This window comes from Microvirga lenta, from assembly GCF_020532555.1.
Lineage (GTDB): Bacteria > Pseudomonadota > Alphaproteobacteria > Rhizobiales > Beijerinckiaceae > Microvirga > Microvirga lenta.
The window spans coordinates 1-110,406 of record NZ_JAJBBR010000003.1; the positions used below are offsets into that span (position 1 = coordinate 1).

109 protein-coding genes and 5 tRNA genes (1 of these 114 only partly in view) are annotated in these 110,406 nt (G+C 67.3%); 58 read left to right on the plus strand and 56 right to left on the minus strand.

Features of this window, described 5'->3' with window-relative positions; translation table 11 throughout:
• Positions 1 to 552: 552 nt before the first annotated feature.
• The 8 genes from LGR44_RS05100 to hemC all read right to left on the minus strand — a co-directional run bounded on the left by LGR44_RS05100 (position 553) and on the right by hemC (position 6,283).
• A tRNA-Asp gene (locus LGR44_RS05100) sits at positions 553 to 629 on the minus strand.
• 13 nt (positions 630 to 642) lie between these two features.
• Positions 643 to 717: transfer RNA gene (locus LGR44_RS05105), tRNA-Gly, on the minus strand.
• A gap of 21 nt (positions 718 to 738) precedes the next feature.
• Positions 739 to 814: transfer RNA gene (locus tag LGR44_RS05110), tRNA-Ala, on the minus strand.
• A gap of 146 nt (positions 815 to 960) precedes the next feature.
• Positions 961 to 1,036: transfer RNA gene (locus tag LGR44_RS05115), tRNA-Thr, on the minus strand.
• Positions 1,037 to 1,121: 85 nt separating this feature from the next.
• Positions 1,122 to 2,786, minus strand: coding sequence for a heme biosynthesis protein HemY (locus LGR44_RS05120; RefSeq protein WP_226737964.1), 1,665 nt, complete (start codon positions 2,784 to 2,786; stop codon positions 1,122 to 1,124).
• A 17-nt stretch (positions 2,787 to 2,803) separates the two neighbouring features.
• On the minus strand, positions 2,804 to 4,507 hold the full coding sequence (locus tag LGR44_RS05125) for a hypothetical protein (protein WP_226737966.1): 1,704 nt from the start codon (positions 4,505 to 4,507) through the stop codon (positions 2,804 to 2,806).
• A 151-nt stretch (positions 4,508 to 4,658) separates the two neighbouring features.
• Positions 4,659 to 5,357, minus strand: coding sequence for a uroporphyrinogen-III synthase (locus LGR44_RS05130; protein WP_226737968.1), 699 nt, complete (start codon positions 5,355 to 5,357; stop codon positions 4,659 to 4,661).
• The gene (gene hemC, locus LGR44_RS05135; protein WP_226737970.1) at positions 5,357 to 6,283 is read right to left on the minus strand and encodes a hydroxymethylbilane synthase; all 927 of its coding nucleotides are present in this window, start codon (positions 6,281 to 6,283) and stop codon (positions 5,357 to 5,359) included. The genes LGR44_RS05130 and hemC overlap by 1 nt, the downstream gene beginning before the upstream one ends.
• Before the next feature lie 122 nt (positions 6,284 to 6,405).
• Here hemC and tsaD point away from each other — a divergent pair, with 122 nt between their 5' ends.
• Genes tsaD through LGR44_RS05150 form a run of 3 tightly spaced genes read left to right on the plus strand, consistent with a single transcriptional unit; the run spans position 6,406 to position 8,869 of the window.
• Positions 6,406 to 7,461: a tRNA (adenosine(37)-N6)-threonylcarbamoyltransferase complex transferase subunit TsaD gene (gene tsaD / locus LGR44_RS05140; protein ID WP_226738177.1), complete on the plus strand. Its 1,056-nt coding sequence runs from the start codon at positions 6,406 to 6,408 to the stop codon at positions 7,459 to 7,461.
• Positions 7,461 to 8,447 (plus strand): NAD(P)H-dependent glycerol-3-phosphate dehydrogenase, encoded by a 987-nt coding sequence (locus LGR44_RS05145; protein WP_226737972.1) that lies wholly within the window; start codon positions 7,461 to 7,463, stop codon positions 8,445 to 8,447. Before tsaD ends, LGR44_RS05145 begins: the two co-directional genes overlap by 1 nt.
• An 8-nt stretch (positions 8,448 to 8,455) precedes the next feature.
• Entirely contained in the window at positions 8,456 to 8,869 is a 414-nt protein-coding gene (locus tag LGR44_RS05150; protein WP_226737974.1) for an EVE domain-containing protein, read from the plus strand.
• Positions 8,870 to 9,011: 142 nt separating this feature from the next.
• On the opposite strand, the gene LGR44_RS05155 is transcribed toward LGR44_RS05150, so the two are convergent.
• The gene (locus tag LGR44_RS05155; RefSeq protein ID WP_226737976.1) at positions 9,012 to 10,466 is read right to left on the minus strand and encodes a M10 family metallopeptidase C-terminal domain-containing protein; all 1,455 of its coding nucleotides are present in this window, start codon (positions 10,464 to 10,466) and stop codon (positions 9,012 to 9,014) included.
• Between the two features lie 228 nt (positions 10,467 to 10,694).
• Between LGR44_RS05155 and acs the strand changes: the two genes are divergently transcribed.
• The 3 genes from acs to LGR44_RS05170 all read left to right on the plus strand — a co-directional run bounded on the left by acs (position 10,695) and on the right by LGR44_RS05170 (position 13,668).
• On the plus strand, positions 10,695 to 12,656 hold the full coding sequence (gene acs / locus LGR44_RS05160) for an acetate--CoA ligase (protein ID WP_226737978.1): 1,962 nt from the start codon (positions 10,695 to 10,697) through the stop codon (positions 12,654 to 12,656).
• A 168-nt stretch (positions 12,657 to 12,824) separates the two neighbouring features.
• Positions 12,825 to 13,091 carry a DUF6356 family protein gene (locus LGR44_RS05165; RefSeq protein WP_226737980.1) on the plus strand — a complete coding sequence of 89 codons (267 nt, stop codon included), beginning with the start codon at positions 12,825 to 12,827 and terminating at the stop codon, positions 13,089 to 13,091.
• Between the two features lie 67 nt (positions 13,092 to 13,158).
• Complete coding sequence (locus LGR44_RS05170; RefSeq protein ID WP_226737982.1) at positions 13,159 to 13,668, plus strand: L,D-transpeptidase; 510 nt, start codon at positions 13,159 to 13,161, stop codon at positions 13,666 to 13,668.
• On the opposite strand, the gene LGR44_RS05175 is transcribed toward LGR44_RS05170, so the two are convergent.
• The 4 genes from LGR44_RS05175 to LGR44_RS05190 form a co-directional block, all read right to left on the minus strand.
• On the minus strand, positions 13,665 to 14,966 hold the full coding sequence (locus LGR44_RS05175; protein ID WP_226737983.1) for a class I SAM-dependent methyltransferase: 1,302 nt from the start codon (positions 14,964 to 14,966) through the stop codon (positions 13,665 to 13,667). The genes LGR44_RS05170 and LGR44_RS05175 overlap by 4 nt on opposite strands.
• A 69-nt stretch (positions 14,967 to 15,035) precedes the next feature.
• Positions 15,036 to 15,938: a sigma-70 family RNA polymerase sigma factor gene (locus LGR44_RS05180; protein WP_226737985.1), complete on the minus strand. Its 903-nt coding sequence runs from the start codon at positions 15,936 to 15,938 to the stop codon at positions 15,036 to 15,038.
• The gene (locus tag LGR44_RS05185; RefSeq protein WP_226738180.1) at positions 15,925 to 16,386 is read right to left on the minus strand and encodes a carboxymuconolactone decarboxylase family protein; all 462 of its coding nucleotides are present in this window, start codon (positions 16,384 to 16,386) and stop codon (positions 15,925 to 15,927) included. Before LGR44_RS05185 ends, LGR44_RS05180 begins: the two co-directional genes overlap by 14 nt.
• Positions 16,387 to 16,472: 86 nt before the next feature.
• Complete coding sequence (locus LGR44_RS05190; protein ID WP_226737987.1) at positions 16,473 to 16,709, minus strand: DUF1674 domain-containing protein; 237 nt, start codon at positions 16,707 to 16,709, stop codon at positions 16,473 to 16,475.
• Positions 16,710 to 16,837: 128 nt separating this feature from the next.
• On the opposite strand from LGR44_RS05190, the gene htpX reads away from it, so the two are divergent.
• From htpX to LGR44_RS05215, 5 genes are all read left to right on the plus strand, one after another.
• Positions 16,838 to 17,761 (plus strand): zinc metalloprotease HtpX, encoded by a 924-nt coding sequence (gene htpX, locus LGR44_RS05195; protein WP_226737989.1) that lies wholly within the window; start codon positions 16,838 to 16,840, stop codon positions 17,759 to 17,761.
• Between the two features lie 6 nt (positions 17,762 to 17,767).
• Positions 17,768 to 19,081, plus strand: coding sequence for a 16S rRNA (cytosine(967)-C(5))-methyltransferase RsmB (gene rsmB, locus LGR44_RS05200; RefSeq protein ID WP_226737991.1), 1,314 nt, complete (start codon positions 17,768 to 17,770; stop codon positions 19,079 to 19,081).
• A 94-nt stretch (positions 19,082 to 19,175) separates the two neighbouring features.
• Positions 19,176 to 20,939, plus strand: a complete 1,764-nt coding sequence (locus LGR44_RS05205; RefSeq protein ID WP_226737993.1) for a heparinase II/III family protein — start codon at positions 19,176 to 19,178, stop codon at positions 20,937 to 20,939.
• 93 nt (positions 20,940 to 21,032) lie between these two features.
• Entirely contained in the window at positions 21,033 to 22,625 is a 1,593-nt protein-coding gene (gene purH, locus LGR44_RS05210) for a bifunctional phosphoribosylaminoimidazolecarboxamide formyltransferase/IMP cyclohydrolase (RefSeq protein ID WP_226737996.1), read from the plus strand.
• A 43-nt stretch (positions 22,626 to 22,668) separates the two neighbouring features.
• Entirely contained in the window at positions 22,669 to 22,989 is a 321-nt protein-coding gene (locus LGR44_RS05215; RefSeq protein WP_226737998.1) for a heavy metal-binding domain-containing protein, read from the plus strand.
• A gap of 7 nt (positions 22,990 to 22,996) precedes the next feature.
• Here LGR44_RS05215 and LGR44_RS05220 read toward each other — a convergent pair whose 3' ends face one another.
• The 3 genes from LGR44_RS05220 to LGR44_RS05230 all read right to left on the minus strand — a co-directional run bounded on the left by LGR44_RS05220 (position 22,997) and on the right by LGR44_RS05230 (position 30,702).
• Positions 22,997 to 24,289: a M10 family metallopeptidase C-terminal domain-containing protein gene (locus tag LGR44_RS05220; RefSeq protein ID WP_226738001.1), complete on the minus strand. Its 1,293-nt coding sequence runs from the start codon at positions 24,287 to 24,289 to the stop codon at positions 22,997 to 22,999.
• Between the two features lie 74 nt (positions 24,290 to 24,363).
• Positions 24,364 to 25,785: an MFS transporter gene (locus tag LGR44_RS05225; RefSeq protein WP_404809903.1), complete on the minus strand. Its 1,422-nt coding sequence runs from the start codon at positions 25,783 to 25,785 to the stop codon at positions 24,364 to 24,366.
• Between the two features lie 81 nt (positions 25,786 to 25,866).
• Positions 25,867 to 30,702, minus strand: coding sequence for an NAD-glutamate dehydrogenase (locus LGR44_RS05230; protein WP_226738003.1), 4,836 nt, complete (start codon positions 30,700 to 30,702; stop codon positions 25,867 to 25,869).
• Between the two features lie 472 nt (positions 30,703 to 31,174).
• Here LGR44_RS05230 and LGR44_RS05235 point away from each other — a divergent pair, with 472 nt between their 5' ends.
• The gene (locus LGR44_RS05235; RefSeq protein ID WP_226738005.1) at positions 31,175 to 31,555 is read left to right on the plus strand and encodes a DUF2794 domain-containing protein; all 381 of its coding nucleotides are present in this window, start codon (positions 31,175 to 31,177) and stop codon (positions 31,553 to 31,555) included.
• On the opposite strand, the gene LGR44_RS05240 is transcribed toward LGR44_RS05235, so the two are convergent.
• The 5 genes from LGR44_RS05240 to LGR44_RS05260 form a co-directional block, all read right to left on the minus strand.
• The gene (locus LGR44_RS05240) at positions 31,556 to 32,803 is read right to left on the minus strand and encodes an MFS transporter (RefSeq protein WP_226738007.1); all 1,248 of its coding nucleotides are present in this window, start codon (positions 32,801 to 32,803) and stop codon (positions 31,556 to 31,558) included.
• A 9-nt stretch (positions 32,804 to 32,812) separates the two neighbouring features.
• Positions 32,813 to 33,349 (minus strand): GNAT family N-acetyltransferase, encoded by a 537-nt coding sequence (locus tag LGR44_RS05245; RefSeq protein WP_226738010.1) that lies wholly within the window; start codon positions 33,347 to 33,349, stop codon positions 32,813 to 32,815.
• A 97-nt stretch (positions 33,350 to 33,446) separates the two neighbouring features.
• A complete protein-coding gene (locus LGR44_RS05250) occupies positions 33,447 to 34,229 on the minus strand; it encodes a Bax inhibitor-1/YccA family protein (protein WP_226738012.1) in 783 nt (260 codons plus the stop codon).
• Positions 34,230 to 34,462: 233 nt separating this feature from the next.
• The gene (locus LGR44_RS05255) at positions 34,463 to 37,054 is read right to left on the minus strand and encodes an ABC transporter permease (protein WP_226738013.1); all 2,592 of its coding nucleotides are present in this window, start codon (positions 37,052 to 37,054) and stop codon (positions 34,463 to 34,465) included.
• Positions 37,055 to 37,072: 18 nt separating this feature from the next.
• Positions 37,073 to 37,762, minus strand: coding sequence for an ABC transporter ATP-binding protein (locus LGR44_RS05260; protein WP_226738015.1), 690 nt, complete (start codon positions 37,760 to 37,762; stop codon positions 37,073 to 37,075).
• A gap of 75 nt (positions 37,763 to 37,837) precedes the next feature.
• Between LGR44_RS05260 and LGR44_RS05265 the strand changes: the two genes are divergently transcribed.
• The 3 genes from LGR44_RS05265 to thpR all read left to right on the plus strand — a co-directional run bounded on the left by LGR44_RS05265 (position 37,838) and on the right by thpR (position 40,439).
• Positions 37,838 to 38,500, plus strand: a complete 663-nt coding sequence (locus tag LGR44_RS05265) for an arylesterase (RefSeq protein WP_226738017.1) — start codon at positions 37,838 to 37,840, stop codon at positions 38,498 to 38,500.
• Positions 38,501 to 38,562: 62 nt separating this feature from the next.
• Positions 38,563 to 39,609 (plus strand): aldo/keto reductase, encoded by a 1,047-nt coding sequence (locus tag LGR44_RS05270; RefSeq protein ID WP_226738019.1) that lies wholly within the window; start codon positions 38,563 to 38,565, stop codon positions 39,607 to 39,609.
• Between the two features lie 293 nt (positions 39,610 to 39,902).
• Positions 39,903 to 40,439 carry an RNA 2',3'-cyclic phosphodiesterase gene (gene thpR, locus LGR44_RS05275; RefSeq protein WP_226738021.1) on the plus strand — a complete coding sequence of 179 codons (537 nt, stop codon included), beginning with the start codon at positions 39,903 to 39,905 and terminating at the stop codon, positions 40,437 to 40,439.
• An 18-nt stretch (positions 40,440 to 40,457) separates the two neighbouring features.
• Here the strand turns inward: thpR and LGR44_RS21745 are convergent, their stop codons facing one another.
• Entirely contained in the window at positions 40,458 to 40,583 is a 126-nt protein-coding gene (locus LGR44_RS21745) for a hypothetical protein (protein ID WP_264196355.1), read from the minus strand.
• The gene (locus LGR44_RS05280; RefSeq protein ID WP_226738023.1) at positions 40,580 to 41,332 is read right to left on the minus strand and encodes a Crp/Fnr family transcriptional regulator; all 753 of its coding nucleotides are present in this window, start codon (positions 41,330 to 41,332) and stop codon (positions 40,580 to 40,582) included. The genes LGR44_RS21745 and LGR44_RS05280 overlap by 4 nt, the downstream gene beginning before the upstream one ends.
• Before the next feature lie 255 nt (positions 41,333 to 41,587).
• On the opposite strand from LGR44_RS05280, the gene LGR44_RS05285 reads away from it, so the two are divergent.
• The 4 genes from LGR44_RS05285 to LGR44_RS05300 all read left to right on the plus strand — a co-directional run bounded on the left by LGR44_RS05285 (position 41,588) and on the right by LGR44_RS05300 (position 44,148).
• The gene (locus LGR44_RS05285; RefSeq protein WP_226738025.1) at positions 41,588 to 42,178 is read left to right on the plus strand and encodes a histidine phosphatase family protein; all 591 of its coding nucleotides are present in this window, start codon (positions 41,588 to 41,590) and stop codon (positions 42,176 to 42,178) included.
• 80 nt (positions 42,179 to 42,258) lie between these two features.
• Complete coding sequence (locus LGR44_RS05290) at positions 42,259 to 43,284, plus strand: YeiH family protein (protein WP_226738027.1); 1,026 nt, start codon at positions 42,259 to 42,261, stop codon at positions 43,282 to 43,284.
• A gap of 149 nt (positions 43,285 to 43,433) precedes the next feature.
• Entirely contained in the window at positions 43,434 to 43,739 is a 306-nt protein-coding gene (locus LGR44_RS05295; protein ID WP_226738029.1) for a 4a-hydroxytetrahydrobiopterin dehydratase, read from the plus strand.
• Position 43,740: 1 nt separating this feature from the next.
• Positions 43,741 to 44,148, plus strand: coding sequence for a GFA family protein (locus tag LGR44_RS05300; protein ID WP_226738031.1), 408 nt, complete (start codon positions 43,741 to 43,743; stop codon positions 44,146 to 44,148).
• 3 nt (positions 44,149 to 44,151) lie between these two features.
• On the opposite strand, the gene LGR44_RS05305 is transcribed toward LGR44_RS05300, so the two are convergent.
• Positions 44,152 to 44,937 carry an SDR family NAD(P)-dependent oxidoreductase gene (locus LGR44_RS05305; protein WP_226738033.1) on the minus strand — a complete coding sequence of 262 codons (786 nt, stop codon included), beginning with the start codon at positions 44,935 to 44,937 and terminating at the stop codon, positions 44,152 to 44,154.
• An 84-nt stretch (positions 44,938 to 45,021) separates the two neighbouring features.
• Here LGR44_RS05305 and LGR44_RS05310 point away from each other — a divergent pair, with 84 nt between their 5' ends.
• The 7 genes from LGR44_RS05310 to LGR44_RS05340 all read left to right on the plus strand — a co-directional run bounded on the left by LGR44_RS05310 (position 45,022) and on the right by LGR44_RS05340 (position 49,996).
• Entirely contained in the window at positions 45,022 to 45,405 is a 384-nt protein-coding gene (locus LGR44_RS05310) for a YkvA family protein (protein ID WP_377032152.1), read from the plus strand.
• A 212-nt stretch (positions 45,406 to 45,617) separates the two neighbouring features.
• Complete coding sequence (locus tag LGR44_RS05315; protein WP_226738035.1) at positions 45,618 to 46,391, plus strand: calcium-binding protein; 774 nt, start codon at positions 45,618 to 45,620, stop codon at positions 46,389 to 46,391.
• A 145-nt stretch (positions 46,392 to 46,536) separates the two neighbouring features.
• The gene (locus tag LGR44_RS05320; RefSeq protein WP_226738037.1) at positions 46,537 to 47,220 is read left to right on the plus strand and encodes an invasion associated locus B family protein; all 684 of its coding nucleotides are present in this window, start codon (positions 46,537 to 46,539) and stop codon (positions 47,218 to 47,220) included.
• Positions 47,221 to 47,364: 144 nt separating this feature from the next.
• On the plus strand, positions 47,365 to 48,684 hold the full coding sequence (gene rlmN / locus LGR44_RS05325; RefSeq protein ID WP_226738040.1) for a 23S rRNA (adenine(2503)-C(2))-methyltransferase RlmN: 1,320 nt from the start codon (positions 47,365 to 47,367) through the stop codon (positions 48,682 to 48,684).
• A 110-nt stretch (positions 48,685 to 48,794) separates the two neighbouring features.
• Positions 48,795 to 49,232, plus strand: coding sequence for a hypothetical protein (locus LGR44_RS05330; RefSeq protein ID WP_226738042.1), 438 nt, complete (start codon positions 48,795 to 48,797; stop codon positions 49,230 to 49,232).
• On the plus strand, positions 49,229 to 49,630 hold the full coding sequence (locus LGR44_RS05335) for a hypothetical protein (protein WP_226738044.1): 402 nt from the start codon (positions 49,229 to 49,231) through the stop codon (positions 49,628 to 49,630). Before LGR44_RS05330 ends, LGR44_RS05335 begins: the two co-directional genes overlap by 4 nt.
• A 129-nt stretch (positions 49,631 to 49,759) precedes the next feature.
• Entirely contained in the window at positions 49,760 to 49,996 is a 237-nt protein-coding gene (locus LGR44_RS05340; RefSeq protein WP_226738046.1) for a hypothetical protein, read from the plus strand.
• Between the two features lie 15 nt (positions 49,997 to 50,011).
• Here LGR44_RS05340 and LGR44_RS05345 read toward each other — a convergent pair whose 3' ends face one another.
• A complete protein-coding gene (locus tag LGR44_RS05345; protein ID WP_226738048.1) occupies positions 50,012 to 50,542 on the minus strand; it encodes a DUF421 domain-containing protein in 531 nt (176 codons plus the stop codon).
• A gap of 435 nt (positions 50,543 to 50,977) precedes the next feature.
• Here LGR44_RS05345 and LGR44_RS05350 point away from each other — a divergent pair, with 435 nt between their 5' ends.
• Positions 50,978 to 51,463, plus strand: coding sequence for a hypothetical protein (locus LGR44_RS05350; protein WP_226738050.1), 486 nt, complete (start codon positions 50,978 to 50,980; stop codon positions 51,461 to 51,463).
• Positions 51,464 to 51,661: 198 nt separating this feature from the next.
• On the opposite strand, the gene LGR44_RS05355 is transcribed toward LGR44_RS05350, so the two are convergent.
• Entirely contained in the window at positions 51,662 to 52,300 is a 639-nt protein-coding gene (locus LGR44_RS05355) for a LysE family translocator (RefSeq protein ID WP_226738052.1), read from the minus strand.
• 193 nt (positions 52,301 to 52,493) lie between these two features.
• On the opposite strand from LGR44_RS05355, the gene LGR44_RS05360 reads away from it, so the two are divergent.
• Genes LGR44_RS05360 through LGR44_RS05370 form a run of 3 tightly spaced genes read left to right on the plus strand, consistent with a single transcriptional unit; the run spans position 52,494 to position 54,464 of the window.
• Positions 52,494 to 53,051: a LemA family protein gene (locus LGR44_RS05360; RefSeq protein WP_226738186.1), complete on the plus strand. Its 558-nt coding sequence runs from the start codon at positions 52,494 to 52,496 to the stop codon at positions 53,049 to 53,051.
• 2 nt (positions 53,052 to 53,053) lie between these two features.
• Positions 53,054 to 53,854 (plus strand): TPM domain-containing protein, encoded by an 801-nt coding sequence (locus tag LGR44_RS05365; RefSeq protein WP_404809904.1) that lies wholly within the window; start codon positions 53,054 to 53,056, stop codon positions 53,852 to 53,854.
• A 1-nt stretch (position 53,855) separates the two neighbouring features.
• Positions 53,856 to 54,464, plus strand: a complete 609-nt coding sequence (locus LGR44_RS05370; RefSeq protein WP_226738054.1) for a TPM domain-containing protein — start codon at positions 53,856 to 53,858, stop codon at positions 54,462 to 54,464.
• 9 nt (positions 54,465 to 54,473) lie between these two features.
• On the opposite strand, the gene LGR44_RS05375 is transcribed toward LGR44_RS05370, so the two are convergent.
• The 8 genes from LGR44_RS05375 to LGR44_RS05410 all read right to left on the minus strand — a co-directional run bounded on the left by LGR44_RS05375 (position 54,474) and on the right by LGR44_RS05410 (position 61,570).
• Complete coding sequence (locus LGR44_RS05375) at positions 54,474 to 55,232, minus strand: DUF1223 domain-containing protein (protein WP_226738057.1); 759 nt, start codon at positions 55,230 to 55,232, stop codon at positions 54,474 to 54,476.
• 10 nt (positions 55,233 to 55,242) lie between these two features.
• Positions 55,243 to 56,193: a lipid A biosynthesis lauroyl acyltransferase gene (locus tag LGR44_RS05380; RefSeq protein ID WP_226738059.1), complete on the minus strand. Its 951-nt coding sequence runs from the start codon at positions 56,191 to 56,193 to the stop codon at positions 55,243 to 55,245.
• A 110-nt stretch (positions 56,194 to 56,303) separates the two neighbouring features.
• Positions 56,304 to 57,326: a zinc-binding dehydrogenase gene (locus LGR44_RS05385; protein WP_226738061.1), complete on the minus strand. Its 1,023-nt coding sequence runs from the start codon at positions 57,324 to 57,326 to the stop codon at positions 56,304 to 56,306.
• Positions 57,327 to 57,520: 194 nt separating this feature from the next.
• On the minus strand, positions 57,521 to 58,267 hold the full coding sequence (locus LGR44_RS05390) for an SDR family oxidoreductase (protein WP_226738063.1): 747 nt from the start codon (positions 58,265 to 58,267) through the stop codon (positions 57,521 to 57,523).
• A 13-nt stretch (positions 58,268 to 58,280) separates the two neighbouring features.
• Positions 58,281 to 59,555: a beta-ketoacyl-ACP synthase gene (locus LGR44_RS05395; protein WP_226738065.1), complete on the minus strand. Its 1,275-nt coding sequence runs from the start codon at positions 59,553 to 59,555 to the stop codon at positions 58,281 to 58,283.
• A gap of 10 nt (positions 59,556 to 59,565) precedes the next feature.
• Complete coding sequence (locus tag LGR44_RS05400; RefSeq protein ID WP_226738067.1) at positions 59,566 to 60,693, minus strand: beta-ketoacyl-ACP synthase; 1,128 nt, start codon at positions 60,691 to 60,693, stop codon at positions 59,566 to 59,568.
• Positions 60,686 to 61,150: a 3-hydroxyacyl-ACP dehydratase FabZ family protein gene (locus LGR44_RS05405; protein WP_226738069.1), complete on the minus strand. Its 465-nt coding sequence runs from the start codon at positions 61,148 to 61,150 to the stop codon at positions 60,686 to 60,688. Before LGR44_RS05405 ends, LGR44_RS05400 begins: the two co-directional genes overlap by 8 nt.
• Before the next feature lie 138 nt (positions 61,151 to 61,288).
• Complete coding sequence (locus tag LGR44_RS05410; protein WP_226738071.1) at positions 61,289 to 61,570, minus strand: acyl carrier protein; 282 nt, start codon at positions 61,568 to 61,570, stop codon at positions 61,289 to 61,291.
• Between the two features lie 312 nt (positions 61,571 to 61,882).
• Between LGR44_RS05410 and LGR44_RS05415 the strand changes: the two genes are divergently transcribed.
• Positions 61,883 to 62,605, plus strand: coding sequence for a fused DSP-PTPase phosphatase/NAD kinase-like protein (locus tag LGR44_RS05415; protein WP_226738073.1), 723 nt, complete (start codon positions 61,883 to 61,885; stop codon positions 62,603 to 62,605).
• A gap of 9 nt (positions 62,606 to 62,614) precedes the next feature.
• Here the strand turns inward: LGR44_RS05415 and LGR44_RS05420 are convergent, their stop codons facing one another.
• On the minus strand, positions 62,615 to 64,402 hold the full coding sequence (locus LGR44_RS05420; protein WP_226738076.1) for an ABC transporter ATP-binding protein: 1,788 nt from the start codon (positions 64,400 to 64,402) through the stop codon (positions 62,615 to 62,617).
• Positions 64,403 to 64,517: 115 nt separating this feature from the next.
• Between LGR44_RS05420 and LGR44_RS05425 the strand changes: the two genes are divergently transcribed.
• Positions 64,518 to 64,886 carry an excalibur calcium-binding domain-containing protein gene (locus LGR44_RS05425; RefSeq protein ID WP_226738078.1) on the plus strand — a complete coding sequence of 123 codons (369 nt, stop codon included), beginning with the start codon at positions 64,518 to 64,520 and terminating at the stop codon, positions 64,884 to 64,886.
• 73 nt (positions 64,887 to 64,959) lie between these two features.
• On the opposite strand, the gene LGR44_RS05430 is transcribed toward LGR44_RS05425, so the two are convergent.
• A tRNA-Gly gene (locus LGR44_RS05430) sits at positions 64,960 to 65,034 on the minus strand.
• A gap of 152 nt (positions 65,035 to 65,186) precedes the next feature.
• On the opposite strand from LGR44_RS05430, the gene LGR44_RS05435 reads away from it, so the two are divergent.
• The 4 genes from LGR44_RS05435 to LGR44_RS05450 are packed head-to-tail and all read left to right on the plus strand — an operon-like array spanning position 65,187 to position 67,594.
• Positions 65,187 to 65,726, plus strand: a complete 540-nt coding sequence (locus tag LGR44_RS05435) for a prolyl-tRNA synthetase associated domain-containing protein (RefSeq protein ID WP_226738080.1) — start codon at positions 65,187 to 65,189, stop codon at positions 65,724 to 65,726.
• A gap of 39 nt (positions 65,727 to 65,765) precedes the next feature.
• Positions 65,766 to 66,671: a thioredoxin gene (gene trxA, locus LGR44_RS05440; RefSeq protein ID WP_226738082.1), complete on the plus strand. Its 906-nt coding sequence runs from the start codon at positions 65,766 to 65,768 to the stop codon at positions 66,669 to 66,671.
• A gap of 27 nt (positions 66,672 to 66,698) precedes the next feature.
• Positions 66,699 to 67,370, plus strand: coding sequence for an LON peptidase substrate-binding domain-containing protein (locus LGR44_RS05445; protein WP_226738084.1), 672 nt, complete (start codon positions 66,699 to 66,701; stop codon positions 67,368 to 67,370).
• Between the two features lie 11 nt (positions 67,371 to 67,381).
• Positions 67,382 to 67,594 carry a Trm112 family protein gene (locus LGR44_RS05450; protein WP_226738086.1) on the plus strand — a complete coding sequence of 71 codons (213 nt, stop codon included), beginning with the start codon at positions 67,382 to 67,384 and terminating at the stop codon, positions 67,592 to 67,594.
• A gap of 18 nt (positions 67,595 to 67,612) precedes the next feature.
• On the opposite strand, the gene LGR44_RS05455 is transcribed toward LGR44_RS05450, so the two are convergent.
• The 12 genes from LGR44_RS05455 to LGR44_RS05510 are packed head-to-tail and all read right to left on the minus strand — an operon-like array spanning position 67,613 to position 78,951.
• Positions 67,613 to 68,080, minus strand: coding sequence for a PaaI family thioesterase (locus LGR44_RS05455; protein WP_226738089.1), 468 nt, complete (start codon positions 68,078 to 68,080; stop codon positions 67,613 to 67,615).
• Positions 68,081 to 68,125: 45 nt separating this feature from the next.
• Positions 68,126 to 69,319: a CaiB/BaiF CoA transferase family protein gene (locus tag LGR44_RS05460; RefSeq protein WP_226738091.1), complete on the minus strand. Its 1,194-nt coding sequence runs from the start codon at positions 69,317 to 69,319 to the stop codon at positions 68,126 to 68,128.
• Between the two features lie 9 nt (positions 69,320 to 69,328).
• Complete coding sequence (locus LGR44_RS05465) at positions 69,329 to 70,144, minus strand: SDR family NAD(P)-dependent oxidoreductase (protein ID WP_226738093.1); 816 nt, start codon at positions 70,142 to 70,144, stop codon at positions 69,329 to 69,331.
• 14 nt (positions 70,145 to 70,158) lie between these two features.
• Positions 70,159 to 71,241, minus strand: coding sequence for a CoA transferase (locus LGR44_RS05470; RefSeq protein ID WP_226738095.1), 1,083 nt, complete (start codon positions 71,239 to 71,241; stop codon positions 70,159 to 70,161).
• A gap of 4 nt (positions 71,242 to 71,245) precedes the next feature.
• Positions 71,246 to 72,580: a phenylacetate--CoA ligase family protein gene (locus LGR44_RS05475; protein ID WP_226738097.1), complete on the minus strand. Its 1,335-nt coding sequence runs from the start codon at positions 72,578 to 72,580 to the stop codon at positions 71,246 to 71,248.
• Positions 72,577 to 73,224, minus strand: coding sequence for a TetR/AcrR family transcriptional regulator (locus LGR44_RS05480; protein WP_226738099.1), 648 nt, complete (start codon positions 73,222 to 73,224; stop codon positions 72,577 to 72,579). The genes LGR44_RS05475 and LGR44_RS05480 overlap by 4 nt, the downstream gene beginning before the upstream one ends.
• Positions 73,224 to 74,420 (minus strand): acyl-CoA dehydrogenase family protein, encoded by a 1,197-nt coding sequence (locus LGR44_RS05485; protein WP_226738101.1) that lies wholly within the window; start codon positions 74,418 to 74,420, stop codon positions 73,224 to 73,226. The genes LGR44_RS05480 and LGR44_RS05485 overlap by 1 nt, the downstream gene beginning before the upstream one ends.
• A 3-nt stretch (positions 74,421 to 74,423) precedes the next feature.
• On the minus strand, positions 74,424 to 75,398 hold the full coding sequence (locus LGR44_RS05490) for a branched-chain amino acid ABC transporter permease (protein WP_226738103.1): 975 nt from the start codon (positions 75,396 to 75,398) through the stop codon (positions 74,424 to 74,426).
• A 14-nt stretch (positions 75,399 to 75,412) separates the two neighbouring features.
• Positions 75,413 to 76,279: a branched-chain amino acid ABC transporter permease gene (locus LGR44_RS05495; protein ID WP_226738105.1), complete on the minus strand. Its 867-nt coding sequence runs from the start codon at positions 76,277 to 76,279 to the stop codon at positions 75,413 to 75,415.
• Complete coding sequence (locus LGR44_RS05500) at positions 76,276 to 77,016, minus strand: ABC transporter ATP-binding protein (protein WP_226738107.1); 741 nt, start codon at positions 77,014 to 77,016, stop codon at positions 76,276 to 76,278. The genes LGR44_RS05495 and LGR44_RS05500 overlap by 4 nt, the downstream gene beginning before the upstream one ends.
• Positions 77,013 to 77,789 (minus strand): ABC transporter ATP-binding protein, encoded by a 777-nt coding sequence (locus LGR44_RS05505; protein WP_226738109.1) that lies wholly within the window; start codon positions 77,787 to 77,789, stop codon positions 77,013 to 77,015. The genes LGR44_RS05500 and LGR44_RS05505 overlap by 4 nt, the downstream gene beginning before the upstream one ends.
• A gap of 10 nt (positions 77,790 to 77,799) precedes the next feature.
• Entirely contained in the window at positions 77,800 to 78,951 is a 1,152-nt protein-coding gene (locus LGR44_RS05510) for an ABC transporter substrate-binding protein (protein WP_226738110.1), read from the minus strand.
• 208 nt (positions 78,952 to 79,159) lie between these two features.
• Between LGR44_RS05510 and LGR44_RS05515 the strand changes: the two genes are divergently transcribed.
• The 11 genes from LGR44_RS05515 (at position 79,160) to LGR44_RS05565 (ending at position 90,320) form a co-directional block, all read left to right on the plus strand.
• Positions 79,160 to 79,942 (plus strand): enoyl-CoA hydratase/isomerase family protein, encoded by a 783-nt coding sequence (locus tag LGR44_RS05515; protein ID WP_226738112.1) that lies wholly within the window; start codon positions 79,160 to 79,162, stop codon positions 79,940 to 79,942.
• 33 nt (positions 79,943 to 79,975) lie between these two features.
• Complete coding sequence (locus LGR44_RS05520; RefSeq protein ID WP_226738114.1) at positions 79,976 to 80,560, plus strand: hypothetical protein; 585 nt, start codon at positions 79,976 to 79,978, stop codon at positions 80,558 to 80,560.
• Positions 80,557 to 80,946, plus strand: a complete 390-nt coding sequence (locus LGR44_RS05525) for a Zn-ribbon domain-containing OB-fold protein (RefSeq protein ID WP_226738116.1) — start codon at positions 80,557 to 80,559, stop codon at positions 80,944 to 80,946. The genes LGR44_RS05520 and LGR44_RS05525 overlap by 4 nt, the downstream gene beginning before the upstream one ends.
• Positions 80,943 to 82,094 (plus strand): thiolase, encoded by a 1,152-nt coding sequence (locus tag LGR44_RS05530; RefSeq protein WP_226738118.1) that lies wholly within the window; start codon positions 80,943 to 80,945, stop codon positions 82,092 to 82,094. The genes LGR44_RS05525 and LGR44_RS05530 overlap by 4 nt, the downstream gene beginning before the upstream one ends.
• 18 nt (positions 82,095 to 82,112) lie before the next feature.
• On the plus strand, positions 82,113 to 83,027 hold the full coding sequence (locus LGR44_RS05535; protein ID WP_226738120.1) for an SDR family NAD(P)-dependent oxidoreductase: 915 nt from the start codon (positions 82,113 to 82,115) through the stop codon (positions 83,025 to 83,027).
• A 3-nt stretch (positions 83,028 to 83,030) separates the two neighbouring features.
• Complete coding sequence (locus LGR44_RS05540) at positions 83,031 to 83,894, plus strand: MaoC/PaaZ C-terminal domain-containing protein (protein ID WP_226738122.1); 864 nt, start codon at positions 83,031 to 83,033, stop codon at positions 83,892 to 83,894.
• A 13-nt stretch (positions 83,895 to 83,907) separates the two neighbouring features.
• Positions 83,908 to 85,068 carry an acyl-CoA dehydrogenase family protein gene (locus LGR44_RS05545; RefSeq protein ID WP_226738124.1) on the plus strand — a complete coding sequence of 387 codons (1,161 nt, stop codon included), beginning with the start codon at positions 83,908 to 83,910 and terminating at the stop codon, positions 85,066 to 85,068.
• A 7-nt stretch (positions 85,069 to 85,075) separates the two neighbouring features.
• A complete protein-coding gene (locus LGR44_RS05550; protein WP_226738126.1) occupies positions 85,076 to 86,233 on the plus strand; it encodes an SDR family oxidoreductase in 1,158 nt (385 codons plus the stop codon).
• Complete coding sequence (locus LGR44_RS05555; protein WP_226738128.1) at positions 86,230 to 87,252, plus strand: cyclase family protein; 1,023 nt, start codon at positions 86,230 to 86,232, stop codon at positions 87,250 to 87,252. The genes LGR44_RS05550 and LGR44_RS05555 overlap by 4 nt, the downstream gene beginning before the upstream one ends.
• Positions 87,253 to 87,551: 299 nt before the next feature.
• A complete protein-coding gene (locus tag LGR44_RS05560; protein ID WP_226738130.1) occupies positions 87,552 to 89,555 on the plus strand; it encodes a BCCT family transporter in 2,004 nt (667 codons plus the stop codon).
• A gap of 105 nt (positions 89,556 to 89,660) precedes the next feature.
• Positions 89,661 to 90,320: a hypothetical protein gene (locus LGR44_RS05565; protein WP_226738132.1), complete on the plus strand. Its 660-nt coding sequence runs from the start codon at positions 89,661 to 89,663 to the stop codon at positions 90,318 to 90,320.
• Between the two features lie 57 nt (positions 90,321 to 90,377).
• Here the strand turns inward: LGR44_RS05565 and LGR44_RS05570 are convergent, their stop codons facing one another.
• Together LGR44_RS05570 and LGR44_RS05575 are read right to left on the minus strand one after the other, a co-directional pair.
• Positions 90,378 to 91,058 carry a GntR family transcriptional regulator gene (locus LGR44_RS05570; RefSeq protein WP_226738134.1) on the minus strand — a complete coding sequence of 227 codons (681 nt, stop codon included), beginning with the start codon at positions 91,056 to 91,058 and terminating at the stop codon, positions 90,378 to 90,380.
• Positions 91,059 to 91,070: 12 nt separating this feature from the next.
• Positions 91,071 to 91,964 carry a dihydrodipicolinate synthase family protein gene (locus tag LGR44_RS05575; RefSeq protein WP_377032127.1) on the minus strand — a complete coding sequence of 298 codons (894 nt, stop codon included), beginning with the start codon at positions 91,962 to 91,964 and terminating at the stop codon, positions 91,071 to 91,073.
• A 174-nt stretch (positions 91,965 to 92,138) separates the two neighbouring features.
• Between LGR44_RS05575 and LGR44_RS05580 the strand changes: the two genes are divergently transcribed.
• The 4 genes from LGR44_RS05580 to LGR44_RS05595 all read left to right on the plus strand — a co-directional run bounded on the left by LGR44_RS05580 (position 92,139) and on the right by LGR44_RS05595 (position 96,102).
• A complete protein-coding gene (locus tag LGR44_RS05580; protein WP_226738136.1) occupies positions 92,139 to 93,140 on the plus strand; it encodes a sialic acid TRAP transporter substrate-binding protein SiaP in 1,002 nt (333 codons plus the stop codon).
• A 151-nt stretch (positions 93,141 to 93,291) separates the two neighbouring features.
• A complete protein-coding gene (locus tag LGR44_RS05585) occupies positions 93,292 to 93,795 on the plus strand; it encodes a TRAP transporter small permease (RefSeq protein ID WP_226738138.1) in 504 nt (167 codons plus the stop codon).
• Positions 93,792 to 95,087 (plus strand): TRAP transporter large permease, encoded by a 1,296-nt coding sequence (locus tag LGR44_RS05590; protein WP_226738140.1) that lies wholly within the window; start codon positions 93,792 to 93,794, stop codon positions 95,085 to 95,087. Before LGR44_RS05585 ends, LGR44_RS05590 begins: the two co-directional genes overlap by 4 nt.
• A gap of 37 nt (positions 95,088 to 95,124) precedes the next feature.
• The gene (locus tag LGR44_RS05595) at positions 95,125 to 96,102 is read left to right on the plus strand and encodes an aldo/keto reductase (RefSeq protein WP_226738142.1); all 978 of its coding nucleotides are present in this window, start codon (positions 95,125 to 95,127) and stop codon (positions 96,100 to 96,102) included.
• 61 nt (positions 96,103 to 96,163) lie between these two features.
• Here the strand turns inward: LGR44_RS05595 and LGR44_RS05600 are convergent, their stop codons facing one another.
• The 4 genes from LGR44_RS05600 to LGR44_RS05615 all read right to left on the minus strand — a co-directional run bounded on the left by LGR44_RS05600 (position 96,164) and on the right by LGR44_RS05615 (position 100,034).
• Positions 96,164 to 97,396 (minus strand): Tm-1-like ATP-binding domain-containing protein, encoded by a 1,233-nt coding sequence (locus tag LGR44_RS05600; protein ID WP_226738145.1) that lies wholly within the window; start codon positions 97,394 to 97,396, stop codon positions 96,164 to 96,166.
• On the minus strand, positions 97,393 to 97,848 hold the full coding sequence (locus LGR44_RS05605) for an SRPBCC family protein (protein WP_226738147.1): 456 nt from the start codon (positions 97,846 to 97,848) through the stop codon (positions 97,393 to 97,395). The genes LGR44_RS05600 and LGR44_RS05605 overlap by 4 nt, the downstream gene beginning before the upstream one ends.
• A complete protein-coding gene (locus tag LGR44_RS05610; protein ID WP_226738149.1) occupies positions 97,830 to 98,702 on the minus strand; it encodes a phosphoenolpyruvate hydrolase family protein in 873 nt (290 codons plus the stop codon). The genes LGR44_RS05605 and LGR44_RS05610 overlap by 19 nt, the downstream gene beginning before the upstream one ends.
• A 105-nt stretch (positions 98,703 to 98,807) precedes the next feature.
• Entirely contained in the window at positions 98,808 to 100,034 is a 1,227-nt protein-coding gene (locus LGR44_RS05615; RefSeq protein ID WP_264196366.1) for an ABC transporter substrate-binding protein, read from the minus strand.
• A gap of 65 nt (positions 100,035 to 100,099) precedes the next feature.
• Here LGR44_RS05615 and LGR44_RS05620 point away from each other — a divergent pair, with 65 nt between their 5' ends.
• On the plus strand, positions 100,100 to 100,954 hold the full coding sequence (locus tag LGR44_RS05620; protein ID WP_226738153.1) for a helix-turn-helix transcriptional regulator: 855 nt from the start codon (positions 100,100 to 100,102) through the stop codon (positions 100,952 to 100,954).
• Positions 100,955 to 101,084: 130 nt separating this feature from the next.
• Here LGR44_RS05620 and LGR44_RS05625 read toward each other — a convergent pair whose 3' ends face one another.
• The gene (locus LGR44_RS05625; RefSeq protein ID WP_226738154.1) at positions 101,085 to 101,972 is read right to left on the minus strand and encodes an HpcH/HpaI aldolase/citrate lyase family protein; all 888 of its coding nucleotides are present in this window, start codon (positions 101,970 to 101,972) and stop codon (positions 101,085 to 101,087) included.
• 78 nt (positions 101,973 to 102,050) lie between these two features.
• Between LGR44_RS05625 and LGR44_RS05630 the strand changes: the two genes are divergently transcribed.
• The 6 genes from LGR44_RS05630 to LGR44_RS21925 all read left to right on the plus strand — a co-directional run bounded on the left by LGR44_RS05630 (position 102,051) and on the right by LGR44_RS21925 (position 109,513).
• On the plus strand, positions 102,051 to 102,785 hold the full coding sequence (locus tag LGR44_RS05630; RefSeq protein WP_226738156.1) for a DUF429 domain-containing protein: 735 nt from the start codon (positions 102,051 to 102,053) through the stop codon (positions 102,783 to 102,785).
• Positions 102,785 to 103,723: a threonine/serine dehydratase gene (locus LGR44_RS05635; protein WP_226738158.1), complete on the plus strand. Its 939-nt coding sequence runs from the start codon at positions 102,785 to 102,787 to the stop codon at positions 103,721 to 103,723. The genes LGR44_RS05630 and LGR44_RS05635 overlap by 1 nt, the downstream gene beginning before the upstream one ends.
• A gap of 12 nt (positions 103,724 to 103,735) precedes the next feature.
• A complete protein-coding gene (locus LGR44_RS05640; RefSeq protein WP_319004813.1) occupies positions 103,736 to 104,719 on the plus strand; it encodes a sodium-dependent bicarbonate transport family permease in 984 nt (327 codons plus the stop codon).
• A gap of 30 nt (positions 104,720 to 104,749) precedes the next feature.
• Entirely contained in the window at positions 104,750 to 105,061 is a 312-nt protein-coding gene (locus LGR44_RS05645; RefSeq protein WP_226738160.1) for a DUF190 domain-containing protein, read from the plus strand.
• Positions 105,062 to 105,158: 97 nt separating this feature from the next.
• Complete coding sequence (locus LGR44_RS05650; protein ID WP_226738162.1) at positions 105,159 to 105,824, plus strand: carbonic anhydrase; 666 nt, start codon at positions 105,159 to 105,161, stop codon at positions 105,822 to 105,824.
• A gap of 218 nt (positions 105,825 to 106,042) precedes the next feature.
• Complete coding sequence (locus LGR44_RS21925; protein WP_319004814.1) at positions 106,043 to 109,513, plus strand: cadherin domain-containing protein; 3,471 nt, start codon at positions 106,043 to 106,045, stop codon at positions 109,511 to 109,513.
• A gap of 77 nt (positions 109,514 to 109,590) precedes the next feature.
• Here LGR44_RS21925 and LGR44_RS05665 read toward each other — a convergent pair whose 3' ends face one another.
• Positions 109,591 to 110,406: the 3' portion of an aspartate-semialdehyde dehydrogenase gene (locus LGR44_RS05665; protein ID WP_226738165.1), read on the minus strand. The gene runs 216 nt beyond the window's last position; the window shows 816 of its 1,032 coding nt (coding positions 217-1,032); its start codon lies beyond the right edge, outside the window; it ends in the stop codon at positions 109,591 to 109,593.

The following is a 110,406-nucleotide window of genomic DNA, read 5'->3' on the forward strand; positions in this document are numbered from 1 at the left end:
GGGGGGGTGGGGGGGGGGGGGGGGGGGGGCCGGGTAGGCACCCCGGTGGCCCCCCCACACCCCCACCTCCACCTCCTCCCCACAAGGGGGAGGGGAGCCGGTCGGCGCTTCCGGCGAGTCTTCGACAGAGTTCAAATTTATGCGAAAGAGAGAGCCCGGTTGCACTCACGCATCGAAACCGGCCTCCAGCCCTCATCCTGAGGAGGCGAAGCGCCGTCTCGAAGGATGATCCAGGGAGCACCCGGTCGTTCTTCGATCCTCCAGCATCGTCTCAGGATGAGGCGTTGAGGCAGACTGCCGCACCTGGTTTCTAGAGCCTCGGGAACAGGGGCTCGTCCTAAGCCGGTTAACGATTTGTTTACGCTTCGGGCGCAGCCTTCTTCCGTGCCCCGAGGGGCACATTGTGTAGCTCTCCCTGGATCTGGTCGCGAAAGGCGGCCTACCTCGAGCGCCAGCCGGACAGGCGCTCTTCTTTTGAGCGCAATCTGCTTCTGCCCTGTTCGATCATCGATGTCGGGAATGAACCGGTGACGAACCGGAAAAGGAACTGAGTGGCGCGGGCGACGGGGCTCGAACCCGCGACCTCCGGCGTGACAGGCCGGCACTCTAACCGACTGAGCTACGCCCGCGTATCAGTTCGTTTGGAGCGGGCGAAGGGATTCGAACCCTCGACCCCAACCTTGGCAAGGTTGTGCTCTACCCCTGAGCTACACCCGCACACTCCAACGTCCTTTAGATTGGTGGAGCCGAGCGGGATCGAACCGCTGACCTCGTGAATGCCATTCACGCGCTCTCCCAACTGAGCTACGGCCCCAACTTCCAACCTAATCCGGCCTCGGACCTTGCGGTCCGGAGCCTGTCTCCCCGTCGCCGTCACCCGGTGAAGACCGGGAAACCAGCAAGCCCTGGGAGGCTTGCCTGCCTAACTCCTAGCCCCTTGTTTTGCAAGGAAAAAAGGAATGGTGCCGCAAGAGGGATTCGAACCCCCGACCCCCTCATTACGAATGAGGTGCTCTACCAGCTGAGCTATTGCGGCGCTGCGACCTTGCGATCGAAGAGGGCGACCTCATAACCCCAAGCCCGACGCTTGGCAAGGGATGCTCGCGCCTTGAAGGCCTTCCCTAGCGAAAAAATCCGCGCCGGGTGCCGCCGGCTTCCTTCAGTTTCGGAACATCGGGCGGCGTGGCCGGGAAAACTACCGGTTCGGGACGCATCTGGCCCGATTCGGCAGCCTTGTCGTTGGTGGGCTTGTCGCTGGCGGGCTCCTGTGCCGTGTCCTTCTTCACCGGCTCCAGAACGACCTCGTCCGCGGGCGGAACGGGCACGGTTTCCACCTTCGGCTGCTCCGTGTGGGGCGGTTCGGGCGGCTGCGGCTCTGCGGGCTGCGGCGATTCGTCTGCGGAAGCGACCGCGACCTCGTCCGGCACGATCGGCGGCAGGATCTTGGGCTCCACGTCCACGTCGCCCGTGACATCGTCGCTCATGGTCAGCTCGGGCGCCACGAGCACGTCGGGCGGCGCCTGCCACACGAAGGCATCGATGCGGCCGGTGACGGGCGAGATCGGCGCCCAGCGGTTCGACACGACGCCGTCCGCGATCCAGGCCGGATCCCGCGGCGCCCGCGTGGCGCGGGCGAGCCATTCGCGGCTGCGGCCGGTGGAGCCGTGCTCCGCCTGTTCCAGATCGGCCATGAGGAGGCAGACCCGCATGGTGGGCCGGTCCTCGAGCAGGGGTTCGAGGGCACGGCGGGCCCGTTCGAACTCGCGGGCCTCCAGGGCCGCGCGCGCCACCGCGAGCTGGCCCTCGGGCGCGTGATTCGACAGCCGCTGCAGGGTCTCGGCGCGCTTCAGGCGGTCGAGGGCCGAATCGCCGGGCCTCAGGTTGAGGTACACGTCCGCGAGATCCGGATGGGGCTGGCTGCGCCAGGCGGTCTCGACGATCTTGGCGGCGCGGCGCAGGTCGCCCTTGTGCGACAGGATCTTTCCGGCAAGGGCCGCGGCGGGCACGAGATCGGGCGCGAGCTTGACCGCGTCCTGGCTGCTTCTGAGCGCACCGTCCGGATCGCGCTCGGCCCGGTCGAGGGCATCGGCGGTGAGAAGCACCGCGCGATGACGCTTCGCGGTGGCCTTGTCGAGCAATCCGAGCGACGCCCGGCGGTCGATGGATTCCAGCGCCCCGCGCCAGTCGCCTTCGGCGCAGCGCGCCTCGAGAACGGCGTCGCTCGCCCACGCGGCGGCGGGCGCGATCCGCACCGCCTCGGACGCATATTCCCGGGCGGCCAGATTGTCGCCGCGCCGGCGCGCCTCCACGAAGAGGCCCCGCAGGCCGAGCACGCGGGTTTCGTCCTCGTCCATCATCTGGCTGAAGGCGGTCTCCGCCGCGGCCCTGTTGCCCGAGACCTGGGCGGCCTGGGCCTTGAGGAGCAGCGTCAGCGGCTCGTGACCCAGCAGGCGCTCGGCCTCGCCCGCATAGCGACGCGCCGCGATGGGATCGCCCGCGCCGACCGCCACCATGCCGCGGGAAACGGCCTGATAGCCCCGGGCGCGGCGGCGGGCCTTCGAGGCGAAGCTGAGACGGGACGGCAGGTTCATGATGGTGGTCACGGCCGCCCACATCATCGCGAGCAGAAGCGCGAGGCCCGCCAGCGCGACGGCCGCCACCGCGACCGAGGTCTGCAGCTCGTAGCCGCCGAAGGTGACCAGGACCGTGCCGGGGCGGTCGGCAAGCCAGACCGCACCGAAGGCGGCAAGGCAGAGAAGACCGATAAAGACGAGAGCGCGCCACATGCTGGCCAGATCCTTACTTACTGCGTCGTACGGTTGTTGAGGGCGGTCACGGCGTCGGAGGCGATTGCCTGCGATGCCGCCTCCGCCTCGGCGCGGGCCCTGGCCTGACGGGCCCAATCCTCGGAGGCGCGCCGCGCCGGCTCGGGCAGCGTCTCCCAGGCGGCGACCGCCTCGGCCACGTTGCCCCGCTCCAGCGCCCGCTGGATCCGGGCGATCGTGCCGGTGGCGCCGGCGGATTCCGGCGCGTCCACCGGCCGGATGGTGACCACCCGGTCCGCCATGCGCATCAGCCGGTCGGTCCAGGTTCCGTCGGCGGGGCGCTCGTCGCGCACCATCGTCGCCGCCAGGGGCTCGAAGCTCTGCGCGAGCTCGGCCGCCGTCGGCGCGCCCTGCTCGGCGAAGGGTTCGAGGGCGCCGAGCCGGCCGGGCTCGGCCTCCGCGCCCCTCAAGGCGGACAGAACGTCCGCATACGGCTCCCCGTTCCGCAGCGCGGTGCCGAGGCGTTCGGCCAGGATGACGCGGATCGCCGGCTGCGTCGTCGCCTCGGCCCGTTCCGTGGCTTGGCGGGACAGGTCGGCAAGGCGCTGCTCCTGCTCGGCGGCGCGCTGGTTCTGCTCGGCCAGACGGCGCTCGAGTTCCGCCGCACGCGCCTCCACGGTCTGCTGGGCGGACTGGGCGGCGTTCTGAATCTCGCCGCGGATCTGCTGCATGTCGGCCCGGACCTGCTCGATATCCGACTGGACCTGCTGCAGGCCGGCCTGGACCTGCTGGATCTGCTGCCCCTGCTGAAGGGCGGTCTGGACCTGGTCCTCCACGCCGGCGAGGCGCGCGGAGAGCTCGCCCACGGCCGCCTCGTTCTGCGGCGCGGGAGCCTCGGGCAACGGCCGGTTCAGGGCTTCCTGGGCCTGGGCGGTGGCCTGCTCGGCGGCGCCCTGAGCGGCCTGGAGACGCTGATCGAAGGATTGCGTGGCCGATTCGACCGCCGCGAGGCGCTCCTCCAGCGGGCCGGTATCGGCGGGCTTCGCCGGCGCGCCGCCCTGCTGCTGCGACAGGGCGCCGATGCGCTGCTCCAGCTGGGCGATGCGCTGATCGTTCTGCTGCACGGGCGCGGCGGGCTGCTGCCATTCCTGCAGGCCGTAGAGCAGGCCTGCGCCGACGAGACCGCCGAGGAGGCCCGAACCGATCATGGCGCCGACATTGCTGCGCCGGGCCGGCTCCGCACGGGAAGGCCCGTCCGAGAACCCGCCGACCGGGGGCACCGTGGCTCCGGAAGAGGCGCCCTGCGGGTCGTTCCGCTCGGCCTCGTCGCGGGCCGCGTTCTCCCAGGCGGGGCTGTCCGGGGGCGGCGTCTCGGCCACGGGAATGTCCTGCGGCGAGGGAGTGTCTTGCCCGGCGGCATCCTGGCCCAGGGTGTCCTTCCCGAGGGTGTCCCGACCTGAACCGTCCTGCGCCGGCGCATCCGAAGCGGGCGCTGCGGCTTCGATGGAATCCGTTCCCGGCCCCGAATCGAGCGTTGCGGAGGGCTCCGCCGCCGCGTTCTCGGCCACGGCCGTGGGCTCCGCCGCCGGGTTCCGTTCCGGTGGCTGCGTTTCATCCGGCTTTACGCCGGGACCCTTGGCGCCTGGATCGACGACGGTCGCCTTCAGGTCGATGGTCGCCGGCTCGCGCCCGGGCTTCTTGCGGGAGGATTTCGGACGTTTGGGGTCAAATGAATCGGTCACGGATCACTCTTGAGATGCAAATATGGCAAGCTTGAGCGCAGCGTTTCGTTCCCTGTCTGGGGCATCATTCCGAAAAACCACCGGTTTTCGGGACCATGCCTGGACGACGATGATCTTCACTGAAGGATCGTAGACGAAGCGGCGCCGACCGTCACGGGAGGCCCTTCAGCAAAGCAAGGAGCGCCTCCTCGTCCGGCCGGGCGGCGGCGAGGGTCGCCATTCCGAGACCTTGGAAGGATGCCGCCACGTCCGCCGACAGGCACAGGTGGGGAAAGGTCCGAAGGGTCGGTGTCAGGCCTGCCTCCTCCGCCAGCCGAAGGACAATGTCGGCGCTCCTTCGGGAATAATGGAGCGCGGCGTCGATTTGGCCAGTCCGCAGCGCCCCGATCGCCGATGGAGGTAGGACCTCGACGCGCTGCGCCTCGTAGGCCTTCCAGGCCAAGACCCGGAAACCCGCCGCCGCGAGCGAAGCGGCCGGCTCCTCCTTGTGGTGGCGTCCGGTGACGTGGAGGAGCGTCCTGCCGCCCGGCAGGGAGCCCCGGATCAGCCCGGAGAGGGAACGGGCATCGCCCTCGGCGGCCACGACATCGGCGAAACCGGCCTCCCGCACGGCGGCGGCCGTGTGGGGGCCCACCGCGAAAACCTGAGGCGCCTTGTCGGGCAGCAAGGCCAGGGCGTCGCGGGCATGGGCGCTCGTGACCACGAGGGCGTCCCAGCCCTCCACGGGCTGGGGTTCGTCCGTCGGCACGATCCGCGTGACGGGGGCGACGACGGGCGCATGCCCCAGCGCCGCGAGCTTCCGCGCGGTGCGCTCGGCATCGCCGGGCGAGCGTGTGACGAGGACCCGCATCAGGCGTTCAGGAACCCCGCCGGCATGCGCGAGCGCAGCTCGAGCCCGGCCTCGCGCCCGAGGGCGGCGGCATCGGACGCGTCGCCCCGCCGGACGGCCTCCAGGGTCTCGGAGCCATCGGGACGCAGCACGAGCCCTCGGAATTCGAGCGCGCCGCCGTCGAGCCGCGCATGGCCCGCGATGGGGGTGCGGCACGAGCCGTCGAGCACCGTCAGGAAGGCCCGCTCGGCGGCGAGCGCATGGCCCGTCGGCGCATCGAGAATCGTCTCGACCGCCTGGCGGACCCGTTCGTCGTCGGCACGGGTGGCGATGGCGATGGCGCCCTGCCCCACAGCCGGCAGGAAGTCGTCCACGTCGAGAACGGCGGTCACATGGTCGGTGAGCCCGAGGCGGCGCAGGCCCGCCATGGCGAGAAGCGTCGCATCGACCTCGCCGCGATCGAGCTTGGCGAGGCGCGTCTGCACGTTGCCGCGCAGGAGCGTGACCTGGAGGTCGGGCCGCAGGCGGCGGATCTCCGCCTGGCGCCTGAGGGACGCGGAGCCCACCACCGCACCCTGGGGCAGGTCGCGCAGGCTCCCGTAGCGGCGGCTGATGAAAGCGTCCCGCACGTCCTCGCGCGGCAGGTAGCCGGCGATGACGATGCCCTCGGGAAGCGCCGTGGGCAGGTCCTTGGCCGAATGGACGGCGAGGTCGATGGAGCCGTCGAGGAGCGCGATGTCGAGTTCCTTGGTGAACAATCCCTTGCCGCCCGCCTCCGACAGGGGCCGGTCCTGAATGGCGTCGCCGGTGGTCTTGATGATCGAGAGCGGCAGCCTCTCGGGCGTCCAGCCGTGGGACGCCGCCAGCCGGGCCTGCGTCTCGTGCGCCTGGGCGAGCGCCAGGGGGCTGCCTCGCGTTCCGATGACCAGGGTGGATGTGTCGGCCATTCTGGCTGGGTTTCCTTGTCTGAGAGCGATCGGCGTTTGATCTTGTGCGGCGCGGCGGACTATAGGGGGAGGACAGGCGGGCCGTGAAGCCCGAAAGATCACTCAGGGACGCCACCACGACCATGCGCATTCTCGGGATTGAGACCACCTGCGACGAGACCGCCGCGGCGGTGGTCGGCGTCGGCTTCGACGGCAAGGGCGAGATCCTCTCCAACGAGGTCCTGAGCCAGATCGCCGAGCACGCCCGCTACGGCGGCGTGGTGCCGGAGATCGCGGCGCGCGCCCATGTGGAGGTGATCGACCGCCTCGTGGCGCGGGCGCTCAAGGCCGCCGGCTGCACCGTCAAGGACCTCGACGGCATCGCGGTGGCGGCCGGCCCCGGCCTCATCGGCGGGGTGCTGGTGGGCCTGACCACCGCCAAGGCCCTGTCCCTCGTGACCCGCAAGCCCCTGCTCGCCGTGAACCACCTGGAGGCGCATGCGCTGACCGCGCGGCTCACCGACGGGATCGGCTTTCCCTATCTGCTGCTCCTGGCCTCGGGTGGCCATACCCAGCTCGTGGCCGTGCGCGGGGTCGGCGATTACGTGCGCATCGGCACCACCATCGACGACGCCATCGGCGAGGCCTTCGACAAGGTGGCGAAGCTCCTGGGCCTGCCCTATCCGGGCGGTCCGCACGTGGAGGCGGAAGCCGCCAAGGGCAACCCGGAACGCTTCGCCCTGCCCCGCCCCATGCAGGGACGGCCCGAGCCGAACTTCTCGCTCTCCGGCCTCAAGACCGCCGTGCGCCTGGAGGCGGAGCGCATCGCGCCGCTGACCCAGAGCGACGTCGCGGATCTCTGCGCCAGCTTCCAGGCCGCCGTGGTCGACGTGGTGGTGGACCGCACCCGCGTGGGCCTGCGCGCCTTCCGGGAAATCGCGGGCCATCCCGCCGCCCTGGTGGTGGCGGGCGGCGTCGCCGCCAACCAGGCCATGCGCCAGGCCCTGCAGCGCCTCGCGGTGGAGACGGGGCTTCGCCTCGTGGCCCCGCCCCTGGCCCTGTGCGGCGACAACGGCGCCATGATCGCCTGGGCCGGCCTCGAGCGCATGCGCCTCGGCCTCATCGACGACATCACGGCCCCCGCCCGCGCCCGCTGGCCTCTCGATTCGAGCCGGGACGAGGCGGGAGCCAAGGCCTGATGCCTGCTCCGATCGGGATTGCCGGGGCTGGCGCCTGGGGCACGGCGCTCGCCAATGCGGCCGCGTCCGCCGGCAACGAGGTGGTGCTGTGGATGCGCTCGCCCGAGCAGGCGGCGGAGCTTTCCGCCTCGCGCACCAACGAGCGTTTCCTGCCCGGCGTGAGGCTGAACGACCGTATCCGGCCCACCGCCGATCTATCGGATCTCGCCCCGGCCCGATCCGTGCTGCTCGTGACTCCGGCCCAGACCACCCGTGAGATGACCGCCGCGCTCGCGCGCCTCCTGCCGCCGGCCACGCCCCTCGTGCTCTGCGCCAAGGGGATCGAGCGGGAGACCGGCGCCTTCCTGTGCGACGTGGTCGAGGAGGCGCGCCCCGGTGCGCCGGTCGCGGTGCTGTCCGGCCCGAGCTTCGCCCACGACGTGGCGCGCGGCCTGCCCACCGCCGTGACCCTGGCCTGCAAGGAGGCCGCCCTGGCCGAGGGAATCGCCACCGCCCTCTCCGGCCCCACCCTGCGCGTCTATCACCGCACCGACATCCGCGGGGTCGAGATCGGCGGCGCGGCCAAGAACGTGCTGGCCATCGCCTGCGGCGCCGTGGTCGGGCGCGGCCTCGGCGAGAGCGCCAAGGCGGCGCTCATCGCCCGCGGCTTCGCCGAGCTCCTGCGCTTCGCCCGCGCCTATGGCGGCACGCCCGAGACCCTCATGGGGCTGTCGGGCCTCGGCGACCTGGTGCTGACCTGCTCTTCGGCGCAGTCGCGCAACTTCGCCTTCGGCATGCGCCTCGGCCAGGGCCTGTCCCCCGACGAGGCCGCCGGCGGCAAGCTGGTGGAGGGGGCGACCACCGCGAAGGCCCTGGTGGCGCTCGCCCGCGCCAAGGGGATCGACATGCCGATCTCCGAGGCGGTGGAGAAAGTCCTCAGCGGCGGCTGGACCCTGGACCAAGCCGTCGATTCCCTCATGAACCGTCCGATCAAGTCCGAGCATTGAGTAACCGCATGGCCCACTGGCTCTATAAATCCGAACCCTCCGTCTGGTCCTGGGACAACCAAGTCGCGCAAGGCGACAAGGGCACGCACTGGAACGGGGTGCGCAACCACGTCGCCAAGCAGAACCTGATGGCGATGAAATTGGGCGAGCGGGGCTTCTTCTACCATTCCAACGAGGGCAAGGCGGTCGTCGGCATCGTGGAGGTCGTCAAGGAGTACTACCCCGACCACACCGACGAGAGCGGCAAGTTCGGCATGGTGGACGTGAAGGCCGTCAAAGCCCTGCCGAAGCCCGTGACGCTGGACGAGATCAAGAGGCAGCCCGGCCTCGAAAAGATGATCCTCGTCAACAATTCCCGCCTCTCGGTGCAGCCGGTCACGGACGAGGAATGGGACATCGTCTGCCGCATGGGCGGGCTTTGACACGTACCGAAGTTGGAGTTCAGCCGAGAAGCCGACTTCAGCGGAAAACCCGGAAGCGGATAATCCGTGCTTTCAAAGTCGAATAGATATGGTCTTCACGAGAGGCAGGAATATTGGCCGCCTCTCGTGTGGGATAAATCGGCTAGATCACCAAAAAGTCTGCAGCTGAGAGAACAGCCTTGTTGGCGATCTTGATGATCTCGACAGGCTTGTATTTCGTACCCTTGCCATCTGCATCGTAGTAGACCACGCCCTTCTTATAGGCGATGTGGTCGTTCTTGTCCTTGCTCTTGCTGAGCCGGAAAAACTTCTTGTTCAAGCTAGCGGGCGCGACCTCCGAGCCGGCTTTCCCGAGCTTCTTGAAGATCTTGTTGTCGAGCCAGATCTTGTCCTCACCGGACTTGAAGTCGGTGATGGTATCGTAATTCACCTTTTTGTTGCGATTCTTCGATGTGGTGCCCTTGCCCAGCGCTGTGTTGAACACGAACACGTCCGCGCCTGCGCCGCCTGACAAAACGTCGTTTCCGGAATAACCATACAGTTTGTCTTTGCCGGAAGTGCCCAAGAGGAAGTCCTTGCCTTTCCCGCCCTTGATCGTGCTAGCCGGCCTTTCTTCCGTAGGCAGGCTGGGAGTAGTCGGGATAGTTGGGATAGTTGGGATGCTTGGCCCTCGCTCAGGACCGTCGATTCCTTGCATCAGGATATCGGCGACAGCCTTCTTTCCGCCTCTATCGCGGATGATGACCGTAACGTCTGTGTCATGTCTTGAATCTCTCGACCGAACGAATTGAATGTTGTGGAGCACGTGGTCCACTGCTTCGGCGGGTGCATCATCATTAAAATTGAAGTACAGGCCGCCGTCGTTGAATGAAGATCGCGAGCCGTTGCCGATTCTCTCGCCATCGAAAACTATATAGAAATTTCCATCGTCGCGACGATCTATCGTGAGTCTGTTGGTATCGAGGATGCGGACGGAATCCCTGTAACTGCCTACCTCGACTGTGATCGTCTTGATTGTACCACGGTCGTCGATGACGGCGGCATCGCCGCCCGTATCCAAAAACACTACCTCTTCAGGACGAACAAGCTTCCGTTCGCCTCCAAGATTCGCCACGGTTGGAGCTAGATTCGTCGTTGAGAGGCCGGTGCTATCGATGACCGTATCATATCCCGCCTTATGCGCTTCGTCCCTCTGAAGATCGGAAAGAATTCCGGAGAAATTCAACGTATCTCCCACAGCGTTGAACGCGTCAATATAATCGATTTTTGCCATATCGTTCGCGTAAACTGTGACATTCTCATCGATTCCGGCGCGCCAGACCTCAGACAGCGTTTTTCCCGCAAGGTTTACTGTGCTTCCCGCGATATGTAGGTCATTGTACCAGACGCCTTCAATCGAACTAATGCTATCAAATTGTGCGCTCGTCATGATTATGCTAAACGAGGCATCAGTCTTGATAGTCGAATATCCGCTGAATGTTGTATTCCTGAGATCAAATGTTTGAGAACGCGCTCCACTGAGAAATAGGGTATCGTTCCCACCTCCGACGAAGTTTCCCCCGTTAAGCTGGTCAGCAAAGACTGTCCTCGTCGCCATTGTTAAAGCCTTCGATCTAGAGAATTACCGTTTGGTGCAATTCCAGATATATGATATGAAGTATCATTTCAACTGTGCGCACTAGCCGCATCAGCCTGCCAAGCTGCCCTCCTTGCTCCGAAAGGCGCAACGACCAAAGTGCGATCCCGGCCCGGCTTGCCCAACCCCTCTCTTCTTCCGTAAACCTAGCTCTAAATCTGTCAGGGACGAGCGACTGGGAGAAGCGCCATGGAAGACAAGATCTACGACGTGTCGCCGGAATGGAGCCGCCGGGCCTATCTGGACGATGCGGGCTACCAGGCGAAGTACGAGGCCTCGCTCAAGGACCCGGAAGGGTTCTGGGCCGAGGAAGCCAAGCGCATTCACTGGTTCAAGCAGCCCACGCGAATCAAGAACACCAATTTCGGCCCCGACAACGTGGCGATCCGCTGGTTCGAGGACGGCACCACCAACGTCGCCTATAACTGCGTCGACCGGCATCTCGATACCCGCGGCGACCAGATCGCCATCATCTGGGAAGGCGACGATCCGTCGGAGTCGAAGAAGATCACCTACCGCGAGCTCTATGCGGAGGTCGGCCGCATGGCGAACGTCATGCGCAACCGGGGCGTCTCCAAGGGCGACCGCGTCACGATCTACATGCCGATGATCCCCGAAGCGGCCTATGCGATGCTGGCCTGCGCGCGGCTGGGCGCGATCCACTCGGTGGTGTTCGGCGGCTTCTCGCCCGACTCGCTCGCCAGCCGCATCCAGGACGCCAAATCCGCCTTCATCGTCACGGCGGACGAGGGCCTGCGCGGCGGCCGCAAGGTTCCGCTCAAGGAGAACGTGGACGCGGCCATCGCGCGCCTCGGCAACGGCGCCGGCGTCGATCACGTGCTGGTCGTGCGCCGCACCGGCTCGCCCGTGAACATGGAGCCGGGCCGCGACGTCTACTACCACGAGGCGGCGGCCCAGGTTTCCGACGACTGCCCCTACGAGGAGATGAACGCGGAGGATCCGCTCTTCATCCTCTACACCTCGGGCTCGACCGGAACCCCGAAGGGCGTGCTGCACACCACGGGCGGCTACCTCGTCTACACAGCGATGACCCATCAGCACGTCTTCGACTACCACGACGGCGACGTCTATTGGTGCACCGCCGACGTGGGCTGGGTGACGGGCCATTCCTACATCGTCTACGGCCCGCTCGCGAACGGCGCCACGACCCTGATGTTCGAGGGCGTGCCGACCTATCCGTCGATCTCCCGCTTCTGGGAGGTGATCGACAAGCACAACGTCAACATCTTCTACACCGCGCCGACCGCCATCCGGTCGCTCATGCAGGCGGGCGAGGACCCGGTGAAGAAGACCTCGCGCAAGACCCTGCGCCTGCTCGGCTCGGTGGGCGAGCCGATCAACCCGGAAGCCTGGGAGTGGTATCACCGCGTGGTCGGCGACGGCCGCTGCCCCATCGTCGACACCTGGTGGCAGACCGAGACCGGCGGCATCCTCATCACGCCGCTGCCCGGCGCCACGAAGCTGAAGCCCGGCTCGGCCACGCGGCCCTTCTTCGGCGTCAAGCCGCAGGTGGTGGACGCGGAGGGCAAGGTGCTGGAGGGCGCCTGCGAGGGCAATCTCGTGATCGCCGATTCCTGGCCGGGCCAGATGCGCACGGTCTACGGCGACCACGAGCGCTTCGTGCAGACCTACTTCTCCACCTATCCGGGCAAGTACTTCACGGGCGACGGCTGCCGCCGCGACCAGGACGGCTATTACTGGATCACCGGCCGCGTGGACGACGTGATCAACGTGTCCGGCCACCGCATGGGCACGGCGGAAGTGGAATCGGCGCTGGTCGCCCATCCGAAGGTCTCCGAGGCCGCGGTCGTCGGCTATCCGCACGACATCAAGGGCCAGGGCATCTACGCCTACGTGACCCTGATGGCGGGCGAGCAGCCATCGGAAGAGCTGCGCAAGGAGCTGGTGGCCTGGGTTCGCAAGGAAATCGGCCCCATCGCGTCGCCGGACCTGATCCAGTTCGCACCGGGCCTGCCCAAGACCCGCTCGGGCAAGATCATGCGCCGCATCCTGCGCAAGATCGCCGAGGACGAGTTCGGCAACCTGGGCGACACCTCGACGCTCGCCGACCCCGCCGTGGTCGACGACCTCGTCCAGAACCGCCAGAACAAGCGGGTGCAGGCGGCCTGAGGGGCGCCGGTCCTCCGCATCCGTTCACCGTGATGGCCGGGCTCGCCCCGGCCATTCGCTTTTTGCGAGCCGTCACGGGCCGGCGGCACCTGAACCGCTCATCCCTCCGGATGCCTTGAGCCTTTCTCGCTTCACGCCTACGCTACAGCGTTCCCTAAGGAGGGTGCCATGTCCCTGAAGCGTCTGTTCACCGAACATCCGGAAGCGGTCGGCGAATCCTATTTCGAACATATGGGCGTGGCCTTGAGCTTCGCGGGGCCGCTGCTCGTCGCCGGGCTGGCGGCGCTCGTTCACGCCGTGCTGCCGTTTCTCTGCGTGACCACGGCGAGTTCCACCGTGAAGCGCCTCCATGCCCGCATGGTGAACCGCGCGCCGCGTCCGGTGCGGGATGCGCCGGCCCAGGACGGGATGATGGCCTGGGACCCGGTGATCTGACCCGTCTGGAACCGTAGCCTTTCGTTTCGCGTCTCCCTCCTGCGCAGCTTTGCCAGGAGGATCGGACATGGTCGGGCGGATCGCCTTCACCCTTGCCCTTGCGACGGGCGCTTTCACCCTCTCGCCGTCGGGAGCCTCGGCCCGCGAGATCGTGCCGTTCCAGGCCAGGGTCTCGCCCGGGACCATCGTGATCAAGACCGGGGAGCGGCGGCTCTATTACGTGCGCGGCGACGGCACCGCCCTGCGCTACCGGGTGGCGGTGGGCAAGCCCGGCAAGCAATGGTTCGGCGAGGCGCGCATCGACGGCAAATACGTGCGCCCCGCCTGGTCGCCGCCCGCCGAGGTCAAGCGCGACAACCCGCGCCTGCCGAACGTGATCCCCGGCGGGGCTCCTAACAACCCCATGGGCGCGCGGGCCCTGACCCTCAACCTCGACGAATACGCCATCCACGGCACCAACCGCCCGGGCTCCATCGGCACCTTCGCGTCCTACGGCTGCATCCGGATGCTGAACGAGGACATCATCCACCTCTACGATCAGGTGAGCGTGGGGACGCGGGTGGTGGTGACGCCTTAGGCGTAAAGATCCGCCCGCGTCGGCGGCAGGCCCGACGGGCCTTTGGTCCGCTTCGAGGCGAGGGTCTGGTTGACGCCGATCACGCCGCGCTCGAAGCCCAGCGACACGCCCGCCAGGTAGAGAAGCCAAGCGCGGGTGGTCTCGGAACCGACCTCCGCCACCGCCTTCTCGCGGTTCGCGTCGAGGTTCTCCCACCACAGGCGCGTGGTGCGCCGGTAGTGCTCGCGCCAGGCCTCCACGTCGTGCACCTCGAAACCGTACCGTTCGAGATTGGCCACCGACATGCCGAGATGGTCGAGCTCCGCGCCGGGGAAGATGTAGCGCATGATCGCCCTGGCCTCGGGCTTGAGCCGGCGGAACGCCTTGTCAGACCGTTTCGCCCGGCGGGCGATGCAGTGATGCAGGTAGAGGCCGCGCGGCCGCAGCAGCCGGTGCACGGTGCGGAAATAGGCGGGGTGGTTGGCGATCCCCACATGCTCGAACATGCCGATGGAGGAGATCTTGTCGAACTCGCCCTCAACTTGAGTGAAGTCCTTGAGCACCACCTCAACCCGGTCCTGCAGGCCCAGGCGCTCGATCTTCTCCCGCGCCAGGGCCGCCTGCTCCTCGGCGAGCGTCACGCCCACGGCCTTCACGCCGTAATGCTGCGCCGCATGGCAGATGAGCGCGCCCCAGCCGCAGCCGATGTCGAGCAGGCGCTCGTTGGGCTTCAGGCGCAGCTTGCGGCAGATCATGTCGAGCTTGTCCCGTTGGGCGCGGGCGAGGTCGTCGTGCCAGTCGGGCTGGAAGTAGGCGCAGGTATAGACCATCTCCGGATCGAGGAAGAGCCGGTAGAAGTCGTTCGACACATCGTAGTGATAGGCGATGTTGGCCTTGTTGGTGGAGGGCTTGCCGTCGCGGGAGCCGGTGCCTTGCGCCGGCCGGTCGAGGGGGCGCGGCATGTCGGCGGGCGCGCGGAAGAACCGGAAGGCGGCTTTGAGCGCCTTGAGCTTGCTCACGCCCCGGAGACGCCGCCCGACCTTCCCCTGCGGGCGCTGCCCCGCCAGATCGAAGAGGGTGCCGTTCTTGAGGTCGAGGAGCCCTGCCACATAGGCGTTCACGGCGGTGTCGAGGGTCGGCCGCCGCACGAGACTGGCGATCACGCTCTCCCGCTTGATCACGAGGCGCATGGCGTAGGACGGCAGGTTCCGCGGCACGGTCGAGCCGTCCCACAGCTCGAACCCGAACTCCAGATTCAGCGCCCGGTGCGCCTCGTCGAGAAGATCCCGGAAGATTTCCAGGCGTGCCGCCCCGCTCACTCCACCCCTCCCCTGTTGGCAGCACGGTAGCGGGTGCCTCGTGGCGGAACAATGGTCCCTTTGTCGGTCTCAGGTTCCGGGTGTCGGCACGGGCCCTGAGAAAGCGAGTTCCGCAACGTGACGGAGTTTTTCGGGATTGCGCACCACGTAGATGGCGGTGATCCGCCCGCCCTCGATCTGGAGCGCCGTGGTCTGAAGGGTGTCGCCGGCCTCGAGGGTCGCGAAGCCCGGCAGGCCGTTGATCAGCCCGCGATACAATACCGGCGGCTTCACGAAGCCGGTTTTCCGGGCGACGCCTACGAGCAGCCCCGCAACCCGGCGGATGCCGAGGAGCGGATTGAGGGCCGCATTCTTGATGCCGCCGCCATCCGTATAGGCAACCACGTTCTCGGCGAGCAGCGCCTGCAGACCCTGGAGGTCGCCGCTGCGCGAGGCCGCGAAGAAGGCCTCCACCATGCGCTGCCCCTCGTCCTCAGGCACCGGGAAGCGCGGCCGGGCGGCACGCACGTTGCGGCGCGCCCGTGCCGCGAGTTGACGGCATGCGGCGGGCTCCCGGCCCAGCGTCGCGGCGATTTCGTCGAAACCGACCCCGAACACGTCGTGCAGCAGGAAGGCGGCGCGCTCGAGCGGGGACAGCCGTTCGAGCGCCATCATCAGGCTCAGGGACAGGTCGTCCCCGCCTTCCTCGGCGTCACCATCGAAGACCGGCTCGGGCAGCCAGGGCCCGATATAGGTCTCGCGCCACACGCGCGCCGATTTCAGGTGATCGAGGCACAGGCGGGTCACCGTCCGGGAGAGAAACGCGGCCGGATCCCGGACCGCCGCGCGGTCCGCCCCGTGCCAGCGAAGCCAAGCCTCCTGGACGATGTCCTCCGCCTCGGCCATCGAACCGAGCATCCGGTAGGCGAGGCGGACCAGCCTCGGCCGGAGCGGCCGGAACGGGTCCGCCGCGGGTTCGTCAGGCGGCTGCACGCTGCGCTCCGGCCGGGTGGATCGACCGGAACCCTATGGCGAAGCGGTTCCATGCATTGATGGCGCTGATCGCCAGGGTGAGCTTCACCTGCTCCTCGTCCGAGAAATGGGCCCTCAGGAGAGCGTAGTCCTCATCGGGCGCATGGGTCTGGGCCACCAGCGTCAAGGCTTCGGTCCAGGCGAGTGCCGCCCGCTCCCGGTCGCTGTAAAGGGAGGATTCACGCCAGGCAGTGAGAAGATAGAGGCGCTCCTCGGTCTCGCCGTCGGCCCGCGCTTCGCGGGTATGCATGTGGATGCAATAGGCGCAGCCGTTGATCTGCGAGGCCCTGGTCTTCACCAGATGGATCAGGCTGGGCTCCAGCCCGCTCGCCTTCACCTTGCTCTCCAGGTCGAGCATGGCCTTCATGGTGGCGGGGGCGGCCGCGAAGAAGTCCAAACGAGGTTCGATCATCGTCCTACAATCCTCTGCCAATTGGGTTGACGGGATCAAGACGAGACGGCGTGGCCGGATGTGACATGCCCCGCCGGAATTTTTTAGAAGTCGCTCGCCAGTCCCTTCACCTCCCAGTCCTCGTAGCGGACCGGCTCCAGCCCGCCGCGGCCGTTGTGCTCCTTGCGGGCGGCCAGCTCCGCGGCGCGGGCGTCGATGGCGCGGCGGCGCTCGGCCGCCTCCTCCAGGGCCCGCCGGGCGGCCGGCGAGAGGGGCTTGTCGGGGGCGGCGCCTTCGAGGAAGGCCGCCGGATCGAGGTCTGTCTTGTCGTTCGGAGTCATGGGGCGCCTTATGTCATGCGCGCCCGGTTTTTTCGAGCGCTGCGGGAACGGGCCTTGGGAGAGACCTGGACCGTTCCCACATGAGGGTCGTGCGGACGATCCGCGTTGGACACGAGGTGGAGACCCTGATGAACACCGTCAAGACCGGGATGCTTCTGGCGGCCCTGACGGCCCTTTTCGGCGTTGTCGGCTACATGCTCGGCGGGGCGAACGGCATGCTCATCGCGCTGGGCCTGGCGGTCGCGACCAACATCTACGCCTATTGGAACTCCGACCGGCTGGCGCTCGCCGCCCACCGCGCGGTCGAGGTGGACGAGCGCACGGCGCCCGAACTCGTGCGCATGGTGCGGGACCTGGCGCAGCGCGCCGGCCTGCCGATGCCGCGGGTCTACATCATCGAGAATCCCCAGCCCAACGCCTTCGCGACCGGGCGCAACCCCGAGAACGCCGCCGTGGCGGCGACCACCGGCATCCTGCAGATGCTCTCCTACGACGAGCTGGCGGGCGTGATGGCGCACGAGCTCGCCCACATCAAGAACCGGGACACCCTCATCATGACCGTGAGCGCCACCATCGCGGGCGCCATCGCGACGCTGGCCCAGTTCGGCTTTCTCTTCGGCGGCAGGGGCGGCGAAAGGCCCAACCCCATCGTCATGCTGGCGACCGCGCTGATCGCGCCCATCGCCGCCATGATCATTCAGATGGCCATCAGCCGCTCGCGGGAGTATGACGCGGACAAGATGGGCGCCGAGATCTGCGGCCAGCCCATGGCTCTGGCCTCGGCGCTCGCCAAGATCGCGGGCGGCGTCGCCCATATTCCCAACATGGACGCGGAGCGCCACCCGGCGACCGCGCCGCTCTTCATCGTCAACCCCCTTTCAGGCCACGGCATGGACAACCTGTTCTCGACTCACCCGGCGACGGAAAACCGGATCGCCGCCCTCCAGGCGCTGGCCCGGCAGATGGGCCCCGCCCTGCGGAGCGGCCCAGCCCCCCGGCCGTCCTCGGGGAGCCCCTGGGGCTCCGCCTCGCGCCGCGGACCGTGGGGTTAGGGCATCGTGGATCAGTCAGACGCACATTCCGGCCTCGGGCCGCGCCGCCTCGCCTGGAACGCCGTGACGGAGGCGCTGAAGCGGCGCGTCCCCCTCGACGACATGCTCGACGAGTTCGCGCCCCAGGAGCGCCTGTCGGGCCGCGACGAGGCCCTGGCCCGGGCCATCGCCATCGTGACCATGCGGCGGCTCGGCACCATCGGCTGGGCCCTGCGCGAACGACTCGACAAGGGCGCCCGCGACGAGCGCCTGCTCAACCTCCTCGCCATCGGGGCGGCGCAGATCCTCTTCCTCGACGTACCGGACCATGCGGCGGTCGACACCGCCGTGCAGCTCGCCCAGGACGACCGGCGGCTGAAACATGCGGGCGGCCTCATCAACGCCGTCCTGCGCCGGGTGGCGCGGGAGCGCGACGCCATTCTGGCCTCGGCCGAGCCCTGGCTCGACACCCCGAACTGGCTGGAGGAGCGCTGGACCGCGCAATACGGCGAGGAGCTCGCCACCGAAATCGCCAGGGCGCACCAGGCCCTGCCCTCCGTCGACCTGACCGTGAAGGAGGATGCGCAAGGATGGGCGGAGCGCCTCGGCGGCATTCTCCTGCCCACCGGCAGCATCCGCCTCACCGAGCGCACCCCGATCCGCGACCTTCCCGGCTACGAGGAAGGCGCCTGGTGGGTCCAGGATGCCGCCGCCGCCCTGCCGGCGCGCCTGCTCGGCGCCAAGCCCGGGGAGCGCGTCGCGGATCTCTGCGCCGCGCCCGGCGGCAAGACCGCCCAGCTCGCCGCCGCCGGAGCCGAAGTGCTGGCCGTGGACCGCTCGGCCAAGCGCCTGAAGCGGCTGGAGGAGAATCTCGCCCGCCTCAGGCTCCAGGCCGAAACACGGGCCGTCGATGCGGAAAAGCTCGACGAGCCGCCCTTCGACGCCATCCTGCTCGACGCGCCCTGCTCGGCCACCGGCACCATCCGCCGCCATCCGGACGTGGCCTGGACCAAGGGCGAGGAGGACGTGAAGAAGCTTGCCGGCCTCCAGTCCCGCCTGCTCGACAAGGCGGCGGGCCTGCTCAAGCCCGGCGGCCGGCTGGTCTATTGCACCTGCTCGCTCGAGGCCGAGGAAGGCGAACGCCAGGCGGAGGCCTTCCTGGCCCGGCACCCGGATTTCGTGCGCAGCCCGGTCACGCCCGAGGAGGTCGGCGGCCTGGCCGAGTGCCTGACGCCCGCGGGCGACGTGCGCACCCTGCCCTGCCATCTCACGGTGGCCGGCCACGACCGCAGCGGCCTCGACGGGTTCTTCATGGCCCGGTTCGTGCGCCGCGGCTCCTGACAAAAGACGGCCCGCTTACCGGATGTTAACCAAAAAGCTGGAACTCCTTCCTTAGGCTGCAGTCGAATTCGGCATGAGAAGAGGAGCGCCACGCGTGGATTTCGGGCCCGACCGCTGGCGGTTATACGGTCTCGCATTGCGCGAGGCCGGTCGCGCCACGCGCGGAGCCATGGGCTGGAGCCTGTCGAAGCTCCGGCTCAGTACGCCGGTTCCGCACCGGCTGCTGTTCGCCCCGCAGGATCTGCGCACGGCCGATCCGACGATCGCCACCGACATCTATTCGGGCTTCTTCGCCTTTGCGGGCCGCGCCATCACCACGGGCGGGCGCTCGCCGTTCAGCTTCGTGCCGCCGAGCCGCGCCTGGGCCGAGGCGCTCTACGGCTTCGGCTGGCTCAGGCATCTGCGCGCCGCCGGCACCGCTCTGGCGCAGGCCAATGCCCGCTCCCTCGTGGACGAGTTCGTCACATCGCGCCTGGGCGACAAGCGCACCGCCTGCGAGACGCAGATCGTCGCTCGCCGCCTCATGTCCTTCATCAGCCAGTCGCCGCTGATCCTGGAGGGGGCGGACCACGCCTTCTACCAGCGCTTCCTGAGGATCCTGGGGCAGGCGGTCCGCGACCTGGAACGCCGCGTCCGGTCCGGCGCGCTTCCCTTCGAGCAGCTCATGGCGGCCATCGCCCTGTGCTATGCGGGCCTGTGCTGCGAGGGCCTGGAACGCACGCTCAAGCGCTCGACGCGCCTCCTGGCGCGGGAACTCGACCGCCAGATTCTCGCCGATGGAGGCCATGCGAGCCGCAATCCGCGCCTGGTGGTCGAGCTGCTGTTCGACCTTCTGCCCCTGCGCCAGATGTATGCCAGCCGCGAGGTCGATACGCCCGAGGCGCTGCTCCACGCCATCGACCGGATGCTGCCGATGGTGCGCCTGTTCCGGCACGGGGACGGCACCCTCTCGCATTTCAACGGCATGGGCGTGACGGCGGCCGACCATCTGGCGACGCTCCTCACCTACGACGACATGCGCAGCCAGCCGATCCACCACGCGCCCCATTCCGGCTACGAGCGCCTGGAAGCCGGGCGTTCCCTGCTGGTGGCCGATGTGGGGCCGGCCCCGCCGACGCCTCTCTCGGCGGAAGCGGGCGCCGGCTGCCTCTCCTTCGAGTTCTCCAGCGGCGCGCAGCGCATCGTGGTGAATTGCGGCACGCCGCGCATCGCCACGGAGGCCGTGATCCAGGCCGCGCGCTCGACCGTGGCGCATTCCACCGCCTCCATCGACGACGTGTCCTCCTGCCAGATCGTGGCCGTGAAGGGGAACTGGATCGACAGGCGCGTGGCGGCCTGGGTGCTGCGCCGGACCGGGCCCGTGGTCATCAACGGCCCCCAGAAGGTGACGGCGGAACGCAGCGAGCGCGATCACGTCCAGCTCCTCAACGCGAGCCATGACGGCTACCGCGCCCGCTTCGGTCTGACCCACGAGCGGCGCTGGCAGTTCCATCCCGACGGCGAGGTGCTGGAGGGCGAGGACGTGTTCTGGGGCGAGGGCACGAGCGTGAGCTCCCGCGAAGCCATCATCCGGTTTCACCTGGCACCCGGCATCAAGGCGAGCCGCGCGCAGGGCGGCCGCGTGGTCATGCTGGTCCTGCCGAACCGCGAGGCCTGGCAGTTCACGGTCAGCCCCGGCGAGGCCTTCGTGGAGGACAGCGCCTTCCTGGCCGTGCCGGAAGGCATGAGGCGCACGGAGCAGATCGTTCTGGCCCTGCGGCCGAGCGAAACACCTTCCGTCCGCTGGCGCTTCGAGCGCCTGGCGCGCAGCTTCAGTCCGCAGCCGCCCCAGGCCGAGCCCGGTCCGGAACTCCTCTGAAATCGGCGCATTTCCGGGATCCGCTCCGGTTCCCATCAGGGTTCCGCCGTGCTATCGCGCCCGCATATCCTACCCGAATGGAGCGGCCCCCTCATGCCGAGCGATCCGAAGCGCGTGACGCGCGCCCTGCTTTCCGTGTCCGACAAGACCGACCTCGTCGACTTCGCCCGTGCCCTGCACGAGCGCGGCATCGAGCTGGTCTCCACCGGCGGCACGCACAAGACGCTCGCCGAGGCGGGTCTGCCCGTGAAGGACGTGAGCGACGTCACCGGCTTCCCCGAAATGATGGACGGACGCGTGAAGACGCTCCATCCGGCGGTCCATGGCGGCCTTCTCGGCATCCGGGCCAATCCGGAGCATCAGGCGGCGATGCTCGCCCACGGCATCCATCCCATCGACCTCCTGGTGGTGAACCTCTATCCGTTCGAGGCGACGGTGGCGGCGAAGAAGCCCTACGACGACTGCATCGAGAACATCGATATCGGCGGGCCCGCCATGATCCGCGCCGCCGCCAAGAACCACGGCGACGTGGCCGTGGTGGTGGACAAGGCGGATTACGCCGCCGTGCTCGACGACCTCGCCGCCCAGGACGGCGCCGTGACCCTCACCCTGCGCCGCCGCCTGGCCCAGAAGGCCTATGCCCGCACCGCCGCCTACGACGCGGCGATCTCCAACTGGCTCGCCGCGGAACTCGGTGAGGAGACGCCGCCCTTCCGGGCGCTGGGCGGATCCATCGCCGAGGTGCTGCGCTACGGCGAGAACCCGCATCAATCCGCCGCCTTCTACCGCACGCCTGAGAACCGGCCGGGCGTGGCGACGGCCCGGCAGGTGCAGGGCAAGCAGCTCTCCTACAACAACATCAACGACACCGACGCGGCCTACGAGGCCGTGGCCGAGTTCCTGCCGGAACGCTCCGCCGCCGTGGTGATCGTCAAGCACGCCAATCCCTGCGGCGTGGCGGAGGGCACGACCCTTCGGGAAGCCTACGAGAAGGCGCTTCGCTGCGACCCGGTCTCGGCCTTCGGCGGCATCGTCGCCATGAACCGTCCGCTCGACGCGGAGGCCGCGCGCGCCATGACCGAGATCTTCACGGAGGTGATCATCGCGCCCGACGCCAGCGAGGAGGCCATCGCCATCGTCGCCGCCAAGAAGAACCTGCGCCTGCTGCTCGCCGGCGGCCTGCCCGATCCGCGCCAGGAGGGCCTGACCCTTCGCACCGTCGCGGGCGGCTTCCTCGCCCAGGGGCGCGACAACGCGGTGGTCGAGGCCATGGACCTGAAGGTGGTGACGAAGCGCGCGCCCAGCGACCGGGAGCTCGACGATCTTCGCTTCGCCTTCCGGGTCGCCAAGCACGTGAAGTCGAACGCCATCGTGTATGCCAAGGACGGCGCGACGGTCGGCATCGGCGCCGGCCAGATGAGCCGGGTCGATTCCTCGCGCATCGCCGCCTGGAAGGCCGCCGAGGCCGCGAAGGCCGCAGGGCTGCCCGAGACCCTCGCCAAGGGCTCGGTGGTGGCGTCGGACGCCTTCTTCCCCTTCGCGGACGGCCTGCTCGCGGCGGCGGAGGCCGGCGCCACGGCGGTGATCCAGCCCGGCGGCTCCATGCGCGACGAGGAGGTGATCCGCGCCGCCGACGAGGCGGGCCTCGCCATGGTGTTCACGGGCTACCGCCACTTCCGGCACTGACATCTCGTCCTACATCAGGATCATCCTCAACAAGGAGATCCTGATGATCGTCACCACCACGCCCACCGTCGAGGGCCGCCGCATCGCCTCGTACCGGGGAATCGTCACCGGCGAGGCCATCTTCGGCGCCAACGTCTTCCGCGATTTCTTCGCCTCGATCCGCGATGTGGTCGGCGGACGCTCGGGTTCCTACGAGCGGGTCCTGCGGGACGGGCGCGACACCGCCCTGCGCGAGATGATGGACGAGGCCGAGCGCCTGGGCGCCCACGCGATCGTGGGCGTGCAGCTCGATTACGGCGCGATCGGCGCCAACGAGGGCATGATGATGGTGACGGCCAACGGCACGGCCGTCACCCTGGAGTGACCGGCACTCAGAGCAGGAAGTCGCCCTTCGACAGGGCGGAGACACCCTTCAGGGTAACGGCGAAGTCCGACAGGCCGTCGCCGTTCACGTCGCCGTGGATCCTGACGCCGGCGCTCAACGTCTCGTAGCGCAGTTCTCCGGACCGGCCGCTGAACTCGGAATCGCCGATGAAGCTGAAGGCCTGGTTGCCGCTCTGGCCGCGGTCGGCATCGATGGCCTTCAGGTCGATCCTGTCGCCCTGCCGGCTGGAGAAATCGTAGATCGTGTCGCGGCCGCTCGCGGCAACCTTGCTGTGGCTGAGAGCCTTGAACACGAAGGCGTCCGCGCCCGATCCGCCGTAGAGCTTGTCGGCCCCGCGCCCGCCCATCAGGCGGTCCTCGCCGGCATAGCCTTTCAGCGTATCGCGACCCTTGCCGCCGTTGAGGCGGTCGTCGCCGGCATGGACGATCGCGTTGTAGTCGTTGGGATTCTCAAAAACCCCCGCCAGCAGCGAGGTCAGCTCCCCCTGGCTGATCTGGGGCACCCAGTCTTTCGCGATGCCGACGAAGGCCGGGTCCAGGGCCGCGATGTAGTGGGTCAGCAGGTGGTAATTGTATGCCGCGTCGGCGAGAAGGCCGAGGCCGACCGTCTTCTGCGTATCGCTGGAGCCCGGCGCGAAGAAGGAATTGGCGGTGTCGAGCAGGAGGGCGCCCTCGAAGGCGCCGATATAGCTGGGCGGTCCGTTGCGCACGATGTCGTGGCTGAAGATGATGTTGCTCTCGGACACGGTCGGCCAGCTGTAATTGCCGACCGGATCGCCCCATTGGACATAGTTGGTCAGCGGCGGGGCTCCGGGCGGGATCGAACTCGCGGGAATGCCGGGGGCGCCGAAGGTTTCGCCGTCCAGGCCGAGCTGCGCCGCCACATAGGCCGCCTCGCCGCCGCCGAGGGAATGACCGGTGACGAAGATGTCGTCGCGGGAGATGCCCAGATTGGCCGCGTACTGGACCACCTTCTTCGTGAAGTCGAGGGCGCGGTCGAAGGCGGGGGGAATGTCGCCCCGGTAGATCATGGCGTCGGCCAGGATCTGGGCGGCGACGAATTCCTTGTGATCCTCGAACCCTCCGATGTCCGTCCCCTCGAAGGCGACGATCACCTGTCCGGTAGCCGACAGGAAGGCGGCGCCGTAGAAGCCGGAGGCGACGTCGAGGGAGGTCAACGGCGTGCCGTGAGGGGGGAAGGTCGGCAGGGTCGACTTGGCGCCCTGCGTGTAGACCGAGAAGGAAGCCTGAAGGAACTCGGAGGTGGAGGGTCGTGTCATCGGAAGGCTCCGGAGCGAAGAAGCCTTACCATACGTTAGTTGAGATTAATTTCACGTGTCGTTTTCGTCATGTTTCAGACGCGGCGGACGCCGCTCAGGAGCCATCCGCCGGCGAGATAGAACAGGATCAGCACGGCGGGTCCTGCGGCCTGGGTCTGGAAGAGGTCGGTCGCCACCGCCACCGCGAGGGGAGCCAGGAACGAGGTGACCTTTCCCGACAGGGCGAGGAGCCCGAAATAGCGCCCCGCCTCCTGGGCCGGAACGAGACGCGCCAACATGCTGCGCGCCGAGGCCTGCAGCGGCCCCGCGACCGAGCCGATGACGAGGCCCAGCGCCAGGAACACCTTTTCCGGGGCGCTCCCGTAGAGCCCGTCTCCCGGTTCGGCCGGAACCGTGGGGATGACGAAGAAAATGTGGTCGCGGCCGAGCGACAGGACGCCGAGGCACACGAAGGCGAGAACGCAGATCGACCCCATGATCACCGGCTTGGCGCCGAAGCGGTCGTCGAGCCTGCCGCCGACCAGGGCGCCGAGGGTCCCGGTGACGGTGAGCAGGATGCCGAAGACGCCGAGCTCCACCGCCTGCCAGCCGAAGACACCTGCCCCGTAGATGCCGCCGAACGCGAAGAGCGCGACCAGCGCATCCTGGTAGACCATGTTGGCGACGAGGAACCGGACGAGGCCCCGGTGCCGGCGCGCATCGGCGATGGTGCGGCGCACCTGCGCCAGTCCCTGGCGGATTGCCGCCCCGGGCGAGAGCGTCGAGCGGGCGATGTCGGGGGTGAAGAGGAAGAGCGGCAGGATGAAGACGAGGAACCATATCGCCGAGAACGGACCGGTGACGCGGTCGCCCTCGCGGGAGGCCGGATCGAGGCCGAAGAGAGGATCGAGGCCGAGGAAGGTCCTGCCCGTCTCGGGATTGGCGGCCAGGAAGCCCAGGACGATCACGAGCGAGACGAGCCCGCCCAGATAGCCGATGGCCCAGCCGGTACCGGAGAGACGCCCGAACCGCTCCGGCGGCACGAGATGCGGGATCATGGCGTTGTTGAACACCGCCGCGACCTCGACCGCCACGGTGCCGACCGCAAAGCCCACGAGCGCGATGGGGATGGCGTGGGGCACGCCCGGCGCCGCGTGCCAGAGGATCCAGGACGAGGCGAAGAGCACGAGGCCGCAGACCGCGATCCAGGGCTTCTTGGGACCCGTCGCGTCGGCGATGGAGCCGAGGATCGGGGACAGGACCGCGAGGACGAGCCCCGCCGCCGCGGTCGCGAAGCCCCACAGGCTCTGCCCCGCCACCGGATCCGGCGCAAGGGCCGCCGCGAAATAGGGCGCGAACACGAAGGTGGTGACGAGGGTGAAGAAGGGCTGACAGGCCCAGTCGAACAGCAGCCAGCCGAGAATGGCGGGGCGGGAGGCGCTGCCGGATGCGGTGCTGGCATCGTCCCCGGCCTGTGGCGACGCCGTCGTCGCTGGGGAAGGGGATCCAATGTTCAACGGACAGGCTCCTAGCCCCTCCCCGGCCGCCCTCGGGGCGGTCGGGAAGATCGAGAATTCGAGGGAGAAGCCGAGCCTATATCAGCCTTTTGCGAGATCGCCCAGGAGGCTTGCCGCCACCGTCACCTTCGACAGGGTCAGACCCGACGAGACGATGTTGTTCACCGCGTTCCGGATCCGGTTCACGTCGGCGCCGCGCTTCTCGCTCCAGGTCTGCACGCCCTCGCCGCCGGAGACGTCCTGGGACACCACTTCCGCCGTGAGGTTGCGGTGGGCGGTGGCGATGCCGTCGATGGCCCGGTCGAGGGCGAGCCGGTCGAAATAGTCGCTGACGCTGATCTCCCGGGCGGCGCCGATGAGCGCGCCGAGCCGGAAGGCCGCCTCGATGGCGAAATGGGTGCAGGCGATGTCGATCACCGGCTTGCCGGTCTTCTGCGCCGTCAGCACGATGTCCGGCGCGGCGACGAGGTCGGGCAGGGAGGCGAGCTGGCGCGCCAGATCCGCCGGCGTGCCCTGCTCCACGAGCGCCTGCGTCCGCGCGTCCCATTCGGCGCGGGCCTCGGGCGAGAGGGTCTCGCCCAGGGTGCGCTCCACCTCCGCGATCCCGGTCTGGTAGATGCCGATGATCTCGTCGAGGGAATGGTTGGCGAAGTCCACATGGCGGATGAACCAGACGATCCGGTTCATCATCAGGTCCTGCAGCTCGCCGTAGAGCCGGAGCTGGAGCTGGCCCGGCACCACGCCGTCGAGGGCGTCGATGGCGGCGTTCATCTCGATCAGGCCGAAGGAATCGCGCGTGGCCGCATAGGCCGCCGCGATGGTGGGCGCGTCGGCGCCGGTCTGGTCGACCAGGCGGGCGATCATCGTGGCCCCGCCCCGGTTGATGATGGCGTTGGCGAGCTGGGTGGCGATGATCTCGCGCCGCAGGCGGTGGTTCGCGATGGCGTCGGGGAAGCGCTCGCGCATCTCCGACGGGAAATAGCGCTCCAGCTCCTTGCCGAGATAGGGATCGTCCGGCACCGGGCTCTCGAGGAGCTCGTCGTGCAGGGAGAGCTTGGCATAGGCGAGCAGCACCGCCAGCTCGGGCCGCGTCAGCCCCTCGCCGCGACGCCCGCGCTCGGCCAGAACCGCGTCGTCGGGCAGGTACTCCACCGTGCGGTTGAGGCGCCCCTGCGCCTCCAGCATGTGCATGAGCCGCCGCGCGAAGCCGAGATCGCCCGCGCCGCGCCGCTCCGACAGGGAGAGGGCCAGGGTCTGCAGGTAGTTGTTGCGCAGGACGAGCTTGGCGACCTCGTCGGTCATGTCCTCGAGGAGCCGGTTGCGGTCCGCCTCGCTGAGGCGGCCGTCGCGCTCGGGCTGGCTCAGGCCGATCTTGATGTTCACCTCCACGTCGGAGGTGTTGACGCCGGCCGAGTTGTCGATGGCGTCCGTGTTCAGGCGAACGCCCGCATGGGCCGCCTCGATGCGCCCGCGCTGGGTGACGCCGAGATTGGCGCCCTCGCCGATCACCTTGGCGCGCACGTCCGCCCCGGTGATGCGGATCGCGTCGTTGGCGCGATCGCCCACCTGCTCGTCGGTTTCGGACGAGGCGCGGATATAGGTGCCGATGCCGCCGAACCAGAGCAGGCCGACCTCGGCCTTCAGGATCGCGCTCATCACCTCGGCGGGCGTCGCCGCCGCCTTGTCGATGCCGAGCAGGGCGCGAACCTCGTCCGAGAGCGGGATCGACTTCGCGCTGCGCGGGAACACGCCGCCGCCCTTCGAGATGAGCGCCTTGTCGTAATCCTGCCAGCTCGAACGGGGCAGGTCGAACAGGCGCTGGCGCTCCAGGAAGGAGGTGTCCGGATCCGGGTTCGGGTCGAGGAAGATGTCGCGATGGTCGAACGCGGCCACGAGCTTGAGGCAGCGCGACAGCAGCATGCCGTTGCCGAACACGTCGCCCGACATGTCGCCCACGCCCGCCACGGTGACGGGCTGGGACTGGATGTCCACGTCCATCTCGCGGAAATGGCGCTTGACCGCCTCCCACGCGCCGCGGGCGGTGATGCCCATCTTCTTGTGGTCGTAGCCCTGGCTGCCGCCGGACGCGAAGGCGTCGCCGAGCCAGTGGCCCTTCTCGATGGAGAGCTCGTTCGCCGTGTCGGAGAAGGTGGCCGTGCCCTTGTCGGCCGCGACCACGAGATACGGATCGTCGCCGTCGTGGCGCACGGTGTCCGGCGGCGGCACCAGGCTGTCGCCGACGATGTTGTCGGTAAGCTGCAGCATGGTGCGCACGAAGATGCGGTAGCTCTCGGTCCCCTCCGCCAGCCAGGCCTGCCGGTCGCCCGGCGGCGGCAGGCGCTTGGGCACGAAGCCGCCCTTGGCGCCGACCGGCACGATGACGGCGTTCTTCACCTGCTGGGCCTTGACGAGCCCCAGCACCTCGGTGCGGAAATCCTGCGGACGGTCGGACCAGCGCAGGCCGCCGCGGGCGACCTTGCCGAAGCGCAGATGGATGCCCTCGACGCGGGGCGAATAGACGAAGATCTCGTAGAGCGGCCGCGGCAGCGGCAGACCTTCCACCTTGGCGCATTCGAACTTGAACGCGATGGTCTGGCGCGGCAGGCCGTTGCCTTCGAGCTGGAAGAAGTTGGTGCGGGCGGCCGCCTCGACGAGATTGATGAAGCGGCGCAGGATGCGATCGTCGTCCAGGCTCGTGACGTTCTTGAGCTGGTCCTCGATGGCGGCGCGGATCTCGGTCTCGGACGCGGCGCGGGCCTGCGCATCCTCGATGCGCGGGTCGAAGCGCGCGTAGAACAGCTCGACGATCCTGGTGGCGATGGCGCTGTGGCGCGCGAGCGTCTCGGCCAGGTAGTCCTGGGCATAGGGGATCTGGACCTGGCGCAGGTAGCGGCCGAGGGCCCGCATCATCGACACGTCGCGCCAGCCGAGGCCGGCCTCGAGCACGAGGCGGTTGAAGCCGTCGGATTCGGCCAAGCCCCTGAACAGGGCGAGCAGCGCCGCCTCGATCAGCTCCTGGATCTCGTTGATGTTGATGGCGCCGCCGGAGGCGCGCTCCAGGGTCATGTCGTGGAGCCAGACCCGGTCCATGCCGGACACACCGGTGGAGACGACCCGGTAGGTTCTCTCGTTGACGACGCGGAAGCCGAGGTTTTCCAGCAGGGGCACGCGCTCGGAGAGCGGCAGCGCCATGTTGCGCGAGAAAACCTTCAGGTTCACGCGGGTCTCGTTGTCGGCCTCGCGCCGGTAGAGATCCACGGCGCGCGGACGCGCCTCGGAGAGCTGCTCCAGGATGCTCACGTCCGCGATGGCGTGCTCGGCGCTGAAGGCCTCCCGGTAGGCGGCGCTGAACGCATCCGCATAGCGGGTCGCCAGGGCGCGGGCGCGGGCGCCGCCGATGGCCTCGGTCAGCTCGTCGCGCAGGGCGTCGGCCCAGGTGCGGACGATGCTGGAAATGCCCTCTTCCAGGGACTCGCGCGACACGCTGGGGGTCTCGCCCTCGTCGCGGCCGATGATGAAATGCGTGCGCGCCAGCGGCCCCTCGGGATAGGCCGGATAGGAGGCCGAGACGCGGCCCTCGAACACCCGGGCCAGGAACTCCCCGATCCGGCGCCGGGCGTAGGTGTCGTAGCGGTCCTTGGGCACGAAGACGAGCACGGACACGAAGCGGTCGAACTCGTCCACCCGCGCCAGCGCCCGCACCCGCGGGCGCTCCGACAGGTTCATGATGTCGATGGCGAAGCGGTAGAGCGTTTCCTCGTCGATCTGGAACAGCTCGTCGCGCGGATAATTCTCGAGCACGTTCAGCAGGCCGCGGCCGGCATAGCTCGACGGGTCGAAGCCCGCGCGGGCGATCACCTTGGCCACCTTGTGGCGCAGATGCGGAACCTCGCTTGCGGCGCTGGTATAGGCGCTCGCGGTGAAGAGGCCGACGATGCGCAATTCGCCCTGCAGATGTCCGTCGCCGTCGAAGAGCTTGACGCCGATATAGTCGAGATGGGCCCGGCGGTGGACCCGGGACTTCACGTTGGCCTTGGCGATGATGAGCGCCTTCGGGCGCGCCAGGAAGGCGCGGATCTCCGGCGTCATCGCCACGAGCTCGCGCCCGCGCCGGAGCACGCGCACGGACGGGTCGCGCAAGAGCCCGAGGCCCGAGCCCTCGACCGGATCGGCGGCGGTGTCGCCGGCCGGGAGGCGATACTCGCGGATGCCCAGGAAGGTGAAGTTGTCGCGGGCGATCCAGTCGAGGAAGGCGATGGCCTCCTTCACCTCGTCGTCCGGCAGCGGCGGCGGGTGAAGGCGGTAATTGTGGACGATCTCGGTGACGCGGGCGCGCATGCCCGGCCAGTCATGCACCGCCAGGGCCACGTCCTTGTGGACCCGGCGCATGGCGTCCAGCAGGCGCTCGCGCGCTTCCGCATCGTCGATGCGCGGCAGGTGGATGTGGATGAAGCTTTCGCGCTTCACGCCGACGCGCGTGGAGGCCGTGGCCTCGCCGACGAGGCGGATGAGGGCACCGTTCGCATCCCGCTCGACGGCCAGGATCGGGTGGGCCACGAGAAGCGGATCGTGGCCCTCGTCGACGATCTCGGCGAGGGTGGAATCGAGCAGGAAGGGCATGTTGTCGTTGACGATCTCGAGGATCGTCACGTCCCGGCGGCGCCCGCTGCGCTCCACTTCGAGATCGATGAGGCGGACATCCGCCGAGCCGCCGGCGCGGGGAGCCTTCAGGTGTTCGTAGGCCTCGGACGCGAGATCCGCGAGTGCCGTTGGGGAATAGGCCGCGAGATCCTCGGTCGGCACGCGCCCGAACAGATCCTGCAGGAAGGTCGATGGAATGGGCCTGTGCCCGGCCTCTAGGACGGCGACGGCCTCGGCCGTCAATTCGCTTCCGCTGGTCGGCGTTTCCAGCTTCATGCGCGCACCCTCTCGCTTATGATCGTTGGGGGAGCGTTGCCACAGACCGGGGGACCGCGCAACCGAAGCCGGTCGTTCTGCACACGAGAGCGCCGGCCTCCGATGGAAAACGACCGGTTAGGCTGTCCGATCCCTCTTTGGGGCAGATTTCTGTCGTGACGAAGGGGAAAGAGCGATCAGGGCAAAAAGAAAGCCGCCCGAAGGCGGCTGCTGATCTCGACTTGTAGAAGTGGCCCGGCCCGCCGAATCGTCCCGGAGGGCTGGGGGGCTGACGTGTCCGAGGCGGTCAAGAGAGCCGGGCCGTCGAGGCAACACTAGAAGCATCAACATCTAGTGGGGCCACGTAACGGCACGATTACGGCAACAATAAGATTCGCCTGACGAAGGCGTGAGTTATCGCCCGTTAACGGGTTGATCGGATGCTGTCTCGTACCCATCATCAGGGATGAAGAGGCGTCACACAGGAGGCATCATGAGCGAAGGCGACATCTCAGAGACGTCGCGCGGCGGCACCGGCCACGGCTCGGCCCAGGTCCTCCCCTTCCCCGCCGCGCAGAAACAGGTTTCCTTCAACCGGGCCGAACTTCAGACCATCCTCAATCTCTACGGCCGCAAGGTTGCGGAAGGCGAGTGGCGGGACTACGCCATCGACTTCCTGGCCGACAAGGCGGTCTTCTCCATCTACCGGCGCACCTCCGAGGTGCCCCTCTACCGGATCGAGAAGGATCCGAAGCTCGCCAAGAAGCAGGGCGCCTATTCGGTCATCGTCTCGTCGGGCCTGATCCTCAAGCGCGGGCACGAGCTCGACCGGGTGCTCAACGTGCTCGACAAGAAGCTGAAGGTCGTCTCCTGATCAGGCGTCCTCCGCCCTCGCGGGCAGCGCGAGCAGCCAGAGGGTCGATGCGAACACGCCGGCGGCGCCCGTCCACAGCACGGGCCGGATGCCGATCCGGTCGGCGATGAGCCCTGCCGTGAGCGCGGCGACGAGGCCGAGCCCGCCGGTCAAAAGATGCAGGGTCCCGCCCTCGCGCCCGCGCAGGGCATCGGGCGTCACCCGCTGGCGCAGGGCGACCGCGTTGGTGTGGAACAGCACGTAGAGACCGTCGCCGAAGATCTGCGCCGTGACGAGCAGCGCCACCGCGAGCCAGAGCGGCCCCTGCGCCAGGGGAATGAAGCAGATCACCACCCCATAGGCCAGAAGCGCCCCGATCAGGAGCCTGCGGGCGGGAAAGCGCGCCCCCGCCGCCGCCGCGAAGCGCGCCCCGACCAAGGCGCTGAGGCCGCCGAAAGCCACGATGAAGCCGAGAACGGCGGGCTCGATGCCGAGATCGCGCACCGCATAGAGCACGTAGAGCGGCGCGAAGAAGCTGAGGAAGAAGGCCAGCGTCGCCAGACAGAGCGTCAGCGGCCGCAGGGTCGGGTGCGCGAACACGAAGCGCATGCCCTCGGCGGTCTCCCGCCAGATGTCCGGCGCCGTCTCGCCCGTCGCGAGCGGCGCCTCGGGCCGCTTGATGCTGCCCAGGAGCGCGGCGGACCAGAGATAGGACAGAGCGTCCGCCAGGATGGCGAAGGGCGCCGTCAGGAGCTGGATGAGCACGCCCGCCAGGGCCGGACCGGCGATCTCCGCCACCGCGTCGGTGGTAGCGAGCTTCGCGTTTCCTTCGAGGAGCTGGTCGCGCTCCACGACCGTGGGCAGATAGGCGTTGTCCGCCGTCTGGAAGATCATCGAAAAGAGGGCGACCACGGTCGCGACGCCGATGATCTGGCCGATGGTGATGGCCCCGAACCAGGCCATGACCGGCAGGGTCATGAGAGCGGCGGCCCGGACCAGATCGGCCATGATGAGCACGCGGCGGCGGCGCGTCCTGTCGATCCAGGCGCCGACGAAGGGGCTCAAGGCCACCCCCGGCACCATGCTCAGGGCGACGAGGAGCCCGAGATCGGTCGCGGAGGCGCCGAGCGTCAGGGCCGCGATGATCGGCAGGCCCTCCCGGGTGAAGCGGGCGCCGACGGCGGACAGGCTCTGGGCCGCCCACAGGCGCAGGAAATCGGGATTGTCCCAGAGGCCGCCGCTCGGCCGGCGGATGAGGGCCGCGAACACGGGAGCGCCTCAGGCGACGGGGCGCGTGGGCGGCTGCGCGGTGCCGGGGCCGAGGGGGCGCTGCATGAGAACGCTGGAGAGCCAGCGTCCATGCTTGTAGCCGATGCCCTTGAAGACGCCGACCGGCGCGAAGCCGAGGCTCGCATGCAGCCCGATGGAGCCGTGGGATTCCTCGTCTCCGATCACCGCCACCATGAGGCGGAAATCCCGCGCCTCGCATTCGCCGATCAGCGCTTCGAGGAGCCTGCGCCCGACGCCCTGCCCCTGCGCCGCGGGATCGATGTAGATCGAGTCCTCCACCGTGGAGCGGTAGGCCGGACGCACCCGGTAGGGCCCCGCATAGGCATAGCCGAGAACGGCGCCGTCCCGTTCGGCCACGAGATAGGGAAAGCCGCCGTCGAGCAGCGCGGCCCGGCGCCGGGCCATCTCCGCCTCGTCCGGCGGGTCGAGCTCGAACGAGGCCGTGCCGTGCCTCACCGCATGGGCGTAGATCGCGGCGATGCGGGGCAGGTCGGAATCGCGGGAGGGGCGGACGAGGAGGCTCATACCCTCTCCTACTGCCGCGCTTTGCGGCGCGCAACGGCCATGAAAAAAGCCCCGGCCTTTCGGCCGGGGCTCCTTGGAACCGTCAGGTTCGCCGTTCTTACTCGTTGCGGTTGCCCACGAGGGCGAGCAGGAACTGGAACATGTTGATGAAGTCCAGGTACAGCGTCAGGGCGCCGAACACGGAGACCTTGGCGGCCGCTTCGGAGTCGAAGTTGCCGTAAAGGTACATCTCCTTCAGCTTCTGCGTGTCGTAGGCGGTGAGGCCCGCGAAGATCAGAACGCCGATCACCGAGATGCCGAACTGCAGCGCGCTCGACACGAGGAAGATGTTGACGATCGAAGCCAGGATCAGGCCGACGAGGCCCATGATCAGGAACGAGCCCATGCCCGACAGGCTGCGGTTGGTGGTGTAGCCCCACAGGGACAGCGAGCCGAAGGCCGCCGCCGTGATGAAGAACACCTGGACGACGCTCGCGCCGGTGTAGCGGATGAGGATCGTCGAGAGCGAGGCGCCCATCACCGCAGCAAAAGCGAAGAAGGTGCCGCGCGCCGACGCGGCGCTCATCCGGTCCATCCGGAACGAGAAGAAGAAGATGAAGGCCAGAGGCGCCAGCGCCACAATCCACATCAGCGGCGTGGTGTAGAGAGTCACGCCGAACTGGGTCAGGCCGATGCTGCCGATCCGGGCGACCGCCTGAGACGGATCGCTCGTCGTGGCGAGCATGTTCACGCCAAGAGCCACCAGAGCCGAGATGGCCAGGCCCAGGATCATGTTGTTGTAGACGCCGAGCATGAAGGCGCGCAGGCCCTGATCGACCTGTGCTGCCGTCCGGGCAAAGCCGGTGCCAGTGGCGTATTGGTTTTGCTCATACGGTTGCATCGGAGTCCTTTCTCACGGTGTCCCGTCGATGTTCCCTCGGAAAGGCTGGGAAGTCAGCCCCCGGTCGCCGCATTCCCGGCGACGACCAGAATATGAGAGGTCGGGCCCGCTTCCGCAAGGGGGAAGGTCAAGCTTCAAGCCTTCGTGAAAGCAGCAGAGTTGCTGCTCCTCGCAAACTTAACCAACAAGAAGCCCGCAGCCCTGTCGTATAGCCAGGCTGACGGGCGAACCGGTTAAAGGTTTCTCAAGTATAAAGCCGGTTTTTGACTCAGGATTCGCCAGGTCCCCAGCAGCCCCAGCCCCACCGCCACCAGAACCGCGAGGCCCGAGGCCAGGACGGCGCCGGACAAATCTAGGGAAAAGCCCAGATTCATCACCCGCGTGATGATGAAGTAAGCCGCAAGAGTGCCGGCCAGAAGGCCGAAAACCGCCGTCGCCAGCCCAAGGAGCCCGTATTCGAGGGCATAGGCCGAGAGCAGGCGGGCCCGGGTGGCGCCCAGGGTCTTGAGCACCACCGCATCGTAGAGCCGCGCCCGGTGGCCGGCCGCGAGCGCGCCGGCGAGCACCAGGAGGCTCGCGACGAGCGCGATGGAGCTCGCGCCGCGAATCGCCATGACGAGCTGGGACACCACGTCGTTGACCGCCTCCAGCGCGTCCTTCACCCGCACGCTCGTGACCATGGGATAGGCCTGGGCGGCGCTGCGCAGGATGCGCGCGTCGGTGGCCGCGTCCGAACCGTCGGGATAGGTGACGGTGGCCAGATGGGTGTGCGGCGCGCCCGCGAAGGCGTTGGGCGAGAACACCATGACGAAGTTGATGCCCATGGAGCGCCATTCCACGTGGCGCAGATTGGCGATGGTGGCGGCGATGTTGCGCCCCAGCACGTTGACGACGATTTCGTCGCCGATCTTCAGCCCCAGCCCCTCGGCGATCTTGCGGTCGAAGGAGACGAGCGGCTTGCCCCGGTAATCCTCGGGCCACCACTCGCCCTCCACGACCTCGGTGCCTTCCGGCGGCGCCTTGGCGTAGGTGATGCCGCGGTCGCCTTCGAGCACCCAGGACACGTCCTCCTGCGCCTTGACCTCGCTTACCGGAACGCCGCCGAGGGAAACGAGGCGCCCGCGCATCATCGGCACGCGCTGGATCTCCGCATCGGCCCGCTGGGTCCTGAGGAAATCCTCGAAGGCGTCGGCCTGGGCGTTGGGAATGTCGAGGAAGAAGAAGCTCGGCGCCCGCTCCGGCAGGGTCTGCTGGAGCTGGCGCGTGAGGTTGCTGTCGATGAGCGCGAGCGTCACGAGGAGCGTGATGCCGAGCCCCAGGGACAGGACGAGGGACGGGGTCAGGGCGCCCGGGCGGTGGATGTTGGAAAGGGCGAGCCGCGGCGCCGTGCGCCGGGGGCGCGGCAGGCGCCGGGCCACCGCCATGATGCCGGTCGCCACCAGGCGCAGCAGCACGAAGGACCCGGCGGCCGCGGCCACGAACATGAGCGCGATGCGCCGGTCGTAGGCCGCCAGCACCGCGAGCCCCACCAGGGCCGCCACGGAGACGGCGAGCGCCGCGAGATAGCGCTTGCGCGGCCAGCGCCGCTCCGGATCGATCTGGTCGCGGAAGAGGCCCGACACCTGCACGTCGTGGGCCCGCCCCAGGGGCGCGAGGGCGAAGACCAGGGCGGTGAGCACGCCGTAGAGCAGCGCGACGCCGAGCTCGGCCCAGGCCAGGGGAGGCTGGATCGGGATCGGCAGGAGATGGCCGAAGAGGCCCGTGACGACGAACGGCAGGGCGGCGCCGACCAGGAGGCCGATGCCGATGCCCACCGCCGCGATCATCATGACCTGGGTCAGGTAGAGCATGACCACCTGTCCGCCGGGCGCGCCGAGGCTCTTCAGGGTCGCGATGGAGGCCCGCTTGCGGTCGACGAAGCCGCGCACCGCATTGGCGACGCCGACGCCGCCCACGAGCAGCGCGGTCAGACCGACCAGGGTCAGGAACTGGGTGAAGCGCTCGATGTTGCGGGCGAAGCGCGGATCGGCATTGAGGCGCGTGCGGACGTTCCAGCCCGCCTCCGGGAGGGCCCGCCCGACCTCGGCCTCCACCTGCGCGAGCCCCTCCTCGGTGGAAAGGGCGGGCGGCAGGGTCAGCCGGTAGGTCCAGCGCACGAGACTGCCGGGCTGGACGAGCCCGGTGGCCTGCAGGGCCTCCTGGGAGACGAGGAGGCGCGGGCCGAAGCCGATGCCGCTGGCGATCTTGTCGGGCTCCGACACGAGGCTCGCCCGCAGCTCGACGGTGGCTCCTCCCACCGTGACGCGGTCCCCGACCTTGAGGTCGAGCCGCGCCAGCAGGGCGGGATCGGCGGCCGCCCCGAAGGCGCCGTCCCGGGCGGCGAAGAGGTCGGCCGGCGCGAAGGGCGGGTCCGTCTCCAGGGTTCCGACCCGCGGATAGGCGGCATCCACCGCCTTCAGCTCGACGAGGGCGGAGCCCTTCTCGCCGGCCACCGCCATGGCGCGCATGGTCGCGATGGTGTTCGCCTCCCCCTTCGAGGCGAGGAAGGCGCGCTCGGCCTGGCTGGCCTCGCGCTGGAGCAGGGAGAAGGCCATGTCGCCGCCGAGGATGCGGCGTCCCTCGCGGCCGATCCCGTCCGTGAGCGAGCGCGACAGGGACGAGACGCCCGCGATCGCCGCCACGCCCAGCGCGATGCAGGCGAGAAAGATGCCGAAGCCCTTCAGGCCGCCGCGCAGCTCGCGCAGGGCGAGGCGCAGCACGAGGGGAAGGCCGCTGGACGCGGGGATCGGCCGCCGCTGCGGTTGGGCCGGAATGGTGCCGTGCATGGGGTCCCGCCTTGTCCTTTAAGCCGCCGCCACCGCGTCGGCCTCGATCCGGCCCGAGCGCAGCCGCACGGTCCGGTCGCAGAGACGGGCGAGATTGAGGTCGTGGGTCACGAGGACCAGGGTGGCGCCCCGGTCGCGCTTGAGGGCGAAGAGCAGGTCGACGATGGAGCCGCCCGTGTTCTCGTCGAGGTTTCCGGTGGGCTCGTCCGCCACCAGGATCGCCGGGTTGGGCACGATGGCGCGGGCGATGGCCACGCGCTGCTGCTCGCCGCCCGAAAGCTGGGCCGGGTAATGGTGCAGGCGATGGCCGAGGCCCACCGCCTGCATCTCCGCCTCCGCCCGCTCGAACGCGTCGTCCTCGCCCGCGAGTTCCAGGGGCAGGGCCACGTTTTCGAGGGCCGTCATGGTCGGGACGAGGTGGAAGGACTGGAACACGATGCCGATGCGCCGGCCGCGGAAGCGCGCCAGCGCGTCCTCGTCGAGCCCGGACAGGTCGGTGCCGTCGACGATCACCCGGCCGGAATCGGGGCGCTCCAGCCCCGCCATGGTCATGAGGAGGGTCGACTTGCCGGACCCGGAGGGACCGACGAGGCCCACCGCCTCGCCCCGGCCGATCTCGAGGGAGACTCCCTTGAGGATATGCACCCGCGCGGCCCCGCGCCCGAGGCTCAAATCCACATCCTGCAGCGCGATGGCCTTGTCCTGCATGCCCGATCACCCGATCTGTTGGAAGATTTCGCCGAGAGCCTCGGCATAGTCCGAACACATATGGGAAGCATACCGATGAAGCGCCAATCCGGCCCATTCATGACGATCATTTTTGCGTGTGCGGCGGCCCTTGCCGCCGTGGTCGTCCCCGTCCACGCCCCCGTGGCGCAGGAGGATCCGATCCGCCTCGTGGCCCTGGGCGACAGCCTCACGGCCGGTTACGGGCTGCCGCAGGAGGCGGCTTTTCCGGTGGTGCTGGAGCGGGCCCTGAAGGCCAAGGGCTACAATGTGGAGATCGCCAATGCGGGCGTGTCCGGCGACACCGCCACGGCCGGGCTCGACCGGCTCGACTGGTCGGTGCCCGACGGGACCGACGGCGTCATCGTGGAGCTCGGCGCCAACGACATGCTGCGCGGGGTGGACCCGAGCGTGCCGCGCAAGGCCATCGACACCATCGTGACCCGGCTGAAGGAGCGCGGCATCCCGGTGATGCTCGCGGGCATGTACGCCTCGCGCAATCTGGGGCCCGACTACGTGCAGAAGTTCGACAGCCTCTATCCGGACATTGCGAAGAAGCACGACCTTGTGCTCTATCCCTTCTTCCTGGATGGAGTCGCCGGCGAGCGGTCCCTCAACCTTCAGGACGGGATCCATCCCACCGCGAAGGGCGTCGAGATCATCGTCGAGCGCATCCTGCCCACCGTCGAGACCTTTCTCGCCCGCATCTCCCAGCGCTGATTCCCGTCGGCGCGTCCCTCACGACCGAACGCGGCAGGCTCCCTGCCGCGAGGAGCTTCAGCATGGACTATCGCCGCCTCGGCCGCACCGATCTCAATGTCAGCCTCATCTGCCTCGGCACCATGACCTGGGGGCAGCAGAACACCGAGGCCGACGGCCACGCGCAGATGGACTACGCCCTCGACCAGGGCATCAACTTCTTCGACACGGCGGAGCTCTACTCGATTCCGCCCAAGGCGGAGACGCAGGGCTCGACCGAGCGGATCATCGGCTCCTGGTTCAAGGCGCGCGGGAACCGGGACAAGGTGATCCTCGCCTCCAAGGTCGTCGGCCGCTCCGAGAACACCTGGTTCCGGGACGACGGCTCCCCGGCCGAGCTGTCCCGCGCCCAGATCGAGGAGGCGGTGAACAAGAGCCTCAAGCGGCTCCAGACCGACTATATCGACCTCTATCAGATCCACTGGCCCGACCGGCCCATGCCCTGGGGCTCGAACCCCACGATCTTCCGCCACAAGCAGGCGGAGTCCCACCCGATCCAGGAAACCCTGGAGATCATGCGCGACCTGGTGAAGGCCGGGAAGATCCGCCACCTCGGCCTCTCCAACGAGAGCGCCTGGGGCGCCATGACCTTCCTGAAATGCGCCGAGGCCGACCCGAGCCTGCCGCGGGTGCAGTCGATCCAGAACGCCTACAGCCTGCTCAACCGCACCTACGAGGTGGCTTTGGCCGAGGTCAGCATGCGCGAGGAGGCGGGTCTGCTCGCCTATTCGCCGCTGGCGCAGGGCTATCTGACCGGCAAGTATCTCGACGGCGCCCGGCCGGCGGGGGCGCGCTCCACCCTGTTCAACCGCGGCCAGCGCTACGAGACGCCGGGGGCCGAGCCCGCCATCCGCAAATACGTGGCGCTCGCCCGCGAGTTCGGCCTCGACCCGGCCCAGATGGCCATCGCGTTCGCCAATTCCCGCCCCTTCGTGACCTCGACCATCATCGGCGCCACCACGATGGAGCAGCTGAAGACCGACATCGCGGCCGTGAACGTGACGATCACCCCCGAGCTGGAGGAGCGCATCGACGCCATCCATCTCCAGCACTGCAATCCGTGCCCGTAAATAGGCCCTCAGCACCGTCATTCCGGGGCACCCCTCTGGGGCGAGCCCGGAACCCATGAACTCGACAGGTTCAAGAAAGGACTGTGAGCGCTTCGCTTCATTCCGCACCGTCAGTGGCTCTGGGTTTCCGGTTTCGCGCGGCCCTTCGGGTCGGGCTCCGCGTTCGCGGCCCCGGAATGACGGCGGCGCCCCCGGAACAAATGCGACTGTTGATCGTCTGATTCTTCGTCTTGCGGGGGCGGCCCGTCCGCCCCCATGATCGACGACACATCCGCCAGGCCAGGAGGTGCCGCATGCCACGCCTGTTCACCGGCATCGAAATCCCCGCCGATATCGGCCTTCAGCTCTCGAGCTATCGCGGCGGCCTTCCCGGCGCCCGCTGGATCGACCCCGAAAACTACCACATCACCCTGCGCTTCATCGGCGACATCGACGAGCGCACCGCCGGCGACGTGTTCTCGATCCTCGGCGACGGGCGCCGGCGCGAGCCCATCGCCGTCACCATCGACGGCCTCGCCACCTTCGGGGGCGAGCGGCCCCGGGTGGTCTTCGCCCGCGCCTCGGGCAACGGCGAGCTCAACGAGCTTCAGGCCGAGCAGGAGCGCCTGGTGCGAAAGGTCGGCCTGCCGCCGGAGAAGCGCAAGTTCACGCCGCACGTGACCCTGGCCCGCCTGCGCGACGCCTCGCCCATCGACGTGGCGGATTATTTCTCGACGCGCGGCCACTTCCCGCGCCTGACCTTCACGGCCCGCCGCTTCGTGCTGTTCTCGTCGCGGGATTCCGTCGGCGGCGGCCCCTACGTGGTCGAGGCGGCCTATCCGCTGGGCTGAAAGGCCGGCCCGAGGCCGTCAGCGCTTCCGGGCGAGGCGGCCGGAGATGTCGTCATGCGGGTCCGGGAGATGGGCCGGAACAGCTATCAGCCGCCGCTCGTCGGCGCCGGTGGCGACCCGCACGGGCTGAAGGGTCAGGCTCATAAGCGGAAATTCTGCCGTTCGAGGTGCAGATAGCTGCGGTCGAACTCGCCCGCCTCCTGCAGCCTGTCCCAATCCGGAACGGTCAGCTGGGTTCCCTTGGTCCGGATGAGGCCGTCGGCCCTCAGATCCTGGAAGATCCGGTTGACGTGAACCGTCGAAAGGCCGAGGGCATCGCCGAACTCGGCCTGGGTGATCGGCAGGTCGCAGGTATGGCCCTCGGCCTTTTCGACCGCATTCAGGCGCACCAGCATCTCGCACAGAAGATGGGCGATGCGGCTGTAGGCCTCGCGCCGGCCGATGCTGGTCATCCATTCGCGGAAGATGGCGGCATCGACAAGCGTGCTGCGCCATAGGGCGCTCGCGATCCGGGGATGGCGCTCGCAGAGGGTGCGCAGGGCGTCGTGCGGGATGAACCCCACCGTGCAGGGACTGAGCGTGCCGATGCTGTTGTCCAGCATCCTCAGGTGAAGGCTCTGCAGATCGGGAATGTCGCCGACGATGTTGAAGGCGACGATCTGGCGCCTGCCTTCTCCCGTGATCTTGTAGGTGCAGGCGAAGCCGTCGAGGACCAGGCACGACCGGGAGGGGCTGTCGCCCTCGCGGACGATGTCCTGATCGGGCCGGATGTCCACCACCTGCATCGGCAGGTTCAGGATCGCGCCCTTCTCGTCGTCCGAGAGCGTGAAGACGCTCTCGAGCTTGCGGATCATGGGATGGGAATGGATGTCGGGAAGAGATGTCGATGCCATCGCCGCGCCCTTCTGTTCGAGGCGGGAGCGCACGCGTCTCTCAGCCAACGGCGCCAATGTTCGATTGCCGATGATGGGACGACGATACATCATATGCGAGCCCCGCGTATTGATCCATGTTAACGCCCGGCACAATGTTGCGGGGGCGTCCGCGACATCCGGGTTGCCCGCAGGCTCTTCGGAAAAGCCGGAACGGGCGGGGATTCCCGAAGGGTGCCCTCGACAGAGCGGCCAGGGCTGGCTAAGCGTAGCGTTATGCCATTGCTGATCTTCCTCACCCATCCCGAAGTCGTCATCGACCCGCAGGTTCCCATCACCCAATGGCCGCTCAATGCCGTCGGACGCGAGCGGATGGAGCGGTTCGCGGACCTCCTCGCGGGCCGCAACGTCACCGCGCTCTACGCCTCGACCGAGCGCAAGGCGACGGACGGAGCCGCCATCCTGGGCGAGCGCTTCGGCCTGCCCTACGGCACGGACGAGGATCTCGGCGAGAACGACCGCTCGGCCACCGGCTATATCGCCCCGCCGGAATTCTGGGAGGTCGTGGGCCAGTTCTTCGCCAACCCGCACGAGAGCATCCGGGGCTGGGAGCGCGCCATCGACGCGCAGGCGCGCATCGTGGGCGCCGTGAAACGGGTCGCGCAGAACGACCGGACCTCCGGCGACATCGTCGTCGTGTCCCATGGCGGCGTCGGCGCCCTGCTGACCGCCCATCTGCAACGGGTCGCCATCGGCCAGGAGAGCCGCCCCTCCCATCCCGGCGGCGGCTGCTTCCTGGTCCTCGACCGCGAATCCCTCGCGGTCCGGCAGGACTGGCGCGCCATCGAGGACGGTCTGGGACTGTAGAACGGTCTCGCCTGGAGCTCCTGCACTCTGTAGGAGGGGTGCGGACGCGCAGCAGGCAGCGCCCTCACGAGGCTTTCCCAATGGCATCAGCGATCAGCACCGGCCTCGCCCGACTGGCTCCCGGCATCGCCCTGTGCGGGGCCGTCGCGCTCGCGGCCATCGGCCTCCAGCACCTGGAAGAGGCCTGGACCGGCCGGCCCTGGCTCGAGGCGCTCGTGATCGCGATCCTGCTCGGCACCGCGATCCGGACCGCCTGGACCCCGTCCGCCCGCTGGACTCCCGGCATCGGCTTTTCCGCCAAGACGCTCCTGGAAATCGCCGTGATGCTGCTCGGCGCCTCGATCAGCTTCCAGGCCGTGGCGGAGGCCGGGTTCGGGCTCATCCTCGGCATCGCGGCGGTGGTCGCCGTCGCCATCGGGGCCAGCTTCGGGCTCTGCCGCCTGCTCGGCCTGCCCAAGCGCATGGCCGTGCTGGTGGCCTGCGGCAACTCGATCTGCGGCAACTCCGCCATCGCGGCGGTGGCGCCGGTGATCGGGGCGAAGAGCGAGGACGTGGCCTCCTCCATCGCCTTCACGGCGATCCTGGGCGTGATCGTGGTGCTCGGCCTGCCCCTGCTGGTGCCGGTCCTCGGCCTGTCGGAAACCCAATACGGGGTTCTTGCGGGCCTGACCGTCTACGCGGTGCCGCAGGTGCTCGCCGCCACCCTGCCGGTCGGCATGGTCAGCACCCAGATCGGCACCCTGGTGAAGCTGGTGCGCGTGCTCATGCTCGGGCCCGTGGTCGTCGGATTGTCCCTGGCCATGGGCCGGAGCCGGGACGCGGCGGGCCCGGGCTTCTCGCTCAACCGCTTCGTGCCCTGGTTCATCCTCGGGTTCCTGGGGCTGGCGGCCCTGCGCTCGGCCGGCCTGATTCCCGACATCGTGCTGCAGGCCGTCATGCCGCTGGCCACGATCCTGACGGTGGTCGCCATGGCGGCCCTGGGCCTCGGCGTCGACCTCAAGGTTCTGGGCCGCGTCGGCGGGCGGGTGACCCTCGCCGTGAGCCTGTCGCTCCTGGTGCTGCTCGCGATCAGCCTCGGGCTGATTCGCGTGCTCGGGGTGGCCTGACGGGCTGAACCTTCTTCCCTCTCCACGAGAGGCGCGGGAATCGACCTGTGCTCTCCATCCACATGCCAGATGATCCGTCGGCCCTTGAAACCTCTCCCGCGCACCTCATCACTAGAACGAGACCCGCTCCTCAACCGGTTGATTGCCCCATGAACCCTCTCACCGACGCCGAGCGCGCCGACATCCTTCCCGCCCTCGACGGCTGGGCCCTGGTCGAAGGCCGGGACGCGATCCGCAAGCGGTTCGTGTTCGACGATTTCAACGCCGCCTTCGCCTGGATGACCCGCATCGCCCTCGTGGCCGAGCAGATGAACCACCATCCGGAATGGACGAACGTCTACAACAAGGTCGACGTCACCCTCGCGACCCACGAGGCCAAGGGCCTGACCCGTCGCGACGTGGAGCTGGCCCAGCGCATGGACCAGTTCGCGGCCGGACTCGTGAAGGAGCGCTGAGATGGACGAAGCCCGAACCTTCCGGGGCGGCTGCGCCTGCGGACAGCTGACCTTTGAGGCCCGAAGCGAGCCGAAGCGCGTCGGCCTGTGCCACTGCATGACCTGCCGCAAGGAGAGCGGCAGCGCGTTCAACGCCTTCGCGATCTTCGCCGCCGATCGGGTGACGATCGGCGGCGAGATGAAGACCTGGTCGGCGGTGCCGGGCGGCGAGCGCTGCTTCTGCCCCATCTGCGGCTCCCAGGTGTTCTACCGGGACGCGGCGGACGAGATCGAGATCAAGCTCGGGGCTTTCGACGAGCCGAACCTCTTCACGCCCACCTACGAGGCCTGGACGATCCGGCGCGAGCACTGGCTGCGCACGGCGGATCTGATCGCCTATCCGGAGAACCGGGGCGAGAGGACGTCCTGAGCCTTACTTGGGCTGCATCCGAAGCGCCCCGTCGAGGCGGATCGCCTCGCCGTTGAGCATGTCGTTCTCGATGATGGCGCGCACGAGCGTGGCGTATTCCTGCGGGCGGCCGAGGCGCGACGGGAACGGCACGTTGGCCTCCAGCGCCTTGCGGTAATCCTCGGCGATGCCCTCGAAGAGCGGGGTGTGGAACAGACCCGGCATGATCGTCATGACCCGGATGCCGAAGCCCGACAGGTCGCGGGCGACCGGCAGGGTCAGGCCGAGAACGCCGCCCTTGGAGGCCGAATAGGCCGCCTGCCCGATCTGACCGTCCTGCGCGGCCACGGAGGCCGTGTTGACGATGACGCCGCGCCCGCCGTCCTCGGTCACCGGATCGAGCCCGGCCATGGCGGCGGCGCATTTGGAGATCATCGCATAGGTGCCGATGAGGTTGATCTCCACCGCGCGCCGGAAGGAGGCGACGTCGTGCGGAATCAGCTCGCCCGTATCGCGCTTCTTCGTCACCGTGCGCTTGCCCGGCGCGATGCCGGCGCAGTTGACGAGGATGCGCTCGGTGCCGTTGGCCGCCCTCGCCTGCGCCAGGGCCGCATCGATGGATGCCTCGTCGGTCACGTCGGCCTTGCAGAACACGGCGCCGATCTCGCGGGCAACCTCGGTGCCCCGCTCGGCGTTCATATCCAGGATGGCGACCCTCGCGCCGTGGGAGGCCAGCATCCGTGCCGTCGCCTCGCCGAGGCCTGAGGCGGCGCCGGTGACGATGGCTGCCATAGATTCGTCGAGCTTCATGGGTTTCCTCTCTCCATCGGGACGAGACCTCTTAAGCCATCCGGGGCCTCGCGGGAATCGAGACTGTCGAAGGAGCAGAGCGGCATGAGCGAATCAATCACGAAGCCTTTCACAAAGGCCGAGATGGACGCCATGCGCGAAGCGGGCCGCGACGAGGCGGGTCGCGACGAGGCGAGCCTCAAGCGCCGGTTCTGGGACAAGATCCGGCGGGTGGGCGGCAAGATCCCCTTCGCCGAGGACCTGGTGGCCGCCTTCTACTGCGCCACGGACCCGAAGACCCCGAACCGGGTCAAGCTCGTCCTGATGGGCGCCGTCGCCTACTTCGTGCTGCCGACCGATGCGGTGGCCGACTTCCTGCCCCTGCTGGGCTTCGCGGACGACGCCGCGGTTCTCGCCGCCGCCATCACCCAGGTGGCCGGCTCGATCACGGAGGAACACCGGCAGAAGGCACGGGAGAGCCTGAAGTAACGGATCGGAAGAACTCCGATAACCCCAGTCCTCCCCGTGCGGCGCCGCACACATGACCTTGGGTAAGCTTGGTAGACCCATTGGGGTTACCTGAGCTTTTCCCGGTTGTGTTCGCTGTACCGTTACGTTAGCTGCGCTCAGGTTGCCCGGAATATTATTCCGTCCGAGGCACTCCGCCTCGCTCACCTATGAACGACCTGAGAGAAACGCCCATGGCCGCCGGTAAAATCAAGCTTCCCGATCCCAGCTCTGGCAACCTCGTCTACGACGACGGCAGCCACAAGCTCGTCGGCACCAGCAAGTCCGACATCCTTCTGCTGCAGGAGGCCGCCGAGGCCGCGCTGAACGGCAAGGGCGGTATCGACTCCCTGTTCCTGAACAGCAGGAAGTCCGTGAAGGTCGATCTCTCCATCGCGGGCCCGCAGAAGACCGGTTTCGGGACGCTGACGATCAAGTCGGTCGAGAACGTCGTGTCGGGCAACGGCAACGACACCCTCTGGGGCAGCAAGGGCAACAATCTCCTGCTGAGCAGCAAGGGCCACGACAAGCTCTATGGCGGCAAGGGCAACGACGCGCTCCTGGGCGACGTGGGCAACGACCGGCTCTATGGCGAGGACGGCAACGATTATCTGGTCGGCGGGACGGGCAAGGACAGCCTCTACGGCGGCAAGGGCAAGGACGGCTTCATCTTCAGCGAGCCGGTCGCGCGCAAGAACATGGACAAGATCATGGACTTCAGCGTGAAGGACGACACTGTCTACATGGCGCTGGAGCATTTCACGGCCATGGGCGCCGTGGGCAAGCTGGCGGCGGGGGCGTTCCATGTGGGCTCGGCAGCGGCGGAGGAGGACGACCGGATCGTCTACAACAAGGCCAAGGGGGCGCTCTATTACGATCCCGACGGCAGCGGCGCGGCCGCCGCGATCCAGTTCGCCTCGATCGGCAAGAACCTGTCCCTGAGCCACAGGGATTTCGAGATCATCTGACGGAGCCGCCATGGGGCGCGTCGAGGGCTGCGTCTGCGGCCCTTTTCGTTCCTGCGCCACGTTTCGACGCATCGCCATGAGGCCCGGCCCGGCTTAACGGAGATGGTGAAGAGTTCTTAACCATCTGGGCTTTATGTTGCGCCTCATGACTATCGCATCTCTCCAGCGCGGCTTTGCCGCGGGCATCATTTCCGCTGCCTTCATCCTCGGAACCGGGCCTGCAGCTCTCGCACAGGCCCAGCGGTCGACGGCGCAGCAGCCGGCCAAGCCTGCCGCGAAGAAAGCGGCACCGGCCTCCACGAAGGCGAACGCGGCCAAGGCGAAATCCACCTCCGCCGCCAAGCCGGCGGCCGCTGCGGCCGCGGCCGCGGCTCCTGCCACGGGCCCCGGCGGCGCGGCGCTTCTTGCGTCCTACAGCGACTGGAACGTCTACACGGCGCAGTCGGGACGCTCGAAGATCTGCTACGCCCTGAGCCAGCCCAAGGACCGGCTGCCGAAGAACCTGAACCGGGACCCGGCCTATCTCTTCGTGTCGTTCCGCCCGGCGGAGAACGTGAAGAACGAGGTCGCCCTCGTGCTCGGCTTCACCACCAAGGAGAACAGCCCGGCGGAGGCCGCCATCGGCGCGACCTCCTTCGACCTTCTCACCAAGGCGAGCAACGCCTGGCTGAAGAACCCCGCCGAGGAGAGCCAGGCCATCACCGCCATGGCGCGCGGCGCGAGCATGACCGTGAAGACCCAGTCGGCCCGCGGCAACAGCCTGACGGACCAATATTCCCTGAGCGGCTTCACCCAGGCCCTGGAGCGCGCCCGCAAGGAATGCTCGTAAGGCCGTTCCGGAGCCCCGCCGGCGGGGCTCCGGCCGCCGATTTTTCGCCCTTGCGGGGCGGAATTTGGCGCCGACCCCTCACTTTTCCGACGCAATCGTGTTATATGAGGTCTTCGTTCCCCTCAAACGAAGGCGTGATTTCCCATGGCGACGGTGCTCGACATCGCCAAGCGTAACCCTCATGCGGCCCCCCTGGCCGTGAGCGATGCCGCGCGCGCGGCCGGCAATACGGCGATCGAAAAGACGGCCGAGCTGAACGTGGTCGCAGGCGCAGCCCCCGGCGGCGCCTCCCTGGTCGGCCTGACCCGCGATCAGCTCAAGGATTCCCTTTCGGCCATCGGCGTGCCCGAGCGCGAGCTCAAGATGCGCGTGGCCCAGCTCTGGCACTGGATCTACTTCCGCGGCGCCCGCGACTTCGCCGAGATGACCAATGTGGGCAAGGGCCTGCGCGAGAAGCTCGGGCAGGCCTATACCCTGGCCCGCCCCGAGGTCGTGTCCGAGCAGGTCTCCAAGGACGGCACCCGCAAGTGGCTGATCCGCATGCCCTCCACCGGCCCCTTCGACAAGGGCGCCGAGATCGAGTGCGTCTACATTCCCGAAGTGGACCGCGGCACGCTCTGCGTATCGAGCCAGGTCGGCTGCACGCTGACCTGCTCCTTCTGCCACACGGGCACCCAGCGCCTGGTGCGCAACCTGACCTCCGCCGAGATCGTGGCGCAGCTCATCGTGGCCCGCGACATGATCGGCGACTGGCCGGACGCCACCCCGCCGGAAGGCGCCTTCGTGCCCACCGACGGCGGGCGCTTCGTGTCCAACATCGTGTTCATGGGCATGGGCGAGCCGCTCTACAACCCGGACAACGTGATCGCCGCCATCGACGTCATGTCGGACGGCGAAGGCCTGACCCTGTCCCGCCGCCGCATCACGGTCTCGACCTCCGGCGTGGTGCCGCAGATGGAGCGCCTGGGCAGCGAAGCCAACACGATGCTCGCCATCTCGCTCCACGCGGTGCGGGACGAGCTGCGCGACGAATTGGTGCCGATCAACCGCAAATACGACATTGGCCAACTCCTCGACGCCTGCCGGGCTTATCCCGGCCTGTCGAACGCGCGCCGCATCACCTTCGAGTACGTGATGCTCAAGGGCGTCAACGACTCGGACCAGGATGCGCGCGAGCTGGTGCGGCTGCTCAAGGGCATTCCGGCCAAGATCAACCTGATCCCGTTCAACCCCTGGCCCGGCTCGAAATACGAGTGCTCGGACTGGGAGCGGATCGAGCGCTTCTCGGAGATCGTCTACCGGGCGGGCTACGCCTCGCCCGTGCGCACCCCCCGCGGCCGCGACATCCTCGCCGCCTGCGGCCAGCTCAAGAGCGAGACCGAGAAGCTGCGCGCCCGCGCCCGCCTGATGCTGGAACAGGGCATCGGGGCCGAAGGCGTGTATGCGCTGGGGGACGGGGAGTAAGTCTCTGAAACATCAAGGGTCGTCCCTCTTCCGGGACGGCTCCTTTTCTCGGCTTGATGTTATAAGATAACGTATTAATATTTAATTAATACTTATCGCCGGAGAACATCATGCTGCGCATCATGGGGGGTCTTATCGCAGCGAGCCTTGCGGCTCCCTATCTCGCCTCCTTCTTCATTTTCACCTTCATGATCCTGTTTGGCGGATCGAGCGGCGCCGACTTTACGTTCGGCGCACCGTCACTCGTCGACGATTTCCTCGATTTCTTCAAATTCTTGATGATCGGCAACTTTGGCGCGGCGATGTTCGGTCTGCCAATCCTTTTCGCCGCAGGGATCCTCGCTTTTCTGCTCCATAGCTTGGCCCTAGGCTCGAAGCACCACGCCATCTTGAGCGGAGGCAGCCTGGGCTGCTCATCTCTCACGCTGCTTTTCGTGGCCGATCCGGCCGACTGGCGTGTCTTTCCCCTGGCGGGTTTGCTCGCGGGTAGCATCTGTGGCTGGATCTACTGGCGCATCGCCATGCGCAACCGGGTGAGCCAGCCGTGAAGCATCACCTGCTCGGCCTCTTCGCCGCGAGCGTGACGGCGCCGTATCTGATCGTCTTGCTGATGATCCTCTTCGGCCGGGACCTGCCCTATGATCCCGCCATCAACGACACCGCCCTCTACGGAACGGCGGGTCTCCTGGTGTTCGGTCTTCCCCTCTTTGCCGCCTCGTGCCTCACGGCACTCGTCCTGGCTACGGCCGGATGGACCTCCCGGTCGAGCGCCGTCTTCGGTGGCGCGGTCCTGGGCTTTTGCTTCATCGCAACGGTCGTCGGCGTGGGAACGGGGACATTCATCGGAGCCCTGTCGGGCGCGATCTGTGGCTGGATCTACTGGGCGATAGCGTCCGCTCCGAACGGGCGGGAGGACCGGACCATGGAAGGACCGGATCGGCAGTAAGCTCCTCAACCCTGTCCTTCCCCCCTCCATCGGGGGTAGGAGATATTCCGAATATCGTTGCGCGGTCGCTCCCTTTCCCGGCTATAGTCCCTGCGGGGCGGCCTAAAGAGCTCCTTATGGAGCTCCCCGATGCGCATCCTGACCGCCGCCGTCTTCCTTGCCCTGCTCGCTGGACCGCAGGCCGCCCTCGCCCAGCCGAGGACGGCACCCGACATGTCCCGGACGAAGGCCGACACGCTGACTCCCTTCACGTCCAAGGAATCGGCTGCCCTGGCGGACCGGGCCCGCGAAAGGTCGGAGGCCCTGGAGCGCGCCCGCGACCACCGGATGAAAACCCTGACGCGCAGCATCTGCACCGGATGCTGACCGGCGAGGCCCCCCTTACGTCAGCTCCCGCGGGTCGTTCGTCATCCCGCCGGCATTCTCGCCGTCGTGACAGATGATGCTGATGCGCCCGTCGCCCTCGATATAGGCCCTCTTCACCTTGGCCGGATCCTCGATGCCCTGCTGGCGCAGCTGGCTCATCAGCTCCTCCGTGGTGATCATCTCCTGGCGCATGTTGCGGCGGAGGAGCCGGCCGTTGTCGATGAGCGGAAGCGGCGGCGGGCGCGTGAACTTCTGGAAGAAGCGGAAGTGATAGCCGAGCCAGTCGAGGGCGAAGTTCCAGAACACGATGGTGAGGACGAGCACCGTTCCTTCGGTGATCGACTTGTACTCGCTGGACATGGCGTTCTGGGCCGCGTCGGCGATGAGGACGATCACGAGCAGGTCGGCGATGCCGATGACGCCCGATTGCCGCTTCATGAAGAAGCGAAGGATCGAGAACAGCACGATGTACATGAACGTGCCGCGGACGAAGATCTCGATGAGCGAGTGCTCGGGGACGAACATCGCGCGCCAATCGACCGACATGCTGCGTCTCCTGTCGCGAGGTTCGGGAAGTGACGCAAGGGAACTAGGGCTCCCTCGCGCGGAGGCCACAAGAGTGCGCCCGCGCACCCGCCGGTAACGATGCGCTAACCACATGGAAAGGTCGGTTGAGCCATTCTCCGGTCTCAGGCGTTCATTCTGTGCAGTATGCGTAGGAGGCGGCCATGACGATCTTCGATCCCAAGACCGGTCAGCTCGTGACCATCGATCTCTCGCCCCGGCCGCGCCCGAAGCACCCGGGCTCCCGCCCGGCGGCCACGGCCCCGAAGGCGTGATCGGAGCGGCTTTTCCCTCCCGTTGCGTCAAGCTTGGCGGCTTGTCTCGGATGCCGATTCGTGGAATGCCAATCCTGCTCCGGCAGGGTCGCGCGACGGCCCCGTTCGTGGCGATCCTCCGCGACCGGCCCGAGGCAGAAAGATGATCCGCTGGCTTCTGCTCATTCCCCTGGCCCTGCTCGTCGCCATCGGCGCGAGCAGCTTCTTCCTGATGATCGCGTCCGTCATCGACCCGGTCATGGCGACGCTCACCGGGGATACGCTCTTCGTCGGCTTCTGGGCCTTCGTCGACGCGGTCTTCTCCGCCGACGATCCCGAGCCCATCGTGACGGAGGCCTTTCTGGCGGTCGGCCGCCTGGTCTTCACCCTGCTGGTGTTCCCGCCCCTGCTCGTGGCGATCCTGAGCGAGGTGCTGGGGCTGCGCAGCCTGATCTGGTACGCGGGCGCCATGGGCGTGCTGACGGCGGCGGTGCCGTGGATCCTGCGCGGAGCGGCCCGGGTCGGCTCGCCTCTGGAGCTTCACGTGAGCCTCGTCCTGGGCCTCACCGGCGCGGTGGCCGGTCTGGTCTATTGGGCCATCGCCGGGCAGAGCGCGGCCCGGCCGTCACGGAACCCGGAAAGCCCCTGAAAAAAAAGTGCGGAAGCAGCATGCCCCCATGCCGCCTCCGAAGTTTGGGAGGAACTCTGACTGAAATGCCAAGCCAGTATTGATACTTTGTATCGTATTGATCGGGGGGTCAATTAGTTCGGATGGCCGATGATCGCTCTAGATCGTCCGGCCGATGGCGCCCCCGGCACATCGAGACGGAGCCTCGGGTCCGTCCCTCTAGCGCGTGGTCGTCAGGATCTTCACCGCGAAGGCCGAGAACAGGCCGGCGAAGGAATAGTCGATGCCCCGCATCACCCGCGGATGGTTGCGCAGGAGCGCGAGCACCTTGTCCGCCCCGAGGACCATGATGGCCCCCATGGGGGCCGTGAGGGCGACGAAATAGAGGCCGAGGAAGACCAGCTTGTCCGCCGCGTGGGGATCGGCCGCATTCACGAATTGCGGCAGGAAGGTCACGAAGAACAGAACCACCTTCGGATTGGTCAGGTTGATGCCGACACCCACGAGGAAGGTCTTCCAGAACGAGACCTCGCCCTTGCGCTCCTCCCTCACATGGAGGGCCGAGCCGTTGCGCACGGCATCGAAGGCGAGCCACAGGAGGTAGAGCGCGCCGACCACCTTCAGCACCGTGAAGGCGGTGACCGAGGCAGCGAGGAGGGCCGAGAGACCCAGCGCCGCCAGGAGGGTGTGGACGCAGCAGCCCGCCATGGCGCCCAGCATGGAGGCCATTCCCGCCTTGCGGCCGCCCGCCATGGTCTTGGCCAGGAACAGGCTCATATCGGGTCCGGGCGTGATGAACAGGACGACGCAGGCGAGCGAATAAGTGAGCAGGATGCTCGGGTCGGGCAGAAAATTCATGGGCCACCTGTCGGGCGAAGCGACCGGATCATGCCCGAGTTCCCCCTGGGGAGCCAGACAAAAACGTCTTGTTGAACGGCGTGCCATGCTCCATTTGTTGAAGCCGCGAAGGCGGGATCCGAATCAAGAAACAAGAGATGAAACAATGACGGGATTGCTGTTGCCGGCCCGAATCCGTGCCGTCCTGACCGTGATGATGGTGGCACTGGGGCTCTCCGCCTGCGGCATCAACAATGTCCCGACCCTCGAGGAACAGGCCAAGTCGGCCTGGAGCGAGGTGCAGAACCAGTACCAGCGCCGCGCCGACCTGATCCCCAACCTGGTGGAGACGGTGAAGGGCTTCGCCCAGCAGGAGCGCGAGGTGCTGACCCAGGTCACGGAGGCCCGCGCCCGCGCCACGCAGATCCAGGTCGATGCGTCGACCGTGACCGACCCGGAGAAGTTCCGCCAGTTCCAGGAGGCGCAGAACCAGCTTTCCGGAGCGCTCGGCCGGCTGCTCGCCACCGTGGAGCGCTATCCCGAGCTGAAATCCAACGCCAATTTCCTGGCGCTGCAGTCGCAGCTCGAGGGCACCGAGAACCGCATCGCCGTGGCCCGGCGCGACTACATCGAGGCGGTGCGGGTCTACAATACGGAGCTGCGCACCATCCCGGGCCGCTGGATCGCCGCCATCGTCTATCCGGAGGCGCAGCCCATGCAGACCTTCACGGCCACGGCCGGCGCCGACCGGCCGCCGCAGGTGCAGTTCTGAGCGTGACCCGCCGATCCCGGCGCACCGTCCGCCTCCCCTTCAGGGAGAGGTGGGTTGCGCCCTTCATTGCCCTCCTGCTCCTCCTCGTCCCGGCTGCAGCCCTCGCCCAGTCCTTTCCCGCCCTCACCGGCCGGGTGGTCGATGCGGCGGGCCTCCTGACGCCGGACCAGCGCGCGGCGCTCGAAGCCAAGCTCAAGGCGTACGAGGACAAGACGTCGGATCAGGTGGTGGTGGCGACCCTGCGCTCCCTCGACGGGCTCACCATCGAGGATTACGGCAACCGCCTCTTCCGGCACTGGCGGCTGGGTCAGGCGGACAAGGACAACGGCGCTCTGCTTCTCGTGGCCCCGAACGAGCGCAAGGTGCGCATCGAGGTCGGCTACGGGCTCGAGGGCGCCCTCACCGACGCCCTGTCCAAGGTCATCATCACCACCGCCGTGGCGCCCCAGTTCCAGAAGGGCGACTTCGCCGCCGGCATCGATGCGGGCGTCGACGCCATGCTGTCGATCCTGACCGGCGACGCCGAGGAATGGCACCGCCGGGCGGAAATCCGGGAGGACCGGTCCACCACCGCCGATCCGATCGTCTCCTTCATCATCTTCGTGGTTCTCTTCCTCATCATCTGGCGCATGATGGGCGGAGGCGGCCCGCGCGGCATGAGACGCGGACGCCGCGGCGGTCCCGTCTTCATCCCGCTGGGCGGCGGGTGGTCCGGCGGAGGACGGGGCGGCGGCTTTTCCGGAGGCGGCTTCCGGGGCGGAGGCGGTTCGTCCGGCGGCGGCGGCGCTTCGGGGAGCTGGTAGGATGATTTCGGCCGACGACTACGCGCGCCTCGACGGCGCCATCCGCGACGTGGAGGACCAGACGGCGGGCGAAATCGTGGTCGTCGTGGCGGGCCAGGCGAGCGAATATCGCTCCATCCCCCTCCTCTGGGCCCTGCTGGGAGCCCTCCTCACGCCGTGGCCGCTGATCTGGTTCACGGCTATGGGGCCGACCCGGATCTTCCTGGTGCAGCTCGCGGTGGCGCTGGGCCTGAGCATCCTCCTGTCCTGGCCGAAACGGCGCCATGCCCTCGTGCCGGGCTCCATCAAACGGACGCGGGCGCACGAGGCGGCGGCGCGGGAATTCCTGAGCCGCGGGCTCACCCGCACCCGGGAGCGGACCGGCGTCCTGATCTACGTCGCCCTGGCCGAGCACCATGCCGAGATCCTGGCCGATACGGGAATCGCCGACCGGGTCGAGCCCCGGGTCTGGCAGGACATCATCGCCGGGCTGACCGCCGAGATCCGGGAGGGCCGGCTGGTCGACGGGCTCGTGGCGGCCATCGGTCAGGCGGGGGCGATCCTGGCGCAGCACGCGCCCCCGCGCTTCGACGACGCGGACGAGCTGCCGAACAAGGTGATCGTGCTCTGAGCGCGGCGCTCAGTAGAGGCCGGGGCTCTTCGCCGCGCCGAGAATGACGCCGGGCTTCATGTGCTCCGAGGTCTGCAGCAGCACCACGTAGCCGTCGGCGCCGCTGCGGGCGACCTCCAGGGGAACCTCGAACTCGGCCGAGCCGCCCCGCCACTCGCCGATGCGCTTGAGGCCGCGCACCACGTTGGCATAGGTGACGCTCCGGCCCCGGTTCTCGCCGCGCTCGATGGGCACCGTGCGGGTGCGCAGAACCGGCAGGACCCAGACGTCGGCGGCGCGCATGTCCGCCATGGCGGTCTCGCTCACGGCGATCTTCGCCACGCCGTTCTGCTCCTTGATCGTGACGTCGAGGGGCAGGTTCGGCTGCGACGCGGTCACCTCCTTGATGGATTCCTCCACCTGCGCCCGGTTCGAGCCGATGCAGGGCTTGGTGCCGTTGACGATCATCTGGGGCGTGTAGACCTGCCGGTCGCCGCGGGCATGGGCATAGGCCTTCTGCCGCTCCGTGAACGCCTTGTGGGCGAGCGTGTCCTTCCAGCCGAGATAATCCCAGTAGTTCACCGGGAAGGACAGGGCGACCACGTCCGGCTCGCGGGCGAGCTCGACGAGGACCGCATCGGCCGGAGGGCAGGATGAACAGCCCTGACTCGTGAACAGCTCGACGACGGCGCGGGGTGGTTCCGCCTGGGCAGGCTGCATGAAGGCGGCGAGGAACAAGGCCGCCGAGATCAGTTTCAGTCGTGACACCATGATACCGCCATGGAACACGAATCCCTCCTCAAGGGGAACTCACTTTACCTTGAACGGTTGCAGGAACCCGCCAGCGGCGGTGCATCCAGAGCCATTGCTCCGGGTGTTCCCGCACCCAGCTCTCCACCACGGAGGTCATGACCTGCATGGCGCCCTGCACGTCGATCTGCCCGTCGGGGTCGCGGGGCAGGTTGAGCGCCGGGGTCAGCTGCAGGCGGAAGCGGTGGCCCGGCAGGCGGATGACGCGGACCCCGTGGACCGGGCAGTCGAACCGGCGCGCGAACTTGCCGAGGATCGGGTTCACCATGGCGGGGCGGCCCATGAAGTTCACCGGGACGCCCCGGGTGAAATGCTGGTCGATGAGCATGCCGAGATGGCCGCCCTTCTCGAGGGCGCCCTGCATGGCGAAGGCAGCGCCCTGCCGCGCCGCCTCCAGCCCACCCATGGTCTCGCTGCGGATCTCGTGCAGCACCCGGGCCACGGCCGGGTCGTTCGGCGCGCGGAACACCGCCGTGGCATCGAGACCGAACCGGGCGGCGCAGATCGCCGGCAGTTCCCAATTGGCCAGATGGGCCGAGAAGATGATGCCCGGCCTGCCGTCGTCGCGAAGCGCCAGGAAGTGCTCGATGCCGTCGACCTCGGTGCGGCCGGGCACGGGACTGTCCGGATCGTAGTCGAACAGCCGGCCGAGATGGGGATACTCGCCGCCGACGCGGCCGAGATTGTCCCAGGCGGAGAGCGCCAACGCCTTGACCTCGGCCTCCGGCATGTCCGGATAGACCGCCCGGATATTGGCGAGAGCGGTCTTGTGGGCCGGCAGGAGCGGCCCGATCGTGCGGGTCAGCGCCGCCCCGACCGCCCCCGAGCGCTCCGGCCCCAGGGCCCGCGCCAGGCCGAAGACGCCGCGCACGAGCCCGACCATGACGGTTTCGCTCAGGCGGGAGGCGATGCTGCGGGAGCGTTTGGAAGGTTGAACCACGAATTCGTCCTGGCGTGAGAGCCCCATTACGACGGGAGACGCGTCTTTTCGCGTCTCGCCCCCGCCGTCAAGGCCCGATCATGCGCGGCAGCTTGTCCTCGGGGACGCGTTCAGAACGTAATCACCACCTTGCCGAAGACCTTGCGGCCCTCCAGGCGCTCCAAGCCCTTCTGGAAATCGTCGAGGGGGAAGACGGAATCGATCACCGGGCTCATGCCGTCCGCCATCTTGTCCAGCGACTGAGCGATGTTCTCGATGCGGCACCCGAAGGAGCCGAAGATGCGGTATTGCTGCTGGAAGAGCTGCATCAGGTTCATGGTGGTGGACACGCCCGAGGTCGAGCCGCAGGTGACGAGCCGCCCGCCGCGCTTGAGGCAGAGCAGCGAGCCGTTCCAGGTGTCGGCCCCCACATGCTCGAACACCACGTCGACGCCTTTACGCTTGGTCAGGCGGCGCACCTCGCCCTCGAAGCGCTCGATGCGGTAGTTGACCACGTGATCGGCGCCGAGCGCCTTCGCCTTCTCGCCCTTCTCGTCGTCGCCCACCGTCGTGTAGACCGTGCAGCCGATGGCCTTCGCCATCTTGATTGCCGCCGTACCGATGCCGGAGCCGCCCGCATGGACGAGGATCGACTCGCCGGGCTCCAGCTTCGCGTTGTCGAACAGCATGTGCTGCACCGTGCCGAAGCCGATGGGCGCGCAGGCCGCCTGCTCGAACGAGACGCCCTTGGGCACCGGGATCACGAGGCGCTCGGGGCGGTTGATCAGCTCGCGGGCGAAGCCGTCGATATGGAAGCCCATGATGCCGGCGACGTTCTCGCAGAGATTGTCGCGGCCCTCGCGGCAGGCCTTGCAGTGCCCGCAGGTCTCGGCCCCGTACATGGTGACCGGGTCGCCGGCCTTGAACCGGGTCACGCCCTCGCCCACCGCCACGACCTCGCCCGAGGCCTCGACCCCCACGGCCTGGGGCATCTTGCGCTTGGCGAAGGCCATGCCGCGGAAGCCCCAGACGTCGAGATAGTTGAGGGCGAGCGCCCGGACGCGGATCTGGACCTCGCCCGCGGCCGGCGGCGGCGGGGCGTCCATCTCGGTGAGGCGCAGGTCACGGTCGCCGAAGAGCTGAAGGGCACGCATGGGATGATTCCGTCTGGGGCGTCATCCCGGATTCGGCTCCGGGTCCCGCGGCTCGAACGAAGACGCGGACGGCCGGGACGGGCCCGGCCATGACGGCGAGAAATTCTGTTCGCGGCTTAATGGGCGGCGCGACGGATGACAAGCTTTGTGCGCGACGTGCTTCCACCTCCCCCGGGAGGGAGAGGCGAGGATGACTACCGGTGCACGCCCAGCATCGAGGTCAGGCCACCGTCGATGGGCAGGACCGCGCCGGTGATGTAGGCGGCGGGCTCGCTCATGAGGAAGGCCGCCAACCCTGCGATCTCCTCCGGCTTGGCGAAGCGTCCGGCCGGGATCTGCTTTTCCATGTTCTCGCGATAGGCCGCGTAAGGGGCCATCATGTCCGTGTCGATGAAGCCCGGGGCGATCACGTTGACGGTGACGCCGCGCTTGGCGGTCTCGACGGAGAGCGTGCGGCAATAGGAGATCAGGGCGCCCTTGGAGGCCGCATAGGCTGCGTTGCCCGGGTTGCCCTGGAGCGCGGCCACCGATCCGATGGCGACGATGCGGCCCGCCTTCTGGCGGATCATGCCGCGCATGAGCGCCTTGGCGATGCGGGTCAGCGACCAGAAGTTCACCTGCATGGCCGCTTCGGCCTTGTCCTGCTGCATCATGGCGGCGAGCGCGTCGTAAGGCTGGCCGGCATTGTGAACGAGGCCGAAGAAGGCTTCGCCCTCGATGGTCTCGCAGAAGGCCTCCAGCGCCGCCTTGTCGGCGAGATCGACCGAATGGGCCGTGACGGTGCGGCCGGGATGGGAGCCCATCAGCTCGCCGGCGAGGGCCAGGGCGGCGTCGCCGGACGAGCGGTAGGTGAAGTCGACATCGTGGCCGGCGGCGACCAGCGCCCGCACGATGGCGGCGCCGACGCCTTTTCCGCCGCCGGTGACGAGAACGCGGGTCATGATCGGGCTCCGGTTATTTGGGTTCCGCTCCGAAAACCAGGCAGGTGTTCTGCCCGCCGAAGCCGAAGGAGTTGGACAGCACGTAATTCACGGTCGCGTCGCGGGCCACGTTCGGCACCACGTCGAGCGGGATCGACGGGTCCGGCACCGCATGGTTGATGGTCGGCGGGATGCGGCCCTGGGCGATGGTGAGCAGCGACATCACCGCCTCGACCGCGCCGGCGGCCGTGAGCGTGTGGCCGATCATCGACTTGTTCGAAGAGATCGGCACGTCCTTCATGCGCTCGCCGAACACCGCCATGCAGCCCATGGACTCCATCTTGTCGTTCTCGGGCGTCGAGGTGCCGTGGGCGTTGATGTAGTCGATGTCGTCGGGCGACACGCCCGCATCGTCCAGCCCCGCCTTGATCGCCGCGATGATCGGCGTGCCGTCCGGGCTCGAGCGGGTGCGGTGGAAGCCGTCGCCCTTCTCGCCGCAGCCGAGCACATAGCCGAGGATCTTCGCGCCGCGCGCCTTGGCGCTCTCGGCGTTCTCCAGCACGAGGGCCGCCCCGCCCTCGCCCATGACGAAGCCGTCGCGGTTCTTGGAGAAGGGCTTGGAGGCCCCCTCCGGGTTCTCGTTCTGGGTCGAGAGGGCCGACAGCAGCGAGAAGCGGATCAGGGATTCCGGGTTCACCGAGCCGTCGGTGCCGATGCAGAGCGCCGCGTCCGTCTCGCCGCGCCGGATCGCCTCGACGCCGAGCTGGATCGCGGTGGCTCCCGACGAGCAGGCGGTGGACAGGGAGATCGGCGAGCCCCTGGTGCCGAACCGGTCGGCCACCCGGTCGGCCACCGTGCCGAAGATGAAGAGGTCGTGCCAGGGCTTGAACTCGCCCGAGGCGGCGGCCTTCAGCAGGTCCTTGTAGGTGACGTCGCCGTTCTCGCCGGAGGCCTTGGCCAGCGCCTCGCGCTGCGGCCATTCCATCTCGACCGGAGGCACGGCGATGAAGAGCGCCCCCGGAAAATCGCCCTCCGGCAGCCCCGCCTGCCCCACCGCCTCCTCGGCGGCGAGCATCGCCAGGCGCTCGGACAGCATGGGCGCGCAGAAGGGCTCGACCTCGACGCTGTCGATGGTGCCGGCGATCGTGGTGCGCAGACCCTCGGTCGGGAAGCGGCTGATGCGGCGGATGCCGGACTTGCCGGCGGTCAGCGCCGCCCAGGTGTCGTCCTTGCCCTGGCCGAGGGACGTGACCGTGCCCATGCCGGTGACGGCGACGAGCGGACGTCCCTGTTTGTCGCGAAGCGCCATGGCTTTCTCCTTATGGGGCTTTGGTGAGCCGCACGGCCCCTTCGCCGCGCCAATGGCCGACGGAGGTGACGAGGGCCTCGCCGGCCCTGCCCTCGGCGATGAGGGCCGCCGCGAGGGCGACGCCGATGGGGGCCTGGGCCTCCATCGTGTGGCCGACCACGTCGCCCGTGGCGTGAATGGCGGCGGTGGGAGCCAGCTCCGTCAAGGCGGCCTGTTCGTCCTCCGTGATGCCCTTCACGCCCGTGGCGCCGGAAATCACCACGTCGGGCCGGGCGCCGAGGGTTTCGGCCTGGGCGCGCAGCGCCTTGCCGACGCTGCCGGGCGCGCGGCGGCCGCGGTCCGAGGTCACGCCGGCGACGGTCGCCAGAGCCTTGGCGCCCCTGGATTCCGCGTGCTCGCGGGATTCCAGCACCATGAAGCAGGCGCCGCTGCCGAGGATCATGCCGCCGCCCTCGTGGGTGCGCTCGCGCACCGGCAGGTAGGGCTTCTTCCAGAGGAAGCCGCCCATTTCGTAGATGAGGATCACGTCCGGCCGTTCGGCGTTGTAGGCGCCGCCCACCAGGAAGATGTCGTTCTGGCCGGAGGCGATGCGCTCCCGCGCGACGCGGATCGCGTCGACGCCGCTCGATTCCTCGCCCATGAAGGTGCGCGACGCGCCCGTCACCCCGTGGACGATGGAGATGTTGCCGGCGAGCAGGTTCGAGAGCTGCGCCAGGAACAGCGTGGGACGCAGGTCGCCCATGAGGCGCTCGTTGAGGAACACGCCGGGATTTTCGGCCTGACGCAGGCCGGTGAGGATCTGCCCGTCGACCGCGTAGTCGCGCTCGCCGCCGCCGGCGGACACGATGAGGTGCATGCGGTTCTTGAGCGCCGCATCCTCCTTGGCGCCCGCCGCTTCGAGGGCGAGGCCGGCGGCATAGCAGCCGAGCTTCTGCCAGGCCTCCATCTGCCGCTGGTCGGATTTCTTGGCGATCTGCCTGTCCCAGTCGAGCGCCACCGCCGGATGGACCGGATAGGGCGCGAAGCGTTCCGTATCGACATGGGGGGCGGCCTGACCGGTCAGGGCCGCCACATGCGGCTCCAGGCCCTCGCCCGCGCTGGAGACGAGGCCGATGCCGGTTATCACCACGTCACGCATCGGTCGTCTCCAAAAGGCCGATGCGGCGCCCCTGGGCGCGCATCAGGTCGTCCATTCCGGGGGGGAAGGGCATGATTCTGAACCGCAGCTCGGCGTCGCAGATGGCCTTGCCCTCGACGGCGATCTTCGCCTTCGTGACCGCATAGCCCGAGCCTTCGTGCTCGAGCTGCGCCGAGACGGTCAGCACCGTGCCGGGACCGACGAAGGTGCGGAACCGCGCCTTGTCGACCGCCATCAGGAACGGCATGTGGGTGAAGTCCATGAGGCCCAGCACGAGATAGCCGGAGGCCTGGGCCATGGTCTCGGTGAGCAGGACGCCCGGCACGAGGGGATGGCCCGGAAAGTGCCCCTCGAAGACGGGGCTTTCCATCGGCACGGTGGACCGGACCTCGATCCGCTTTGTCTCGCGGTCGAGCTCCGTCACCCGATCGATCATTTCAAAGTATTCGAGGCGCATCCGGACCCAAGCCTATTCCGTTTCGTGCCCGGCAGGGCCTGAGGAAAGGAACGAAAACCCATGAGGCGGGGCTCTGGTGGATCGCCTCTCCGAACCGGCCCGTTCGGGCCGGCCCGCCGGGGATATGCCGTGCTGTTTTTAAGCCTTCTTGGCCGCGATGAGCGCATCGATATGCGCCACGAGGTTCTTCAGGACGAAGTATTCCTCGGCCGGAGCCTTGCCCTCGTTGACTTCCTGCGTCCACTGCTCGAGCGGCAGCTTGATGCCGAAGGCCTTGTCGATCGCGAAGGCGATGTCGAGGAAGGCGAGCGAATCGATGCCCAGATCCTCGATGGCATGGCTGTCCGGCGTGATCTGGTCGCGCGGGATATCGGCCGTATCGGAAATGATGCCGGCGACGGTCTCGTAGGTGGACGACATGGCGCCGCTCTCCTGCAGTGCTTGGTCTCGACGATGCGGTGCCGGGCCTGACGTCCCGATCTCGGCCGCTCTTGTCGTCAAGGAGGGTTGTATCGAAACGCACCCCTTACACGACCGGCCGCGGGGCGGCAACTGATAGGATAGGCTTGCGGTAGGATGGCCTGGGCCCGCGCCGGCGGGGCGCGAAGGCTCCGGGGGCCTGCGTCAGTCGGTGAGCGTTGATTATTCCGCCACCATCGCCGATAAGGGGCGGCTTTTCGGGGCCTGGGCCCCGTCTTTCTCTCTTTCGATAGACCTCGAAACCGGATCGACGTGATTAACAGGTTCCTCAAGCCTGAAGTCCGCTATGCGCGGCGCATGGCCCGCATCGCCCGCTGGGACAGACCCGTCGAGAACGGGATCGGCCGCCTGCGCGCCTGGGCCCACATGCTCCTCGTGGACCACGGGGTGTTCCGGCTGATCTACCTGAACAAGCACCGGGTCTCCGACCGGCTCTGGCGCTCGGCCCAGCCCGCGCCGCACCAGATCGCCCGTCTCAAGGCGGAGGGCGTGCGCACCATCATCAACCTGCGCGGCGGGCGCGAGCACGGCTCCTGGCAGCTCCAGAAGGAGACCTGCGAGCGGCTCGGCATCCACCTGACCGAGTTCATCGTGCGCTCCCGCGGGGCGCCGGACCGGGAAACCCTGCTCAGGGCGGCGGAATTCTTCCGGGGGGTCGAGTTCCCGGCGGTGATGCACTGCAAGTCCGGGGCGGACCGGGCCGGCTTCGTGGCGGCGCTCTACCTCATCGTCCACGAGGGACGCTCGGTGGACGAGGCCCAGCGGCAGCTTTCCATGCGCTACGGCCATTTCAGGTTCTCGAAGACCGGCATCCTCGACGCGTTCTTCGACCTCTACCGCCGCGAGGGCGCGGCCAAGGGCCTGCCGTTCCTGACCTGGATCGAGACCGAATACGACCCCGAGGCCCTGGAGCGCAGCTTCAGGCCCGGCTTCTGGTCCAACATCCTCGTCGACCGGATCATGCGGCGGGAGTAGCGGGATCCGTCAGCCGGTTCCCGTCCGCACAGGCTCCCCATCGTCCGACAATTGCAGCCGGTGCAGGCGCGCATAGGTGCCGCCCTTGGCGATCAGGGTCTCGTGCGATCCCGTCTCCGCGACGCGCCCGGCTTCCATCACGACGATCTTGTCGGCGTCGCGCACGGTCGAGAGCCGGTGGGCGATGACCAGGGTGGTGCGCCCGCGCATGAGCCGCCGGATCGCGTCCTGGACCAGCCGCTCCGATTCCGAATCCAGGGCGCTCGTGGCCTCGTCGAGAAGCAGGATCGGGGCGTCCTTGAGGAAGGCGCGGGCCAGGGAGACGCGCTGGCGCTCGCCGCCCGACAGGCGCCCGCCGCCGGGGCCGACCACCGTGTCGTAGCCTTGCGGCAGCCGCATGATGAAGTCGTGCGCCGCCGCGGCCTTCGCGGCCTCCATGATCTCGGCCTCGGACGCGCCGGGCCGGCCGAAGGCGATGTTGGCCCGCACCGTGTCGTCGAACAGCACCACGTCCTGGCTCACCACCGCGATGGCCGAGCGCAGGGATTTCAGGGTCACGTCGCGCACGTCCTGCCCGTCGATCAGCACCGCCCCCTTCGTGACGTCGTAGAGGCGCGGCACCAGGGACAGGAGGGTCGACTTGCCCGACCCGGAGCGTCCGACGAGAGCGGTGGTGCGCCCGGCCTCGGCCACCAGATCGACATGGTCGAGCGCCGCCGCATCCTGGCCGTAGGAAAAGCCGAGAGCAGAGAAGCGGACTTCCCCGCCGCTGACCGTCAGCGGCTTGGCGCCGGGCTTGTCCTGGATCCGCGGGGCCTCGTCCATGACCGCGAAGGTGCGCTGCAGGGCGGCCGCCGCCTCCTGCACAATGGCGTTGAGGTTGCCGAGCGCCCGGATCGGCTGGGCGGCCAGGATCAGCGCGCTGACGAAGCCGGTGAAATCGCCCACCGTGCTGCCGCCGGACACGATGCGCTGGCCGATCAGCACCAGCACGGCCGCCACCGCGAAGCCGCCGCCCGCCTCCAGCAGCGGATCGAGACGGCCGCGGGCGTTGGCGGCCTTCATCTTGAGGCGGCGGATCTCGTCGAAGGTGTCGGCCGCCTTGCCCTTGAGATAGCCTTCGAGATTGTAGGTCTTGGCGATGCGGGTGCCGGCGAGGCTCTCGGTGATCAGGCTCGCCATCTGGCCGGTCTGCTCCTGGGTCGAGACCGCCACCCGGCGCAGTTTGCGGCCGATCTTCTCGATCGGCCAGGCGATGAAGGGCACGGTGAGGCCAGCGACCATGGTCAGCACCGGGTCGATCCAGATCATGGCACCCACGAGCGCGATGATCGTGGTGACCTCGCGCAGGAACACGGTGGAGAGACGCGTGAGCGCCTCCTTGATGAACAGGAAGTCCGTGGTGAAGCGCTGGGTCAGCGCCGCCGGGCTCTCGCGCCCGATCTGGGCGATGTCGGCGTCGATCATGTGCCCGTAGAGCGCGGTCTGAAGGTCGGCCTCGATCTTGGTCACCACCCGGTTGGTCAGGATCGTGAGCGCCAGAAGCGAGAAGCCCTTGACCGAGGTGACCGCGATGACGAAGAGCGGCGCCAGCAGGATCGCATTCGCGTCCCTGGCCGCGAAGGCGTCGAAGGCCGCCTTGATCAGCACCGGATAGAGGCCGGTCGCGCCGGACACCAGCACCACGAGCATGAGCACCAGCGCCAGCGCCTTGGCGTGCGGACGCATCCAGTCCCGCCACAGGCGGCGGATCAGCGGAAGGGTGTCGCCCCTCGACAGGAGGCTTTTTCCGGCCATCGTTCTCGCTCCAGGATCAGGCGCCCGGGTAGCATGGGGAAGGCAGGGCGGCAAACGCGGCAAACATAGCCTTCGAACATTGTTTCATGATAATCGATCCCGCCGGTGGATTGAAATGAAGGTTTTGCCGGAAGGATGGCGGGTTCACCGCGGGCGCGATCCCGAAGCGGAGCTGCGTAGCCTCAAGCGGCGCTTTCAAGCCATTTCCGGCCGCTTCCACCGCGCGGAAAAGCTCCGCCGCCTGTACCGGTGGGTCAGGATGGCGGCTTTTGCCGCAGCCGTGTCCTTTGCGCTCACCGCCGTTGCGCTGAGTTTCAGTCCCTGGCCGCTGCCGACAACGCTCAGGCACATCGCGGCCCTGCCCCACTGCAGGGCCGCCCGAGCCGTCGATTTGGCGCCCGCCTACAGGGGCGAACCGGGCTACTGGCGGCATCTCGATGCGGATGGCGACGGCAGGTCCTGCGAGCCCTGGACCCTGCGCTGATCCGAGCCGATGGCGGACAGCAAAAAGCCGCCCGGAGGCGGCCTTTGCAGTTTCCAATGAGGTGCTTGGAAAATGGAGCGGGCGAAGGGATTCGAACCCTCGACCCCAACCTTGGCAAGGTTGTGCTCTACCCCTGAGCTACACCCGCGCTCCGCGACGCCGGGGCGTCGTTGCGAGGCCGCTGATGTGCCCGAAAACGGGGCACTTTGCAAGAGGGTTTTCGAAAGAAGTTTGCGCGAACGTCTTGAGCCGCCGTGGCCTGATCGCTTAGAAGCCGGGCACGACCGGAGTTTTCGCGCCTTGTCCCATCTCTCCCCGCAAGCCCTGCTGGATCACTTGGCCGCACTCGGCATCCAGGCCGAGACCGTGGAGCACGAGCCCGTCTTCACCGTGGCCGAATCGCGGCCCGTGAAGGCCCGTATTCCCGGCGCCCATTCCAAGAACCTGTTCGTGAAGGACAAGAAGGGCCGCCTGTTCCTGATCACCGCGAAGGACGAAACGCCCATCGACCTGAAGCGGGCCCACGAGGCCATCGGCGCCTCGGGCCGCCTCTCCTTCGGCTCCGCCGAGCAGCTGCGCAGCGTGCTGGGCGTCGAACCCGGCTCGGTGACGCCCTTCGCCATCGTCAACGACAGGGCCGGCCAGGTGACCATGATCCTCGACGCCAATCTGATGGAGCACGAGCGGGTTAACTTTCATCCCCTGGTCAATTCCATGACCACGGGCGTTTCCCGCGAGGATCTGCTACGATTCATCCGCTCCACGGGCCATGAACCCGTCATTCTTCGCCTTCCCGAACCGTCGCAGGAATTGCCAGACGGCTCCGCCGCTCCCATCTGAGGGGGAGGTTCCCTCTCACGATTGCCCCTCGAGGATCGCATGCTTTCCGACAACCCCACTCCCGCGACTCCGTCCGACGATCTCGTGAAGGACACGACCACCGCCTCCTTCCGCCAGGACGTTCTGGCGGAATCGATGAAGCAGCCGGTGCTCGTGGATTTCTGGGCGCCCTGGTGCGGCCCGTGCAAGCAGCTCACCCCCGTGCTGGAAAAGGCCGTGCGCGCCGCCGGCGGCCGGGTGAAGCTGGTGAAGATGAACATCGACGAGCATCCGCAGATCGCCGGCCAGCTCGGCGTGCAGTCGATCCCCGCCGTCTTCGCCTTCCAGCGCGGCCAGCCGGTGGACGGGTTCATGGGCGCCCTGCCGGAGAGCCAGATCAAGGGCTTCATCGAGCGCCTCGTCGGGCCGCTCGGCCCCAGCGCCGCCGAGGAGCTTCTGACTGAAGCCGACCGCCTGGCGGCCGAGGGCGACGCGGGCGGCGCGGCGGAGCTCTACGCCGCCGTGCTGTCGCAGGATCCCGAGAACGTCCAAGCCCTGGCCGCCCTCGCCAAGCTCCATGTGGAGCTGGGCGACATCGAAAATGCCAAGCGCCTGCTCGACATGGCCCCGGCCGCCAAGGCGAACGACCCGGCGATCCTGGGCGCCCGTGCCGCCATCGAGCTTGCCGAGCAGGCCGGCTCGCTCGGCGACATCGCCGATCTCCAGCGCAAGGTGGAGGCCGACCCGAAGGACCACCAGGCCCGGTTCGACCTCGCCGTCGCGCTCAACGCCCGCAACCGGCGCCAAGAAGCTGTGGACCAGCTCCTTGAAATCGTTCGCCGCGACCGCAATTGGAACGATGACGGCGCACGCAAGCAACTCGTCCAGTTCTTTGAGGCCTGGGGCCCGATGGACGAGATGACGTTGGCGGGACGGCGGAAGCTCTCCTCGATCCTGTTCTCTTGACGCCGTTTCGCCTTTGGGGAGATCGGAATGGGAATGAACGCGGTGTACCGAGGACCTGGGGATTGTCCCAAGGTCGTTCCGGTGTTTCCGCTTCCCGGAGCCCTTCTCCTGCCCCGCGGGCAGATGCCGCTCAACATCTTCGAGCCGCGCTACCTGGCGATGGTGGACGACGCCCTCAGGGGCGACCGGATCATCGGCATGGTCCAGCCGGACGCGGATGGCGGCGGCACCTCGATGGCGCCGAAGCTCTATCAGGTCGGCTGCGCCGGACGCATCACGCAACTCGCGGAGACCGGTGACGGACGCTACCTGATCACCCTGGTCGGAATCGCCCGCTTCCACATCGAGACGGAAATGCCCACCACGACCCTCTACCGCCAGTGCCAGGTGAACTTCGAACCCTTCGCCGCCGACTTCACCGCCCGCGCCGGTGAGAACGAGGTCGACCGTGCCGGGGTCGTGAAGGCCCTGCGCGACTTCGTGGAGGCGGCGGACGTGCGGGTGGACTGGCAGGGCATCGAGGAGGCGCCGAACGAAGCGCTGGTCAACGCCCTGTGCATGATGAGCCCGTTCGGCGTGCGCGAGAAGCAGGCGCTCCTGGAGGCTCCCGACCTGAAGCAGCGCGCCGAGGTGCTGATCGCGCTGACCGAGATCGAGCTCGCCCGCAGCGGCTCGAACTCGGATTCGACCATGCAATAGGAACACCGCCCATGACCGACGACACGTCCCAGCCGAAGCCGGTGGAGGCCACGCGGATCGACCCCAAGCTTCTCGAACTGCTCGTCTGCCCCCTGTCGAAGGAATCCCTCGACTACGACCCGGCGCGCCAGGAGCTGATCAGCCGCCGCGCCAAGCTCGCCTACCCTATCCGCGACGGCATTCCGATCATGCTGCCGGAAGAGGCGCGGCAGCTCGGCGATTGAGGCGGCGCAACGCCCGCCTCAGTCGTGAGATTTGGAAAGCACTTTCCAGATCCCCTGCGAAGTGGCGACGGTGCGGCCGTCGACGGCCAGCGTTCCCCGCATGAACAGGATCGAGCGCGTGCGCCGGACGACCTCGGGCCGGACCGAAACGAACTCGCCGGCGGCGGCCGGGGCGATGAACTGCGTGTCCAGCTGAATCGTCGCCTGCGGCAAGCCGCCGTTGATCTCCCTGGCGGCGAGGCCCAGGGCTTGGTCCGCGAAGGCCATCAGCATGCCGCCATGGACGACGCTCCGCCTGTTGAGGTGCTTCTTCTCCGCCAGGAACCCGAAGCTGAGATCCTCGGCTCCGCCCCGCTGCCACAGGGGGCCGACCAGGGCCATGAGGCCGGGCTCGTCGTCACGGATGGTCCATCCGTCGCCCGCGGGATCGAACGGGCGGGCGCCGTCATCCCCATGATCCTCAGGTGAGGACGATCGATCGTTCATGCATCCTTCTCCCGTGGAGCGGCCCTACACTCGATTGCAGCCTGCTTACTCGACGAGCGCCTGCGACTGCAATCGCGCAAGATCCTGCTCGGTCATGCCGAGCTCACGCTCCAGCACCTCGCGGGTGTTCTCCCCGAGCCGCGGCGGCGCCTTCGGCGGCCGGACCGGCGTTCCCGACAGGCGCAGGGGCGAGGCCGTGAGACGAAGGGTCCCGTGCCGCGCATCCGGCACCTCCACGACGACGCTGCGCTCGGCAACCTCCGGGCTGGCGAAGACCTGCGAGACGTTGCGAACCTGCCCGGCCGGAACGCCCGAGCGCTTGAGACGGTCGATCCATTCGGCCGTGCCGCGGGTCCGGAAGACCTCGCCGAGCGAGGGGATCAGCGTTTCCCGGTTGAGGACGCGGTCCCGGTTCTTCCGGTAGCGTCCGTCCTCCCAGAGATCCGGTCGTTCCAGTACCTGGACGCAGAGATTCCTGAACTGCTGGTCGTTGCCGACAGCAAGGGCGACGATGCCGTCCGCCGTGTCGAAGATCTGGTACGGCACGACCGTCGCATGGGCATTGCCGTAGCGGCGCGGCTCCTTGCCGGTCGCGAGATAGCCGGCTCCCACATTGGCCAGCAGAGCGACCGCGGATTCGAACAGGGACACGTCGATGAACTGCCCCTGTCCGGTCTTCTCGCGGGCGAGCAGCGCCGCCAGGATGGCCTGGGTGGCGTTCATGCCGGTGACCACGTCGGTGATGGCGATGCCATGCTTCATGGCCGCGCCGTCGGGTTCGCCCGTGATGGACATCAGGCCGCTTTCGGCTTGGATGGCGAAGTCGTATCCGGCCTCGTCGGCCCGCGAGCCGGTACGGCCGTAACCGGAGATCGAGCAGTAGATCAGGCGCGGATTGACCGGTGCGAGCTGCTCGTAGCCGAGGCCGAAACGATCCAGCGCGCCCCTGCGGTAGTTCTCGACGAGGACGTCGGCCTTCTCGGCGAGGCGGCGCACGATGGCCTGCCCCTCCGGCGCCTTCAGGTCGATGGCGACCGACTGCTTCGAGCGGTTGCAGCTCAGGAAATAGGTGGATTCGCCGCCGATCTCCGGGGGCATCCAGCTACGCGTATCGTCGCCCCTCGTCGGCTCCTCGATCTTCCACACCTCGGCCCCGAGATCCGCGAGGGTCTGCGTGCACCAGGGCCCGGCAAGCACGCGCGACAGGTCGAGGACCTTCACTCCCTGCAGAGGCAGCATGAGTTTCTCCTACTCCGCGGCGATCATGTGGAGACCCGGCCCGAGATGGGCGGCCCCGTCGATCTGGATGAGCTGTCCCGTCATCAGCCGCCCGGCCGGGCTGGCCAGGAAGGCGACGAGTTCCGCCACCTCCTCGACCGAGGTCGCGATGCCCATGGGCGTGGCGTCGATCAGGCGCTCGAGCATCGGCCGCGCCGCCTCGCCGGCAAGCCCTTCCGTCACCACGGTGCCCGGTCCGATGCAGTTGAGACGGATGCCGTCCTTCGCCCATTCGAGGGCGAGCGAGCGGGTCATGCCGAGAACCCCGGCCCGGGCCGCGATCGAGTGCGAGAGACCCATGGAGCCGCGGTCGACGCCGGAAAGCGAGATGCTGGCGACGCTGCCGCGGCTCGCCTTGAGATAGGGATAGGCCGCCTTGGTGACCGTGAAGACGGCGCTCAGATTCAGGTCGATCACCGCATCCCAGCCTTTCCGGCTGATCCCGGTCGCGGGCGCGAAGAACTGTCCGCCGGCATTGTTCACCAGGAGATCGATGCCCTGATCTTCGCCCACCTCGCGCACCAGCGTCTCGACCGCCTCCGTGTCGCGCACGTTGCAGGGGCGGTAGGCGAAGCGGCCCGCCTTTCCCTCGGCGAGCTTCGCCGTCTCCTCCAGCATCTCCGCCCGGCGGCCGGTGCCGTAAACCGACATGCCGAGCTCGACGAGACGCAGGACGATCGCGCGGCCGATGCCGGACCCCGCCCCCGTGACCAGCGCGGACCGGCTCGCGAAGAGCCCGTCACGGAGCACGGCTGGACTGAACTCTTCGGTAGAGGATGAAGGCATTGCGTTGCTCCGGGTCAATCGGCCTGATGGCGGCCGCCAAGCGAAGGTGCCGGCGAACGGACGATCCGCTCGCCGTCGAACAGGGCGGGAAAGCTCGGGACATGCTCCCCCGTCTCCAGCCGGCGGCTCACCGCGCCCTCGCGCAGGCCGCGGATCATCGCGACGGCGCTGACGGGGTCGCGCACCGCGCCGGCCGGAATGGCGACCTGGTTCATGGCGGACAGGACCTCCGCGCAGCTGCGCGATGCGGTCCAGGCGCCGACCTGGGCGTCGAACTCGGCCGCGCAGGCGATCCTTTCCGCCAAGGGCGCATCGCGCCCGCCGACGATGGGCCTGAGCTTGGCCCAATAGGGATCGAGGCCGCCATAGATGTAGACGTGACCGTCCCGGCAGGGATAGACGCCCGAGGGCGCGGAGGCCCTGTCCCGGTTGCCCGTCCCAGGCGCGGGACTGCCGCCTTCCGACACCAGCAGGGCCGCAGGCCCGAGCAGCATGGCGGCGGCGATCTCCATCATGGAGATGTCGATGATGCAGCCCTCCCGGCGGTCGGGCTCCGCGAGGGCCATGGCGGTCGAGAAAGCCGCGTAGAGGCCCGAGAAGAAATCGGCCGGCCAGCTCGTCGAGATCCGCGGGCTCCCGTCTTCCGCCGCGTTGAGCCAGGCGAAGCCGCTTTCGCACTGGGCGATCGTGTCCATGCAGGTGCGGTCGTCCTGCTGCCCGTAGCCCGACACGAGCGTCGCGACGAGGCGGGGAAAGCGGCGCCGGATGGACGGCCCGTCGAGTTCGAGGCGACGCAGGGCACCTGGCGCGAGATTGCAGACGAGCGCATCGGCCGAAGCGAGGAGCTCCGCCAGCTTCGCGCGATCCGCATCCTGGCGCGTGTCGATGACGATGCTCGCCTTCGACGTGTTGAAGCTTCGGGTATAGACGCTCCCGAAAGCCGTGCCGGGCAATGCCCGCGAGCCGTCGCCGGTCGGCGCCTCGACCTTGACGACCTCGGCCCCGAAATCCGCCAGGAGCTGGGCGGCGGTCGGTCCGGCAATGAATTGCGCCAGCTCGATGACGCGCTTTCCTGCGAGCGGGCGCGGCGCTGCCATGGGGTTACTCCGTGATCACGCGCTTGGCCTTGTGAACGGTCCGCGGCAGTGAGCCGGCCGGCAGGACCTCCACGACGAAGCGCACCTGAAGCCGCTCGCGCAGCCGATGGGAGAGCTGCTCCCCGAGATCGGCGGGGGCATCCTCCGTGCGCTCCACGCGCAGCTTCACGCCGGTCAGGAAGCCGGACTTCGGATCCTTGACGGAATCGTCGAGCACCAAGACGTATTCGTTCGTCGTTCCCGGGAAGGCACGGACGATGTCCTCGACCGCACTCGGGAACAGGTTGACGCCGCGCACGATCAGCATGTCGTCGGCGCGGCCGAGCACGCCGCCCTTGAGGGTCGCGTGGGTGCGCCCGTCCGGGGTGGGCCGGCGGTCGCGGACCACCACGTCGCCCGTCCACCAGCGCACGAGCGGGCAGGCCTCCTTGTCGAGATGGGTCAGGACGAGGACGCCCCGCTGCCCGTCCTCGACGGGCTCGAGCGTATCGGGATCGAGGATCTCCACATAGATGAAGTCCTCCGCGATCTGCGGGCCGAGCTGCAGGGCGGAGTCCCAGCCGATGGGCTGGCATTCCAGCGCCCCATAGCAGTCGAACATCTTGGCGCCCCACATGCGCTCGAGCCGCTCGCGGGTGCCCGGGATGCTCGCGCCCGGCTCGCCGCCGACGCAGACCATGCTGACTGTCGATGCGGCGAGATCGACGCCCATCTCCTCCGCGGCCTCGGCGACGTGCGCCATGAAGGACGGGGTGCCGATGACCGCCTTCGTGCCGTATTCCCGGATGGTCTCGATCTGCCGCTTGGTGTCGACGGATCCGCCCGGGATCACGAGAGCCCCGATATGCTGCGCCGCGAGGGTCGCCCCCAGCCCTCCGACGAACCAGGAATAGTTGAACATGCACTGGAACACGTCGCCCGCCCGCAGGCCCTGCGCATAGAGGTAGCGGGCATAGAGATCGGCCCAGCGCTCCACGTCGCGCTTGGTCCACAGCACCGGCGAGGGACGGCCCGTCGTGCCGGACGAGAAATGAACCCGCACCGCCTCGTCGAGATTCACGGCCCGCATGGTTCCGAAGGGCGGGTCCTCCTGCAGGCCCGTCACGTAATCGGACTTGCGCGTGATGGGCAGGCGGCGCAGATCCTCGACGCTTTTCAGACCGGCCGCCGAGAACCCGGCCTGCTCGAAGACCTTCCTGTAGTAGGCGCTGCGCTCCTCCACGCGGGCGAGCTGCCGCTTCAGGGCCGTGAGCTGGAAGTCCTCGATCTGGTCCCGCGACCAGGTCTCGACGGGATCCCAGATGTCGCTGGAGTGCGGGCGTTTCGTCTGAGCGTTCAAGGCTGGGCTCCTTTGAGGATTCCGCGCATGGCGAACTCGGTCAGGGTGCGGGCGATCTCGGCGATGTCCTCGGGCTTCTGCAGGCGGCGCGGCGCGTACCAGACGGTCAGCCAGTTCATGGCTCCGAAGAAGGGCTTGGTGGCGAGGCGCGGCGGCAGGTCCGCGAACAGGCCGGCGCGGATGCCGTCATCGATCACCTCGGCGAAGATCTGCTCGTAATCGTCGCGCATGCGGACGATCGAGCGCAGGGTCTTGGCATGCCGTGCCGCGACCGCCCCGAGCAGCTCGCGCTCGAGACCGCGCACGGCGACCTTCTGGATCGGCAGGTCCTCCAGGAGGATGGTCGTGTGGCGCAGCGCCATCGCCTCGAGGCGCTCCGCCGCGTTGCCCTCGCCCCTGGCGATGGGCTCGATCTCCCGCAGCAGCCGCTCCATGGCGGCGATCTGGACGTCGAAATAGAGCTCCGCCTTGCTGCGGTAATAGTGGTAGATCCGCCCCTTGGTCGCTCCGAGCCGCTCGGCCACGGCATCGATGGAGGTGGCCGCGAAGCCGAACTCCATGAAGACCTCGGCGGCGGCGCGAACGATCTCATCCCGCGCCTCGCTGCCGGTTCCAGTCTTGAGGGATGAGCTGTCGATATCCATCAGGCACTCCGTTTCAAGGCTCCGCCCTGCTCCATGGCGGCGGCGTCCTCGACCTCTTTGCGCACGGCGCGGGCCAGCACAAGCCGCTGGATCTCGGAGGTGCCTTCGTAGATTTCGAGAATGCGCTGATCGCGGTAGAGGCGCTCGGCCACGCACGGCTTGCAATAGCCGAAGCCGCCCCAGATCTGAACGGCCGCGTCGGCGGCCCGATGCGCGACTTCCGAAGAGTAAAGCTTCGCCATCGCCCCCAGATTGGCGACGTCCCTTCCCTCGTCGAACGCCCGGGCCGCCTCGTAGAGCATCATGCGGGCCGCCGAGATCTCGACCGCCATATCGGCCAGCTTGAAGCCGATGCCCTGGTTGTCGATGATCTGATGGCCGAACGCCCTACGCTCCACGGCCCGCCGGGAGGCCTCGCGATAGGCGGCGAGCGCCAGTCCGAGGGACTGGGCCGCCACCATGACCCGGCCCACGTTGAGCGTCTGGAAGGCCAGCCGCAGGGCGCGGTTCACCTCGCCGATCCGGGCCTCGTCGGGCACGACCACGTCGAGCTTGAGGTTGGAGGTCTGGGTGCCGCGAATGCCCATCTTGTCGGAGAGCTCGTCGATGACGGCGCCGTCCTGCTCCTTGTTGACCATGAAGGCCGAGATGCCGCGGCCACCGGCCGCCGGATCCGTCTTGGCGAAGACCACGTAGTAGCGCGAAGCGCCGCCGTTGCCGATCCAGTACTTCTCGCCCTTGATGCGCCAGCCGTCGTCCTCGCGGACGGCCGTGGCCGTGATGGCTGCCGCATCGGAACCCGCGTCGCGTTCGGAGAGAGCAAAGCTCGTGGCGACGCCCTTGGTCATTTCGCCCAGGTAAAGCGCCTTCTGGTCCTCCCGTCCGGCCAGCAGCACCGGGAAGGCGCCGAGCTGATAGGCGCACAGAATGGCGGCCGTCGAGGAGCATCCGGAACCGATCCGCTCGACGACGGCAACCGTCGAGGTCAGGCTTGCGCCCTCGCCGCCATAGGCCTTCGGGATGAACAGGCCAGCCAGCCTGTTGTCGACGAGGCGGCGCACGTTCTCCCACGGGTAGCGCTGCTCCCGGTCGAGTTCCTCCGCCAGCGGCGCGAAGTGGTCGTCGGCCAGTTGCGCGGCGACCGAGAGCCAGCGCTGGGAATCGGCGTCCAGGGTGGGCTGCCAGATCACGGTCATGTCTTAGCTCCTCTCAGGGATGGGTTTGCCGAGCGGCGCTTGGCGTCGGGCGAAGAGGGTCCGAAGCGGCGCGAAGATTCCGACGAGGCCGCTGGGCAGGAAGGATAGCGTCAGGATGAGGACGCTTCCGAGGATGATCTTGTCCACGTAGCCGCCGAAGGAGAAGAACTTCTCCTGCACGAGGATCAGCGTGACGCCCACGAGCGGGCCGAGCAGCAGGCGGCGCCCGACCACCACGACGGCGGTCAGCATGAGGATCAGGAAGTAGGTTTCGAGCACGTCGGCGCTGATATAGGCGCGCTGATAGGCGTAGAGCCATCCGGCCGACGCGGTGATGGGCGCCGACAGGAGAAAGACCTGCAGGCGGGTGCGCTGCGGATCGACGCCGGAGGTCACCGCGAGGCGCGGATTGAGGTGGACCATCATGGCCGCCTGCCCCAGCCGCGAGCGGCGAAAGGAGGACACCACGTAGATGGCGGCCAGCAGCAGCAGATACGCCACCGGCCAGAGCTCCCGATCGTTCCGGGCGCTGAACCCGAGAAGGGAGATCTCGAAGGCCGGAATTCCCCTCAATCCGTCGGAGCCGCCGAGAAAACTCCAGTTTTGCGCGACGGTCGCGGCGACCACGGCGACCGCATAGGTGACGAGGGAGAACACGAATTCGCGCAGCTGGAGGGTCACGAGGCCGAGCAGGGCCGCCACAAGCAAAGCCATGAGGAGCGCGCCCGCCAGGGACAGGAGCGGCCCGAACCCGGCGCTGGCCGACAACAGCGCCGTCGTATAGGCGCCGACCGCGAAGAACACCGTATGGGCCAGGCTGACCTCGCCGAGATCCGACACGATCATGTCGAGCCCGTAGGACATCACCGCGAAGATCGCGATGAGCACGCAGGCGGCGTAGACCGCGCCGGACCCGCCGAGGATCATGGGCACGAAGAAGCCGAGGACCGCGAGGATGGCGAGAAGGATCGTCTTCATTCCATGGCTCATGGTCATCGTCCTCCAGGGCTGACGGCCAGCCCGCCGGGCCGGACGACCAGCACCGCGATCAGCACCGCGAAGGCGGCGGCGGTAGCGTAGGCGGGCGACACGAAGGCGCCGAAGAAGGCCGTGAACAGGCCCAGCGCCAATCCGGCGAGGTAGCTGCCCGTGACGCTGCCTATTCCGCCGAGCACCACGACCACGAAGGTGACGATGACCTCGTCGAAGCCCATGGAGGTGAGGATCGGCGTGCGCGGAGCGACGAGCGCCGCCGCCAGGGCGACCGCCGCCCCCTCGAAGGCGAAGACGCCGAAATAGACCCGCTTCACGTTGATGCCGGCGAGCGCGGCGAGCTGCGGGTCCTCCGCGACCATTCGCGCCAGACGTCCGATCCGCGTGCGGTCGATGGTGTACTTCAGAGCCGCGAAGAACAGGATCGCCACGATCACGATGGCGATGTCCTGATAGGTGAACCAGAGATCGCCCCAGTAGATGTCCTGGGTGGATAGCGGCGTCTCGAGGATCTGGCCGGTGGAGCCGAAGGTCAGGGCCGCCGCTCCGTGGAGCACGTAGCCGAAGCCGAGGGTGACGATCATGATCGACACCAGATCCTGCTTGAGGGTGAGTCGAAGCATGACCCGCTGCATGATGAATCCGACCGCGACGCCGGCCAGCATGGCGAAGGGGATGGACACGATGTAGGGGAGCCCGAGACGGGAGACGCCGTACCAGGTGACGAAGGCTCCCAGCATGTACATCTGGCCGTGACCGAAATTGACGAGGCGTGCCACGCCCAGGAGCACCGTCCAGCCGATGGCGATGAGCGCATAGGCGTGCCCGAGCACGATTCCGTTGACGAGTTGCTGGGTCAGGTTCATGCCACATGTGCTCCGAGATAGGCCTCTGCGATCCGCGGATCGTCCCGCATGTCCGCAGCCGGACCTTCGGCGATGATGCGTCCCCGTTCGAGCAGGACGAGGCGATCGACCACCTCGATGGCGGCGCGGACGTTCTGCTCGACGAGCAGAACCGTCAGGCCGGAATCGACGAGGGAACGGACGGTGTCGAGCACCGTCGAGACGAGCCGCGGGGCGAGCCCGATGGAAGGCTCGTCGAGGAGGAGAGCGCGCGGGCCGAGCCGCAGCGCCCGGGCGATGCCGAGCATCTGCCGCTCGCCGCCCGAAAGCTGCGAGCCGAGATGATGGCGCCGCTCGTGAAGGCGCGGAAACAGGCCGTAGACCTCGTCCGTCGAATAGCGCCGCCGCCCCTGCCCCAGGTCGGTCTCGTCGGACGTCGATGAGAGATTCTCCTCGACGGTCATCTGCGTGAAGACCAGCTTTCCCTCGGGAATCAGGAGAAGGCCGGACCGAACCCGCTCGTGCGTCGGAAGCCCTGAAATGTCCCTTCCGTCGAGCAGCACTTTTCCGGATATTTTCGGTGTCCCGCGCGACCAGCCGACGAGGCCGTTCACCAGGGTGGACTTCCCTGCCCCGTTGGCACCCACCACGCCGACCAGCTCCCGCTCGCGGACGGCGAGGTGCGGCAGGTCGAGGGCGAGATTGCCGCCATAGGCGACCTTGAGGTCCTTCGCCTCCAGAACCGGACGGTTGTTCATTGCGTGTGCCCCAGATAGGCCTCGAGAACCCGCGGGTCGGACTGGATCTCGTGCGGCGTTCCCATGGCGATCTGCCGACCCTGCTCGAGAACCACGATCCGGTCGGCCACGGACATGATGAGATCCATGTGATGCTCGATCACGACGACGGCCAATCCTTCGTTCTTGAGAGAGAGCAGGAGATTGACGAGATGGGTCATGTCCACGCCGCCGAGCCCGGCCGCCGGCTCGTCGAGAAGCAGCGCCTGCGCTCCACTCCCATAGGCCAGGGCGATCGAGAGCATCCGCTGCGTTCCGTACGGGATGTTGGTGGGCTTGAGCCCGTGATACATCTCCGGAATGCCGAAGCGCAGAAGACGCTGCCTCGCATCCTCCACGGCGGCGCGGCGTCGGCGAGCCTCGCTGAACGGCAGAAGCGTGGCGGCGACGAGACTTGTGCCGTAGCGGTCCTGGAGAACCGTGACCATGTTCTCCAGAACCGTCAGTTCGTGGAAGAAGGCATTCTGCTGGAATGCCCGCTTCAGGCCGCGCTCGGCGAGGAGATGCGGCGCGACCGCTGTCACCTCCTCGCCCTTCAGGAACACCTGCCCCTGACGCCGCACCAGATGGGTGACGGCATCGTAGCAGGAGCTCTTTCCGGCGCCGTTCGGGCCGATGATCCCAAGGATCTCGCCTGCGCCGACGCTCCAGGTGACGTCGTCGAGGGCGACGAGGGCGCCATAGGTGACGCCCAGGCCTTTGACGCGCAGAACGGGTCCCGCACCGCCGGACATCGCACCACCCTCAGTTCGAGGCCGAGCGAACCACGATCTTCTGGTCCTCGATCGTGAAGAGCTTGTGGTCGGACATCAGCTGGCCGTTGGGGCCGAACTGCATCTTGCCGAAGATGGTGCCGTCGAAGGTCCCGCCGCGGATGCGCTTGGCGATGGGCTCCTTGTCGAGGGTCTTGAGCTCGTTCGCGGCCATGGCCCAGACCTGCAGCGCCGCGGCGCCGAGGGCCATGTACTTGTCGGGGGTGTAGTCGAACATCTCCTTCGTCTTGGCGACGAACTTCTTGTTCATCTCGTTCGATGCGAACGGCTCGACATCAGGGAAGTAGATGTCGGCGCCGACCACGCCGTTGGCTGCCTCGCCCGCCACCGAGATCACGCTCGGCGCGACCGTTCCGACGGCGGTCACCAGCTGCCCGGGCAGACGGCTCTGCTTGGCCTGACGGATCAGGGCCGGCATGCCGAGACCCTCGTTGGCGTTGATCGCGACGGTGATATCGGGATTGGCGGCACGCACATTCGTCAGGGCGACGCGGAAATCCGCCTGGCTGAAGGGGAACTTCTCCTCGGCGACCTTCTCGTACTCGTAGTTTATTTTCTTCAGTTCGGCCTCGATCGATTCCTGCGCACCGTTGCCGTAGGCGTCATTCTCCGTCAGGAAGGCGATCTTCTTCGCCTTCCTGTCCGCAATGTACTTGGCGATGACCGCGCCGTCCTGCGAGTTCGAGCTGTTGAGGCGGACGGCGAGAGGATTGCCCTCGCCCGAGAGGATCGGGTCCGCCTTCGAGATGGCCGTGATGTCGAGGATGCCGGCACGGTTGATCACCGGCTGCATCGCGAGCGTGACCGGGCTGTTCCAGCCTTCGATGATGACCGACACGCCTTCCGAGATGAGCTCGTTGGCGCGGGAGACGCCGACGGCCGGCGTCGATTCGTCGTCCCGCGAGAGAATCTCGATCTGGCGTCCCATGACGCCGCCGGATTCGTTGATGATGGATGCCATGGCCTGGATGGCCTGCGTCACGTGCTGTCCCTGCGGACCGGCACCTCCGCTCAGCGGAAAGATGACACCGACCTTGACGGGTTGTTGTGCCTGAGCGAGCGCCGGACCGGCGAGAACGAATGCACCGAGAGTCGCGGCGGCAAGAGTCTTGAGAGCCTTCATGGACCTTCCTCCTATGTGAACGCCTTTGTCGGTCTTGTTCTTATTCACACGACGATACCGATTAGTATGTCAGCATGTCAATTGTGGGACGACGCTTCTGGCGGATAGCTATTTTTGGCTTTTTTTTGCCGCATCGCACAATAGACTTCAGCCCTCTTGCCGACATACCGATGAGTATGTAACCTCCATCCATCATCCAGGAGGAGCCATGTCACCGCGCGATCATTCTTTCGTGAGGACGGAGCGGACCGGCGCCGTTCTGATCGTCACGATCGATCGCCCCGAGGCGCGCAACGCGCTCAACCCGGCGATCCTCACCCGCATCGCCGCGGAGCTCGAAGCCGCCGACCGTGACGACGAAATATTCGCGGCCGTTCTCACCGGCGGCCCGGTGAATTTTTCCGCCGGAGCCGATATCGACGTCCTGTCCGGCCATTCGCCCGCAAGTTACCTCTCGTCGCCTAACCGGCGCGCCTTCGAGAGCATCGCCCGTTTCGACAAGCCCATCGTGGCCGCCGTGGCGGGTTTCTGTCTCGGCGGCGGCTGCGAGGTGGCGCTGTCCTGCGATCTCGTCGTCGCCGGCGACAACGCTGTATTCGGGCAGCCCGAGATCAATCTCGGGATCATTCCCGGCGCCGGCGGCACGCAGCTCTGGCGGCAGCGGGCCGGAGCGGGACCGCAGGCGGAGGCCGCGCTTCTCGGACAGTTCGTCGACGCATGGGCGGCCCGCCGCATCGGTCTCGTCGATGCGGTGGTGCCAGCCGAGAATGTCGTCGACGCAGCCACCGAGAAGGCTCTCGCCATTGCCGCCAAGGCCCCGCTCGCGAGCCGCGCCGCGAAGGCGGCGATGCGTGCCGCCGGCGTCATGAGCCTCCAGGCCGCCCTGGCGCACGAGCTCACGCTGATGGCCGGGCTTCTCGGCACGCAGGACGCGCAGGAGGGCACGAACGCCTTCCTCGAGAAGCGTCGGCCGCAATTTCAGGGGCGCTAGGCTGACATGACGGGTGAACTCCTAGGATCAGGCATGCTGCAGCGGCTCGAACTGTCGGCGGGCGAAACCGGTGCGGAGCGCCAGGGACGCATCAGACGCGCCCTGCGCGAAGCCGGCCGGTCTCCCGCCCTTGTCATCTCCGGATCGTTCGAAGGCGACGTCGCCGACGCAAGAGCCCACGCGGACACGGTCAACCTCCTCATCGACGCGACCGTTCCGGTCGTCACCCTGATTTCCGGCCCCATCGGGCCGCAGGGTTTCGGGCTGATGCTGGCGGCGGATCATGCGATTCTGGGACCGGATGCACGTGTCGTCGGGAACTGGCGTCGTGCATCCGGCGCGATGGCCCTGGCCCGGAACCGCTGCGGTCCGCTTCTGGCGCACCGGATGGCCTTCGCTCCGTCCGTCGATCCATTGATGCTCCTGTCGGACAGCGGGTTTGCGACCCGAGCGGCCGACCCTGCTCTCGTCCTCGAAGAGATGATCGCAAGATTTGCGGAGAACGGGCTCGGGCGCCGTCTCAAGCGCAGCCTCAGGGCCGCATCCGAATTGCCCCTCAAGGAGGCCCTCTCATTCGACTTCTGGTTCACGCACGCACAGGATGATAGCGCCCGATGAGCACCGATCCTCGCTTCGACGGCCCGGGCCCCGATGAGGTCTGGCGGACAGCCCTCGCGGAAGGACGCCTGCTCCTGCAGCACTGCCGCGACTGCGAGGCGACGCGTTTCCCGCCCGCCATGGTCTGCGGCGCCTGCGGCTCGCCCGATCTCGAATGGCGGGAGGCCTCGGGTCGTGGCGTGGTCCATGCGTCCACCACCGTGCGCGAGCGCGAGGGCGGCTACAACGTCTCCCTGATCGATCTTGCGGAAGGCGCCCGCATGATGAGCCGGGTGGAGAACGTCGATTCCGGCGCCGTCAGGATCGGCATGGAGGTCGTGGCCCGCATCGTTCCCGAACCGGAACCCTTCGTCGTCTTCGATCCTGCCGAGGGAGGCGCCGCATGAGCCATCCGCTTCGGGGCCGCGCGGCGATCGCCGGCATCGGCAACACCAAGCGCTGGAACGCGCCCGGACGCCTGCCGTTCGACCAGCTTCAGGAAGCCGCCATCCTGGCGCTCGAGGATTGCGGCCTTGCCCTCAAGGATGTGGACGGGCTCTTCTGCGCCATCTCCTCGTCCGGATTGCCGGTCCTCAACGCGGCCGAGCGACTGGGCATCAATGTCCGTCATGCGGACGGCACCATGGTCGGCGGCGCCTCCTTCCTGTTCCACCTGCAGAACGCCGTCTCGGCCCTCGAAACAGGCCTCTGCGAGGTCGCGCTGATCTGCTACGGCTCGAACCAGCTCAGCGCCGGAGGGCGCCTTGCCTCCATGCCGGACCCGCAGCATTACGAAACGCCCTACAAGCCTCGCTATCCCATCTCGAGCTATGCGCTCGCAGCCGCGCGGCACATGCACGAATACGGCACGACGCGAGAAAATCTCGCCGACGTCGCCCTGGCGGCGCGGGCCTGGGCGAACCTCAACCCGGACGCCTTCGCGCGCGGCCCTCTGACCCGCGACGAGATTCTGTCGTCGCGCATGGTAAGCGATCCCATCGCGCGGGCGGATTGCTGCCTCGTCACCGATGGCGGCGCGGCTCTGGTGCTGACCCGCGCCGACCGCGCTCGCGACCTGGCGAAGCCCCCCGTCCACGTCCTGGGAACCGGCGTCGCAATCGGCCACCGCCAGATCTCCGCCATGCCGGACCTGACCACGACCGCAGCCGTGGAATCGAGCCGCCACGCCTACGAAATGGCCGGGGTCGGCCCATCCGACATCGACCACGTCATGGTCTACGACGCCTTCACCATCACGACGCTGCTGTTCCTGGAGGACCTCGGCTTCTGCCCGAAGGGAGAAGGCGGCGCCTTCGTGTCGAGCGGCGCCATCGCGCCCGGCGGCACCCTGCCGGTGAACACGAATGGCGGCGGCCTCTCCTGCAATCATCCGGGAATGTACGGCCTGTTCACGATCATCGAGGCGGTGGAGCAGCTGCGCGGCACCTGCGGCGAACGCCAGGTGGGGGGGGCGGAGATCGCCCTCGCCCACGCCAATGGCGGCGTCCTGTCGAGCCAGGCGACGGCGATCCTCGGCACGGCGGCAACGATTTGAGATAGAGGGAGAAACGGGATGCCAGGAATGCTGGAGGGCAAGGTCGCCATCGTCACCGGCGCCGGCCAGGGTGTCGGGCGCGCCATCGCGGAAGGTCTGGCCAAGGCGGGGGCGAGCGTCGTCATCAACGACGTGGGCGTGAGCCTGACCGGCGAGACGGAGAACGCCTCCGCCGCCGAGCAGGCCGCCGCCGCCATCCGCGAGGCGGGCGGACAGGCGGCCGCCAGCCGCGATTCCGTCGCCGAATGGGCCGGCGCGGAACGCATCGTCCAGACAGCCCTCGACGAGTTCGGCCGCATCGACATCGTCGTCAACAATGCCGGCATCCTGCGCGACGCAATCTTCCACCGCATGTCGCCCGAGGAATGGCGCGCGGTCATCGACGTCCATCTGCACGGCAGCTTCAACGTCAGCCGTGCAGCCGCGCCGCATTTCCGTCAGCAGCAATCCGGCGCCTATGTTCATATGACCTCGACCGCCGGTCTCATCGGCAATTTCGGGCAGGCGAACTACATGGCCGCCAAGCTCGGCATCGTCGGCCTGTCGCGCGCCATCGCCATGGACCTGCAGCGGTTCAACGTGCGCTCCAACTGCATTGCGCCCTTCGCATGGAGCCGCATGGTCAGCTCCATCCCGACCGAGACCGAGGCCGACAAGGTCCGCGTCGCCAAGCTGAAGCAGATGACGCCGGACAAGATCGCCCCGATGGTCGCCTTCCTCGGATCGGACGCGGCCAAGGACATCTCGGGCCAGGTCTTCGCGGTGCGCAACAACGAGGTGTTCCTGATGAGCCAGCCGCGCCCGGTGCGCTCGCTTCATCGCGGCGACGGCTGGACGCCGGAGGCGCTGGCGGAGCAGCTTCCCGGCGCCTTCGGCCCCTCGCTGACGCCGCTCGAACGCTCCGCCGACGTGTTCTCCTGGGATCCGGTCTGAGTCATGGCCATCGATCCGGACAAGCTCCTCGCCCTCCGATTTCCGGAGATCCGCCAAACCTACGGCTGGCGCGACAGCATCGTCTATGCCCTCGGCACCGGCTTCGGGCAGGATCCAACGGACGAGCGGCAGCTGCGCTTCGTGGACGAGACCAGGCTGAAGGCTGTGCCGACCATGGCGAACGTGCTCGCCTATCCGGGCTTCTGGATGCGCGACCTCGATACGGGGATCGACTGGGTCAAGGTGGTGCATGGCGAGCACGCCATGCGCCTGCATCGCCCCCTGCCCGCCCAGGGCGAGGTGGTCGGTCGGACCCGCATCGTGGACCTCGTCGACAAGGGGCCTGGAAAAGGCGCCCTGGTCTATGCGGAGCGCATCGTCACCGATGCGGCGACCGGCGAGAAGCTCGCGACGCTGCTGCAGACGGTGTTCTGCCGCGGCGACGGCGGTTTCGGGGGCAAGAGCGAGGCACTGCGCACGCCCCATCCCGTTCCGGACCGGTCGCCCGATGCCAGCATCGACATGCCCACCCATCCGCAGATGGCGCTGATCTACCGGCTCTCGGGCGACCTGAACCCCCTGCACGCCGATCCGGCCATCGCCCGCAAGGCGGGATACGACCGGCCGATCCTCCACGGGCTCGCCACCTACGGCGTCGCCGGGCACGGGCTGATGGCGGCGCTGTGCGACTACGAGCCGGAGCGCTTCCTGGCCATCGAGGGACGCTTCTCCGCGCCGGTCTTTCCGGGCGAAACGATCACGATCGACATCTGGCGCGAGGAGCCGGGCCGGGCCGCCTTCCGGGCCCGCGTCGCCGCCCGTGACGCGGTGGTGTTCAACAACGGCCGGTTCGAATACGCGGCCTGAGGAGACTTGAGTCATGGATTTCACGCTCACCGACGAGCAGCGCGCCCTGCAGGAGAGCGCCCGCCGCTTCGCCCAGAACGAGCTGCCGAGGCTCGCCGCCGAGATCGAGGAAACCTCCCATCCGGTCCCGCACGACTGGCTGAGGCGCTATGCCGACATGGGCTTCCTCGGCATCAATGCCGATCCGGACCTGGGCGGCCTGGGGCTGTCCCATCTCGACGCCTTCCTGGTCATGGAGGAGTTCGCCAAGGTCTCCGTCGGCGTCGCCTTCCCCGTCTTCGAGTGCTGCGCCGGACCGGTGCGGATCGTCGAGCGGCTCGGCCAGCCCTCCTTGCGCGAGCGCGTGGTGCCGAAGGTCGTCGCGGGCGAGATGCTGGTGGCGATCTCCATGTCGGAGCCCGACGCGGGCACCGCGCTCACGGACCTGCGCACCCGCGCCCGCATCGAGGGCGACACCATCGTGATCGACGGGGCGAAGCGCTGGTGTTCGGGCGCCGGACACTCGGAAGGCTACGTGGTCTTCTGCCGCTTCGACGGCACGCCCGGCGCCAAGGGCATCGGCGCCGTTTTCGTGGACCGCGACACGCCGGGCCTCAGCTTCGGTCCGCAGGAGGAACTCATGGGCTTCCGCGGCGTACCCTCGGCCGACATGCATTTCGAGGACGTGCGCGTTCCGAGGGATCACCTCCTCGTCGGCCCCGGCGGCTTCCCCAGCCTCATGGGATTGTTCAACATCGAGCGCCTCGGCAACGCCACCATGGCGTTGGGCGTCGCGGCCGGCGCGCTCGAGCACGTGACGGCCTATATCCAGGAGCGCAAGCAGTTCGGCAAGCCGATCGTCGACTTCCAGGCCGTGCAGATCCGCCTCGCCGAGATGGCCATGAAGGTGGAGGCGTCCCGCCTGCTCATCCACCGTGCCGCCGCGAATGCCGGCAAGGACCTGCCGAACGTCCGCGAGACCTCCATCGCCAAGTGCTACGCCAACGAGATCACCCGCGAGGTCACCGCGACCGCGCTCCAGCTCATGGGCGGCTACGGCTATGCCCGGGAATACGGCATGGAGCGGCGGCTGCGCGACTCCTTCGGCTGGGGCATCGCGGGCGGCGCCATCGACATCCAGAAGGTCAACATCGCGGCCGAGCTCGTCGGCCGGCGCTTCGATCAGCGCAGGTGAGGCGGACGTGGCGGCGAAAACGGTTCTGATCGCTGGCGCGACGGGCGTGATCGGCCATGCGGCCGTGGAGCATTTCACGGGCCTCGACGGTTGGACCACGCTGGCCCTTTCCCGGCGCAGGCCCGACATCGCGCCGGATCGCCCGTACCGGCACGTTTCGGTCGACCTTCGCGATGCGGAGGCCTGCCGCGAGATGGTTCGTTCGCTGCCCGAGATCACCCATCTCGTCTACGCGGCACTCTACGAGAAGCCGGGTCTCGTCGAAGGCTGGCGCGATCCCGAGCAGATGGCCATCAACCTGGCGATGCTGCGCAACCTGCTCGATCCGCTCGCCGAGAAATCGGGAGGCCTCCGGCACGTGAGCCTTCTGCAGGGGACTAAGGCCTACGGCATCCACATCCACCGCATCGCGGTGCCGGCGCGCGAGCGCTGGCACCGCGATCCGCACGATAACTTTTACTGGCTGCAGGAGGACTATGTGCGGGAGGCCGCCGCACGGCACGGCTTCGGCATGACGATCTTCCGCCCGCAGGTGGTCTTCGGCGACGTCGCCGGCGTGGCGATGAACCTCACGCCCGTGATCGGGGCCTATGCGGCCATCTGCCGGGAGGAGGGAATGCCCTTCTCGTTCCCGGGAGGGCCCGCCTACGTGCTCGAGGCGATCGATGCGCGCCTCATGGCGAAGGCGCTCGCCTGGGCGACGGAGGCGCCGAGCGCCCGCAACGAGACCTTCAACATCACGAACGGCGACGTCTTCGTCTGGCAGAACGTCTGGCCCGCCATCGCGGACGCGCTCGGCGTCGAGCCGGGACCGGACCGGCCCTTGTCGATGGGCGAGTTCCTGCCGTCCAAGGCGGCGGTCTGGGACCGGATCGTCGCCAGGCACGGCCTGAAGCCGCTTTCGCTCAAGGAGGTCCTCGGCGAGTCGCACCACTATGCCGACTTCACCTTCGCCTATGGCGCGAAGCACAGGCCGCCGCCGGCTCTCGTGAGCACCATCAAGCTCCGGCAGGCGGGCTTCGCCGACTGTATCGATACGGAAGACATGTTCCGCGACCTGTTTCGCAGCCTCGCCGCCAAGCGGATCCTGCCGCCGACGGGCGGCGGTCGGGCGGCCGAGCGCTCCTCAAACGATCACAGCACGACAGCAGGGAGGATGACATGACCGGGAAGCGCTGGGTCCGGAAGCCGGAAGGGTCCAACTGGGGCGAGTTCGGCGAGGACGACCAGATCGGCCGCATGAACCTCCTGACGCCCGAGCGCCGCCTTCGCGCCATCCGGGAGGTGACGCATGGCCAGACCTTCACCTTGAGCCTTCCCCTCGACTATCCGGGCGGCAACGCCCTCTTCGAGTACCGCAAGGAGCCGCGCTTCCTGCACGAGCGGCGCGGGCCGGGCCATAACTACAATTTCCGGCTCAGCAACGTCTGCGGCTGCTTCTCCGACATCGTCTCGGACGATGCGGTGCTGCTCTACACGCAGTATTCCACCCAATGGGATGCGCTGAGCCACGTGGGACAGCTCTTCGACGCCGACGGCGACGGCATGGTCGAGAAGGTCTATTACAACGGCTATCGCGGCGGCATCGACATCGTCGGGCCGGACGATTCTCCCCAGCCGGACGGCGCCAGGGCGCTCGGCATCGAGAACCTCGCCACGAGCGGCGTGCAGGGACGCGGCGTCATGGTCGACCTGGAGGCCCGCCACGGCCGCGACCACCGCATCGTCGGCTACGATGAGCTGATGCGGATCCTGGAGGAGCAGAAGGTTTCGGTGGAGCCCGGCGACTTCCTCTGCCTCTATACCGGTTTCGCCGACCTGATCCTGGAGATGGGCAAGAAGCCCGACCGGGACGTGCTGCTGTCGTCCTGCGCCGTGCTGGACGGGCGCGACGAGCGCCTGCTCGACTGGATCACGGATTCCGGCCTCGTCGCGATCTGCGCCGACAATTTCGCCGTGGAGGCCTATCCGGCCAAGCCCGGTCCGGGCGACACCTATCCGGGACTGCCCCTGCACAACCACTGCCTCTTCAAGCTCGGCATCCACCTCGGTGAGCTGTGGTATTTCGCCGAACTGGCGCGCTGGCTGCGGGAGAACGGGCGCTGGAGTTTCCTTCTGACGGCCCCTCCGCTCAGACTCCCTGGCGCCGTCGGATCGCCGGCCAGCCCGGTCGCGACCGTGTAGGATCGGGATTCGCCCCGGCTCCCGGAAGCCGATCTGCGACCGTCCCGGCCCTCGTCATGCCGAGCTTGGAGCCGATGCTCAGATGAGGGCGGAAATCTGCGGATCCTTTTCTGGAGGTGAGACGAGAGCATGTTCCGGCGCCATCCCCGTTCGCGAGACGGCTCATCGGCGCTTTGAAACGGAACTCTTCTCCCTCCGGCGTTTTCTAATCCCAGATCAGGAACGTGAGCGTTCCGGTAGGTGACGCTCTCCGCTCCAATGCAAGCCGCGGCTGACGACTGAGGATCCCAAGGGGCCGCATGTTCAAACGCTTCATCATCAATCCGCCGGTCTTCTTCGGAGCCGTCGCTGCCATCGGCGTCTTCCTCTCCATCGGCGTCGTTTTTCCGGACCGCGCCAGCGAGGTCTTCAGTGCCCTGCAGACCGCCATCCTCAAAGGTTTCGGTTGGCTCTATCTCCTCGCCGTCGGCATCTTTCTTGCTGCCGTGCTGCTCCTGTGCCTGGGCCGATACGGCCGGTTGAAGCTCGGCCCGGACGAATCCACGCCCGACTTCAGGTTCGCTTCCTGGATCGCCATGCTTTTCGCGGCTGGCATGGGCATCGGCCTCATGTTCTATGCCGTGGGCGAGCCCATGACCCATTTCATGGCGCCGCCGACGGCCGAACCGCGTTCGATCGCGGCGATGCGCGAAGCCATGTCGATCACCTTCTTCCACTGGGGCATCCATGCCTGGGCCATCTATGCCGTGGTCGGCCTGTCGCTGGCGTATTTCGGCTACCGCTACAATCTGCCGCTCACGATCCGCTCCGGCCTCTATCCGCTCCTCAAGGAGCGCATCAACGGCCCGATCGGTCACGTCGTCGACATCTTCGCCATTGTCGGAACCATGTTCGGCATCGCGACCTCTCTCGGTGTGGGAGTCTCCCAGATCAATGCGGGCCTCCATTATCTTCTCGGAATTCCCGTCGGCATCGAAGTCCAGCTGCCTCTGATCGCGATCATCACTGCCCTGGCCACGGTTTCGGTCGTCACGGGCCTCGATAAGGGCGTGCGCATCCTATCCGAAACCAACCTTGTCGTGGCGATCCTGCTGATGATGTTCGTCCTGGTGGTCGGGCCGACGGCGCAGCTCTTTCGCGACTTCGTGCAGAACCTGGGCCTCTATCTCGACACGCTGCTGCTTCGCACCTTCAACATCTACGCCTACGAGCCGACACCCTGGATCGATTCCTGGACGCTCTTTTATTGGGCCTGGTGGATTTCATGGTCGCCCTTCGTGGGCATGTTCATCGCCCGCATCTCGCGCGGCCGCACCGTGCGCGAATTCGTCACCGCCGTTCTGTTCATCCCCGCAGGCTTCACCTTCTTCTGGATGACCGTGTTCGGCAACACCGCGATCTTCGTGGATACCGGCGTGGCAGCCGGTGCGCTGGGCGCGGCCGTTGCCGACGACGTATCGGTCGGCCTCTTCAAGTTCTTCGAGTACTTGCCGTTCTCGGGCCTCACCTCCACCTTGGCAGTGCTCCTGGTCACGATCTTCTTCATCACGTCCTCGGATTCCGGCTCCCTAGTCGTGGACTCGATCGCCGCGGGCGGCGAAACCCAGACCACCACGGGCCAGCGCGTCTTCTGGTGCGTCCTCGAGGGCATCGTGGCGGCCAGCCTACTCCTTGCCGGCGGTCTCGGCGCCCTGCAATCGGCCACCGTGGCCAGCGCCCTGCCCTTCACCCTCGTCATGCTGGCCCTCGTCTGGTCGCTCCTGATCGGCATGCGGGCGGACCTCGCCCAGCAGCAGGCCCATGCCGGCAGGCCGTCCACTCCTCCGGCCCAGCCTGCCGCAGGTCTGACCTGGCAGCGCCGTCTGGCACTCATCCTGCACGCTCCGACCGAGGCCGAGGTGGAAGAGTTCATCAACTCGCAGGTCCGTCCGGCGCTCGACCAGGTCGCCAAGGAGCTGACCTCGCGTGGCCGCCCATCCAACGTGGTCGAGGAGGATGGCGGCGCCATCGCCCTTCGCTCGCCCGCAGAAGGTGTTCGCGACTTCGTCTACGGCGTCAGCCGCAGTGCCCAGCCCGTAGCGGTCTTCTCCCCGCTCGGCGCCGGCAAACCTGAATACCGCTACGAGGCCCGGACCTACTTCTCCAGCGGCGGCCGCGGCTACGACATCATGGGCATGAGCCGCGACCAGGTCATCGCGGACGTCCTCGTCCAGTTCGAGCGCTATCTCCTGCTCGTCCACTCGCCGGAATCGCGACTCCTTCATGGCGCTCCGGAGCATGAGCTCGATTCCCCCTCGCAATGAGTGCGGTTCGCGACGGAGCCGGGAGTTTCCCCTTCATTGTGCCGTATCGGCCGGTCGTGAACATCAGTCCGGCCTTGCGCCGCGTCGGACCGCAGCAGAGGAATCTTGCCGCTGACGGCCGGACAGGCCATCCACGAGGAAACGAGCATGTGGGACTGGATCGCGCGTAATCATCAGGTGCTCGGCGTGGCGGCGAACATCGCGATGCTGTTCGTCTGGATCGCCTATCTGCAGGTTTTCGTCAGCAGCTATCGCCGCCAGAAAAGGCCGAGCATCCTGGTCAACCGGGGCGCCGGGTCCGGGCTCGAGGCCCGGTGTCTGATCAGCAACATGAGCGCAGAGGCGATCTATATCGAGAGTCTCATCGCCACCGTCGAGACGAGCCAAGGGCGCTGGAGCTGCCCGGTCACCGAGCTGCAGGAGGGCCGTTCGGACACGAAGCTCGCGACCCGTCAAGGACCGCTGCAGGCGGGAGAGTTCGTCGACATCGGATCCTTTCAGAGCCTTGTCGAGCCGGTGCTTCGAAGGAACGGGGAGCTGCCGGGCGGCGCTGCTCCGGACGGCCTGGAAGACCTCGTCGCCTTCGAGATGAAGGTGATTGCGGTGCATGGCTCCGACGATCTCCTGGCCGGGGCGGTCCGCCGGTTCGACCTGATCAGGCGCCGGGACCAGTTGCTCCTGAGAGGACACGAGGTCGGGACGCGGCAAATCCGATCCCGCCGCAAGCGGGAGAAGCTTCGCGACGACGTCGAAGCGGATCTGTGACGGCAGTTCCTTGCGAGAGACGGCCGACGGATGTCGGCTGGTCACATCCTTCTCAGCTTACCGCAGACCGAGAGCCCGGCTCTTCGCGCTGTTGATATGCGCGTCGATGGCCGCAACGGCTTTGGCAGGGTCGCGGGTCTCGATCGCCTCGATGACGGCGAGGTGCTCCCGCATCACAGGCATGATGAGAGCCTCGGACAGAAGGGTCTGCTCCTGCCGGATGAGCCGCACCTTGATCGAGTTCACCCGGTAGGCATCGGCAATGATCGCGTTGCCGAGGAACGCGATGATCGTCCAGTGCAGGTCCCAGTCGACCGCCTGAGCACGGGCGACGAGATCGGGCGTGATGCTTTCCTCGTGAACTGCCGCTTCGGCAACGATGCTCTCATGATCCTGCCGCAGGCGCGCAAGGGCCGCGTCGCTCGCCTCTGCCGTGAAGATCGCCACGGCCTCCCGTTCCATGAAGAGCCGGAACTGGAACGCGTCCCGGATCAGGTTCAGGTCCACATGGGCGATCTGCATGCCCCGCTGGGGCACGGTCCTGATGAGGCCTTCCGATTCGAGCCGGGGGACCAGCTCACGGATGGCGGCGAGGGAGAGCCCCGTCAATTCCATGAGCTGGCGCTGGGACACGAACTGGCCCGGACGGATGTCGCGGGCAAGGAGATGGTGGGTGAAGCGGTCATAGGCCTTCTCCCGAAGGTTTGGCCCGTCCCGGCCTGCAGTGGCTTCGTCCATCCTGGTTTCTCGCTAAGCTGCCTTGTCCGTGAAGAGATCGTCGTAGAAGCCGCCGAGCCGTCCGACATCCGCCGCCGGCAGGCGAACCAGCGGAGCGCGCACGTTCAGCCAGGCCTTGTCGCCCGTCCGGCGGGCCAGGAGGGCCTTCACCGCAGGCACCACCGGATACTTCAGCACTTCGTCCACGAGCCGGTTGATTCGCTGATCGTCTTGCCCGTCCATGGCGAGGGGGCGAAGAGCCTCCGGGCAGATATTCGCCAGGCCCGAAATGGCGCCCTGGCCGCCGCGGCGCACGCCTTCGGCGAGATAGCGCTCGTCCCCGATCAGGATCGCGAGATCGCCGTGGGCCGCGAGAAGCCGCTGCGTGTACTCCCAGTTCCCGGACGAATCCTTCACGCCCGCGATCGCGCCTGGGAATTCGCGCTTGATCCGCTCGATGAGTTCAACCGAGAGCGAAACCTGGGTGACCGAGGGGATATTGTAGAGAATGATGTTGCGGGCGGCCGACCCGAGCTTCTGCAGGACTGCGGCAATCCAGGAGAAGACGCCGTCGTCGCTGACGCCCTTGAAGTAGAAGGGCGGTGTCAGCAGAAGGCCTGTGCAGCCGAACTCCGCCGCCATGCGCCCCTGCACCACGGCCTCGTGGATCGATGAAGCGGCAATGCAATAGACCACGCCCTCGCCCTCTATGCCGGCAGCAGCGAGCGCGCCCAGAACCTGCTCGCGACCCGACGTCCCCACGGAGACGCCTTCGCCGGTCGTGCCGAACACCGTAACGCTTGCGCACCCGCTGGCAAGACACCAGCGGGCGTGATCTGCCAGCCGCGGGAGGTCGAGGGCTCCGCTCTCGTGGAAGGGAGTGGTCATCGCAGCGGAGAGGCCGAAGCGGCCGGCGGGCAGGGTCACGGGGAGAGTCCTCGGTTTCGCCCAAGGCTGCAAAGCCTCGGAGCACTGATATGGGAACTGACATGTTAGTCACATGTCAGATGTTTACAAGTCCGCGATGACGGGTGCAGTATGGGAAACAAGAGCGACTTCGATAATGCTCTGAAACAGTCAATCACCGTCGGGAGGACACCAATGCTCGCTTCGCTTTCACGGCGCCTGTTCATGGGAACGGTCGCGGCCGCCGCCATCGCCGGCCTGACGCCGGCCATGGCCGCCGACCCCATCAAGCTTCGCATCTCGACACCCGCCGTGGAGGCGGACTGGCACGCCAAGATGCTGCCTGTGTTCAAGGAGGAACTGGAGAAGGCGGCTCCGGGCCAGTTCGACGTCGAGATCCATCTGAACGGAACTCTCTTCAAGCAAGGCACCGAGCCCGCGGCCATGCAGCGCGGCAACCTCGAGATGGCGATGATCTCCGCCTTCGACATCGCCAAGCAGATTCCGGAATGGTCCATCTTCACGGCCGGTTACCTGCTGCGGGATCCCGAGCACCAGGCGAAGGTCTTCGAGAGCGACATCGGCAAGGAAATGTACGGCCTCGTCGAGGACAAGATGAGGATCAAGATCCTCAGCGTGGGATATCTCGGCACCCGTCAGCTCAACCTGAGGACCGAGAAGGAAGTCAAGACGCCGGCCGATCTCGCGGGCGTGAAGCTCCGCATGCCCGGGTCGGATACCTGGCTCTTTCTCGGCAAGGCGCTCGGAGCCAATCCGCTCCCGGTCGCGTTCGGCGAAATCTACACCGCGCTGCAGACGGGCGCCATCGACGGCCAGGACAACCCGCTCCCCACGGTCCGGGCGGCCAAGTTCTACGAGGTCACGAAGCAGATCGCCCTCACCGACCATCTGGTGGACGCGATCTTCCTCTCGCTGGCCGGCTCCACCTGGGACAAGCTCGACGACAAGCAGAAGGCCGCGGTCATGGGTGCCGCCAAGGCCGCCGTGCGCTTCAACAACGAGAACCGCATCAAGGAGGAGGCCCAGCTTGCCGACTTCTTCAAGTCGCAAGGATTGAAGGTCTACAAGCCCGACGTGGAAGCCTTCCGTCAGCAGGTGCAGAAGGCCTACCTCGAATCCGATCTGTCGAAGTCCTGGCCGAAGGGCATGGTCGATCGCGTGAACGCGATCAAGTAAGCCGGTCATCCCCTGTCGAGCGGATGCTCCGGCCGGCCTCCGTCTGTGCCGAAGCATCCGCTCGGAATTCCACGCTTCTCAATCGAGCGCTTTCTTGAGCGCCGCCGCCTTGGGCTGCCGCTTCTTCACGGCGCTCACCCCGGGAGCTTCGATGCAATCTGTTCGCGCCCGTCTCCGCTTCCTTGCCGAACTGGTCTCCGTGCTCCTGTTCGTGGCCATGTTCGCAGCGTTCCTGCTCCAGGTGTTCACCCGGTACGTCCTCAACGACCCGGTCGCGTGGACCCAGGAATTCGTGCTGATCGCATATATCTGGATCATCTTCTGGTGCGGGGCGTTCCTGCTGCGCGAGCGGGAGCACATCACCTTCGACATGGTCTTCATGTCGCTGCCTCCCGCGCGGAGGCGCTGGCTCGCGGTTGCGCTAACGATCCTGATCGGGATCGCATTCGTTGCAGCCATTCCGGGAACGTTCGACTACGTTTCCTTCATGGAAATCGAGAGGAGCCCGGTCATCGGGATCCGCTTCGATCTCCTCTACTCCATCTTCGTCGTGTTCGCGGTCGCGGTGGTCATCGGTGCCGTGGTCCGTGTCCGGCGCCTTCTGGGGCGCTCCTGGGGAGATGAGCTCCGACGCGAGGGGGAGATCGAGCCGTGAGCACGGTCTTTATCCTCACCCTCGTCGTCTTCTTCGGTCTGGCCGTTCTGGGAATGCCGGTCGCATTCGCGATGTTCGTCGCCTCCATCGGCTATCTGATCGTGACGGGCCGGGACGTGGGGCTGTTCGGGGAGCAGATCCTGAATGGCCTCTACGATTCCTTCGTGCTGCTCGCGGTGCCGCTGTTCATTCTCGCCGCCAACATCATGAATGCGAGCGGGGTGTCCGACCGGCTCTTCATGTTCTGTCAGGCCCTCGTCGGGCGCTTCCGGGGCGGTCTGGCGCAGGTCGACATTCTCGTCAGCATCATCTTTTCGGGCATGTCGGGATCGGCCATTGCGGATGCGGCCGGGCCTGGAAAGCTCGTCACCCAGATGATGATCAAGCAGGGGCGCATTCCGCCGGGATTCGCGGTCTCGGTGGCGGCCTCCTCGGCAACCATCGGGCCCATCATCCCTCCATCGATCCCGATGGTGATCTATGCGGTGGTCTCCGACACGTCGGTGGGCTACCTATTTCTCGGCGGGATCATTCCCGGCCTCGTCATGGGGCTGTCCCAGATGGCCTTGGTGGGCTTCGTGGCCCGCAGGCGAAACTTCCCCCGGGGGGAAGGCATTCCGCTCAGCGAATTGCCGCGCACGACCTATCGGGCCTTCCCGGCGCTCCTCATGCCAGTCATCCTGCTCTCCTGCATCTATGGCGGAGCGACCACGCCCACGGAAGCCGCCGCCATCGCGGCAGCCTACGCCCTCGCTCTCGCGGTGTTCTTCTACCGCGAGCTCTCGTGGAAGGAGGCGTTCAGCGTCCTGGTCGATTCCAGCAAGGCGACCAGCGCGGTGGCGCTTCTCATCGCGGGCGCCCTGATCCTCAACTACATCGTCGCCTCGGAGCGTCTTCCCGAGCAGATCGGCCGGCTTCTCGGGGATCTCGACGTATCGCCGCTCGTCTTTCTTCTCCTGGTCAATCTGCTCTTCCTTCTGCTCGGGTGCCTCTTCGACGCCACGACCATGCTCCTCGTTCTCGTACCGCTGTTCCTGCCGGCGGCCCGGGCGCTCGGCATCGATCTGGTGCATTTCGGCATCGTGATCGTCGTGAACATCATGATCGGGATGATCACGCCCCCCTACGGCGTTCTGCTCTTCGTCATGAGCGGCCTGACCGGTATTTCCCTGCGCGACATCATTCGCGAGATCTGGGCCTTCATCGGCATCCTGATCGCGGCTCTCCTGCTGATGATCTTCGTGCCGGATGTCGTGCTCTGGTTGCCGCGCTACTTCGGATACAACGGATAGGCCGGACCGGCCTGTCCACAACGAACGGAATCTTCGCATGCCTGCCGAGACAATCCCGACGACCCTGCTGGGACGCACGAATCTTTCCGTCTCGAAGATCTGCTTCGGCACCTCCTCCCTGGGAGACATGCCGGGCACCTATGGCTATGGCGTCGACGAGGAAAGAGCGCGGGATACGATCACGGCCATCTTCCGCGGCCCGGCGAACTTTCTGGATACGTCCCGCATCTACGGGATGGGACGCAGCGAAGAGCGGATTGGCGACGTCATCCGCCAGCGCGGCGGGCTCCCTCAGGGATTCGTCGTGTCGACCAAGCTGGACCGCGACCCGCAGACGAACCGCTTCGATGCCGCCCAGGCGAGGCGATCCCTCGACGAGAGCCTGAAGGCGCTCGGTCTCGAACGCATCGACATTCTGCATCTGCATGATCCGGAACACGCGGATTCCCTGGAAGGCACTTGCGGCCCGAAGGGCGCTCTACCGGAACTGTTCCGAATGAAGGAGGAGGGACTGGTGAAGGCCGTCGGCCTTGCGGCAGGCTCCGTCGACATCATGATGCCGCTCCTGCGGGATTGGGATTTCGACGTGCTGATCACCCATAACCGCTTCACCCTGACCAACCGCAATGCCGACGCCATGATCGACTTCGCCCGATCGAGGGGCATTGCGGTCCTGAACGCGGCCCCCTACGCCGGCGGCGTCCTTGCGAAAGGATCGAGCGCCTATCCACGCTACGTCTACCAGGAAGCCTCGGAAGAGGTGCTGGACCCTGTCCGGCGGATCGAGGCCATCTGCGCCAGGCACGGCGTTCCCCCGGGCGCGGCCGCCTTGCAGTTCTCGATGCGCGACGAGCGGATCACGTCCACCATCTGCGGGGTCAGCAAGCCTGAGCGGGTCGAGCAGACCATCGAATGGGCGTGCTGGCCGATCCCCGACGCGATGTGGGAGGAACTGGCGTCGCTCCCGTTCTCCACCGAGGATCCGGAAGCGAACCGCCAATACAATCCGGGATGATCATTGCCAGGCACGAGGTCGCTGCGGCCGGATCGTCGGGCTCCCGCTGCAACCATGCGTGTCAGCCCGACGAAGGCCGGTCACCCATCACGTCATGAACGTGCTGGACGAGTTCCTCGACGAAAGCCGGATCGTTGATGTGGTGGGGGACACGAACGATCCGGTGCGTCTCCGATGCCTGGAAACTCCGCTCGAGACTCGCGAACAGCGCCTCATTCGCGGCGGGATCGAAGAATGGCTGCCCTGGGGCATCGAGCATGGACAATCCCCCCTCCGGGATCAGGAGGCGCACCGGAGCTCGGGACCGGTTCAGCTTCCCCGCCAGCCATTCGCCGATGGCTACCATTTCGTCCGCGGATGTCCGCATCAGCGTGACATGGGCGTTGTGCGAGTGGAGGAGGCGTCCGCGATAGCGTTCCGGGACAGTATCCATGGCCCAGAAATTGACCATGTCCAATGCGCCGCACGAACCGACCCACGGCACGTCCGCACGAGCAACGGCCTCGAAACGGTCCGGCCCGGCGCTGCATACGCCTCCGAAGAGGTAGTCGGCAGCTTCGGTGGTCGTGACGTCCACGACCCCCCGGAACAGGCCGGACGCCGTGAGCGCCTCCAGCGCCCGCCCTCCCGGGCCGTTGGCATGAAACACCTGACAGTCGAAGGTGCCGGAGAGGGAGGCCGTCAATTGCTGGACGCAGGGCGTGGTCACGCCGAACATGCTGATCCCGATAGACGGTTTGTCGTCACCGGTCTCAGGAATGTCCCTTACCATCATTCCGGCGAGCGCATGGGCCGCATTGCCGAGGACGACGCGGGACACCCGGTTCAGTCCCGCGATATCGGTGACCGGGAACATCATGATGATGTCGCTGACGCCGATGAAGCGCGAAATGTCGCCCGATGCCAGTGTCGACACCATGACCTTCGGCATGCCGATCGGGAGGCGCTGCATCGTCGGCGTGATGATGGCGGTGCCGCCGGACCCCCCGAGACCGATGATCCCGCCGACATCCGTGCAAGTCCGCATAAAGGCTTGAAGCGCATCTCTCATCGCATCGACCGCGATGCCGCGCTCACCTGCCCGAAAGACGGCATCGACCCCGTCCGGATGATGAGAGGCGACCGTCTCGGCCGGGACGTCGGCATCCGCCGAGGACGATTTGGTCCCGACATCCACCAGGACCGTCGGGATCCCTGCACCCCGCAGCAGGGCTCCGACATAGCGGAGTTCCTCAGCCTTCGTATCGAACGTGCCGACGATATAGGCCTTTCCTTTGCTCGGAACGGTCGTCATGAAGCACCGCGACGCCTCGCTTTGGCCACTTCCGCAGCGCCCTCGAAGGCAAAGCGGAACGTGTCCGTCACCCGTCCCACGAGGTCTTCCTCCTGCTCGGGCGGGGTATCGAATTCAGCCCACCATTCTCCAAAGGTCTGCCGGCTTTCCGTCACCGGGCGAAGCCGCATCTCGGATACGTAGTTCCACAGGGGAATCGATGCCGCGATGATGGTGTAGCAGCAAAGGTGTTCGCGATCCGACAGGCTCAGGAGCTGCTCGCGGATGTAGTCGTCCCCCTCTTTCGTCCTGAAGTTTCGGACACAGCCGATCCTGTCGGCCGGCCAATCGTTCTCGATATGACTGTCCTTGAAGAAGCGATGGTATACCGGCAGGGCGTTGAAATCGCGCAGCACGTTCCACGCCTCATCAATCGTGACGTCCATCACTGCGCTCACGTAGACGCGGGGCATGCAGCCTTCTCCCTCTGGCCAATTTCCATGGAAAGGTTCTTGAACGTGCGAATGTGCTCCGTGAGGGCGATTTCGGTCGGCAGGCGCTCCATGCTGCTGGCGCCGTAGAAGCCGTTGCAGTGCTCGCTGTTCTCGAGGACATAGACGACATCCTCGGGAGTCGCGATGGGGCCGCCATGCGCGATCACGATGACGTCCTTGCGGACCTTCCGAGCGGCCTCGGCCCACTCGTCGATCAGTGCGACGGATTGCTCAAGCGTCTTCGAGGTCGTTGCTCCGATCGTCCCTCCAACCGTGACGCCCATGTGCGGCACGATCAGATCGGCACCGGCCTTGGCCATCTCGACAGCCTCGTCGGCGCTGAAGACATAAGGGGTCGTGAGGAGATCGAGTTCGTGAGCCTGGCGGATCATGTCGATTTCCGATGCGAACTGGATTCCGGTCTCCTCCAGGCTGACCCGAAAGGTACCGTCGATGATCCCGACGGTGGGAAAGTTCTGAACGCCCGAGAAGCCCATTTCCTTGAGCTCCCTCAGGAGCACCGGCATGATGGCGAAGGGGTCGGTCCCGTTCACGCCTGCGATGACGGGCGTGTGCCGGACGACGGGGAGGATCTCGCCGGCCATTTCCTTGACGATCTGGTTCGCGTTGCCATAGGCGAGCAGACCCGCCGAGGAGGCGCGTCCGGCCATGCGGTACCGCCCGGAATTATAGACGATGATGAGATCGATCCCTCCCGCCTCTTCGCATTTTGCGGAAATTCCGGTGCCGGCTCCGCCGCCGATGATGGGCTCGCCTCTCCGGACCATGTCCTGGAAGCGTTCGACCAAGGTTCTTCGCTCAAACCGAGCCATATTCTTTCCTGGGAATGAGTAACTGGATCACGCCCTCACCTCCTTTCGAGGCGAGAGGCTGTCGGAGATGCCGCGCTTCGGTTGAGCCGGAGCGCGGCATGGTAATCAGCCGGATTTATTCACAAGATAGCACTTGCTCTGATCGAGAGGCTGGAAAGCCCGTTCGGCCGGAATCGTGTCGACCAGCTTGAGATAGTCCCAAGGATACTTCGACTCGGAAGGAGCCTTGACCCTCCAGAGATACATGTCGTGGACCATGCGGCCATCGACGCGGATCTTGCTGTCCTTGGCGAAGAAGTCGTTGATGGGCATTTCCCGCATCTTGGCCGAGACGGCGTCCGGATCGTCCGTGCCGGCCGCCTGCACGGCTTTCAGGTAGTGCATTGTCGACGAATAGTCTGCCGCCTGGCTCATGTTGGGCATGTTGCCCACACGGTCGAAGTAGCGCTTGGCGAAGGACCTCGTTTCGTCGTTCATGTCCCAGTACCAGGCATTCGTGAGCAGAAGCCCCTGCGCGGTCTCGAGGCCGATCGCGTGGACGTCGTTGACCCACAACAGAAGAGCAGCGAGGTCCTGATCCTTCGTGATCCCGAACTCCGCGGCGGCCTTGATCGCGTTGATCGCGTCGCCGCCGGTCGAGGCAATGCCGACGATCTTCGCCTTGGATGTCTGCGCTTGCAGAACGAAGGACGAAAAATCCGTCGTGCCGAGCGGATGCCTCGCGGACCCGAGCACACGCCCTCCGGCTTCCCGAACGACCTCGGAAACCTGTTGCTCGAGCCCGATACCGAACGCGAAATCGACCGTGAGGAAGAACCAGGTATCGCCGCCCTGCTCGACGACGGCCTTGCCGGTGCCGTGAGCGAGCGAGTAGGCGTCATATGCGTAATGCACCGCGTAGGGCGAGCACACCTGGTTCGTGATGCCCATGTTCGACGAGCCGTTCACGATGATATGACGCTTCCGCTCCTTCGCGAGGGTCGCGACCGAGAGTGCAACGGCAGAATTGGAAAGGTCGGCGATCAGATCAACGCCGCCCGTGTCGAACCATTGGCGAGCAGTCGCGGAGCCGACATCCGGCTTATTCTGATGATCGGCGAAGATGACGTCGATGGGTTTGCCAAGAACTTTCCCTCCGAAATCTTCCGCTGCCATTTTCACGGCTTCGACGGCACCCTTTCCGGCCAAGTCGGAATAGACGCCGCTCATATCCGTCAGCACGCCGATCCTGACCACGTCGTCGGAAACGGCGTTCGATTGTGCTGTTGCAGGCGTTACTGCCAGCGGCAGAAGTACTGACGTCAAAAGGATGCTTTTGAGACTTACGGCCATCGTTTCCTCCATGATGATTTTTGTTATCTTGAGCGGAAGTTTGGCAGTCGAAGAACACGGAAGCCATGGTCGTAGCGCACGAGAAGCTACTCGAAACACACATTGTCGGCGCCAAGACGCAACAGTGGATCGTACGCGACGATACCTGCCCGCTTCTCCGCCAACGGCACATCGCGCATGTCGGGGTCGGCGACGCGGCCACGCCCTATCGCATCGTCAGGACGAAGCTCAGCGGCGCCTATCTGCACGGATCGCTCGGCGGCGAAGGACGAATGTTGCTCGACGGCCGCTGGCGACCGCATCGAGTGGGGATGACGACTTTCGCTCCGGCCCACGTTCTGCACGCCTTTCACGCCATTCCGTCGAGGCGGTGGCAATATTGCTGGGTGCGCTTCACGCCTTCGTCGCCCTTCTCGATGATCAGCGCGGTCGCTCCGCTTATGGCGCGCTTCGACCCGGAGCCGCTCCGGCACGCGATCATGGGGCTCGTTCATGAAGTGGAAGGCGCTCGCGATATCGGCACGTGCGGTCTCTGGATCGATCTCATCGAGCGCTACGTCGACCTGTTCATGGAGCCGTGGCGCCGGGAAAAGCGGCTATTGTCGCTCTGGAGCGTCGTCCAGCAGGACCTCTCGCGAGACTGGACGCTGGGCGAGCTCGCCGACCTGGCAAGCATGAGTGGCGAGCACCTGCGCCGGCTGTGCCACCGGAGCCTCGGACGGAGCCCGATCCAGCAACTTGCGGTCCTGAGGATCCAGCACGCGGCCCATCTCCTGGCGACGACGGACGTGAAAATCGAGCTGATCGCGAACCAGGTCGGCTATGAGAACCCGTTCGCCTTCTCGAACAAGTTTCAGCAGATCACGGGCATCAGGCCGTCGCAGTTCCGCAAACACAAGAATCGCATAACCGCCTCATAGGATTCCCGACCCGATTCTTCCTGCGGTTTGCCTTGTGCCTGGAGCGTTTCTCGGCGAAGTGGATCCGGCTCGCCGTCAAAAGCGCGGCACGACGAGGAAGAGAGCCGATTCCATGCAAATGGAATCGGCTCTAGCTCCGCCCCCGCGCCTCGATGGCCTCCGCCAGCCCCAGCACCCGCCTCGCCATCTCCGCATGAAGCCGCTCGACCATGCGGCCCCCGATGGCGAGAGCGCCCTTGTCCGCGTTCTCGGGCCGCTCGAAGGCGGCGATGAGGGCGCGGGCCGTCTCCACCTCGTCCGGCGACGGCGCGAAGACCTCGTTGGCGACGGCGATCTGGCCGGGGTGGATGACGCTCTTGCCGTCGAAGCCGCAATCGCGTCCCTGCTCGCATTCGGCCCTGAAACCGGTTTCATCGGAAAGATCGTTGTAGACCCCGTCCAGCACATCGATGCCGTAGGCGCGAGCAGCGGCAAGCACCTGCATGAGCCAAGGCATCATGGCGGCGCGGCCGGGCAGGAGGCGGGCGCGGGTTTCCTTGGCGAGATCGTTGGTGCCGAGAACGAAGCAGGACAGACGCGTATCCACGTCGAGGGCGGCGCTGGCGATGTCCTCGGCCTTCAGGACCGCGAGCGGCGTCTCGATCATGGCCCAGACCCGCGTGCGCTCCGGCGCCCCGTGCCGGCGCAGGCGGATGCCGACGGCCACCAATGCCTCGGGCGAGGAGACCTTCGGCACCAGCACCGCATCCGGCGCCGCCTGGGCCGCGGCCGCCAGGTCGTTCTCGCCCCAGGGGGTATCGAGGGCGTTGATGCGGATCACCACCTCGCGCGCGCCGTAGCCGCCCTGCCGGACGGCATTGCAGGCCTGCTCGCGGGCCGCCGCCTTCAGGTCCGGCGCCACCGCGTCCTCCAGGTCGATGATCACCGTGTCGGCCGGCAGGGTTCTGGCCTTTTCCAGCGCCCGGGCGTTGGAGCCCGGCATGTAGAGCGCGCTGCGGCGCGGGCGGATCGGAGTCATGGCTTCCCTCTCGTGCGGTAGCCTGCGATTTAAGGGCCCCGGTCGTGCCGCATCAAACGAAATCGAGGAGGCCGCTTCATGTGGGTTGCCGGTGTGGACGGATGCCGGGCAGGCTGGATCGCGGCTCTCATGATCCCCGACGAACCGTCCTCGTGCGTTCTGCGTCTCGCTCCGGCGCTTGCGGACATCCTCGACGGGCCGGAGAAGCCGCAGGTCGTGGCCGTTGACATGCCCATCGGACTGCCGGAGCGGACGGAGGGCTCGGGCCGGGTGCCCGAGCAGCTCGTGCGCCCGCTCCTCGGCGAGCGGCAATCCTCGGTCTTCGCCATTCCGTCGCGGCGGGCCGTCTTCGCGCCGGATTACGGCGAGGCCTGCGCCCTTGCCCTCGCTACATCGGAGCCGCCGCGGAAGGTCTCGCGGCAGGGCTTCAACCTCTTCCCCAGGATCCGCGAGATCGACGCACTGCTCCAGGCGCGCCCCGATCTCGTTCCGCGGATCTTCGAGGTGCATCCCGAGCTCGCCTTCTGGGCGCTGAACGGCCGGAAGGCGCTTCAAGAGCCGAAGAAGGTCAAGAGCCGGCCCCATGAGCCGGGCCTCGCCCTGCGGCGCTCGCTCCTGGCCGGAGCCGGGCTTCCCACGGACCTGATCGGCGCGAAAGCTCCCCCGGGTGCCGGCCCGGACGACCTGCTCGATGCGCTTGCGGGCTTGACCGTGGCCCTCGACATCGCGAGAGGTGGGGGACAACCTTTTCCCGATCCGCCCGGCCGTGATGCCCACGGCCTGCCCGTCGCCATCTGGACCCTTCGCAACTGATGCTCATCTCCCGCTCCGACATCCAAGCCGCCCATTCCCGCATCGCCTCCCATATCCGCCGCACGCCGTCCTGGACGCTGCGCGGCGCCTTCGGCCATGACGGCCCGGTCAGCCTGAAGCTCGAATTCCTGCAGCATGCGGGCTCGTTCAAGACCCGTGGCGCGTTCAACACCCTGCTGAGCCAGAAGGTGACGGAGGCGGGGGTGGCGGCCGCCTCGGGCGGCAACCACGGCGCCGCGGTAGCCTATGCGGCAAAGCGGCTCGGCATGAAGGCGCGCATCTTCGTGCCGGAAATCTCGAGCCCCGCGAAAATCGCCGTCATCCGCTCGCATGGGGCCGAGGTAGTGATCGGCGGCGCGCGCTATGCGGACGCGCAGGAGGCCTGCGACCTCTACGTGGCCGAGAGCGGGGCGCTGCGGGTCCACCCCTTCGGGGCCGAGACGACCATTGCGGGCCAGGGCACCGCCGGCCTCGAATGGGAGGAGGACGCCCCTCCCCTCGACACGGTGCTGGTCGCGGTCGGCGGCGGCGGTCTCATCAGCGGCATTGGAAGCTGGTGGAATGGCCGCGTGAAGGTGGTGGGCGTCGAACCCAAGGGCTCGCGCGCGCTCCACGCGGCGCTGGAGGCCGGACGCCCGGTCGACGTGGACGTGGATTCGGTCGCGGCCGATTCCCTGGGCGCCCGCAACACGGGCGATCTCGTCTACGCGATCTGCCGTGAGACGGTGGACCACGTGGCCCTGGTCGAGGATCCGGCGATCCGCGAGGCGCAGAGGCTGCTCTGGCGCGACTGGCGCATCGCCACGGAGCCCGGCGGGGCTGCGGCACTGGCGGCCCTCGTCTCGGGCGCCTACAGGCCGGCCCCGGGCGAGCGGGTCGGCGTGCTCCTGTGCGGCGCCAACGTCGAGCTCCAGCGCCTCTCCGAACTCGTTCCCTGAGGCCCGACTCCCGTGAGCCTGCTCGAACTCGCTGCCCAGAACCTGCTCTCGCCGATGGTGCTGTTCTTCGCGCTGGGGCTCGCGGCGGCCCTGGCGCGCTCGGACCTGACGGTGCCGGAAGCCGTCGCGAAGACGCTCGCGCTCTACCTGATGCTGTCCATCGGCTTCAAGGGCGGCGCGGAGATCGCCGCCAGCGGCGTCACGGCGCGCATGGTCGGCGTGGTGCTCATGGGCATCGCGCTCTCCTTCGCGATCCCGGTCATCGGCTTCCTGATCCTGCGCGCCGTTTCCCGCCTGTCCCGGGTAGACGCGGCGGCGGTGGCGGCGCATTACGGCTCGATCTCCATCGTCACCTTCATCGCGGCGACCGAGGTCGTGCGCGGGCAGAACATCCCTTTCGAGGGCTATCTCGTCGCCGTCGCGGCCGTGATGGAGACGCCCGCCATTCTGTCGGCCCTGCTCCTCGCCCGGAAGGGCCAGGAGCGGAGCGGCGGGAACGGTGGCAGCCTCGGCTCGCTCCTGCACGAGGTCGGCCTCAACGGCTCCGTAGTGATGCTGGTGGGGTCGTTCCTCATCGGCTGGGCCACGGGCCAGAAGGGCCTGGGGATGATCGCCCCCTTCATCGTCGATCCGTTCCGGGGCGTGCTCTGCCTGTTCCTGCTCGACATGGGCCTGGTGGCGGGACGCGGCATGCGGGAGGGGGCCCGGCACCTCTCCCCGCCCGTTCTCGGCTTCGGCATCGTCATGCCCCTGCTGAGCGCGGCGCTCGCGACCCTGGCGGCCCTTCCGCTGGGCCTGTCGCCGGGCGGCGCGGCCCTGTTCATCACCCTTGCGGCCTCGGCCTCCTACATCGCCGTGCCGGCCGCCATGCGCCTCGCCCTTCCCGAGGCGAAGCCCGCGATCTATCTCACCCTGTCCCTGGGCGTGACCTTTCCGTTCAACCTGTCCCTCGGCATCCCGCTCTATATGGCCCTGGCCGGGCTCGTGGCAGGATAGGGGCTTCACCCTCAAGAGCGCAGCCGTTCCATGCAGACCCACCTCAAGAAGCGCGTCGAGATCGTCGTCGAGTTCCCGGTCCTCCGGCGCCTCCTGGACCGGCTCGACCGGGCCCAGGTCACCGGCTACACGGTGGTCCCGGCCCTGGCAGGCCGGGGGCATGACGGCCCCTGGAGCAGCGAGGGCCTGGCAGGCGACGCGGGCCGCATGGTGATGGTGGTCTGCATCACCGACCCGACGCGGCTCGACCCGGTGCTGGAGGAGGTCTACGCGGTGGTGTCGCGCCAGATCGGCATCGTCGCCGTCTCCGACGTCCAGGTGATCCGCGCCGAGCATTTCTGACATCGCTGGCCGGTGGCGGCAGGTCTGGCGCTGCCGGGCCGGATGACCTATCAATCGCGCCGACCGAAACCGTCTGCGACCCGAAGGAGCGTCTCCCATGTTTCCATCGCGCCTGACCGAAGGCTACCGCGCCTTCCTCGACGATCGCTTCGCGCGCGAGAAATCCCGTTACGAAGCGTTGGCCGAGCAGGGCCAGTCCCCCGAGGTGATGGTGATCAGCTGCTGCGACAGCCGGGTCTCGCCGGAGGTGATCTTCGACGCCAGCCCGGGGGAGCTCTTCGTGGTGCGCAACGTGGCCAACCTCGTGCCGCCCTACGAGACGGGCGGCGAGTATCACGGCACCTCGGCGGCCCTGGAATTCGCCGTGCAGGCGCTGCGCGTGAAGCACATCGTGGTGATGGGCCATGCCCGCTGCGGCGGCATCCGCGCCTTCGCGGACGACACCGCCCCCCTGTCGCCTGGCGACTTCATCGGCCGCTGGATGACCCTGATCGCCCCCGCCGCCGAGCGCCTCGGCCCGCGCCGGGAGAGCCTCGACGACTACGTGGCGAAGCTCGAACTCGCCGCCATCGAGAACAGCCTCAACAACCTGATGACCTTCCCCTGCGTGCGGATCCTGGTCGAGCGCGGCAAGCTCCAGCTCCACGGCGCCTTCTTCGGGGTCGCTTCGGGCGTGCTGATGGTGCGCAACCCGGAGACCGGCGCCTACGAGCCGGCGGTGGCGGACATACCAGAGAAGGTGTCGATGATCCGGTGCAGCTGATGGGCGCCCGGGCGGACGACGACCCATCGCCGGCGGCAAGGTGCCGCATGGGGCCGGTCTAGGCCGTATGGTCTAGGCCGCAGGCCTGCCGGAACATGTTTGGCTGGGAATGAATGTGCTGATGCAACGTCCTTATTAACTGCCAGACAACATCAGGTGTTGATTGGTATTATATAATGTTACCGATTGCCTCTTACTGAACGTGAGGGGCATCTCAGATGACGCAATATATTTCGACGGTGGTCACGACCGAGGTCATTGCCTCGGACGATGACCCGAATGTGGTGGTCACTTCGACCGGCTCGATTCTTACAGAAGACGCAAACGGCATCAGCAACACCGGAAACTCGGCAAGCCATGCCAGGATCGACGGCTCGGTCTATGCAGCCGACACCGGCATTGTCTTTGCACACGATGGAAGTTCCGTCCGCGTCTCCGCCTCCGGCGTCATCGACAGTCATACGGCCGGCGTTCATCTCAGCGGCAGAGACAATACCCTGACAAATGCAGGTCAGATCCGCGCCTCCGATACCGGCGATCTGGCAGGCGGAATTCTCAATTCAGGCGTTTTCCAGAATTTCGGCGGCAATTCTGTCATCAACACCGGAATGATCACAGGCTTCTACGGCATTCGCGCAGGGCTTGAGGGATATCAGAACCAGATCGTCAACAGAGGTGTCATTTCAGGCACCTATGCTGCAATTGACCTCAACCTGGCAAACACACTGACCGGCAGCGATGTTCGTGCATCGGCCGTCGACCCTTCCCAATACGGCGTCTTCAACGACGGCGACATCATCGGCGGGACCATCGGAATCATTGGGCAAGGGCCGATGCGGGTGGTGAATTCGGGTTTGATCCAGGGGGGAACCATCGCCGTCGATTTGTTCAGTGGGCACGATGAGCAATCGACCCTGACGAATTCCGGGACCATCATCGGGGCTACTGCCTTCAAGGGCGGTTCGGGACGCGACCAAGTGTTCAACACCGGACGCATGGAGGGCAACCTGCAGTTCGGCAACGGTGCCGACCTCTATGATGGCCGCGGAGGTGTCGTGACGGGCCTCGTCTCACTCGAAAGAGGCAACGATACAGATCACGGGGGTAACGGCAGCGATAACTTCGTCGGTGGCGACGGAAGTGACAGCCTCTTCGGCCATAGCGGAGACGACATACTCACCGGAGACGGCGATCTCCTGTTTCGCGGCGACGATCTCCTGGATGGCGGCGAGGGCGCGGACCAGATGGCAGGCGGTTTCGGCGACGACACCTACGTTATCGACAATGCGGGCGACGTCGTGACGGAAGCTGCGGACCAAGGAACCGACACCGTCAGGACCACGATTTCCTACACCCTCGGGGTCAACGTCGAAAATCTCGTCCTTACTGGTACGGAACGGCTCGACGGCACGGGCAACGAGCTCGCCAACGCGATCACCGGCAATGACGGCGACAACCGCCTCGACGGCGGCGCCGGCGCAGATACCCTGATCGGCGGCGAGGGCAGCGACATCTATATCGTCGACGATGGCGGCGACGTGGTGCAGGAAGCGGCGGACGACGGAACCGACACCGTCCGCGCTTCGGTGAGCTTTACGCTCGGCGCCCATGTCGAGCACCTGCAGCTCACGGGCACCGGCAACCTTGACGGCACCGGCAGCGAAGGCGCCAACACGCTCACGGGCAATTCGGGCAGCAATGTGCTGCAAGGCGGAAAGGGCGACGACACGCTGGACGGCGGCGCGGGCCAGGACAAGGCCCTCTTCTCCGGCGCGATCTCCGACTACACCGTCATCCGAAACCAGGACGGCAGCGTCACGATCGTCGACAAGCGGGCAGACGAGGACGGCACGGACCTCTTGCGCAACATCGAGTTGGTGCAGTTCAGCAACGGCACGCTCTCGCTGGAGAACCAAGCGCCCGCGGCCCCGGCCGGCAGCTTCGTCGTCAACGAGGGCAAGGCGGCCGGCACGGTGGTGGCGAACCTGGCCGAAAAGGACGCGGACGGCGAGACGGTGACCTACACCTTCGAGGGCGGCGGAACGGTGAGCGCCGACAGCCGCTTCAAGATCGTCGGCAACCAGATCCTGGTGAATCAACCGTTCGGCGTGGACGAGGACGACACCGTCACCTATGCAGTGCGCGCCTCCGACGGCAAACTGACCACCGACGGCGGCGTCACCATCACGGTCCGGAACGTTGCGACCGGCGGCAACGCCCCGCCGGATGAGCCATCGGGCAGCTTCAGCATCGACGAGCGCTCCCCGGAGGGCGCAAGCGTGGCGACGCTCACCCGGACGGACGATGAGGGCGAAACGGTGACCTACACCTTCGCCGACGCACTTGCGGGTTCGAACGGCCTGATCAGCGCCGACGAGCGGTTCAAGATCGTGTTGGGCAACCAGATCCAGGTCAATCAGAACATCGAGGTTACGGCCGACGAGCCGGTCGATTACGAACTCATCGCCTCGGACGGCGAGGCCACTGCGAACGGCACCGTGCGGATCACCGTCAACAACGTGAACCGGGCGCCTGACATCGCGGCGGTGGAGGCCTCGGAGAACGGCACGGGCGGCACGGGCGACCACGCCGGCAAGGTCGTGGTGGCGGAGAATGCCGGGGCGGGCGTCATCGCCTCGACCACGGCGTCGGATCCGGACGGGCAGGCGCTGACCTATTCGCTGGGCGGCACCAACGGCACCTACGACGGTCTGTTCTCGATCAACGAGGACACCGGCGCGATCAGCGTGGCGAACGCCGAGCGCCTGGCTGTTGACCAGGACACGGACTACACTCTCACAGTGGTCGCCTCGGACGGTTCGGCCTCCGACACCCAAACCGTGACGGTGCGGGTGACGAACGTGAACCAGACGCCCGTCAACAATGCTCTATCGGCTCCTGTCCTAACCGGCACCGTAGCGGCGGAATATGCGGCGGCCGGTTCCCTGGTCGGCACGCTCTCGGCAGTGGATGAGGCTCCCGGCGCGCTCACCTATCAGCTCCTCGACAATGCGGGCGGGCGCTTCACCCTCGCCAACGGCAATCAGATCCTGGTCGAGAACGGCTTCAAGCTCGACTTCGAGCAGGCGGCCTCGCACAAGATCAAGGTTCGGGTCAGCGACGGCACCCACATCGTCGACCAGGATCTCGTGATCAACGTCACCGACGTGAACCCGGAGGTCACCGCCGGTTCGGCCGATCACGACGTGTTCTTCGGCGGCGCCCTCGACGACCGGCTCTCCGGCGGCGGCGGCCACGACACCATCGGCGGCGGCGCGGGCAAGGACAAGCTCTACGGCGGCAAGGGCAAGACCAGCAAGGATGCCTTCGTGTTCGACACCAAGCTCACCAGCAAGAGCGTGGCCAACCGGAACAAGGACAAGATCTACGACTTCGGCTCCAAGTACGACAGCCTGTTCTTCGACGATGCGGCCTTCACCAACAAGACCATCGCCAAGTACCTGAAGAAAAAGAACGCCTCGCTCGACAAGCCGGCCAAGCTCAAGGCGAGCTACTTCAAGAAGGGCAGCAAGGCCACGGACAAGGACGACTTCTTCATCCTCAAGGGCAAGAAGCTGTACTGGGACGTGGACGGCTCGGGCCGCAAGGCCATGGTGGAGATCGCCAGCTTCAAGCTCCAGAAGAAGGAGGGCGAGACCCTCACCCACAAGGACTTCTTCTTCATCTGACGGCTTCCACGTCGCGACATGAAAAAGGCCGGGAATGGGCTCCATTCCCGGCCTTTCGCTTTGAAGGAACGTGAGGCTTACGCCGCTTGCTTCTTGGCAGGGAGCAGGCCGCGGTTCACCATCGCCTCGGCGATCTGCACCGCGTTGAGGGCCGCGCCCTTGCGCAGGTTGTCGGAGACGCACCAGAAGGCGATGCCGTTCTCGACGGTGATGTCCTCGCGGATGCGGGAGATGTAGGTGGCGTCCTCGCCGGCCGCCTCGTGGGGCGTGATGTAGCCGCCGGGCTCGCGCTTGTCGATCACGACCACGCCCGGCGCGGAGCGCAGGATCTCGCGGGCCTCGTCGGCGGTGATCGGCTTCTCGAACTCCACGTTCACGGCCTCCGAATGGCCGATGAAGACCGGCACGCGCACGCAGGTGGCGGTGAGCTTGATCTTGGGATCCAGGATCTTCTTGGTCTCCGCCATCATCTTCCACTCTTCCTTCGTGAACCCGTCCTCCATGAACACGTCGATATGGGGGATCAGGTTGAAGGCGATGCGCTTAGGAAACTTCTTCTCCTGCACGTCCTGCAGCGAGTAGAGCGCCTTGGTCTGGCGGTCGAGCTCGTCCATGCCGTCCTTGCCCGCGCCGGACACGGACTGGTAGGTCGAGACGACGACGCGCCTGATGGTGGCATGGTCGTGGAGCGGCTTGAGCGCCACCACGAGCTGCGCCGTGGAGCAGTTCGGGTTGGCGATGATGCCCTTCTTCATCTCGCGGACGGCTTCCGCGTTCACCTCCGGCACCACCAGCGGCACGTCGGCGTCGTAGCGCCAGGCGGAGGAATTATCGATCACCACCGCGCCCTGGGCCGCGATCCTGGGCGACCATTCCTTCGAGATCTCGCCGCC

Bases quoted from the DNA above. Each gene is read 5' to 3' on its own strand.
- LGR44_RS05120 (WP_226737964.1), bottom strand. From the start codon at position 2,786: ATGTGGCGCGCTCTCGTCTTTATCGGTCTTCTCTGCCTTGCCGCCTTC.
- LGR44_RS05130 (WP_226737968.1), bottom strand. From the start codon at position 5,357: ATGCGGGTCCTCGTCACACGCTCGCCCGGCGATGCCGAGCGCACCGCG.
- hemC (WP_226737970.1), bottom strand. From the start codon at position 6,283: ATGGCCGACACATCCACCCTGGTCATCGGAACGCGAGGCAGCCCCCTG.
- tsaD (WP_226738177.1), top strand. From the start codon at position 6,406: ATGCGCATTCTCGGGATTGAGACCACCTGCGACGAGACCGCCGCGGCG.
- LGR44_RS05145 (WP_226737972.1), top strand. From the start codon at position 7,461: ATGCCTGCTCCGATCGGGATTGCCGGGGCTGGCGCCTGGGGCACGGCG.
- LGR44_RS05150 (WP_226737974.1), top strand. From the start codon at position 8,456: ATGGCCCACTGGCTCTATAAATCCGAACCCTCCGTCTGGTCCTGGGAC.
- LGR44_RS05155 (WP_226737976.1), bottom strand. From the start codon at position 10,466: ATGGCGACGAGGACAGTCTTTGCTGACCAGCTTAACGGGGGAAACTTC.
- acs (WP_226737978.1), top strand. From the start codon at position 10,695: ATGGAAGACAAGATCTACGACGTGTCGCCGGAATGGAGCCGCCGGGCC.
- LGR44_RS05165 (WP_226737980.1), top strand. From the start codon at position 12,825: ATGTCCCTGAAGCGTCTGTTCACCGAACATCCGGAAGCGGTCGGCGAA.
- LGR44_RS05170 (WP_226737982.1), top strand. From the start codon at position 13,159: ATGGTCGGGCGGATCGCCTTCACCCTTGCCCTTGCGACGGGCGCTTTC.
- LGR44_RS05190 (WP_226737987.1), bottom strand. From the start codon at position 16,709: ATGACTCCGAACGACAAGACAGACCTCGATCCGGCGGCCTTCCTCGAA.
- htpX (WP_226737989.1), top strand. From the start codon at position 16,838: ATGAACACCGTCAAGACCGGGATGCTTCTGGCGGCCCTGACGGCCCTT.
- purH (WP_226737996.1), top strand. From the start codon at position 21,033: ATGCCGAGCGATCCGAAGCGCGTGACGCGCGCCCTGCTTTCCGTGTCC.
- LGR44_RS05215 (WP_226737998.1), top strand. From the start codon at position 22,669: ATGATCGTCACCACCACGCCCACCGTCGAGGGCCGCCGCATCGCCTCG.
- LGR44_RS05220 (WP_226738001.1), bottom strand. From the start codon at position 24,289: ATGACACGACCCTCCACCTCCGAGTTCCTTCAGGCTTCCTTCTCGGTC.
- LGR44_RS05230 (WP_226738003.1), bottom strand. From the start codon at position 30,702: ATGAAGCTGGAAACGCCGACCAGCGGAAGCGAATTGACGGCCGAGGCC.
- LGR44_RS05235 (WP_226738005.1), top strand. From the start codon at position 31,175: ATGAGCGAAGGCGACATCTCAGAGACGTCGCGCGGCGGCACCGGCCAC.
- LGR44_RS05245 (WP_226738010.1), bottom strand. From the start codon at position 33,349: ATGAGCCTCCTCGTCCGCCCCTCCCGCGATTCCGACCTGCCCCGCATC.
- LGR44_RS05250 (WP_226738012.1), bottom strand. From the start codon at position 34,229: ATGCAACCGTATGAGCAAAACCAATACGCCACTGGCACCGGCTTTGCC.
- LGR44_RS05255 (WP_226738013.1), bottom strand. From the start codon at position 37,054: ATGCACGGCACCATTCCGGCCCAACCGCAGCGGCGGCCGATCCCCGCG.
- LGR44_RS05260 (WP_226738015.1), bottom strand. From the start codon at position 37,762: ATGCAGGACAAGGCCATCGCGCTGCAGGATGTGGATTTGAGCCTCGGG.
- LGR44_RS05265 (WP_226738017.1), top strand. From the start codon at position 37,838: ATGAAGCGCCAATCCGGCCCATTCATGACGATCATTTTTGCGTGTGCG.
- LGR44_RS05270 (WP_226738019.1), top strand. From the start codon at position 38,563: ATGGACTATCGCCGCCTCGGCCGCACCGATCTCAATGTCAGCCTCATC.
- thpR (WP_226738021.1), top strand. From the start codon at position 39,903: ATGCCACGCCTGTTCACCGGCATCGAAATCCCCGCCGATATCGGCCTT.
- LGR44_RS21745 (WP_264196355.1), bottom strand. From the start codon at position 40,583: ATGAGCCTGACCCTTCAGCCCGTGCGGGTCGCCACCGGCGCCGACGAG.
- LGR44_RS05280 (WP_226738023.1), bottom strand. From the start codon at position 41,332: ATGGCATCGACATCTCTTCCCGACATCCATTCCCATCCCATGATCCGC.
- LGR44_RS05285 (WP_226738025.1), top strand. From the start codon at position 41,588: ATGCCATTGCTGATCTTCCTCACCCATCCCGAAGTCGTCATCGACCCG.
- LGR44_RS05290 (WP_226738027.1), top strand. From the start codon at position 42,259: ATGGCATCAGCGATCAGCACCGGCCTCGCCCGACTGGCTCCCGGCATC.
- LGR44_RS05295 (WP_226738029.1), top strand. From the start codon at position 43,434: ATGAACCCTCTCACCGACGCCGAGCGCGCCGACATCCTTCCCGCCCTC.
- LGR44_RS05300 (WP_226738031.1), top strand. From the start codon at position 43,741: ATGGACGAAGCCCGAACCTTCCGGGGCGGCTGCGCCTGCGGACAGCTG.
- LGR44_RS05305 (WP_226738033.1), bottom strand. From the start codon at position 44,937: ATGAAGCTCGACGAATCTATGGCAGCCATCGTCACCGGCGCCGCCTCA.
- LGR44_RS05310 (WP_377032152.1), top strand. From the start codon at position 45,022: ATGAGCGAATCAATCACGAAGCCTTTCACAAAGGCCGAGATGGACGCC.
- LGR44_RS05315 (WP_226738035.1), top strand. From the start codon at position 45,618: ATGGCCGCCGGTAAAATCAAGCTTCCCGATCCCAGCTCTGGCAACCTC.
- LGR44_RS05320 (WP_226738037.1), top strand. From the start codon at position 46,537: ATGACTATCGCATCTCTCCAGCGCGGCTTTGCCGCGGGCATCATTTCC.
- rlmN (WP_226738040.1), top strand. From the start codon at position 47,365: ATGGCGACGGTGCTCGACATCGCCAAGCGTAACCCTCATGCGGCCCCC.
- LGR44_RS05330 (WP_226738042.1), top strand. From the start codon at position 48,795: ATGCTGCGCATCATGGGGGGTCTTATCGCAGCGAGCCTTGCGGCTCCC.
- LGR44_RS05340 (WP_226738046.1), top strand. From the start codon at position 49,760: ATGCGCATCCTGACCGCCGCCGTCTTCCTTGCCCTGCTCGCTGGACCG.
- LGR44_RS05345 (WP_226738048.1), bottom strand. From the start codon at position 50,542: ATGTCGGTCGATTGGCGCGCGATGTTCGTCCCCGAGCACTCGCTCATC.
- LGR44_RS05350 (WP_226738050.1), top strand. From the start codon at position 50,978: ATGATCCGCTGGCTTCTGCTCATTCCCCTGGCCCTGCTCGTCGCCATC.
- LGR44_RS05355 (WP_226738052.1), bottom strand. From the start codon at position 52,300: ATGAATTTTCTGCCCGACCCGAGCATCCTGCTCACTTATTCGCTCGCC.
- LGR44_RS05360 (WP_226738186.1), top strand. From the start codon at position 52,494: ATGATGGTGGCACTGGGGCTCTCCGCCTGCGGCATCAACAATGTCCCG.
- LGR44_RS05370 (WP_226738054.1), top strand. From the start codon at position 53,856: ATGATTTCGGCCGACGACTACGCGCGCCTCGACGGCGCCATCCGCGAC.
- LGR44_RS05385 (WP_226738061.1), bottom strand. From the start codon at position 57,326: ATGCGTGCCCTTCAGCTCTTCGGCGACCGTGACCTGCGCCTCACCGAG.
- LGR44_RS05390 (WP_226738063.1), bottom strand. From the start codon at position 58,267: ATGACCCGCGTTCTCGTCACCGGCGGCGGAAAAGGCGTCGGCGCCGCC.
- LGR44_RS05395 (WP_226738065.1), bottom strand. From the start codon at position 59,555: ATGGCGCTTCGCGACAAACAGGGACGTCCGCTCGTCGCCGTCACCGGC.
- LGR44_RS05400 (WP_226738067.1), bottom strand. From the start codon at position 60,693: ATGCGTGACGTGGTGATAACCGGCATCGGCCTCGTCTCCAGCGCGGGC.
- LGR44_RS05405 (WP_226738069.1), bottom strand. From the start codon at position 61,150: ATGCGCCTCGAATACTTTGAAATGATCGATCGGGTGACGGAGCTCGAC.
- LGR44_RS05410 (WP_226738071.1), bottom strand. From the start codon at position 61,570: ATGTCGTCCACCTACGAGACCGTCGCCGGCATCATTTCCGATACGGCC.
- LGR44_RS05420 (WP_226738076.1), bottom strand. From the start codon at position 64,402: ATGGCCGGAAAAAGCCTCCTGTCGAGGGGCGACACCCTTCCGCTGATC.
- LGR44_RS05425 (WP_226738078.1), top strand. From the start codon at position 64,518: ATGAAGGTTTTGCCGGAAGGATGGCGGGTTCACCGCGGGCGCGATCCC.
- trxA (WP_226738082.1), top strand. From the start codon at position 65,766: ATGCTTTCCGACAACCCCACTCCCGCGACTCCGTCCGACGATCTCGTG.
- LGR44_RS05445 (WP_226738084.1), top strand. From the start codon at position 66,699: ATGGGAATGAACGCGGTGTACCGAGGACCTGGGGATTGTCCCAAGGTC.
- LGR44_RS05450 (WP_226738086.1), top strand. From the start codon at position 67,382: ATGACCGACGACACGTCCCAGCCGAAGCCGGTGGAGGCCACGCGGATC.
- LGR44_RS05455 (WP_226738089.1), bottom strand. From the start codon at position 68,080: ATGAACGATCGATCGTCCTCACCTGAGGATCATGGGGATGACGGCGCC.
- LGR44_RS05460 (WP_226738091.1), bottom strand. From the start codon at position 69,319: ATGCTGCCTCTGCAGGGAGTGAAGGTCCTCGACCTGTCGCGCGTGCTT.
- LGR44_RS05465 (WP_226738093.1), bottom strand. From the start codon at position 70,144: ATGCCTTCATCCTCTACCGAAGAGTTCAGTCCAGCCGTGCTCCGTGAC.
- LGR44_RS05470 (WP_226738095.1), bottom strand. From the start codon at position 71,241: ATGGCAGCGCCGCGCCCGCTCGCAGGAAAGCGCGTCATCGAGCTGGCG.
- LGR44_RS05480 (WP_226738099.1), bottom strand. From the start codon at position 73,224: ATGGATATCGACAGCTCATCCCTCAAGACTGGAACCGGCAGCGAGGCG.
- LGR44_RS05485 (WP_226738101.1), bottom strand. From the start codon at position 74,420: ATGACCGTGATCTGGCAGCCCACCCTGGACGCCGATTCCCAGCGCTGG.
- LGR44_RS05490 (WP_226738103.1), bottom strand. From the start codon at position 75,398: ATGAAGACGATCCTTCTCGCCATCCTCGCGGTCCTCGGCTTCTTCGTG.
- LGR44_RS05495 (WP_226738105.1), bottom strand. From the start codon at position 76,279: ATGAACCTGACCCAGCAACTCGTCAACGGAATCGTGCTCGGGCACGCC.
- LGR44_RS05500 (WP_226738107.1), bottom strand. From the start codon at position 77,016: ATGAACAACCGTCCGGTTCTGGAGGCGAAGGACCTCAAGGTCGCCTAT.
- LGR44_RS05505 (WP_226738109.1), bottom strand. From the start codon at position 77,789: ATGTCCGGCGGTGCGGGACCCGTTCTGCGCGTCAAAGGCCTGGGCGTC.
- LGR44_RS05510 (WP_226738110.1), bottom strand. From the start codon at position 78,951: ATGAAGGCTCTCAAGACTCTTGCCGCCGCGACTCTCGGTGCATTCGTT.
- LGR44_RS05515 (WP_226738112.1), top strand. From the start codon at position 79,160: ATGTCACCGCGCGATCATTCTTTCGTGAGGACGGAGCGGACCGGCGCC.
- LGR44_RS05520 (WP_226738114.1), top strand. From the start codon at position 79,976: ATGCTGCAGCGGCTCGAACTGTCGGCGGGCGAAACCGGTGCGGAGCGC.
- LGR44_RS05525 (WP_226738116.1), top strand. From the start codon at position 80,557: ATGAGCACCGATCCTCGCTTCGACGGCCCGGGCCCCGATGAGGTCTGG.
- LGR44_RS05530 (WP_226738118.1), top strand. From the start codon at position 80,943: ATGAGCCATCCGCTTCGGGGCCGCGCGGCGATCGCCGGCATCGGCAAC.
- LGR44_RS05535 (WP_226738120.1), top strand. From the start codon at position 82,113: ATGCCAGGAATGCTGGAGGGCAAGGTCGCCATCGTCACCGGCGCCGGC.
- LGR44_RS05540 (WP_226738122.1), top strand. From the start codon at position 83,031: ATGGCCATCGATCCGGACAAGCTCCTCGCCCTCCGATTTCCGGAGATC.
- LGR44_RS05545 (WP_226738124.1), top strand. From the start codon at position 83,908: ATGGATTTCACGCTCACCGACGAGCAGCGCGCCCTGCAGGAGAGCGCC.
- LGR44_RS05555 (WP_226738128.1), top strand. From the start codon at position 86,230: ATGACCGGGAAGCGCTGGGTCCGGAAGCCGGAAGGGTCCAACTGGGGC.
- LGR44_RS05560 (WP_226738130.1), top strand. From the start codon at position 87,552: ATGTTCAAACGCTTCATCATCAATCCGCCGGTCTTCTTCGGAGCCGTC.
- LGR44_RS05570 (WP_226738134.1), bottom strand. From the start codon at position 91,058: ATGGACGAAGCCACTGCAGGCCGGGACGGGCCAAACCTTCGGGAGAAG.
- LGR44_RS05580 (WP_226738136.1), top strand. From the start codon at position 92,139: ATGCTCGCTTCGCTTTCACGGCGCCTGTTCATGGGAACGGTCGCGGCC.
- LGR44_RS05585 (WP_226738138.1), top strand. From the start codon at position 93,292: ATGCAATCTGTTCGCGCCCGTCTCCGCTTCCTTGCCGAACTGGTCTCC.
- LGR44_RS05595 (WP_226738142.1), top strand. From the start codon at position 95,125: ATGCCTGCCGAGACAATCCCGACGACCCTGCTGGGACGCACGAATCTT.
- LGR44_RS05600 (WP_226738145.1), bottom strand. From the start codon at position 97,396: ATGACGACCGTTCCGAGCAAAGGAAAGGCCTATATCGTCGGCACGTTC.
- LGR44_RS05605 (WP_226738147.1), bottom strand. From the start codon at position 97,848: ATGCCCCGCGTCTACGTGAGCGCAGTGATGGACGTCACGATTGATGAG.
- LGR44_RS05610 (WP_226738149.1), bottom strand. From the start codon at position 98,702: ATGGCTCGGTTTGAGCGAAGAACCTTGGTCGAACGCTTCCAGGACATG.
- LGR44_RS05615 (WP_264196366.1), bottom strand. From the start codon at position 100,034: ATGGCCGTAAGTCTCAAAAGCATCCTTTTGACGTCAGTACTTCTGCCG.
- LGR44_RS05620 (WP_226738153.1), top strand. From the start codon at position 100,100: ATGGTCGTAGCGCACGAGAAGCTACTCGAAACACACATTGTCGGCGCC.
- LGR44_RS05625 (WP_226738154.1), bottom strand. From the start codon at position 101,972: ATGACTCCGATCCGCCCGCGCCGCAGCGCGCTCTACATGCCGGGCTCC.
- LGR44_RS05630 (WP_226738156.1), top strand. From the start codon at position 102,051: ATGTGGGTTGCCGGTGTGGACGGATGCCGGGCAGGCTGGATCGCGGCT.
- LGR44_RS05635 (WP_226738158.1), top strand. From the start codon at position 102,785: ATGCTCATCTCCCGCTCCGACATCCAAGCCGCCCATTCCCGCATCGCC.
- LGR44_RS05645 (WP_226738160.1), top strand. From the start codon at position 104,750: ATGCAGACCCACCTCAAGAAGCGCGTCGAGATCGTCGTCGAGTTCCCG.
- LGR44_RS05650 (WP_226738162.1), top strand. From the start codon at position 105,159: ATGTTTCCATCGCGCCTGACCGAAGGCTACCGCGCCTTCCTCGACGAT.
- LGR44_RS21925 (WP_319004814.1), top strand. From the start codon at position 106,043: ATGACGCAATATATTTCGACGGTGGTCACGACCGAGGTCATTGCCTCG.